At 65.0% G+C, this 115,343-nt stretch carries 95 protein-coding genes and 1 tRNA gene (1 of these 96 running past the window's edge); 42 read left to right on the top strand and 54 right to left on the bottom strand.

Going from position 1 to position 115,343, the window contains the following annotated elements; genetic code table 11:
• Together ABFD92_12750 and ABFD92_12745 are read right to left on the bottom strand one after the other, a co-directional pair.
• Positions 1-269, bottom strand: the 5' end (the start) of a protein-coding gene (locus tag ABFD92_12750; GenBank protein ID MEN6505406.1) for a DUF58 domain-containing protein. The gene continues 982 nt to the left of window position 1, outside the view; the window shows 269 of its 1,251 coding nt (coding positions 1-269); its start codon is at positions 267-269; its stop codon lies off the left edge, out of view.
• Positions 266-1,216 carry a MoxR family ATPase gene (locus ABFD92_12745; GenBank protein ID MEN6505405.1) on the bottom strand — a complete coding sequence of 317 codons (951 nt, stop codon included), beginning with the start codon at positions 1,214-1,216 and terminating at the stop codon, positions 266-268. The genes ABFD92_12750 and ABFD92_12745 overlap by 4 nt, the downstream gene beginning before the upstream one ends.
• A 250-nt stretch (positions 1,217-1,466) precedes the next feature.
• On the opposite strand from ABFD92_12745, the gene ABFD92_12740 reads away from it, so the two are divergent.
• Together ABFD92_12740 and ABFD92_12735 are read left to right on the top strand one after the other, a co-directional pair.
• Positions 1,467-2,273: a CDP-alcohol phosphatidyltransferase family protein gene (locus ABFD92_12740; protein ID MEN6505404.1), complete on the top strand. Its 807-nt coding sequence runs from the start codon at positions 1,467-1,469 to the stop codon at positions 2,271-2,273.
• A 245-nt stretch (positions 2,274-2,518) separates the two neighbouring features.
• Positions 2,519-3,658, top strand: a complete 1,140-nt coding sequence (locus ABFD92_12735; protein ID MEN6505403.1) for a PEP-CTERM sorting domain-containing protein — start codon at positions 2,519-2,521, stop codon at positions 3,656-3,658.
• A 26-nt stretch (positions 3,659-3,684) separates the two neighbouring features.
• Here ABFD92_12735 and ABFD92_12730 read toward each other — a convergent pair whose 3' ends face one another.
• The 4 genes from ABFD92_12730 to ABFD92_12715 form a co-directional block, all read right to left on the bottom strand.
• Positions 3,685-4,500: a hypothetical protein gene (locus ABFD92_12730; GenBank protein ID MEN6505402.1), complete on the bottom strand. Its 816-nt coding sequence runs from the start codon at positions 4,498-4,500 to the stop codon at positions 3,685-3,687.
• Between the two features lie 113 nt (positions 4,501-4,613).
• The gene (locus ABFD92_12725) at positions 4,614-5,486 is read right to left on the bottom strand and encodes a sialate O-acetylesterase (GenBank protein ID MEN6505401.1); all 873 of its coding nucleotides are present in this window, start codon (positions 5,484-5,486) and stop codon (positions 4,614-4,616) included.
• Positions 5,483-6,376, bottom strand: a complete 894-nt coding sequence (locus ABFD92_12720; protein ID MEN6505400.1) for a PfkB family carbohydrate kinase — start codon at positions 6,374-6,376, stop codon at positions 5,483-5,485. The genes ABFD92_12725 and ABFD92_12720 overlap by 4 nt, the downstream gene beginning before the upstream one ends.
• 156 nt (positions 6,377-6,532) lie before the next feature.
• Positions 6,533-9,097 carry a cation-translocating P-type ATPase gene (locus tag ABFD92_12715; protein ID MEN6505399.1) on the bottom strand — a complete coding sequence of 855 codons (2,565 nt, stop codon included), beginning with the start codon at positions 9,095-9,097 and terminating at the stop codon, positions 6,533-6,535.
• A 172-nt stretch (positions 9,098-9,269) separates the two neighbouring features.
• Between ABFD92_12715 and ABFD92_12710 the strand changes: the two genes are divergently transcribed.
• Both ABFD92_12710 and ABFD92_12705 read left to right on the top strand, forming a co-directional pair.
• The gene (locus tag ABFD92_12710; GenBank protein MEN6505398.1) at positions 9,270-11,513 is read left to right on the top strand and encodes a glycoside hydrolase N-terminal domain-containing protein; all 2,244 of its coding nucleotides are present in this window, start codon (positions 9,270-9,272) and stop codon (positions 11,511-11,513) included.
• 80 nt (positions 11,514-11,593) lie between these two features.
• Complete coding sequence (locus ABFD92_12705; GenBank protein ID MEN6505397.1) at positions 11,594-13,960, top strand: glycoside hydrolase N-terminal domain-containing protein; 2,367 nt, start codon at positions 11,594-11,596, stop codon at positions 13,958-13,960.
• A 61-nt stretch (positions 13,961-14,021) separates the two neighbouring features.
• Here the strand turns inward: ABFD92_12705 and ABFD92_12700 are convergent, their stop codons facing one another.
• Positions 14,022-14,795 (bottom strand): PEP-CTERM sorting domain-containing protein, encoded by a 774-nt coding sequence (locus tag ABFD92_12700; protein ID MEN6505396.1) that lies wholly within the window; start codon positions 14,793-14,795, stop codon positions 14,022-14,024.
• Between the two features lie 275 nt (positions 14,796-15,070).
• On the opposite strand from ABFD92_12700, the gene ABFD92_12695 reads away from it, so the two are divergent.
• Positions 15,071-16,183, top strand: a complete 1,113-nt coding sequence (locus tag ABFD92_12695; GenBank protein ID MEN6505395.1) for a Gfo/Idh/MocA family oxidoreductase — start codon at positions 15,071-15,073, stop codon at positions 16,181-16,183.
• A gap of 159 nt (positions 16,184-16,342) precedes the next feature.
• On the opposite strand, the gene ABFD92_12690 is transcribed toward ABFD92_12695, so the two are convergent.
• The 3 genes from ABFD92_12690 to ABFD92_12680 all read right to left on the bottom strand — a co-directional run bounded on the left by ABFD92_12690 (position 16,343) and on the right by ABFD92_12680 (position 19,678).
• A complete protein-coding gene (locus ABFD92_12690) occupies positions 16,343-16,501 on the bottom strand; it encodes a hypothetical protein (protein MEN6505394.1) in 159 nt (52 codons plus the stop codon).
• A gap of 22 nt (positions 16,502-16,523) precedes the next feature.
• Positions 16,524-18,068, bottom strand: a complete 1,545-nt coding sequence (locus ABFD92_12685; GenBank protein ID MEN6505393.1) for a hypothetical protein — start codon at positions 18,066-18,068, stop codon at positions 16,524-16,526.
• A 158-nt stretch (positions 18,069-18,226) separates the two neighbouring features.
• Positions 18,227-19,678, bottom strand: coding sequence for a GDSL-type esterase/lipase family protein (locus ABFD92_12680; GenBank protein ID MEN6505392.1), 1,452 nt, complete (start codon positions 19,676-19,678; stop codon positions 18,227-18,229).
• 144 nt (positions 19,679-19,822) lie between these two features.
• Between ABFD92_12680 and ABFD92_12675 the strand changes: the two genes are divergently transcribed.
• The 6 genes from ABFD92_12675 (at position 19,823) to phoU (ending at position 25,101) form a co-directional block, all read left to right on the top strand.
• A complete protein-coding gene (locus ABFD92_12675; protein MEN6505391.1) occupies positions 19,823-20,755 on the top strand; it encodes a phosphate ABC transporter substrate-binding protein in 933 nt (310 codons plus the stop codon).
• The gene (gene pstC / locus ABFD92_12670) at positions 20,752-21,612 is read left to right on the top strand and encodes a phosphate ABC transporter permease subunit PstC (protein ID MEN6505390.1); all 861 of its coding nucleotides are present in this window, start codon (positions 20,752-20,754) and stop codon (positions 21,610-21,612) included. Before ABFD92_12675 ends, pstC begins: the two co-directional genes overlap by 4 nt.
• Positions 21,609-22,445 (top strand): phosphate ABC transporter permease PstA, encoded by an 837-nt coding sequence (gene pstA, locus ABFD92_12665; GenBank protein ID MEN6505389.1) that lies wholly within the window; start codon positions 21,609-21,611, stop codon positions 22,443-22,445. Before pstC ends, pstA begins: the two co-directional genes overlap by 4 nt.
• 188 nt (positions 22,446-22,633) lie before the next feature.
• Entirely contained in the window at positions 22,634-23,377 is a 744-nt protein-coding gene (locus ABFD92_12660; GenBank protein MEN6505388.1) for a phosphate ABC transporter ATP-binding protein, read from the top strand.
• Between the two features lie 168 nt (positions 23,378-23,545).
• On the top strand, positions 23,546-24,301 hold the full coding sequence (gene pstB / locus ABFD92_12655) for a phosphate ABC transporter ATP-binding protein PstB (protein MEN6505387.1): 756 nt from the start codon (positions 23,546-23,548) through the stop codon (positions 24,299-24,301).
• Between the two features lie 128 nt (positions 24,302-24,429).
• On the top strand, positions 24,430-25,101 hold the full coding sequence (gene phoU, locus ABFD92_12650; protein ID MEN6505386.1) for a phosphate signaling complex protein PhoU: 672 nt from the start codon (positions 24,430-24,432) through the stop codon (positions 25,099-25,101).
• A gap of 165 nt (positions 25,102-25,266) precedes the next feature.
• Here phoU and ABFD92_12645 read toward each other — a convergent pair whose 3' ends face one another.
• From ABFD92_12645 to ABFD92_12625, 5 genes are all read right to left on the bottom strand, one after another.
• Positions 25,267-27,675 carry an MMPL family transporter gene (locus tag ABFD92_12645; GenBank protein MEN6505385.1) on the bottom strand — a complete coding sequence of 803 codons (2,409 nt, stop codon included), beginning with the start codon at positions 27,673-27,675 and terminating at the stop codon, positions 25,267-25,269.
• 374 nt (positions 27,676-28,049) lie between these two features.
• The gene (locus ABFD92_12640) at positions 28,050-28,415 is read right to left on the bottom strand and encodes a hypothetical protein (protein MEN6505384.1); all 366 of its coding nucleotides are present in this window, start codon (positions 28,413-28,415) and stop codon (positions 28,050-28,052) included.
• A 255-nt stretch (positions 28,416-28,670) separates the two neighbouring features.
• Complete coding sequence (locus ABFD92_12635) at positions 28,671-29,798, bottom strand: hypothetical protein (protein MEN6505383.1); 1,128 nt, start codon at positions 29,796-29,798, stop codon at positions 28,671-28,673.
• Between the two features lie 863 nt (positions 29,799-30,661).
• A complete protein-coding gene (locus ABFD92_12630; GenBank protein ID MEN6505382.1) occupies positions 30,662-30,928 on the bottom strand; it encodes a hypothetical protein in 267 nt (88 codons plus the stop codon).
• A 287-nt stretch (positions 30,929-31,215) separates the two neighbouring features.
• Positions 31,216-32,232: a hypothetical protein gene (locus ABFD92_12625; protein MEN6505381.1), complete on the bottom strand. Its 1,017-nt coding sequence runs from the start codon at positions 32,230-32,232 to the stop codon at positions 31,216-31,218.
• Between the two features lie 239 nt (positions 32,233-32,471).
• On the opposite strand from ABFD92_12625, the gene ABFD92_12620 reads away from it, so the two are divergent.
• Positions 32,472-33,722, top strand: coding sequence for a GAF domain-containing SpoIIE family protein phosphatase (locus ABFD92_12620; protein MEN6505380.1), 1,251 nt, complete (start codon positions 32,472-32,474; stop codon positions 33,720-33,722).
• A 178-nt stretch (positions 33,723-33,900) separates the two neighbouring features.
• Here ABFD92_12620 and ABFD92_12615 read toward each other — a convergent pair whose 3' ends face one another.
• The 4 genes from ABFD92_12615 to ABFD92_12600 form a co-directional block, all read right to left on the bottom strand.
• Entirely contained in the window at positions 33,901-35,187 is a 1,287-nt protein-coding gene (locus tag ABFD92_12615) for an amidohydrolase family protein (GenBank protein MEN6505379.1), read from the bottom strand.
• 118 nt (positions 35,188-35,305) lie between these two features.
• The gene (locus ABFD92_12610) at positions 35,306-37,453 is read right to left on the bottom strand and encodes a YidC/Oxa1 family insertase periplasmic-domain containing protein (protein ID MEN6505378.1); all 2,148 of its coding nucleotides are present in this window, start codon (positions 37,451-37,453) and stop codon (positions 35,306-35,308) included.
• A 35-nt stretch (positions 37,454-37,488) separates the two neighbouring features.
• On the bottom strand, positions 37,489-38,283 hold the full coding sequence (locus tag ABFD92_12605; GenBank protein ID MEN6505377.1) for a metallophosphoesterase family protein: 795 nt from the start codon (positions 38,281-38,283) through the stop codon (positions 37,489-37,491).
• 82 nt (positions 38,284-38,365) lie between these two features.
• Positions 38,366-39,520, bottom strand: a complete 1,155-nt coding sequence (locus ABFD92_12600) for a hypothetical protein (GenBank protein MEN6505376.1) — start codon at positions 39,518-39,520, stop codon at positions 38,366-38,368.
• 138 nt (positions 39,521-39,658) lie between these two features.
• Between ABFD92_12600 and ABFD92_12595 the strand changes: the two genes are divergently transcribed.
• The 3 genes from ABFD92_12595 (at position 39,659) to ABFD92_12585 (ending at position 42,657) form a co-directional block, all read left to right on the top strand.
• On the top strand, positions 39,659-40,573 hold the full coding sequence (locus ABFD92_12595; protein MEN6505375.1) for a hypothetical protein: 915 nt from the start codon (positions 39,659-39,661) through the stop codon (positions 40,571-40,573).
• A gap of 165 nt (positions 40,574-40,738) precedes the next feature.
• Complete coding sequence (locus tag ABFD92_12590; protein MEN6505374.1) at positions 40,739-42,082, top strand: tetratricopeptide repeat protein; 1,344 nt, start codon at positions 40,739-40,741, stop codon at positions 42,080-42,082.
• A gap of 182 nt (positions 42,083-42,264) precedes the next feature.
• Complete coding sequence (locus ABFD92_12585) at positions 42,265-42,657, top strand: VOC family protein (GenBank protein MEN6505373.1); 393 nt, start codon at positions 42,265-42,267, stop codon at positions 42,655-42,657.
• Here the strand turns inward: ABFD92_12585 and ABFD92_12580 are convergent.
• Positions 42,648-43,868, bottom strand: coding sequence for a sodium:proton antiporter (locus ABFD92_12580; protein ID MEN6505372.1), 1,221 nt, complete (start codon positions 43,866-43,868; stop codon positions 42,648-42,650). The two genes, ABFD92_12585 and ABFD92_12580, sit on opposite strands and share 10 nt — an antisense overlap.
• 73 nt (positions 43,869-43,941) lie before the next feature.
• On the opposite strand from ABFD92_12580, the gene ABFD92_12575 reads away from it, so the two are divergent.
• The 3 genes from ABFD92_12575 to ABFD92_12565 all read left to right on the top strand — a co-directional run bounded on the left by ABFD92_12575 (position 43,942) and on the right by ABFD92_12565 (position 47,351).
• Positions 43,942-44,664 (top strand): hypothetical protein, encoded by a 723-nt coding sequence (locus ABFD92_12575; protein MEN6505371.1) that lies wholly within the window; start codon positions 43,942-43,944, stop codon positions 44,662-44,664.
• A gap of 370 nt (positions 44,665-45,034) precedes the next feature.
• Positions 45,035-46,363, top strand: a complete 1,329-nt coding sequence (locus ABFD92_12570; protein MEN6505370.1) for a hemolysin family protein — start codon at positions 45,035-45,037, stop codon at positions 46,361-46,363.
• Positions 46,353-47,351, top strand: a complete 999-nt coding sequence (locus tag ABFD92_12565) for a CNNM domain-containing protein (protein ID MEN6505369.1) — start codon at positions 46,353-46,355, stop codon at positions 47,349-47,351. The genes ABFD92_12570 and ABFD92_12565 overlap by 11 nt, the downstream gene beginning before the upstream one ends.
• 23 nt (positions 47,352-47,374) lie before the next feature.
• On the opposite strand, the gene ABFD92_12560 is transcribed toward ABFD92_12565, so the two are convergent.
• Complete coding sequence (locus tag ABFD92_12560; GenBank protein ID MEN6505368.1) at positions 47,375-50,245, bottom strand: hypothetical protein; 2,871 nt, start codon at positions 50,243-50,245, stop codon at positions 47,375-47,377.
• A gap of 203 nt (positions 50,246-50,448) precedes the next feature.
• Between ABFD92_12560 and ABFD92_12555 the strand changes: the two genes are divergently transcribed.
• From ABFD92_12555 to ABFD92_12545, 3 genes are all read left to right on the top strand, one after another.
• A complete protein-coding gene (locus ABFD92_12555; GenBank protein MEN6505367.1) occupies positions 50,449-51,318 on the top strand; it encodes a sugar phosphate isomerase/epimerase family protein in 870 nt (289 codons plus the stop codon).
• Between the two features lie 47 nt (positions 51,319-51,365).
• Complete coding sequence (locus ABFD92_12550; protein ID MEN6505366.1) at positions 51,366-52,124, top strand: metallophosphoesterase; 759 nt, start codon at positions 51,366-51,368, stop codon at positions 52,122-52,124.
• A gap of 84 nt (positions 52,125-52,208) precedes the next feature.
• The gene (locus ABFD92_12545) at positions 52,209-53,597 is read left to right on the top strand and encodes a family 43 glycosylhydrolase (GenBank protein ID MEN6505365.1); all 1,389 of its coding nucleotides are present in this window, start codon (positions 52,209-52,211) and stop codon (positions 53,595-53,597) included.
• Between the two features lie 99 nt (positions 53,598-53,696).
• On the opposite strand, the gene ABFD92_12540 is transcribed toward ABFD92_12545, so the two are convergent.
• The gene (locus ABFD92_12540; GenBank protein MEN6505364.1) at positions 53,697-56,051 is read right to left on the bottom strand and encodes a HEAT repeat domain-containing protein; all 2,355 of its coding nucleotides are present in this window, start codon (positions 56,049-56,051) and stop codon (positions 53,697-53,699) included.
• Between the two features lie 539 nt (positions 56,052-56,590).
• Here ABFD92_12540 and deoC point away from each other — a divergent pair.
• The 3 genes from deoC (at position 56,591) to ABFD92_12525 (ending at position 61,325) form a co-directional block, all read left to right on the top strand.
• Positions 56,591-57,274: a deoxyribose-phosphate aldolase gene (deoC, locus tag ABFD92_12535; GenBank protein ID MEN6505363.1), complete on the top strand. Its 684-nt coding sequence runs from the start codon at positions 56,591-56,593 to the stop codon at positions 57,272-57,274.
• Positions 57,275-57,441: 167 nt separating this feature from the next.
• Positions 57,442-58,971: an FGGY family carbohydrate kinase gene (locus ABFD92_12530; GenBank protein ID MEN6505362.1), complete on the top strand. Its 1,530-nt coding sequence runs from the start codon at positions 57,442-57,444 to the stop codon at positions 58,969-58,971.
• A gap of 209 nt (positions 58,972-59,180) precedes the next feature.
• Positions 59,181-61,325, top strand: a complete 2,145-nt coding sequence (locus ABFD92_12525) for a pyruvate formate lyase family protein (GenBank protein MEN6505361.1) — start codon at positions 59,181-59,183, stop codon at positions 61,323-61,325.
• Between the two features lie 65 nt (positions 61,326-61,390).
• Here ABFD92_12525 and ABFD92_12520 read toward each other — a convergent pair whose 3' ends face one another.
• Together ABFD92_12520 and ABFD92_12515 are read right to left on the bottom strand one after the other, a co-directional pair.
• Complete coding sequence (locus ABFD92_12520) at positions 61,391-62,863, bottom strand: GDSL-type esterase/lipase family protein (GenBank protein MEN6505360.1); 1,473 nt, start codon at positions 62,861-62,863, stop codon at positions 61,391-61,393.
• Positions 62,864-63,011: 148 nt separating this feature from the next.
• A tRNA-Gln gene (locus ABFD92_12515) sits at positions 63,012-63,082 on the bottom strand.
• A gap of 242 nt (positions 63,083-63,324) precedes the next feature.
• On the opposite strand from ABFD92_12515, the gene ABFD92_12510 reads away from it, so the two are divergent.
• Together ABFD92_12510 and ABFD92_12505 are read left to right on the top strand one after the other, a co-directional pair.
• Positions 63,325-64,692 (top strand): H-X9-DG-CTERM domain-containing protein, encoded by a 1,368-nt coding sequence (locus ABFD92_12510; protein MEN6505359.1) that lies wholly within the window; start codon positions 63,325-63,327, stop codon positions 64,690-64,692.
• A gap of 10 nt (positions 64,693-64,702) precedes the next feature.
• Complete coding sequence (locus ABFD92_12505) at positions 64,703-65,404, top strand: HEAT repeat domain-containing protein (protein ID MEN6505358.1); 702 nt, start codon at positions 64,703-64,705, stop codon at positions 65,402-65,404.
• 12 nt (positions 65,405-65,416) lie between these two features.
• Here ABFD92_12505 and ABFD92_12500 read toward each other — a convergent pair whose 3' ends face one another.
• The 4 genes from ABFD92_12500 to ABFD92_12485 all read right to left on the bottom strand — a co-directional run bounded on the left by ABFD92_12500 (position 65,417) and on the right by ABFD92_12485 (position 70,825).
• A complete protein-coding gene (locus tag ABFD92_12500) occupies positions 65,417-67,432 on the bottom strand; it encodes a Sip1-related alpha-galactosidase (protein ID MEN6505357.1) in 2,016 nt (671 codons plus the stop codon).
• 18 nt (positions 67,433-67,450) lie between these two features.
• Positions 67,451-68,125 (bottom strand): HEAT repeat domain-containing protein, encoded by a 675-nt coding sequence (locus ABFD92_12495; GenBank protein MEN6505356.1) that lies wholly within the window; start codon positions 68,123-68,125, stop codon positions 67,451-67,453.
• Position 68,126: 1 nt separating this feature from the next.
• Positions 68,127-69,536: a prepilin-type N-terminal cleavage/methylation domain-containing protein gene (locus ABFD92_12490; protein ID MEN6505355.1), complete on the bottom strand. Its 1,410-nt coding sequence runs from the start codon at positions 69,534-69,536 to the stop codon at positions 68,127-68,129.
• Positions 69,537-69,787: 251 nt separating this feature from the next.
• Positions 69,788-70,825 carry a phosphotransferase gene (locus tag ABFD92_12485; GenBank protein MEN6505354.1) on the bottom strand — a complete coding sequence of 346 codons (1,038 nt, stop codon included), beginning with the start codon at positions 70,823-70,825 and terminating at the stop codon, positions 69,788-69,790.
• Between the two features lie 398 nt (positions 70,826-71,223).
• Here ABFD92_12485 and ABFD92_12480 point away from each other — a divergent pair, with 398 nt between their 5' ends.
• From ABFD92_12480 to ABFD92_12465, 4 genes are all read left to right on the top strand, one after another.
• Complete coding sequence (locus ABFD92_12480; GenBank protein ID MEN6505353.1) at positions 71,224-72,093, top strand: metallophosphoesterase; 870 nt, start codon at positions 71,224-71,226, stop codon at positions 72,091-72,093.
• Between the two features lie 204 nt (positions 72,094-72,297).
• Positions 72,298-73,602: a trypsin-like peptidase domain-containing protein gene (locus tag ABFD92_12475; GenBank protein MEN6505352.1), complete on the top strand. Its 1,305-nt coding sequence runs from the start codon at positions 72,298-72,300 to the stop codon at positions 73,600-73,602.
• Positions 73,599-74,813 carry a glycerate kinase gene (locus ABFD92_12470; GenBank protein MEN6505351.1) on the top strand — a complete coding sequence of 405 codons (1,215 nt, stop codon included), beginning with the start codon at positions 73,599-73,601 and terminating at the stop codon, positions 74,811-74,813. The genes ABFD92_12475 and ABFD92_12470 overlap by 4 nt, the downstream gene beginning before the upstream one ends.
• Before the next feature lie 137 nt (positions 74,814-74,950).
• Positions 74,951-76,264 carry a glycosyl hydrolase family 28 protein gene (locus tag ABFD92_12465; protein ID MEN6505350.1) on the top strand — a complete coding sequence of 438 codons (1,314 nt, stop codon included), beginning with the start codon at positions 74,951-74,953 and terminating at the stop codon, positions 76,262-76,264.
• Positions 76,265-76,365: 101 nt separating this feature from the next.
• Here ABFD92_12465 and ABFD92_12460 read toward each other — a convergent pair whose 3' ends face one another.
• The 10 genes from ABFD92_12460 to ABFD92_12415 form a co-directional block, all read right to left on the bottom strand.
• Positions 76,366-76,839 carry an NYN domain-containing protein gene (locus ABFD92_12460; GenBank protein ID MEN6505349.1) on the bottom strand — a complete coding sequence of 158 codons (474 nt, stop codon included), beginning with the start codon at positions 76,837-76,839 and terminating at the stop codon, positions 76,366-76,368.
• A 163-nt stretch (positions 76,840-77,002) separates the two neighbouring features.
• Positions 77,003-77,557, bottom strand: coding sequence for an RNA 2',3'-cyclic phosphodiesterase (gene thpR, locus ABFD92_12455; protein ID MEN6505348.1), 555 nt, complete (start codon positions 77,555-77,557; stop codon positions 77,003-77,005).
• A gap of 52 nt (positions 77,558-77,609) precedes the next feature.
• Entirely contained in the window at positions 77,610-77,975 is a 366-nt protein-coding gene (locus ABFD92_12450) for a hypothetical protein (protein ID MEN6505347.1), read from the bottom strand.
• A gap of 105 nt (positions 77,976-78,080) precedes the next feature.
• Positions 78,081-78,986, bottom strand: coding sequence for a PfkB family carbohydrate kinase (locus tag ABFD92_12445; GenBank protein MEN6505346.1), 906 nt, complete (start codon positions 78,984-78,986; stop codon positions 78,081-78,083).
• 103 nt (positions 78,987-79,089) lie between these two features.
• Positions 79,090-79,953 carry an MBL fold metallo-hydrolase gene (locus tag ABFD92_12440; protein MEN6505345.1) on the bottom strand — a complete coding sequence of 288 codons (864 nt, stop codon included), beginning with the start codon at positions 79,951-79,953 and terminating at the stop codon, positions 79,090-79,092.
• A gap of 126 nt (positions 79,954-80,079) precedes the next feature.
• Positions 80,080-80,484: a hypothetical protein gene (locus tag ABFD92_12435; protein ID MEN6505344.1), complete on the bottom strand. Its 405-nt coding sequence runs from the start codon at positions 80,482-80,484 to the stop codon at positions 80,080-80,082.
• A gap of 58 nt (positions 80,485-80,542) precedes the next feature.
• The gene (locus ABFD92_12430; GenBank protein MEN6505343.1) at positions 80,543-83,719 is read right to left on the bottom strand and encodes a prenyltransferase/squalene oxidase repeat-containing protein; all 3,177 of its coding nucleotides are present in this window, start codon (positions 83,717-83,719) and stop codon (positions 80,543-80,545) included.
• A gap of 153 nt (positions 83,720-83,872) precedes the next feature.
• Positions 83,873-84,520, bottom strand: coding sequence for a hypothetical protein (locus ABFD92_12425; GenBank protein MEN6505342.1), 648 nt, complete (start codon positions 84,518-84,520; stop codon positions 83,873-83,875).
• A 128-nt stretch (positions 84,521-84,648) separates the two neighbouring features.
• On the bottom strand, positions 84,649-85,686 hold the full coding sequence (locus tag ABFD92_12420; GenBank protein ID MEN6505341.1) for an alpha-L-fucosidase: 1,038 nt from the start codon (positions 85,684-85,686) through the stop codon (positions 84,649-84,651).
• A gap of 120 nt (positions 85,687-85,806) precedes the next feature.
• Entirely contained in the window at positions 85,807-86,211 is a 405-nt protein-coding gene (locus tag ABFD92_12415; GenBank protein MEN6505340.1) for a secondary thiamine-phosphate synthase enzyme YjbQ, read from the bottom strand.
• 176 nt (positions 86,212-86,387) lie between these two features.
• Between ABFD92_12415 and ABFD92_12410 the strand changes: the two genes are divergently transcribed.
• On the top strand, positions 86,388-88,070 hold the full coding sequence (locus ABFD92_12410; GenBank protein MEN6505339.1) for a ribulokinase: 1,683 nt from the start codon (positions 86,388-86,390) through the stop codon (positions 88,068-88,070).
• 152 nt (positions 88,071-88,222) lie between these two features.
• On the top strand, positions 88,223-88,915 hold the full coding sequence (araD, locus tag ABFD92_12405) for an L-ribulose-5-phosphate 4-epimerase AraD (GenBank protein ID MEN6505338.1): 693 nt from the start codon (positions 88,223-88,225) through the stop codon (positions 88,913-88,915).
• A 47-nt stretch (positions 88,916-88,962) separates the two neighbouring features.
• On the opposite strand, the gene ABFD92_12400 is transcribed toward araD, so the two are convergent.
• From ABFD92_12400 to ABFD92_12385, 4 genes are all read right to left on the bottom strand, one after another.
• Positions 88,963-89,259, bottom strand: a complete 297-nt coding sequence (locus tag ABFD92_12400) for a type II toxin-antitoxin system RelE/ParE family toxin (GenBank protein MEN6505337.1) — start codon at positions 89,257-89,259, stop codon at positions 88,963-88,965.
• Complete coding sequence (locus ABFD92_12395) at positions 89,247-89,429, bottom strand: hypothetical protein (GenBank protein ID MEN6505336.1); 183 nt, start codon at positions 89,427-89,429, stop codon at positions 89,247-89,249. The genes ABFD92_12400 and ABFD92_12395 overlap by 13 nt, the downstream gene beginning before the upstream one ends.
• 76 nt (positions 89,430-89,505) lie before the next feature.
• A complete protein-coding gene (locus ABFD92_12390) occupies positions 89,506-89,904 on the bottom strand; it encodes a hypothetical protein (protein MEN6505335.1) in 399 nt (132 codons plus the stop codon).
• A gap of 173 nt (positions 89,905-90,077) precedes the next feature.
• A complete protein-coding gene (locus tag ABFD92_12385) occupies positions 90,078-91,589 on the bottom strand; it encodes a metallophosphoesterase (GenBank protein ID MEN6505334.1) in 1,512 nt (503 codons plus the stop codon).
• A 215-nt stretch (positions 91,590-91,804) separates the two neighbouring features.
• On the opposite strand from ABFD92_12385, the gene ilvE reads away from it, so the two are divergent.
• Complete coding sequence (ilvE, locus tag ABFD92_12380; protein MEN6505333.1) at positions 91,805-92,659, top strand: branched-chain-amino-acid transaminase; 855 nt, start codon at positions 91,805-91,807, stop codon at positions 92,657-92,659.
• A gap of 122 nt (positions 92,660-92,781) precedes the next feature.
• Here ilvE and ABFD92_12375 read toward each other — a convergent pair whose 3' ends face one another.
• From ABFD92_12375 to ABFD92_12355, 5 genes are all read right to left on the bottom strand, one after another.
• Positions 92,782-95,010 carry a DUF4159 domain-containing protein gene (locus ABFD92_12375; protein ID MEN6505332.1) on the bottom strand — a complete coding sequence of 743 codons (2,229 nt, stop codon included), beginning with the start codon at positions 95,008-95,010 and terminating at the stop codon, positions 92,782-92,784.
• Positions 95,011-95,271: 261 nt separating this feature from the next.
• Positions 95,272-95,715 carry a hypothetical protein gene (locus tag ABFD92_12370; protein ID MEN6505331.1) on the bottom strand — a complete coding sequence of 148 codons (444 nt, stop codon included), beginning with the start codon at positions 95,713-95,715 and terminating at the stop codon, positions 95,272-95,274.
• On the bottom strand, positions 95,682-96,605 hold the full coding sequence (locus ABFD92_12365; GenBank protein ID MEN6505330.1) for a metallophosphoesterase: 924 nt from the start codon (positions 96,603-96,605) through the stop codon (positions 95,682-95,684). Before ABFD92_12365 ends, ABFD92_12370 begins: the two co-directional genes overlap by 34 nt.
• 44 nt (positions 96,606-96,649) lie before the next feature.
• Positions 96,650-97,237 carry a thioredoxin family protein gene (locus tag ABFD92_12360; GenBank protein MEN6505329.1) on the bottom strand — a complete coding sequence of 196 codons (588 nt, stop codon included), beginning with the start codon at positions 97,235-97,237 and terminating at the stop codon, positions 96,650-96,652.
• Positions 97,238-97,248: 11 nt separating this feature from the next.
• A complete protein-coding gene (locus tag ABFD92_12355; protein ID MEN6505328.1) occupies positions 97,249-98,112 on the bottom strand; it encodes a protein-disulfide reductase DsbD domain-containing protein in 864 nt (287 codons plus the stop codon).
• A 133-nt stretch (positions 98,113-98,245) separates the two neighbouring features.
• Here ABFD92_12355 and ABFD92_12350 point away from each other — a divergent pair, with 133 nt between their 5' ends.
• On the top strand, positions 98,246-98,965 hold the full coding sequence (locus tag ABFD92_12350; protein MEN6505327.1) for a phosphatidylserine decarboxylase: 720 nt from the start codon (positions 98,246-98,248) through the stop codon (positions 98,963-98,965).
• Positions 98,962-99,915, top strand: a complete 954-nt coding sequence (locus ABFD92_12345; GenBank protein ID MEN6505326.1) for a CDP-alcohol phosphatidyltransferase family protein — start codon at positions 98,962-98,964, stop codon at positions 99,913-99,915. The genes ABFD92_12350 and ABFD92_12345 overlap by 4 nt, the downstream gene beginning before the upstream one ends.
• Before the next feature lie 4 nt (positions 99,916-99,919).
• Here ABFD92_12345 and recJ read toward each other — a convergent pair whose 3' ends face one another.
• Together recJ and ABFD92_12335 are read right to left on the bottom strand one after the other, a co-directional pair.
• Positions 99,920-101,668 (bottom strand): single-stranded-DNA-specific exonuclease RecJ, encoded by a 1,749-nt coding sequence (gene recJ / locus ABFD92_12340; GenBank protein MEN6505325.1) that lies wholly within the window; start codon positions 101,666-101,668, stop codon positions 99,920-99,922.
• 104 nt (positions 101,669-101,772) lie between these two features.
• Positions 101,773-102,183, bottom strand: coding sequence for a hypothetical protein (locus tag ABFD92_12335; GenBank protein ID MEN6505324.1), 411 nt, complete (start codon positions 102,181-102,183; stop codon positions 101,773-101,775).
• Between the two features lie 142 nt (positions 102,184-102,325).
• Between ABFD92_12335 and ABFD92_12330 the strand changes: the two genes are divergently transcribed.
• The 5 genes from ABFD92_12330 (at position 102,326) to ABFD92_12310 (ending at position 107,630) form a co-directional block, all read left to right on the top strand.
• Entirely contained in the window at positions 102,326-102,715 is a 390-nt protein-coding gene (locus ABFD92_12330) for a CrcB family protein (protein MEN6505323.1), read from the top strand.
• A 75-nt stretch (positions 102,716-102,790) separates the two neighbouring features.
• On the top strand, positions 102,791-103,138 hold the full coding sequence (locus ABFD92_12325; protein MEN6505322.1) for a DUF190 domain-containing protein: 348 nt from the start codon (positions 102,791-102,793) through the stop codon (positions 103,136-103,138).
• 205 nt (positions 103,139-103,343) lie between these two features.
• Positions 103,344-105,215, top strand: a complete 1,872-nt coding sequence (locus tag ABFD92_12320) for a DNA topoisomerase VI subunit B (protein ID MEN6505321.1) — start codon at positions 103,344-103,346, stop codon at positions 105,213-105,215.
• Between the two features lie 277 nt (positions 105,216-105,492).
• A complete protein-coding gene (locus ABFD92_12315) occupies positions 105,493-106,098 on the top strand; it encodes a hypothetical protein (GenBank protein MEN6505320.1) in 606 nt (201 codons plus the stop codon).
• A gap of 11 nt (positions 106,099-106,109) precedes the next feature.
• Positions 106,110-107,630: an SPFH domain-containing protein gene (locus tag ABFD92_12310; protein MEN6505319.1), complete on the top strand. Its 1,521-nt coding sequence runs from the start codon at positions 106,110-106,112 to the stop codon at positions 107,628-107,630.
• A 117-nt stretch (positions 107,631-107,747) separates the two neighbouring features.
• On the opposite strand, the gene ABFD92_12305 is transcribed toward ABFD92_12310, so the two are convergent.
• Entirely contained in the window at positions 107,748-108,206 is a 459-nt protein-coding gene (locus ABFD92_12305) for a DUF2203 domain-containing protein (GenBank protein ID MEN6505318.1), read from the bottom strand.
• A 133-nt stretch (positions 108,207-108,339) separates the two neighbouring features.
• On the opposite strand from ABFD92_12305, the gene ABFD92_12300 reads away from it, so the two are divergent.
• Positions 108,340-109,299, top strand: a complete 960-nt coding sequence (locus ABFD92_12300) for a tRNA pseudouridine(55) synthase TruB (GenBank protein MEN6505317.1) — start codon at positions 108,340-108,342, stop codon at positions 109,297-109,299.
• A 180-nt stretch (positions 109,300-109,479) separates the two neighbouring features.
• Here the strand turns inward: ABFD92_12300 and ABFD92_12295 are convergent, their stop codons facing one another.
• Genes ABFD92_12295 through aroA form a run of 4 tightly spaced genes read right to left on the bottom strand, consistent with a single transcriptional unit; the run spans position 109,480 to position 113,991 of the window.
• Complete coding sequence (locus ABFD92_12295; GenBank protein MEN6505316.1) at positions 109,480-110,271, bottom strand: PHP domain-containing protein; 792 nt, start codon at positions 110,269-110,271, stop codon at positions 109,480-109,482.
• Between the two features lie 8 nt (positions 110,272-110,279).
• Positions 110,280-111,623 (bottom strand): sulfatase-like hydrolase/transferase, encoded by a 1,344-nt coding sequence (locus ABFD92_12290; protein ID MEN6505315.1) that lies wholly within the window; start codon positions 111,621-111,623, stop codon positions 110,280-110,282.
• Between the two features lie 14 nt (positions 111,624-111,637).
• Positions 111,638-112,675 carry an alpha/beta hydrolase family protein gene (locus tag ABFD92_12285; protein ID MEN6505314.1) on the bottom strand — a complete coding sequence of 346 codons (1,038 nt, stop codon included), beginning with the start codon at positions 112,673-112,675 and terminating at the stop codon, positions 111,638-111,640.
• A 35-nt stretch (positions 112,676-112,710) separates the two neighbouring features.
• Complete coding sequence (gene aroA, locus ABFD92_12280) at positions 112,711-113,991, bottom strand: 3-phosphoshikimate 1-carboxyvinyltransferase (protein MEN6505313.1); 1,281 nt, start codon at positions 113,989-113,991, stop codon at positions 112,711-112,713.
• Positions 113,992-114,186: 195 nt separating this feature from the next.
• Between aroA and ABFD92_12275 the strand changes: the two genes are divergently transcribed.
• The gene (locus ABFD92_12275) at positions 114,187-115,140 is read left to right on the top strand and encodes an alpha-L-fucosidase (protein MEN6505312.1); all 954 of its coding nucleotides are present in this window, start codon (positions 114,187-114,189) and stop codon (positions 115,138-115,140) included.
• The last annotated feature ends 203 nt before the right edge of the window (positions 115,141-115,343 follow it).

Here is a 115,343-nt window from a genome sequence, read left to right as displayed (position 1 = left end):
CGCGCCTGCAGGCGGTGCCCTGCGGCTGCATGGTCCGGCAGGGGGCCCTCGATGCGAAGCCGCGGGCGCAAAGCCAGCGAAACCGACCCCGCGGCCACATAGAGGATGAGCATGGCGATGAAGATGCAGTAGACCGGGACCATCACGGTGACCGAACCGGCCACGCCGGAGATAAGGATGGCGGCCACGAGCGTGCGCCCGCCGCTGGTGAGGTCGAACCGCCACGACCGCAGCAGGAGTCGCCGCAGGTTGGAGCGGGGGGCACTCACGTGGGAACCTTCACCTGGGTGAGGATGTCCTGGATGATCGATTCGCCGGTGGCGCCGTCGTAGCGGGCCTTGGGCGTCAGCAGCACCCGGTGCGCCAGGACCGGCGCCGCCAGGGCCTGCACGTCGTCGGGCAGCACGTATCCGCGCCCCGCCGCCAGGGCGCAAGCCTGGCAGGCGCGGAAGAGCATCAGCGATCCGCGCGGGCTGCTGCCCAGGCGCAGGCGGGTGTCGACCCGCGTGGCGCTGACGATCTCGATCATGTAGGCCGAAACGCTCGCGTCGACATGCACCTGGCAGACTGCCCGCTGCATCGCCACCACCTGCTCCTCGTTGAGCACCGGAAGCAACTTCTCGACAGGGTGGTCCTGCCCCTGCGAGTGCAGGATGTTGATCTCGACCTCGGGCGAGGGGTAGCCCAGGTCCAGGCGCACGATGAAGCGGTCGAGCTGGGCCTCGGGCAGCGGGTATGTGCCGTGAAACTCAATGGGGTTTTCTGTGGCGATGACCAGGAACGGCTGGGGCAGGGCGTGGCGCGTGCCTTCGATGGTGGCCTGGCCTTCGTTCATCGCCTCCAGCAGCGCTGATTGGGTGCGGGGCGAGGCGCGGTTGATCTCGTCGGCCAGCAGCACGTTGCAGAAGATCGGACCGCGGCGGAAATTGAACGTGCCGTTGCTGGGATTGTAGATGGACGAGCCCAGGATATCGGCAGGCAACAGGTCGGGCGTGAACTGGATGCGCGTGAACTGAACGTCGATCGAGCGGGCCAGCGCCTTGGCCAGGGTGGTCTTGCCCACGCCGGGCACGTCCTCGATGAGCACGCTGCCGCCGGCCAGCAGGGCGACAGTGAGCAGGTCGATCGACTCGCTCTTGCCCAGGATGACGCTGGCGAGATTCGCCTTCAGCGCCTGCAGATTCTCACCAAACGCCTGAGCATCGATGACAGTCATACGACCTTCCCGTTCTTGATTTCGGATTTCGGATAGCTGCCAGGCTCGGGGCCCGCCGCTTGCGGCTTGGCGTCGTCTGCCTTCGCCGCAACCAACCCTCTGAATAATATGGTGCTATTCTACGCCCGCACCCCCCTCCCCACAATGACCGTGCGAGCATCCTATCATTGTCCGACGCCTTGCCTGCCGCGGCGCAGTGGAGTATGAGTATCTATTACTGACAGCCCAAAGCCCAGAGTTGAGAGCTCCCATGGTCGGAAAAGGAATAGCTCGGTTCTTTATCGTCCAGCGCGACGCCATCGCACGGTTTCTCGTTCGCCTGGGCGTCACGCCCAACATGCTGACCTTCGCCGGCATGGTCGTGACAGCCGCCGCCGGGGCGTGCTACGCCCTGGGCGCCGGGCACGGTTACGCCTGGCGACTGGGCGCGGGCGGACCCAGCGCGTGGCTGCTGCTGGCCGGAGCGATGATGTACCTGGCGTCGGCGTGCGACATGCTCGATGGCGCGGTGGCCCGCACGGGCGGCAAGGCGACGCGGTTCGGCGCGTTCCTGGACAGCACGCTCGACCGCTACAGCGACTTCATGGTCTTCGCCGGGATCGCCGTGTACTACGCCCGCCAGGGCACGCCCAACGCCACCTTCGTGCTGCTGGCGATGATAGCGTTCTTCAACGCCTTCATGATCTCCTACTCGCGCGCTCGGGCCGAAGACATCATCGACAAATGCACCGTGGGCTACTGGCAGCGCGGCGAGCGGTCGGCGGCCATCCTGATCGGAACGCTGGCGTACAATATCCCCGCGATGGTGCTCCAGCAGGCCGCCTTGCCGCTGCTGACGGTGCTGCGACGCATCAGCTACACGCATGCCGTGCTTTCAGGGCGCACCCCGCAGACCGATGTGCGCCAGGGCTCGTGGTGGCAGAGGCTGCGCCTGTGGCGCTGGCCGCGCATGAGCGTGCCATACGATCTGGTGACCGGGCTCAATATCGCCTGGCTGATCTTCGCCCCCGTCCAACCCTTCGACCTCTTCAAAGGCGACTTCCAAATCTTCCGGTAAAACGGGGATTACCACAGAGGCACGGAGAAAAACGAGTTGGGGCCGGGGATCCTTTGCGATTGTGTTTTGTTTTCTTCCATGTTTGCCCGTCTTTCCTCTCACTCATCCTCCTCTGAGCCTCTGCGGTCAGTTTTTTCTCTGATTCTTTCGCCTGCCCCTCGTGTGAATTCTACGGTCGGTATGTAACGACTCTATCGCGGCGGGCATTGGTGCGTCGGCCGCGGATATATGAAACGGAAGGGACCATGAGAGGAACCTGCAAGACAACCCGGATCGCCCTGGCGGCAGGGCTTGTGCTGTTTTTGTCGCACGCTGGCGTGGCCGAAGTCATCACCGTCAATCGCAGCGCCCTGGCCGTCTACGCCGGCGGGGAACTCAACACGGGATCAGGCATCGTGATTTCAGGCTCGCTGGCGGCCGGCGGAGACATCTGGATCGACAACGACAGCACGATCTCCGCAAACGTCTACGGCGGCGGGGCAGTTGGCATGGACCAGAACATGTCCGTCAGCGGGCGGATCGTCTCGGCGGGCGATGTCTGGATCAACAAGAACAGCACCGTCGGGGCTATCGACGCCGGCGGGGAGGTGTCATTTGGGTCTGGCGTGACCACGGCCGGCATCCGTGCCGTGGGCGGCGTGACCGTCAGTTCCAGTTCACAGGTCAACGGTTCGGTGCAGAGCGCCTCGGACGTTTCGCTGGCGAGCAAGTCGCACGTCTACGGCGACGTCATCTATGGGGGCAAGTACAGCAAGAACAGCAAGGCCGTCGTCGATGGCCAGGCGCGACGCGGAGGCGCTGCCGCCCCGGATACCTGGACGACCGAGGCGCTGGCCACCTCCACACTGGGTTCCCAAGGGGCTTACCGGTGGTACAACAGCAACTCGGTCACCTCGCTAGCCAGCGGCGATTACGGACGTTTCGATTTTGGCAGCGGCTCCACCATCTACCTCACGCAAGCCGGGACCTATAACTTTCAGTCGCTGAACCTCGGCGGTAATGTCCGCATCGTCGCCCAGGCGGATTCTGGAGAGATCGTCATCAACATTCAAGAGGACTTCTGCGCCGTCAGCGGCCTGGACTTCTCCCGCGTCGGGTCCAACGCCGTGACGCTCAAGGCCGGCGGCGACGTCGAGATCGGCAGTAACGGCCAGGTTGCCGCCACGATCTTCAATTTCGGTCAGACGTTCAATGTCGGCAGCGGGACGGTGATCGAGGGCTCGATTTACGCCGCCGGGAATCTGTGGATCGCTTCGAACGTTCACGTACAGGCCAGCATCCCCGCCGAAGGCAGCACTCATCAGCAAGTGCCCGAGCCGGCGACGCTGGTCCTGCTGGCGATGGGCGGCGTCACGATTATGCTTCGCCGCCGCCAAGTGGCCTGACGTTCGATGACGAGGAGACCGGAGGTTTACAGGGCTCCCGACCAGGGCTTGGCGTTCTCCCACGCCCATTGCCCTCGCGAGATGTGTTCCGCCAGGCCGCTCCAGTCACCGCGAAAGAGTCCGATACGCCCTGCCAGGACGGCGGTCTCGCCCGGCGCAACCATCGGCGCGACGCACTGCTGCAGGTGCGTGCAGGCGTTGCCCCAGAAGGGGCTGTGGCGGCGGCACGGGGCATCCCAGGTCTGGAACAGGAACAGGTCCTGCCCAGGGGCCTTGACCGCGCAGGCGATGACGTCGCGGGCCTCGCCGATCAGGTGCGGGTAGGGCTGAACCTTGTCGCAGCGAGGGTCGTCCGCATCCGGATGCAGCGTCACCCAGCCGCCGGCTGAGAGGCCCTTGTAGTTCTGCGGGGCGAGTCTGGAGTACCAATAACGGCCGTGCTCGCTCCGATCCAGCGGCAGGCTCTCGGGGATGAAGTCGCCATTGGCCCAGTGGTGCCCGCCGCTGCCGGGCAGGTGGTTCATCGCTACGCAGACGTTGGACTGCAGGTCGCGCCACGTGTTCTTGCCGAGATTGCGGAATGCAATTGTGACCAGCGCCGCGTCGCCGCCGTCGCCAAGCGTCACGCCGATTTCGATCTCGTCTGTCGGCCGGAACGAACCTTCGATAACATCGCCGGCGACGCGCCACGCGCCGCCGACGGCATGGACCACCGCGGGAGCGTTCTCCAGTCCCTGGGCTGAAACATGCTCGGGCAGCAGCACCCGGCAGGCCGGTCTCAGGTCCGGCGAGAAGCTGATATCAAAGTCCGAGCGGCAGAGGGTCTGTTGAAGGCATCGCATAATCATTCCTTTGGGTCATATGGAGTGCGGCAGCCTTAGCTGCCGCTTTTGGAGTTGTTGATCGCCGAACAACTGCCAAAGCGGCAGCTATGGCTGCCGCACTCCGTATTTCGCTATGGGACGATCTTGTCCCAGCCGGATACGCCCATCAGCTTGAGCATGGCGCTGGCGAAGCGGCGGCCTAGCATCAATTGGCCGGCGGCGTCGTAGTGCAGGTTGTCGAACTGCGGTAGGTCGTCGGCGTCGATCCAGGCGGCGCGGCCGTCGTCGCGGGCGACTTTTTCCTGCGCCTCTCGCACCGCCTGGCGATACGGCTGCACCTGGAAGGCCGGGCCCAGATCGACGACGATCTTGCGGGGGCTGATGCGCGCAATGACCACGGGCATGTCGGCCACGGCCGTGTCCTTGCGGAGGCGGGCGACGAAGGCCTTGAGGTTGGCACGGTACGATTCGCCCATGACTTTGTCGCGCGCGTCGCGTTCGCCCTGCATCCAGCACATGCCGGCGATCCGGGCGTGTTTGCCCTGGGCTTCGATGGCCTGGGTCGCCGCGGCCACTTCGGCCATCAGCTTGGCGTAGAGCCCGCCGCGCCCGTTGGCGTCGGCCTTGCCGTCGGGGGCCCAGTCGCCATAGAGGTGCGTGCCGCCGGGCCCGAGCTTGACGAGCACCACCGGGCCGGCCACGCCGGCCTTGAGCAGGCCGTCGGCAAAGCCGACCTCGGGCCCGAAGCTCTTGTTCCATACCAACTCGCGGAACTGCCCTCCTTCCCAGAGGCGGATGCTGGGCGGGATCTTGCGCTGCTGCTCGAACAGTTCGGCGACGTTGCCCGCCCCGCCCATGTTCGATTGGCCGGCCAGGATGAAGACTTTGACGGTTTGTTGCCCGTCCGTGTTGTGAGCAGCTTCAGGTTTCATTTGTGATTGTTGCCCGCAGGCAGTCAGCAGCAGGAGAAATGCCGAACTCAGGACCGCAACAAATGCCTTCATTGTTTAGCTCCATGCGAGCGGGTCATCCGTTGCAGTACCGCATCCAGCGTGCCGGTGAAGGGGCCTTTTGTTTCCATCTTGATCGACACCAGCGCGGCGGCGAAGCGGATGCTTTCGGCCGGTGCGTGATTCAGCCGCCAGGCCATGTATGCGGCGAAGGTGGTATCGCCTCGGCCGGTGCGGCCGACGATGCTGGCGTTGCTGAATTTCTCGAAGCGCGTTTGCCCGCCGGCCCGCACGAGGACGCCATCCTGGCGGGTGATGAGCACCTCGGGGCAGCCCCAGCTCTCAACGATCAGGGCGGCTTTTTCCAGATCGTCGGTGCCGGTAAGGATCTTCGCCTCGACGACGTCGAGCTTGAGGCGGTCCATCAGGGCGGCGATGTCCTTCTTGGCCGCCACGTCGGCGAAGGCGATCTCGCGCGTGAGCGGGTCCACCTGTCGCACAAAGCTCTGCATGTCGGTCGAGAGGCTGTAGCCGCGCGCCTTCAGGGCGGCCATCAGTTCCATCGTGAACTCTTCGTTGCTGATGCCCGCCAGGTGTACGAACGACGAATCGAGCCCAGGCACTTCGTCAAGGGCGATGAATCCGGCGCTCTTGGCCAGGATCAGCCGCCGCACGTCCGGGTCGGGGCTTTCGTGAATCACGCGGCTGTATGTGGTCTCCTGGGCGGGGATGACGAACGCTGTGACGCCGCGGTCGGTCATGGGCGCCAGGATATGCGCGTCGGCCGGGGCCATTTTGGCGACGACGGCGACGGTCGCCCCCGCGCCGACGGCCGCCATCGCCCCGCACAGCACGGCGCTGCCCGGCGCGACGTGCGGCGTGCCCTGGTAGGCGGTGATCTCGTCGTAACACATGTGGCCGATAAAGGTGATGTCGTAATGCATGCCTGAACATTAACGTTCAAGAGGGCAGGGAACAAGGGCGTTAGTACCAAGGTCAGAGGCACTCGAGGCATGTTACGGTCGAGCTTGCTCGACGCGGTTATTTCTCCGATCGCTCGCCTTCGCCGGAGCAAAAACCACGTCGAGCAAGCTCGACCGCTAACCTTTGCGTCGGCGGAGGATCTTGAGCACTTCGAACCAAAGGATGCTCAGAGCGCCGGCGGCCAGGCAGATCAGCAGGTCGTTGGCGTGCAGCGGGGCGAAGTGAAACAGTTGCTGCAGCGGCGGCACGAAGAGCACCAGCGCCAGGCAGGTTGCGGCCCCGCCGAGGACAAACCAGACGGCGCGGTTGCGCACTTTGAACATTGCCCAGACCGTTTGCGTCCAGGAGCGATTGGTGAGGATCAGCGCCAGGTTGGCCACCACCAGCGAGGCGAAGGTCAGGCCGCGGGCATTGTCTTCGCTGTGCCCGTTGCGGCGGGCGATGATGAAGACGCCCAGCGTAATCGCCAGCACGACCAGGCCCTGCAGCAAGCTCAACGCCAGCACCGGCAGCGAATAGAGCGGCTCGGCGGGGTTTCGCGGGCGGCGGGACATCACGTCGGCCTCGGCGGGCTCGGCTTCGAAAATCATCGTGCAGGACGGGTCGATGATCAGCTCCAGAAAGAGGATGTGTACCGGCTGCAGGATCAGATCGTCCAGGCCGGTGAAGAACACCGGGACCAGCGACAGACCGGCGATGGGCACATGGATGGCGAAGATGTAGGCGACGGCCTTTTTGATGTTGTCGAAGATCCGCCGCCCGAGGCGCACGGCCTGAACGATGGAGGAAAAGTCGTCGTCGAGCAGGACCAGGCTCGCCGCCTCGCGGGCTACATCCGTGCCGCGCCCGCCCATGGCCAGGCCGATATGGGCGGCCTTGAGGGCGGGGGCGTCGTTAACGCCGTCGCCGGTCATGGCGACGACTTCGCCGCCGGCCTTGAGGGCGTTGACGATGCGCAGCTTCTGCTGGGGCACGACTCGGGCGACCACATTCGTGTCGGCGATACGCTGCTGCAGGTCAGCGTCGCTCATCGCGTCAAGGTCCGAGCCGGTGAGGATCCCGCCGGGGTCCATCCCGATCTGCCTCGCGATGTTGGCAGCCGTGCCGGGATAGTCGCCGGTGATCATGATCACGCGGATGCCGGCGCTGTGGCACTGTTCGATGGCGGCCTTGACCGCGGGGCGCACGGGGTCGGCCAGGCCCACCAGGCCCAGGAACTCGAAATCGAAGTCATGCTGGCGTCCGGGCAGGTCGTCGGGTCCGGCGGGCAGGCCGCGAGCCACGCCCAGGACGCGCAGCCCCTCGTCGGCCATGGCGGCAACTTTCTCGACGAGGCGGCGGCGCTGGGGGTCGTTCATGTGGCACAGGTCGGCGACGGCCTCGGGGGCGCCCTTGGCGGCGATCATCGCGCGTTTGCCGTCGGGCGAGACCCACACGTGCGACAGCGCCAGCAGTTCGCCCGAGAGCGGGTACTCATGCACGAGGGTCCAGCTCTCGTGGAGGTGCTCGGTGCTGGCGAGGTACTCGCGCCCCAGGGCCTTGAGGGCGCGGTCCATCGGGTCGAAGGGGTCTTTCTTGCTGGCCAAAACGCCGAACTCCAGCAGGCGGTGAAACCGCTCGGGCAGGCGATCGTGGGGCGTGGCCAGGTTGAAGATGTCGTCGCCGGTCCAGAGCTTGCTGATCGACATGCGGTTCTGCGTCAGCGTTCCGGTCTTGTCGACGCACAGGACGGTGGTGGCCCCGAGGGTCTCGACCGCGGCGGTGCGGCGCGTCAGCACGCCCCTGCGCGAGATGCGCCACGCGCCCATCGCCAGAAAGATCGTCAGCACGACGGGGAACTCTTCGGGCAGCGTGGCCATCGCCAGCGTCAGCCCGGCCAGCACGGCGTTCTTCCACTCCAGGGCGCCGCCACCGCGCATCAGGGCGTAGACCAACACCACCGCCGCGCAGAGCGTCAGCCCCACTGCCGCCAGCGTGCGCACCAGGCGGGCGGTCTGGCGCTGCAGGGGCGAGCGCTGCTGCTCGATGGTCTGCAGGGCCTTGCCGATCTGCCCCATCTGCGTGGCCATGCCCGTTGCCACAACCTGCGCCGCCCCTTGGCCGCCGGTGATCAAGCTGCCGCAGAAGACGCCGGCCAGCCCCTCGCCGCCGGGGCGGTCGAACTCGTCGCCGGCGGCGCGGGCGGTCTTGTGTACCGGAACCGACTCGCCCGTCAGCAGCGACTCGTCGGCCGTCAGCCCCATGCACTGCCGCACGATGGCGTCGGCGGGCACGCGGTCGCCTTCGGTGAGGATGATCATGTCGCCGCGGGCGACCTCGCGTCCGGGGATGCGCTGCTGCCTGCCGCTGCGGACGACCAGCGCGCGGGGGCTGGACAGATCGCGCAGCGCCTCCAGCGCCCGCTCGGTGCGACGCTCCTGCACGATGGTAATGCCCATGATGACCGCGACGAACCCCAGCAGCATCAGGGCTTCCTGGAAATCGCCCACGCCCATGTACACCGCCCCGCAGGCCACCAGCAGCAGGAACATCGGCTCCTTGATGACGCTCAGGGCAATCGACCCCAGCCCGCGCCGCCGCGTGGAAGGCAGTTCGTTGTACCCCTCGCGCGCGAGGCGGTCCTGCGCCTGCTCGTCGGTCAGGCCGGTGATCGCGTCGATATCAAAGAAAGTATCTGGCATGGGTCCTGGCATGGGCATGGATCTCGCCCACGCCACAGAGTTTTATCATCGCAATGTTCCCCATGGAGGTCATGGATTTATTCGCAGGAATCGCTGATGATTAATCCATGCGTAGAACAATGTTCATCATGCCGCAGTCGTACACGGCTGATCGGCTGGCACAGGAGCCGCAATGAGCAGGACGGATCCCACGGGCGAAACACGAATCGTTCTCGATCACCCCACGCCGAAGTGGGTGGAGGGGCTGCCGCTGGGCAATGGCGACATGGGCGTTGTCGTCCATGGCTCGCCGCAGCAGGTGACGCTGGGGTTCAACAAGTCCACGGTCTGGGATTATCGAATCAGTCCGGGGCAGGGCCTGCCGGAAGACAAGACGACGTTTAACGAGCTCGTCAAACGCGCAGGGGCTGGCGACTGGGCCTGGTGCGACACCATCTATAAGGACTGGCTCGAGCGCGAGAACTCGTCGGGGCCTTCGCTTCAGCCGTGCGGGCAGCTTGACCTGAACCTGCTGCCGGGCGAGCGGTCACTGGGCTTTCGCCAGGAGTTGGACCTGGAGACCGCGATGGCGCGGGTGCATTGCCCGTGCAGCGAGTATCGCGAGCACAAGCAGGCTTTCACCATCGAGACGTTCGTGCCCGCTCGCGACAAGGTCATTCCCGTCACGATCTACAACGTGCCTGACAAGAAACTCTTCGGCAAGGCGCGGCTGTGGAGGCAGCAGTCGCTGGACTGCCCCGGCGGCAGCGCGTGGGTCGATGGTGACATCGCCGGCATCGACGTGTCGATCCCGGAGAGCATCGACTACACATTGGCCGTGCGCGTCGTCGGCGGGCGGTGCTCGTGGGAGGCCTCGGCCAGCGAGGCGGTGCTGACGATCGCGCCGGAGCTGGGCAAGCTCGTGCTGCTGGTGACGATCGTCACGTCGCGTGACGATCACGACACCCGTTCGGCGGCCGTCGCGCGCTTGTGCGGTCTTACGCCCGATGCGCCGGCGGAACTGGAAGACCCACATCGCGCGTGGTGGCAGAAGTTCTGGTCGGCCTCGAGCGTGAACGTGCCGGACGCGGCGCTGCAGAAGGGCTGGCGGTGGGGGATGTACCTTTTCGGGTCGAGCAGCCAGCCGGGCTGCCAGGCCCCGGGGCTGCAGGGGATCTGGAATCTGTACAATCGCCCCGCCTGGCATACCGACTACCACGCCGATGGCAACGTCGAGATCCTGCACCAGTGCGCGTACACCAACAATCATCTGGAGCTGCTCGAACCGCTATACCGCCTTTACGCCGTCGAGATGCGCGACGAAACGCGGCGGGCGGCCAAGGAATATTTCAACCGCCGCGGGCTGTACATCCCGATGGCCGGAGGCCCGCACGGGCACGAGCTGGCGGCGCCGTGGGCCTGGCCGGGCGCGGGGGCGTGGGTCGCCCAGTACTTCTGGTGGCATTATCTGTACAGCCAGGACACCGAGTTCTTGCGATGGGCGTATCCATTCCTGAAGGAACTGAGCCTGTTCTACGAAGGCTTCCTGAGCAAGAACGACCGCGGCCTGTACGATCTGGGCCCGTCGTTTTCGCCGGAGATGATCGACTGGCGCGCGTGGCTGATGATGTGCTGGGGCAAGAACGTCACGATGGATTTGGCGATGCTGCGCGTGCTGCTGACGGCCTTGATCGAAAGCTCGCGCGTGCTCGGCGTGGACGAGGGCGACCGCACCCGCTGGAGCGAGATACTCGAACATCTGCCGCCGTATCCCGAAAAGCTGGGGTACTGGCTCGATGTCGAGAATGAGGAATACCTCGTGCTTGAGCCGTCGATCCCGCGGATCGGTCCGCTCTGGCCGGCGGCCGAGGTCGACGTCGCCAGCCCGCCATCGGTGCAACAGGTGGCGTGGAACACGTTCAAGCGCATCCGCGGGCACTACGACGGCGGAAACCACTGCTCGATCTGGCTGGCGTGTGCGGCCGCCCAACTGGGCAAGGGTGGCGATGCCGTCGCCTCGATCCACAAGTGCACCGACCACCGCCGCGATAACGGCATGAATGACATGATGCAGTTGGACCCCTGCTACGGCACGGCCGCGGCTGTGGCGCACCTGCTGCTGCAGAGCCTCAAGGGCGTCATCCGCGTGTTCCCGGCCGTGCCGGAGAGCTGGAAGGACGCATCGTTCCAGACGCTGCGCGCGGTGGGAGCGTTCCTGGTCTCGGCCCAGCGCGAGAGCGGCAAGACCACGCGGGTTCGCATCGACAGCGAGAAGGGCGGTCTGTGCGTCGTGGCCGATCCGTTCGGCGCTGGCCGGGCGGTGCTGTCTTCCTCCGGAAAGAATGTGGAGTTGACGACCGACGCAGACGGCTGTTTCCGATTCGAGACGCAATCCGGGCAATCGTATTCAGTCACCCCCTCCGGGGGCTCCAAATGATCAAATGAATCATACCCACGGCTCCGCGGTCCGCCTGCGTCGGACCGCTCCACCGTGGGCTACTTTCAGCAACAACAAAAATGAGCACTGAGCAGACAACAAAGATCGTCCTCGATCACGCGACGCCCCAGTGGGTCGAGGGGTTGCCCATGGGCAATGGCGACATTGGCATGATGCTCTACGGCGGCCCCGAGCAACTGACGCTGGCGTTCAACAAGTCCGACGTGTGGGATTATCGCGTCGCGCCCGGGCAGGGGCTGCCGGAGGGGCTGACGTTCGATGAGATGGTGGCCATCGCCCAGCGGGAGGACTTTGAAAGCTACAACCGCATCTTCAAGAATTGGCTGGCGGCCGAGAACTGCTCGCGCCCGAGCATGATCTCTTGCGGGCAACTGGACCTGTCGCTGCTGGCCGGCGAGCGCGTGGTGCAGTTTTCGCAGGAGCTGGATCTGGCGACGGCCACAGCCCGCGTCAGCAGCGACAGCACGGAATATCGCGAGGGCAGGCAGAGCCTGAGCGTCGAGACGTTCGTACCGGCGCGGCAGGGCGTGATCCCGGTGACTATTGCCCTCTCGCCCGACGAGCGGAAGCTCTGGGGCAAGCTGCGCCTCTGGCGGCCGCAGAGCCTGGACTACGATCAGCCGACCGCCTGGCAGGCCGGCGACATCGCCGGATTGAACATGACCATCGCCAACAGCGTGACGTTCACCTTGGCCGTTCGCGTGCTGGGGGCTCGCGGCGGGTGGTCGCTCGCCGGCGACGAGGCGATCTTCGCCATCGATGTCTGCACCGGACCGGTTGTGCTGCTGGCGACGGTGGTCAGTTCGTTCGACGTGCCGGGGCAGTCCACGCGCGAAGCCGCGAGTGATCGATTGGCGAGTCACGATATTCGCTCGCCGGAGCGACTGGCCAAGACTCACCGCTCTTGGTGGGGCGATTTCTGGTCCCGATCGAACATCGCCCTGCCCGATGCCCGACTCGAGCGTCACTGGCGCGTCGGGCTGTACGTGCTCGGTTGCAGCAGCCGCCCCGGGCGCAAAGCGCCGGGCCTGCAGGGCATCTGGAACAAGTATAACCGTCCGACGTGGCACACCGACTACCACACGGACATGAACACCCAGATGATCTTCTGGCCGCTCTACGCGGCCAATCATCTGGAGCTGACCGAGCCGTACTACCGGCTCTTCGCCGTCGAGATGCGCGACGAAGCCCGCCGCGCGGCCAAAGAGTTCTTCCGCCGCCGCGGGCTGTACTATCCCATCGCCGCCGGCCCGCACGGGCACGAGCTGGCCGCCCCGTGGGCTTGGCCGGGCGCCGGGGCGTGGATCGCCCAGGGCTTCCGCTGGCACTGGCTGTACTCGCGGGACGAAGAGTTCCTCGCCCAGGCATACCCGTTCCTGAAGGAACTGAGCCTGTTCTACGAGGACCTGCTGCAGAAGGACGAGGCCGGCACGTACAATCTTTTTCCCAGCTATGCCCCGGAGATGCCCGACACGCGCGGGTATTTGATGATGGCCTGGGGCCGCAACCCCACCGGCGACCTGGCCTTCGTCCGCATCCTCTTCGAGGGGCTGGTCGAGGCCGCCGAGGTGCTGGGCGTCGACGAGGCGGACCGCCGGCGATGGATCGCGATCCTCGACCATCTGGCGCCCTGTCCGACCGACGCGCAGGGGCGACTGCTCGATCTCGAAGGCGACCGCTGGGCCGCGTGCAGGCCCATGCCCGTCACGATGGCTCCGCTGTACCCGGGCGGCCAGGTCGGTCTGGGCAGCAGCGACGCCCAGCGAGCGACGGCTGAGGAAATCTATCGGGCGGTTGTGACGCGGTTCAAGGGCGCCGGCCACCTGATGACCTGGTGCGCCGCCGCGGCGGCGCATCTGGGCCTGGGCGACGAGGCAGCGGCGCTGCTCACTGATTATCTCGATAGCACGGTGCTGGAGAACGGTCTGCACCTGCTGCGATCGGTGCCGCATTACCGCAGCGGCGACGTGACCTCCGGCGTCATGCAGATCGAGGCTACCACCGCCCTGGCCAACGCGGTCAATGAGATGCTGCTGCAAAGTCTCGATGGTGTGATTCGCGTATTTCCAGCCGTGCCTGCGAACTGGGGCGATGTGTCATTCGCCGCCCTTCGCGCAACCGGAGCGTTCCTGGTGTCGGCCCGGCGGTGCCAGGGGGCTACGCAGCGAGTCTGCATTGTCAGCGAGAAGGGCGGGCCATGCACGCTGGCCGATCCGTTCGGCACGGGTCGGGCCGTGCTGGTTTCCTGCGCCGGGGAGCATGGGCGAGACGCCCATGCCACAGGGGAAGAGCATGGGCGAGACGCCCATGCTACTCACGGGCGGGACGCCCGTGCCATGGTGCAGCTTGCTGCCGACGCGCGCGGGTGCTTCGTCTTCCCCACCCGGCCGGGCGCCAGCTATGAACTGACGCCCGGCCGGGACTGATACCTCGGGTGGCACAGCCTGGAAAGGCTGTGCCACCCTCCGTCCGATCCGCATTTCTACTTTAGCGACCAGCGCCGGTTCGTCGTTTTCGCAGGAGCAGCATCGCAGCCCCGCCCAGCAGCAGGCTCATGGTGGCAGGCTCGGGAATGATTCGGAGCATTTCGCTGCCCATAGCATCGCGGATCTGCTGAACGTAGTACGAGGGCATGGAATCGCCGTTTATGTAGTGGTGGATGCCCACCACGCCAGGCTGACCGTTCCAGACGACAAAGCTGGTGGCCCCGGAATCGCCATTGGCAGTCTGGGCCTCGTCGTCGCCCAGGCCGGGCGTGTCGTACGTCCACCACAGATGCTGGCTGCTGACGACGTTGATGACGTTGCGCCCCATCCGGATGTTGGTCTGCGTGCTCGAGAGATTGCTCCTGCCGATAATCTCCATCGCCATTCCCGCCAGGTCCACCGGGTCGCCGGGGACAAAGAGCGGGTAGGTCGCGACGGCCGAACTGGCCGGCGCTGTCAGTTTGCCCACCCAGACGTCGGAGGTTCCGATCTGAACCCCCGACGCCACCACGTGATCCTCGTACGGCCCGGCCGGATCGTTGGTGGCATAGAAGCGGATCGTGGAACCGGCGCCGGGATGGTAATGCACGGCGCTGAGGAAGTAGCTGGGCGAGATCATCGTCGCCCACGTCTCGCTGCCGACCAGGCGCCCCACCCCCGACCAGTCGTACGGGTCTCCCACGAATGCCTTGTCGACGCCGACATAGAAGCGGTCGTTGCGAGCGGCATTGTATCCCTGCACGAGCAGGGCCGCTGAAGCATCGGACAGAAGCACCCGGCCTATCAGTAGCACGATGACAGAAGACAGAACAAATTTAGAGTGGTTTCCCATGACAACGTCCCCCCTTTCCTAACCCCGTATAGGCGTGTCCGCAGGAGTGCCGCGGATGTAAGACGAATTCTAGCGACGACCTCGCTCCCACTTCACGCCCGCGGCGCAAAACGGTAAAAGTCTTATCAAATCATCCTCTTGACGCGCGGGGAGCCCAGTCGTATCGTCCGGGGTCGAAAATGTGTAAACTAAAGGAACCTTTTTAGGAGGCCGCCCACATGGCTCTCAAAGTTGGTGTCGTAGGACTGCGCGGAATCGGCTCGTCGCATACCGATTGCTACTCGAAGAACCCCCTGGCCAAGCTCGTGGCCGTCTGCGACGTGCATAAGGACCGCGCGGACGACCTGGCTGCCAAGTACAACGTCAAAAAGTACTACAGCCTCAAGGACATGCTGGCCAACGAGGATCTGGACATCGTCGACGTCAGCACCGGCGGGTACGAGAACGGAAGCTGGCACTATGAGCCGGCCATGGAAGCGATGGATGCCGGCAAGCACGTGCTGGTCGAAAAGCCCATCTCCAACGACATCGTCTGCGCGCGGGAGATGGTCGCCAAGGCGTACGAGAAGAACGTGTACCTCGGCTGCAACCTGAACCACTACTTCACGCCGACGGCCGAGAAGGCCCGCCAGCACATGACCGACGGTCACGTGGGCGAGTTGGTGTACTGCCTGCACAAGATGGGCTTCAACGGCGGCGAGGAGACGTACAACCCCAACCAGGGCTCGCGGTTCGGCGGGTTCAAGTACGCTCACCTCAAGGCGTTCCTGACGCATCCCTTCAGCGTGATGCGTTACTTCTGCGGCGACATCACGCACCTGCAGGCGTTCGTCGACAAGACGGGCCTGCGCCGCCACGCCGGCGACGCGATGCTGTCGATCGCGAGCATCCACTGCCGCTTCGAGAACGGCGCGGTAGGTTACCTGCTCAGCCAGCGCGGCGACGTGGCGTACGGCCTGGGCGGCTGGTGGAGCGTGGAAGTGGCAGGCACGCGCGGGACGTTCTGCATCGAGAACTGCATCGAGAAGATGACGTTCTGGCCGGCCCCGACGCCCACCGGCGGCAGCATGATGGGCCAGACCGCATCGAGCGAGGTCTTCGAATCCGGCACGAGCGATTTCGGCGCGACGTTCCCTAATCGCATTCACGCTTTCCTGGAAGACATCACCAACGGCGTCCCCAAGGAAAAGCTCCGCGCCAGCGGGCGCGACGCCCTGGCCGTTCTCGAATACACCTGGGCGACAATGGAGTCGTTTGAGCAGGGCGGCATCCTGGTGCGCCCGCACCCGCTGCCCATCCTCCGCGGCGACCCGGTGGCGATGAAGGATTGATCCGATTTCGGATTTGTGGATTTCGGATTGCGGATTACTTGCCCGGGCGTTTCCGGGTGGCATGGCGACACGCGTTGTTGTTTCTCGCGGGTCGCCATGTCTTTTATTGCGATGATGATGTGGAACTACGGCTCTTGTCGTGAGCCAAATCCGAAGTCTTTAAGGGCGTCCGATACTCGCTGAGCATTGGCCGGGGATGTCGCCGGTGGCTCGCGGGGCGCCGTGGAACGCCATGGCGTAGCCGCCGACAATAACGTACTCAACGCCGTGTGCGTTGAACAACGCGAGCAACTCTTTGAAGTCTGCCTGTATTTCCATAGGGGCCTGCTAATCCCGCAATTCACTTTCTCGGTTCGAACGTCCGGCGGTCGAGCACTTCGCCGGTTTCGTACGCCACGGCTTGCACGCTGCACTTGCCGTCTTTGATCTGGAAGATCACGTAGTTGTACTTGTTCCAGCCCGGGGCCATCGGGGCGCCGACGCCGCCGGTGATCAGCGTGTCTACCGCGTTGGCGTTGGGCGCGGGGATGTACTCGTACTTGCCCGTGCAGCCCAGAGAGGCGGTGGCCTTGTACTTGGCCAGCAGCGGCTGGACGGTCTCCTTGTCGTAGTTATGGCCGGCGATCCCGCGCCCGAAGGCGTTGGTCGTATACGCTGGATACGACGTGATGTCGAAGACGTACGGTTCCTTGGCGTCCTTGAGCACGTCCTCGACCCACTTGGCGGTCGCGGCGGCGTTGGCGGCAGCAGACCAGCCGTCCAGGCCGATGAACCGCACGGGTCCTGCCGTCCAGGTCCACTGCGCCCAGTTTCCATCGGCGCTGGGATGGTAAAGAAAATTGAGGAAGGCACTGGAGTAGAGGTCCCGGTAGGCGGGCACGCCGACCATCGGCACGTGGGCCAGCAAGTCGCCCCACGGGGCGAAGAGGCAGTCATCCCAGGCGAAGTCCCAGTACGACATCAGCACCAGTGATCCGGTGTGGACGATAAAATCCGGATCGACCTTTTCCAGGGCGGCCTTGGCCTTGAGCAGTCCGGCCACGCCCGAGCCGGTGGCGGTCTGACCGAGCACGACGAATCGCAGGGTCTTCTCGTCAGGGACGCGCACAGTCCACGGCCCGGCTTTGGAGGCGCCTGCCTCGATGGCATACGTGAACTTCCTGGTACCCTTGGGCAGAGGGATTCGCAGCTTGTGCAGAATCTCCCGCGGGCCGGTGTGCGTCGCCGCTGCTCCGGCCGGTTCGGTCGGCGTGACGGTGACTTTCATTTCGCAGGGGATCCACGTTCGGGCCGCCAGCGTGAAATACTCATCGCCCAGCGGTCCCAGCGCCGGACCGGATCGCAGGGCTGGGGCGTCGGGCGCGGTGGACTGGAGCCGAAAGGCCAGCGGGACTTTCTCGCTTGAACCGCAGTTGACCAGGGCGTTCCATCCCTGGCCGCTGAAGGTGATGACGTTGGGGCCTTTGACAAGCAGCGCCGGGTCGATCGCCCAGCGAAGCACCAGCATGTCGGGCAGTTGAGGCGGGACGTCTTTGCCGTTGAGCTGCACCTTGGCGTTGAGCAGCACCGGCGAGTTGCAGACGTACTTGGGCCCGATCGCGCGGTCGTTGACCGGGCACAGCCCGCCGCTGTCGCGCACCGTCGTCAGCCAGAGCATGCCGATTTTCGCCGGGTCATCGACGGTGATCTCGGCGCGGCCGAAGACCGACACACGGCCGGCGGAGGGCAGATCCGGCAAGGCATCGAGGGCGTAGGTCTTGCCCTCGTCGGAGCTGTACTTGAAGGTCGCCTTGACGGCGTTGAGCTGCGGGCCTTTGGCGTCGTCGGCGGCGGAGGCGGCAGTGGCCAGCAGCAGGATGGATGCACAGAGCGAATATCGCATCATGGGTTCAATCCTTTCAACAGGGTCTAACGCCTGTGTACAGCAAACGCCCCGGCATTGCAATGCCGGGGCGTTTGGAGGCGGATACGCTTTCACGGGTCGGTGGCACAGCCTTTCCAGGCTGTGCAGTCACAGGCTGGAAAGCCTGTGCCACCAAAACGCTACTGGACGCGTTTGATCTTCAGCTCGACCTTGGTCATATCGGTGCCCCAGTTGTTGTTTGGATCGATGACCAGGCGGATCAACTCGCCTTTCTTGCACTGGACGCTCTTGGCTTCAAAGGGCGCGCTGTCGGGGCCTTTGCCGTCGCCGATGGGTCCGCCCTTGGCGGCGATCGTGTCGGGAGCAGGGCTCTCGTTGCCCTTCCACTCCTTGGCCACCTCGACGCGCCAGGTAATGCCCGTCAACTGCGGTATCTTGGCGACCATCAGGTCCGTCAGCGTGCCAGTGACGTCGTAGGCGCCGTCGGCTGGGACGCGGAAGCTCACCGCCACACAGCAGTGGCTGTTCTTCTCGACGAACGGGTGCGCCAGCACCTGCTTGGCCTTGAGGTCGCCCCACCAGCCTTCGTTGCGGCCGTCCCAGTCGGTCATGAAGATCCAGCCTTCGGTGTCCTTGGGGTTTGGCGTGCTGCCGCCAATGGGACCGGTGACTTTCTTCTGGTGGCCGGGGCGGCTCTTGGGATCGAAGATGCCGTTTAGCCGCTGGTCAGCGGGCATGGTCTTGGTGGCCAGGCTCAGGCGGTGGAAGCTCTTGATGGCGTGGGCCAGTTCGAACCAGAACTGCCAGGTGTCGTCTTCGGTGTTGCCCTTGCCGTCGGGTCCGTCGCCTTTTTCGTTCTGGACGTATTCGGGCGTCAGTTCGGCCACGTCGCCGACGTTCATGGTCTTGACGTGGGCGGCGGTGACGGCCTTGGCCGCATTCTCGGCGACGACTTCTTCTTTGGACTTGGGTTTAGGCGGAGCGGGCAGGTCGACGGTCTTACCCGTCAGGGCCATGTAGACGACCTTGCCAATGATCTCGTGCCCGACCAGCGTGGGGTAGAGGTGGTCGCCGCCGATGGTGTCGTCGCGCCCCTGCAGGGGCGTGTTGGTGTCGATGATGGTGCAGCCGGTTTCCTCAGCGATCTTCTTCAGAGTCGGGATGAGTTCCTCCTGGAGGATCTTCTTGTCGATGCCGTACGGCGCCTCGGACGTTGGCGGCGGTGGCAGGACGATGTAGATCTTGCGATTCTCGCCCTTGTACATGCCGATGAGGCGCTTGTACAGGCCGACCCATTCACGTTTGCGGGCCCAGTTGCCGGGCTTGGCATCGTTGGCGCCAAAGGCCAGGATCGTGATGTCGCCGCGATACTCGGCGGCCTTGGCATGCTCGTAACGCACCCAAATGGAGCGGTATGTGTTGGTCAGCACGCTCAGCCCATTGGCGCCGAAAGTCTGCACTTCATATTCGTCGCCCAGGAGCTTGCCCAGCACGGCCGGCCAGGGAACTTCAGAGTTGGTCGCCAGGCTATCGCCGGCGACGGCCACCTTGGTCTTGGCGTTGGCCACGGTCGATCCGGCCAGCAACGCCACAGCCGCCACCACAGTCCACAACATTACACGTGCGCTCATGGGTGTCTCCTGTGATCAGTTTTATTCCCCAGAACATAACCGCCGGCCGGACTCGGGGTTTCGCCGCTGCACAAAAACTTGCCTGGGACGGTCAGGTGGTTACAATGACGCCCGATTGGACAAGGCTCGACACAGGAAGTCATGATGGCTGTCAGGATGACGCAGGCGCCGCCGGCGCCACAACACTACCGTCCACGTCGCAAGGTGCCCGTGGCTGCTGCGCTGACGGCGATCTTGTTGCTGCTGCTGACGCTGGGTCTGATCTGGGGGGCCGGCGGCTTTCGCAAGACGCGGGGCAAGATGGTCACCCTGATCGGATCGACCTCGGTCGAGCCCTTCGCGGAACTGCTGGCCGAGAACTTCGACCAGCGCCACGGCGATATCAGCGTCGAGGTTCAAGGCGGCGGCTCGACAGCCGGCATCCAGGCCCTGGCCAGCGGTCTGGCCGATATCGGCATGTGCTCGCGAAGCCTCAGCCGCCAGGAGCAACAGACGATGATGCCCATCGTCATCGCCCGCGACGGCCTGGCGGTGATCGTCAACGAGTCCAACCCCATCGACTCGCTGACCCAAGAACAGATTCGGAGCCTCTTTGCCGGCGACGTGACCAACTGGAAGCAACTGGGCGGGCCCGACCGCCCCGTTAACCTCATCATGCGCGAGGAAGGCTCGGGAACGCGAGAGGCCTTCATGCACCTGGTGATGCACGGCCGGGAGACCGCCCTGCGGGCGCTGGTGCAGGAGTCCAACGGGGCCGTCAAGGAACTCGTCCGGACGGACCCGGCCGCCGTGGGATACATGTCCCTGGGCCTGGTCGGTACGGAGGTCAAGTCGCTCAAGATCAACGGCGTCGAGGCGTCGGTGGAGAATGTGCGCAACGGTTCGTACACGCTGGTGCGGCCGTTCCTGTTCGTGGTGCATCGCGCCGTCGGGGCGGCGACGGCCTCGACTCAGGCGAACTCGCCGCTGGCGGGGGCGGCGGGGCTTACGCCCCAGGCTGGAACCTTCATTCAGTACGTTCTGAGCCCGCCGGGCCAGGCGGTGCTGGAAAGTCAGGGATTGGTGTCGGCTCAATGAGGCAGGACAAGATCATCCAGTGGATTCTCATGAGCGTGGCGCTGACGGCCATCGGGGCCTTGGCGCTCATCGCCGTCTTTATCTTCAAGGAAGGGCTGCCGCTGATCTTCCGCGTGGGGTTCAGCGACTTCTTCCTGTCCAGCCAGTGGCGTCCGGGGCAGGGACAGTTCGGGATCTTCCCGATGATCATCGGTTCGCTGGTGGTGACAGCCGGGGCGATGGTGATCGGGCTGATCTTCGGTCTGGGCTGCGCCATCGTGCTGACGGAGTTCGCCCCGCGTCGCCTGGCGACGTTCGTCAAGCCGGCGATTGAATTGCTGGCGGGCATTCCGTCGGTCGTGTACGGGTTCATGGGCGTGGTGATCCTGGTGCCGATCATCCGCCAGTACCTCGGCGGTCCGGGCCTGTCGGCGTTGGCGGCTTCGATCATCCTGGGCATCATGGTGCTTCCGACGGTCACGAGCATCTCGGTCGACGCCCTGCGGGCGGTTCCGCGAAGCTATCGCGAGGGCGCCATCGCTCTGGGCGCCACCCGCTGGCAGGCGACGCGCATGGTCGTGCTCAAGGCCGCCCGCTCGGGCCTGGTCACCGCGTTCATCCTGGGCATGGGTCGGGCCGTCGGCGAGACGATGGCCGTCATCATGGTCGCCGGCAACAGCCTGGCGTTGCCGACCAGCGTTCTGGATTCGGTGCGCACCCTGACGAGCAACATTGCCCTGGAGATGGGCTACGCCACCGGCGAGCACCGCCAGGCGCTGTTCGCCACCGGCGTGACGCTGTTCGTCATCATCATGGTCCTTAACTCGATCGCCTTGACTGTTTCGCGGCAGCGGGCGCGGAGGGTGCCCAAGGTATGACGCTCTCTCCAGCCCTGCGACAGAAGGCGGTGGTGACAGGCCTGTGGGCCCTGGCGGCTTTGACGGTCGCGGTGCTGCTGTTTATCGTGGTGTATGTGCTGGTCAAAGGCCTGCCGCACGTGACCTGGACCTTCCTGAGCGATCATCCGCGCGAGATGGGCAAGGCCGGCGGCATCGGCCCCATGATCGTCGGAACACTGGCGGTGACGGCGCTGGCCGTTCTGATCGCCGCGCCGGTGGGAGTTGTCACGGCCATCTTCCTGACCGAATACACGCGTGAGGGCAAGCTGACGGCCGTGATCCGTTTCGGGGCCGACTGCCTGGCGGGCATCCCGTCGATCATCTTCGGTCTGTTCGGGTTCGTGTTTTTTGCCATCACGCTGAAGATGGGCCTGTCGATTTTGGCGGGCGGGTTGACGCTGGCGATCATGGTGTTGCCGACGATCATCCGCACCAGCGAAGAAGCCATTCGCGCCGTGCCGGCGGCCTTTCGCGAGGTGAGCCTGGGCCTGGGGGGCACGCGCTGGCAGACGGTCACCAACGTCGTACTGCGGTCAGCTCTGCCGGGCATCTCGACGGGCATCGTGCTGTCAATCGGGCGCAGCATCAGCGAGACGGCGGCGTTGATCCTGACGGCAGGTTCGGCCCTGCGCATGCCGCAGTCGCTGATGGAAAGCTCGCGCACGCTGTCGGTGCATTTTTACATCCTGTCGCGCGAGGGCATCAGCATGGACAATGCCTACGCGACGGCGGCTATCCTGATAATATCGATCCTCCTGATCAATATCGCGGCGTACTGGCTGATGAGCCGGTTTATCGCCAAGGCTGCGTGAAAAGCGGAAGAATGGAATGGTGGAATACTGGAAGGATGGAAGGGTAGCTGGGTGCCGTGGCGCGCAGGGCCGCAGGCCCGGAGAGCCACGATCTGCCCCAGCCGGGCGTGGCTGTCTTGCCGATTATGAATGAGCAGACTCAAAATGTGTCTCAGGCCCCGGCGACCGGGCAGGGGCCCAAGGCCAAGATCGTCATCGACGACTTCAGCGTCCTGTACGGCGACCAGGCCGCCCTGCGCGGGGTGAGCCTGGAGATACTCGCCAACGAGCGCCTGGCGATCATCGGCCCGGCCCGAAGCGGCAAGACCACGCTGCTGCGGAGCCTCAACCGTCTCAACGACCTGGACGAGCGGGCCAGCCACTCCGGGCACATCCTGCTCGACGGGCAGGACATCTACGATCCCAAGATGGACGTGACCGCCCTGCGCCGCCGCCTGGGGATGGTCTACGCCACGCCCACGCCCCTGCCGTGGTCGATCTACGACAACATCGTCTACGGCCTGCGACTGGCGGGCGTGCGCTCGCGCGAGAAACTCGATGCCGCCGTCGAGAGCAGCCTGGCCAGCGCGTACATCTGGGACGAACTCAAAGACCGCCTGCAGGAGCCGGCGACGAATCTTTCCGGCGGACAGCAGCAGCGCGTGTGCCTGGCGCGCGTGCTGGCGCTGGAGCCCGAGGTGCTGCTGCTGGACGAACCGTGCTCGGGCCTGGACCCGATCTCGACGGCCCGGATCGAAGAGGCCCTTTACGAACTCAAGAGCCGCTACACGATCGTGCTGGTGACCAACAACACCAAGCAGGCCGCCCGCGCCAGCGACCGCACGGCGTTCTTCCTGATGGGCGAGCTGATCGAAGTCGGCCCCACGGCGAAGGTCTTCACCGCCCCGGACCACTCGCGGACGAACGATTACTTGACGGGAAACTTTGGATGAAGAACAAATTCGAAATTCGAATGTCGAAATCCGAAGCAAACTACAACAAACAACAAGAAGCAATAATGGAACCGACCGCTATCCGTCGCGAGTCTTATTGTTGTTTGCTTTTTGTCCTTTGTTTCGGATTTCGGATTTGCTGTTTCGGATTTGTTTCTGAGAGTGCTGATGGATAAGAAACTCGAGACAGTAAACCTGAATCTCTTCTACGGCCATTTCCATGCGCTGAAGAATGTGACGATGTCGGTGCCGCCTCGGGCGATCACGGCCATCATCGGCCCTTCGGGCTGCGGCAAGAGCACGCTGCTGCGATGCTTCAACCGGATGAACGATCTGATCCCGACAGCGCGGGTTGAGGGCGAGATTCTCCTGGACGGCGTGAACATTCACTCCGGCGGGACCAACCTGCCCCAGCTCCGCAAGCGCGTGGGCATGGTGTTCCAGCGGCCCAATCCGTTTCCGCTGTCGGTCTACGAGAACGTGGTCTTCGGTCCGCGGGTGCATGGCGGCAACGGGTCGGCGGCCATGCGCGACCTGGTGCAGGCCAGCCTCGAGGCCACCGCCCTGTGGGAGGACCTCAAGGACCGCCTGGACGAACCGGCGCTGCAGCTTTCGCCCGAGCAGCAGCAGCGCTTGTGCATCTCGCGGACGCTGGCGGTCGAGCCGGAGGTCATCCTGATGGACGAGCCCTGCTCGGCGCTGGACCCCATCGCCACCGACCACATCGAGGACCTCATGCGCCGCCTGGCGGAGCGGTATACCATCGTCATCGTTACGCACAATATGCAGCAGGCTGCCCGCGTCTCGAGCATGACGGCATTCATGCTCCTGGGCGAAATGATCGAGATGGGAAAGACGCCGGAGATTTTCACTGCGCCCAGCGACAACCGAACGGCCGATTACATTACCGGAAGATATGGATAGGCTTCGTGCTCGTCGTCGTCCTCGTCCTCGTCGTCGGTTTCTTCCCTGACGTTGGAAGCCGAGGACGACGACGAGGACGAGGACGATTCAGCGCCGCCGTGCGACGCTGCTGATGAGGGTTTTGTTGAATGGACACGCACAAGCGACAACTGGACCGCGAACTGAGCGACCTCAAGGGCAGCCTCATCGGCATGGCCGAACTGGCCGAGCAGGTCGTCGACCGGGCGGTGGAAGAACTGGCCAGCCGTAACAGGTCGCTGGCCGATGGGATCCCCCAGCAGGAGGAGAAGATCAACCGCCTGCAGATCGCCATCGACGACAAAGCCTTGACGCTGCTGGCGACCCGCCAACCGGTGGCCAACGACCTGCGGGCCATCGTCGCGGCCATGAAGATCAACGCCGAACTCGAACGCATCGGCGACCTGGCGGTGAACATCTCCACCAAGGTCGACTTCCTGCTGACGGTCCCGCCGCTCAAGCCGCTCATCGACATCCCGCGAATGGCCGACCTGGCCCGCGGCATGGTGCGCGACAGCGTCAAGGCCTTCCAGAGCGGCGACATCCTGCTGGCCCAGACCGTGCGCATGACCGACGACAAGGTCGACGACCTGCGCGACCAGGTCCTGCGAGAGCTGTTCACCTACATGATCGCCGACCCGCAGTCCATCGAGCGGGCGATGGCCCTGATGCTTATCGCCCAGACCCTCGAACGCGTCGGTGACCACGCCACCAACATCGCCGAAGACGTCATCTACATGGTCAAAGGCCAGGACGTCCGACACCCCCAGATCCCGAGGTGAGAAAGAGTTGGTCAGTGGTCCGCGCCGGGGCGTCGAGGCCGCAACCGGCAAAACCTGCCCGCCTCATCCCACTATTGCACTTACTTGCACTTTGTTGTACTTTTCACAGCACTTTACAGGGAAGGGAAGCGGATTCGCCATTATCTTTGTTATATTTCAGATCTTTCAGGTCTTATGTAGGGCATGATTCTTCATGCGGTTGAACGCCAGGATAAACGCCGGCACCATCAGCGGGCGGACCAGAAACGTGTCGACCAGAATGCCCACGATGAACGCCATGCCCAGTTGCTGCAACAGCCGCAGGGGCGAACTCGACAGCGACCCCAGCGTCGCGGCCATCACCAGCCCGCAGAAGCTGATGGTCGATCCCGTTCGGGCGATGGCATGATGCACCGCCGTCCGGAGCGGATGGTTGCGGCGCTCTTCCATGATCCGCGTGAGCATGAACAGGTTGTAGTCCTGCCCGACGGCCACCAGGATCACGAACAGGAAGAAGTTGATCTTCCAGTCCAGTCCGTGCGAGTCGGCCAAAAACTGGAACGTCCAGGCCGTCAGCGCCAGGGCCGTTCCGTACGTCAGGACCGTCGCCAGCATGACGAACAGCGCCACCAGCAGGTCGTGGATCAGCAGCGTGACGATGACGATGATGACCACCACCGCCATGATGCCCACCAACAGAAAGTCCCGGTCGGTGACCGATCGCAGGTCCCGCATCAAAGCCGTGTCGCCGGCGATGAGCACCCGCGGGTTCGCGCCCGCAGCCGCGGGGTGGGTTCTGACAGCCTCTTCAACGGCCTGGGCCAGCGGGGGCAGGGCATCCATGGCCTGGTTGTCATAGGGTTGCCAGGGCAGGGCGACGTACCACAGGGCGGCATGGCGGTCTCGGGCGAGGTATCGCGGCAGGACCTCGCTGCGATAGCGATGGGCCGACTCTCGCAGATCGCGCGCCTGTTGCTCGATCGCCGTGGACAGTTGCGGCAGGATGCCCGCCGCCGGCGGGGGCGTGGCGGCCGGGGCGGTCGCCGGGGCAGCCTGCGCCATCAGCACCGACGCCAACTGCGGCGCGATCTCCAGCCGCCCAACCCCCAGCGGGTGGGCCACGCTGCGCACCTGCCGCACCTGGGGCATGGCCGCCATCTGCGCGTCGACCGTCATGGCCAGCGCCGCCCAGGCGGCTTCGTCCAGCGGTTTATCGAGTTCCACCACCACCTGGAGCGGCGCCATTTCCCCGGTGGGGAAATGCCGTTTGAATATCTCCCAACCCAGCACAGACTGGTCAGAGGCGGGCAGATCGGCCAGCGTGTTATAGATCACTTCCTGGCGCCATCCGCCGACCGACAGCGGCGCCAGCACCGCCAGCGTCGCCACCAGGATCACCACGTGCCGGCGCACCGTGAAGGAAGCGACGCGATCCCACAGCCCCGCGCCGGCCAGCGTCCGCACTGAGTCCAGGTCCACCCGCCGCGGCCAGAACAGCCCCCGCCCCAGAAGGTACGCCACCACCGGCGTGAGGGTCAGACTGGCCAGGCACGTCACGGCCACGCTGATAGCCACGGAGGGCCCGGAGGTATGAAACAGCGGAAACGTCGCCACGTACATCAGGCTCAGCGCCGCGGCGACGGTGGCGGCCGAGGCGAGGATCGCCGGTCCTGTTCCCGCCATCACTCGCGCGACCAGGGCCCGCCGCTCGGCGCGGCTGATCGAGGGGCTCAGGTGCGCCAGTTCCTCGTGGTAGCGCGACAGAAAGAACAGCGAGAAGTCCACGCCGCCGCCGAAGCCGACGATGATGGCGAACAATTCCACCATCGTCGACACCGACCATCCGTAGCGGGCCACGATCAGGATGATCGACACCGCCACCGCAACCGCCAGGGCGACGACAACCATCACGACGATCACCACCGGCAAGGCGCGGTACAGGATCAGCAGGATCAGAACCACCGCCGCCGCCGCCACCCACGTGGTCCGGTGAAGGCTCAGCTCGATGGCATTGGTATAGTCGCGCCCAAAGCCCGCCGAGCCGGTAATCGTCACCGTCAGGCCGCCCGGCGGCTGCGCCGAAGCCATGATCGACTCGATCTTCGCAACCGCCGCGCCGGCCTCACCGGAGAGAAAGTTGTGGGGCAGGCCTATCACGATCACGGCCGCGTTTTTTTTCGGACTGACGAGCAGCGTCTGCACCAGCGGCAGATTCGGATCGGCAGGCGAGGCCACATTCCACGACATCGCCGAAGCGCGCTCTTGCAGCGCCGCGGTCAGGCGCGACAGGAAGGCCCAGTCGCTGCGGGGCGGCGCCGGTTGGGCCTGCCCTGCTTCGCCCAGCCCGCTCAGACCGCCGGCGCGCTCGACGATGATGACCGCGGAGGAAACGTCCGAAGAACGCTCGAAATGCCTGGCGATGACCTCATCGGCCTGGCGGCTGGGCACCCATGCCGGAAGGTACGCGTTCTCCCCGCTGCCGGCGACCTCCTGCCGCGACGGGGCGGTCAAGATCGCTGCCGCCGCCCCCGCCGCCCAGAGCACCAGCACCAGCACCCAGTGCCGCGTCAAGAAGTTCGCCAGTCGTGTGAACAAGGACCCCTCCCGGTAGTTGAGACACTAATTGTATCGCGACCGACAAGGTTTATCTGGTTGGGCCTCAGTCGAACATGAACCCTCGGTTCACCCCAACCACAGCGCACGAGCAGAGCGCTCCGCCGCCTCCGTTAGCGGCGGGGCTTGCCGGCGCGTTCTCAGTGGGCACGTGAGCAGTCTCCCCCGTCGCCAGAAGGCGACCCTGGAGTGCGGCGGCCGCGACGCCGCCCTGGCTGTTGTTTCAGGGCAGTGAAGCGTCGAGTCTGCGGAAACCCCGGCCACGGCAACCACTCGTATGCGGTCAGGTCATCGGCGACGTCTATCCCTCCACTGCGCCTGTGCTCCTCCCCGCACGTGCGGCGGCACCATCGCCGCTACGCCAGCAGCGGGCACGTGTGGCAGGGGCGGTTCAAGAGCTTTCCGATCCAGCACCGCCGCCCCTCGGCCGACGAGCGAGCCGCCGGGATGATCGAGAAAGGCGATTCGATCTGGAAGGTGGTGCGATACGTCGAACGCAACCCGCTGCGGGCGGGCCTGGTGCGGCAGGCGGAGAACTGGCGATGGTCAAGCCTGCATCGTTGGGCCGCCGGCGGCGCCGGCGGATGGAACGAGCCAGCGTGGTTCCAGCGACCCCGAGACTGGCTGGACCAAGTGGCGGCCGTGCAGAGCGAAGCGGAACTGGCGGCCGTGCGCCACAGCATCGCCCGCGGCACGCCGCTGGGCGAGCCGTCATGGATCAAACGGACGGCCGCAGCCCTGGGCCTGGATCACACCCTCCACCCCCGAGGCCGCCCCAGAACAAAGGAACTACATCCAAAGACCAGCCCCGTAAAGGTCCTGCTGCAACCTGACTTCCAGTTCACTTTTCGGTATTTGCCTCAACGTCCTGGCAGCCTTATCGCGGTTCATCGATTGACTCCCTTGCCGATCCACTTTCGCAAACATATTGGAACTGTCCGCAAAGACCATCCCGCTGCTGTCCCCTTCAGCCGCCTTTACAAACCTGTGGCAATCGGTTCAGGCCGGCAGTCGCCGAGCATTTCGTCAGGAATGCCGGCAATATTCGGCAGAACGGCTTTCTTCCAAACGCGTTCGGCTAGGCGCACCAAGCCCACCCCGCCGTCAAAGCAGACGGATGCCGGCTGGCCGCGCCAATGTTCCCGGGCATGATTTTGCCATGCCAATGCCGCGCGAGCCAAGTCGGAGGCAAAGGCTGCCTCGTCCAATCGCGCAATGGCGGCCAGGCAGGCGATGATGGCCAGGTCCAAGGTGCTGCCCTTGGGCGGCTTCTTGCCCAAGGCTGCTCGGGCCGCGTCAACCTGTCCTTCACTCAAATACCTCAGCGCTGTGCCCAGGTAGATGGCGCCTTCCGTACTCATGGTCCGCTTATCACTGGCGTACTTCAGATCGAACACCTGGGCAAATCGTGCGGCCACTGAGGGGCTATTGGCCGCATGAGCCTGAAGCAGAAAAGTCCAATTGGCCATGCTCAGATATTCTGGATCGATGTTCTTACCTGAGGCGAACTGCTCGTATAGCACTGCCATAACGGAGCAACTGGCGGCGAAGTATCCCATGGCCTTGGACCACTGCCCCTGTGCGGCGGCAGTGAAGGCGACATCTTTGTACTGCAGGCTCAAGCGGCTCAGTCCATAGTCGCCCCAAGGACCGGGCTGGCCGCTACGGCAGTCGGCAAGGGCTTTTGGAAGACTCTCCCTAAGCACCTGCTGCCATCGCTCGACATCGGAGGCGGTGTAGATCGCATTGCTTGAAGAAGGCTGGGTGCTTGGATCCTGTTCTTTCTTCCACCCGCACTCGAAGCACCGCGATGCCGCCGGCGTACGCAATTCTTTGCCACAGGAGGGGCATGGGGGGCCATATATCGAAGCGCGATGGTGTATAACTGTGTCTGTATCTTTTGGGCGCTTTCCGATTATCCGCCTATGGATGTCTTCAAGCTTGTCCTCCATCTCACGAAGCATTCGATTGTACTCCTTCTGATCATCTCGGACCGAAGGAAAAAGGGCTTGGTACTTCTTCAGGGTCGATTCAACCTCCGCATATTCATGCTCGTCCAACATGGGGACCATCTTGCGACACCGCCAGCACCAGATATTCTTCATCTCGTTTCCCTTTCACTACCCGCTATGGCCATGTGAACTGGAATGTCTGGAAGCCACTATTTGTTACACGGATGGAACAACGGGGTCAGGAACCTTTTCGTGTCTTTCGCGGACGGCGCCGGGGCGGAGGGAACGGGGACTACTGGGGACAGTCCCAAACCGCGGGACAGTCCCCATTTTCGACACAGGTTCGTTGCAGGCTTCTGCCATGTGCGGCCGCCTCTTCATAGGCACGGGTCTTCAACGCCCCAGCCCCAGTCTCGGCGGAGTTATTGTATCGCGTCGTACCCGGCGGCCACAAGAGGCGAACCGGCGTGGTTCCAGCGCCCGCGGCACGCCGCTGAGCGACCCGTCATGGATCAAGCGGACGGCGGCCGCCCTGGGCCTTGGCCCACACCCTCCGCCCCCGAGGCCGCCCCAGAACAAAGGAACTGCATCCAAAGACCAGCCCCGTAAAGTAGCCCGTCCCCTTTTGACCCCTGTCATCATGCTACGCCCAACAACATCGAGGGCGGTGTCGGTGCCACCGCACTCCAGGGTCGCCTTGCGGCGACGGGGGATGACCAGGCCACTGCGCTGAAGGATCAGGCAATGTTCCACGACCGCAGAATGGCTGACTGTCCCAGCTCATCGTCCCACCTTATCGGCGGGGTGGCATGGCGACACGCGTTGTTCAGCGGGTCGCCATGGCTGGCAGCGGCAGGCAGGCCCACGAAAAACCCAAACATGTCATGGTCTCCCAGCCGGCGATATGGTTTCTTCCACATCGGGGGGGACCTCCGACAGAGTCGGCTCGGGACGGCGTTGTTGTTTCATGCCGTCGCGTGTTGTTGCCCCGACGCCGGTCGTTCTATTACGCGCCGTCAGTGCGAGAAGGCGATGCGCTTGACCTCGACGCCGGCGATGGCGGCGAGCTTGGCGGCCAGCGCGCGGCCGGCGGCTGCCGGCCCGATCAACTCCAGCAGGATCACCCCTGAGGGCGAACCGGCGCCTTCGCCGGTGTCGTGCAGACCCAGGCGCGTGCGGACGATCCCGCCGTTCTTGCCCAGCAGGGCCTGAACGGCAGAGGCTTTCTTCACCCGATCGGTCACGTGGACCGCCAGAATCACGTGCGGTTGCTGTTGAGTCATCATCATTTCCTTTCTTAGCCCACCGCCGCCAGGCTCGCCGACGGCCGGGGAAGTATTAGATAGAGTCTCATATGCCCGCGCCAAGGCAAATTACGAAGCTGTCTTTGGTTGCGGGTCTCTGCGATCTCTGCTCAGAGAATGAGCCTCGAAGAGGCTCCAGGATTTAGCCCGAGGCGTAAGCCTCCGGAGAACGTCCTGGCGTCTCTGCGGGACGCGGAATTGACCCTGCCACGCGAGGTTTCCGGGTACAGCGGAGGTTCATGTTCGACTGCGGTGAAATATCCGGGCTAACCGTCGTCGTCATGGACGGGTATGGCAATGCGCCGGAGCGGGCGCTTTTCGGGCGCTGCGCTGCTGAAGGACATCAGCGAGACCAGCATGGCCCCGGCAGGCAGGTCGCCGTGATGGGCCTCGAGAGCCTGTTGCAGCAGGTAGCGCACCCAGGCGGTGGGTTCCATCGCCACCGCATCGTGGGCATACTGGACCAGGCCCACCTCGTTGAAGGGCTGGCGATGCGGATCGCCCACGTCGACCAGAGGCCGCGTGAACAGCAGCCACCGCTCGGCGCCGGAGAGTTGATGAACTCCGAACGTCATCGCCTGGCGGATGGCGCCATCGGCGTCGATGGGCGTCTGCGTCCGGTGAGGCCAGCCGTGGTTGATGATCGAGGGCGTTTCGAACCCCACGCTGAAATACGCCAGCTTGCGCGTCGACGCCTCCCAGCACCCTACCAGCACCTCCGCGCCGGCGTACGCCTCTTGCCAGAGCCGCAGGATCTCGACGGCGGTCGCCTGTAGTTCAGGCTCTCCCTCGTGCGCCGCCCGCAGCATCCCATGTACCGCCGTCGCGTCGGCTGAATGCGGCGACAGCACAAACGCGCAGCGGTCGTCGCCGGATTGGTGCCGAAGCATCATCGCCGTGTCGGCCTGGCCGGAGGCGGCCGCCAGCACGATGCGCAGACCCGGCAGATCCATCTGGCGGACCATCGTCGAACTCGCTGTGCCATAGGTCAGTTCGCCGTCGTCGCCGCGCAACGGCTGCACCGCGTCGGCAGCGGCAGAGGCCTTGGCCTGCCGCAAGAGGCGCGGCGCCAGCCATCGCATGAACGTCACACCGGCCACCAGTGCGATGACGCCAAACACCGCCACGGGCCCGAGGTGCCCGCGCGCCCATTCCAGCAGCGCCGCGATGATGAACAGCACCCCGATCATCAGCGCCACCGGGCTGGACCCCGTGTTGCGCCATCCATTGCAGGTGCAACGAGACCCCCGCCCCCGATCATGATCGCCCGATCGTGCCGCCACGGCTGCCCTCCTCACACAAAACGTCCGGCCGCGACTTGGGAATTATACGCTGCCAAATTTGATTGAGACATTTGCCACAGAGGCACAGAGAGCACTGAGGTAGAAACAAAGACACGACAGGAAGGGTCTTCTTGTTTCTTCCTCTGAGCCCTCTGAGCCACTGTGATAATCTGTTTCCCGGTCGTTCCGCGACGCTTTTTTTTTGACCCGTCACCGGTGGCGGCGTACTCTGGCTGGCGATGATTCCCTTCGAAGCCAAGCGATGCGCCGATCTGCAGAAGGTGCTGGATATCACGCGGGCCATGGTCGACACGTCCGACCTGGACTCGCTGCTGCGCCTGATCATCGACCGCGCCATGGACCTGCTCGACGCCGAGCGGGCGACGCTGTTTCTCTATGACGCCGCGACCGACGAGCTCGTCAGCCGCATCGCCGCGGGACTGGACGAGATTCGCATTCCCGCCCGCGCGGGGATCGCCGGCTCAACGGTGACCAGCGGGCAGACCGTCAACGTGCCCGACGCCTATGCCGACGACCGCTTCAACCGCGACGTCGACAAGCAGACGGGCTTTCGCACGCGGAGCATCCTCTCGCTGCCGCTGAAGGACTACCAAAGCCAGCTCGTCGGCGTGCTCCAGGTGCTCAACAAACGCGCCCGCCCCTTCGATGACGACGATGTGACGCTCGCGCAGGCGCTGGCCGCCCAGGCCGGCGTCATGCTCCAGCGCGCCCAGTTGATCGAGCACTACCTCGCCAAGCAGCGCATGGAACGCGACATGAACATCGCCCGCGACATCCAGCGCCGGCTGCTGCCCACCCAGCCGCCGGACCTGGCGGGCTTCGACGTCGCGGGATTCTCCCAGCCCGCCGACGCCACCGGCGGCGATATCTACGACTTCATGCCCCTGCCCGACGGGCGCTGGCTGCTGCTGCTGGCCGACGCCAGCGGGCACGGGATCGGACCGGCGTTGGTGATCGCCCAGACCCGCGCGACGCTGCGGGCGCTGAGCCTGTGCGAGGATCGCCCGCCGGAAATGCTCGCCGCGGCCAACCGCCTGCTCTGCGCCGACCTCGACGGCGGGCGGTTCGTCACGTGTTTCCTGGGCATGCTCGACCGCACCGCCGCGGGGCTCACCTACGCCGCCGCCGGACACGGACCGATGCTCTTCTACCGCCGCGGCGAGGACGCCTTCCAGCAGGTGGCCGCCACCGGCCTGCCGCTGGGCATCCTGGACGACTCGCAGTTTGACAGCGAGGCCTTCGCCTTTACGGCAGGCGACCTGGCGGTCATCACCACCGACGGGTTCTTTGAGGCCTCGGCCCCTGACGGCGAGTTGTTCGGCATCGAGCGCGTGATGGAGTGTGTGCGCCAACATCGCGACAGCCCCGCCGCCGAGATCATCGCCCACCTCCACCAGGCGGTGCTGGCCTTCACCCACAACGCCCCCCAGGACGACGACCTGACCGCCATCGTCGTGCGACGGGTGTAATCCAGGGTTCAGGAATCGTGGCTCTACGGGGCTTCGCCCCTCCGCGCCACGGCACCAGGATTCGTTGAGTGCGCCGCCGCGCTTGGGTGCCGTGGCGGGAGGGCCAAGCCCGACAGCCACGACTCCTTCCAGCGCGTTAAGACTTGCCTGTGAAGAAACCACGGGCGAGACGCCCGTGCTACTGGGGCAGGGGCAGCTTATAGATCTTGCACGGGGCTTCGTAGAGCCAGATTCTCGCTACGGCCAGCGCGGCAGAACGGCTGATGAAGTTGCGATCCACCAGTCGCGACAGGGCGCCGGCGATGGCGTCTTTGGCCAGGCCCAGCGTCGCCAGGATATAACCCATTCCGCCTCCGTCGCTGCCGTAGCCCAAAATGCGGTCGGCCGGCAGAGCCTGCAGCGCCCGCAGCAGGAACTCCTCCATGCCCGCCCCGTCAAGGTGCTGCGCCCAGACGCAGTTGGCCGTCACGTTGGGAAACCGCTGCATCAGCGCCAGCATCTCCTCGCTCCAGGGCATGTTGAGATGATACAGATCGAACTGCACATCCGCGTGGCGCTCCAACAGGCCCGCCAGCAGCGCCGCGTTATTCTGCGGCTGGGCGCAGCGCCCGTAGCGGCCGGCGCAGAGACCCGTGTGCATGGCCACGGGCAGCTTGTGGTCGCCGGCGCAGGAGACAATCGCATCGAGAACGTAATCGGACAGGTGGCTCTGGTGCGGGGCCAGCGATCCGTTGGCCCGCACGATGGTAAACTCGGCGGCCGCCGCCGAGCGCACGGGCGCCTTGAACAGCAGCCCGCGAGAATAGGCACGATGGTCCTTGATGCCGACAACGCCTTTGGCCACGCAGGCGTCTACGATCTTGCCCACCGCGCCGGTCAAGTCGTCCAGGCTGGCGATGCTCACCCCGGCAGCGCGCTCGACGGCCTCGAGTTCGCCCATCGAACTGAAATCGTGCAGGGGCCCGGCGTTGAGCAGCGGGAAGAAGTTCTTGCCGTGCGGCAGCTCGCCGGCCAGGAATTTCGCGATGCCGTCGCCCCATCCAAAGCACGGATGGCCGACGACATTGCTTACCCATCCGCCGATGCCGACGGCGTCGAACGCCGCGGCCGCCTCGGCGGGCGTGTACGGCACGAGGCGTTGAGCGATCTGGTCATACGAGGTCTCGGTCAGATTGTCGTCCACGCCCAGGGCCCGCAGGCGCGCGGCAACCACGCGGCCGTAACCGCTGCACCGCACCAGCGGCCAGACCGCCAGCAGGGCCTTCCATTTGTCGCGATGGGGCGCCGAGCCGTTGAGCACGTCGAGCACGCTCTGGTCGGCGAAAGACTCCGGCAGCGCCGTTCGCAGCAGGGCTATTGGATCGGGCGACTGCCCCGGCCATTCGGCCGCCACATCGGCCTGGTGGATGTGGGCGTTGATGCTGGGGAGGGATTCGATTTCGTGGCGCAGATCTTGGTACGTCATGATAGACCCTTATGGAGTGCGGCAGCCTTAGCTGCCGCTTTGAAAGTTTCTGGGCAAGAGAAGAGCTTCCGCTTATCTGAACTCCTAAAGCGGCGGCTCTGGCCGCCGCACTCCATAATTATCCGCGTTTGGTCCAGAAGGGCCCTTTGGGCTTCTTGGGCCTGGCCCCACGCATGCCTTTGCCCGGCACCGACACGGTGGTTTCCATGGCGGCCTCGAGTTCTTCCTTGGCCTGGACGTGTCGTTTGATGACGTACTGTTCGGCCACGCCGGCGAAGGTGGAGGTCATGATGTAGAGGTTGAGGCCCGAGGGCATATTGTAGAAGATGAAGAGCATCATGCCGGGCATGAGGTACTTCATCATTTTCTGCTGCTGGGCCTGCTGGGCCGTGGCGGCAGGACCGGCGCCGGCAGCCTGGGGATTGAGCATCGTCTGGAGGAACATGGCGATGGCCACCAGGATCGGCAGCAGGTGGAAGCTCGTCAGGCCCACGAAGGGCAGCGGCGTGCTCCAGGAGAAGATGATATCCGGCGCGGCCAGGTCGGTGATCCACACCGGCAGGAACGCCGCGTGGCGCAGTTCGATCGAGGCCTGGAGGCTGGTCCACAGGGCGATCCAGATGGGCATCTGCAGGAACATGGGCAGGCAGCCGACGACGGGACCGGCGCCTTGTTCCTTGTAGAACTTCATCATCTCCTTCTGGAGGGTGTCCTTATCGTCGGCGTACTTCTCCTTGAGCTGCTGCATCTTGGGGCCGAGCTTCTGCATCTTCATCATCGAGAGCTGGCTGCGGCGCGTCAGCGGGTGCAGCACGAGGCGCACCAGGGCCACCAGGATGATGATCGCCACGCCATAGTTGCCCAGGGCAACCCAGGAGAGTTTCTGCAGCAGCCACATCATCGCCAGCGCCAGCCAGCTCGATGAGCAGAAGCACGAGCCCAGGTCGATCGTCGAGATGTAGTTCAGGTCGCGATAGCGCTGACGAAAATACGGGCTGGTCTCGTTGGTGAAGACGTCTCGCTTCTTGGGCCCGGCGAAGACGTCAAAGTTGAAGACGCGCCCTTCGCCGGCCTTGGACGGGCGAACCGTCACGCCCGTCAGTTGCACGCCGGTGAGGAAGTTGCGGCTGGCAGGGCCTTCGTCGACGGCGGCGACATAGAACTGCTCTTCCCACGGCGCGCCGGGGGGCATCTCCGGCAGCATGATCGACGTGAAATAAGCATTGGTCACGCCGATCCACTGCGTGGGCGTCTTTTCGAGCGTGGTGCCGACGACGGCCGGGGCGCCGACGCTGGCAAACCGCGCATCCTTGCCCGCGGCCAGGTCCGCGTGCGGAATGCGGTACGGGATCAGCTTCTTGTTGTCCTCGCCGAGTTTGATGTATGCGATCGTGCGATCGTCTTCTTTGTACGACTCGCGAGGCACGCCCGTCGGGCCGGCCTGGTCGAGGCTGATCTGCAGGTCGCCGGCGGTAAGATTCTCCACCTCAAGGGTGACGTGAATCGAATAATCGTTGCGCTTGACCTGAATGGTCTTGGTCAGCCGCAGGACCAGGCTGTCTTTCGCCTGCGCCCAGTCGTCGGCCTCGCTCCAGGCCAGTTCGTAAACCATGCGGACGCTGTCGGCGGTGACGCTGAGAGGTTTCCAGACCTTCTGGTCGAGATTGTCCAGCGACAGCACGCGCGGCTGGCCGTCGAGGGTCGCCTGCACGCGCAGGCTCCGCGTTGCCAGGGGCAGCACCGTCTTGCCGGCGACCGAGACGGGGTTTAGCAGGCTGTAGTGCCCGCGATATTTTTCAGGATCGTTCTGGCGGGCGATCTGGTATTGGGCGGGATCTTTCTCGTGCAGCCGTTTGTCCTCGACGCTGACGAAATAGTCCGCCAGCTTGACGGTGTCGACGGCGGCGCCGAGGGTGCTGACCTGAACGGCCATCAGGAACTTCTCGGGCTCCTGCCCCTGCAGCGACCCGATGGTGTGGATCGAAGCCGGCTGCGTCTGCGGCATGCCCCGCCAGGCCGCACCGGCAGATGGCCGGGTAGTCGGCGCAGGCACGGGCGCCGTCGCCGCCGGAGCCGTGGCCGCGGCGGGGGCGGCAGCGGCAACCGCCGGCGCCGCGGCGGGCGCCGCGGCGGGGGCGGGAGCCTGGACCGCCGGCTTTGTCGCCGGCGCGGGCGAGGCAGGTTCTTTCAGGTGCGCCCAAACGGCGTAGAGCGCCACTGCGGCACCGGCGGCCACCAACGCGGCGATAAATCGTTTTACATTCACAAGCGGCTCCTCTGGAAACAGGCAATCCCCAAGGACTAGCGGCCTTCCCTCAGGCGGCTGCCCAGGTAGTCGTCGAGTTCGGGCGTGGCGCGGACCTTGGCCATGGTGGCATCGACGTTATACGGCACCCGGACGAACCGCACCAAGGCCGTGGCGCCGTTGGGTTCCAATGTGGCGTAGCTGGCGCGGTTGTCGCGGTCGCGCGGCTGACCGACCGACCCGACGTTGACCATTGCCTTTCGGAACGAGACTTCGAAGACGCCGTCGTCGAGCTCGTCCGGGCTGTAAAAATCCGGCGTTTCGAGGAATACCCCCGGCACGTGGGTATGACCGACGAAGCACAGGTGGTTGAACCGCTCGAAGAGCCCGCGGAACTTGCCCGGACAGTTATATACGTCGTCGGGGAAGATGTATTCGTTGATCGGGCGGCGCGGGCTGCCGTGCGTGAACGCCACGTCGGTCACCCCGGGCAGGCCCAGTGCCTCGCCGCTGATGACGTGCTTGACCGGAAGGGCGCCCAGGTAGTCCCAGCGGGCGCCGCGCTTCTCCAGGTCCGGCTCCTTCTCCAACTTGCGACGCGTCCAGAAGCACGCCGCCTCGGCGCCCATGTTGAAATTGTTGGGTTCGTACAACGCCGCGAAATCGTGATTGCCCATCAGCGTCACTTCGCAGTGCCGCATGATCAGGTCCAGCGCCTCGCAAGGATTGGGACCGTACCCGACGACGTCGCCCAGGCAGACAATGCGTTTCACGCCACGGGATTCTATGTCCCGCAGCACCGCCGTCAGCGCCTCGATGTTCGAGTGAATGTCGCTGATAATCGCAAGCATGCGCATCGCTTTCCAGGCCACCGCGGCCGTGAACAACGTATGCTACTTCCACCCCGCGGGTAAGTCAAATCTAACGGATTCTCTAGACCCGACCGCTCTTGAGAAACTCGTGCGCCACCGCGGCGGAGACCTTCTTGCCGCTGGCGGCGGTGAAGGTGACTTGGCCGGGGGCGAAGGCCACGCCGGCGACGCGGTCGAATCCGCGCGGCGTCCGCAGGGCGCCCTGGATGTAGCGGATGGCCGTCGCTCGACGGGGCGAGAGCTTGATCGCCGTCGGCACGCCGGCGCGGGTGAGCGCGTTAGGACGGGCGGACTCGGCCAGCCCCTCGGCGAAGTATCCGCAGCCGTCCTCGAGACCCAGGCAGTGATCGTGCCCGTCCCACGGCGCGGCGTGGCGGCCGCCGTTGGACATCCACATCGTCATCGCCGGAAGCACGGCAGGGTCTTTGAGCGAGAACCACAGGTAAGCGGCCTCGGTGTTGACAGCCGTTGTCCACGCCGGTTCGGGCGTGGGCTTATGAAAGACGGCTGCCAGGTCGGTGAAGCCCAGGCGGTCGGGCAAGGCGGTCAGGTCTGCGTAGGCCGGGTCCTTCCACAGCGTCGGCACGCGCGAGAGGCTGGCGAAGCGGGCGTTGACGGCCAGGGCCTGGTAGCCGCCCTCGGCGGGGATGCTGAAGGGGACCGGGCAGGTCATGCCGAAGCGGTACGCGCTGGTGGAAATCTGCAGAGCCCGCGGCGCGGCGGGCAGGGCCAGCGTGGCGTGATGGCCCAGCGGCATGGCGCAGGGTCCGAACTCCTCCAGCAGGTCGCACTGATAGATCGCGTTGGAGCCCTCGACGAGCGTGAGGGTCTTGGTGACCTTGCCCGGACAGACGCGCGGGCGCAGGGTCAGCGTGAGCGTGGTGGCCGCGCCCGCCTTCTCCAGGCCCGCCAGGCTCCAGCGGGCCGACGCCGTCTCGCCGTGGACGGTGTGCTTTTGCCCTTTGAACGCCGTGCCGTTGCCGCCGAAGGGCAGGCAGAAGAAATCGCCCCGCAGCGGCACCAGGACCGGCACGTCGATCTTGCGCTTGTCGTTCTGCCAGGGGCTGATCCAATACGGCTGAACCGGCCCGGAGGTGTCGCGGCAGAACGTCACCGGCGCCAGTTGCCCACCCAGTTGCGTCACGGCCAGTTCCACCTGCGGCGTGCGAATGATCCACGACGGCTGCGAGTCGATCGTCTTGACGATAGGTTTCATCGAAAGGCCCTTTCAGTGTCAACACTCTATGACCGCCATGCAGGCGACGCAAGTCCGCCCTGGGCAACCGACCGGGCGGGGTTCTTGCGTCGGCAGCCCCACGCGCGTAGACTAAACGATCATGATGGGAGGTTGTCCATGTGGCGAATGAGCGTGATAGCGGTCTTGGCCGCCGGCCCGCTGGCGGCGTGGGGGCAGGCGACCAGCCGCCCGGTGGATGCAAAACGTCAGGCGGCCCTGAACGCCGAGCTCTCAACCCTGACGCGCAAGCTGATCGATAATCCTACTGACGTCAAGGTCCGGACCGAATTGATCCGCTTCTGCCTGGTGCGCATGAACGCGCCCGAAAAGGCCAACACGCTCCTCCATGTCAGCGTCGACGCGACGCTGCGGCGCCTGGTGCCGCTGGCGTGCAAGAACCTTGAAGAACTCGATGCGGCGTCCTGTTTCGACCTGGGTAAATGGTATCTGTGCGACCTGGCGCCGGCGGCCGAGGCCGGCATAGAGCGCGGCGAGATGCTCACCCGCGCCCGCGCGTTCCTGGAACGATTCCTGAACGTTCGCGCTCGCAAAGACGCCGCTCGCATCGAGGCGATGGTGCTGCTGGACGACGTCAAAAAAGCGCTGGCCGGAGGGCCCCTGCCGCCGCCGGAGTCCAAGGACCCGCCCAAACCCGAGCCCGAGCCGGCAGCCCCGGCCGACGCCCCCGCAGGCCCCAGCGTCATTGAAGTCCACGCCCAGACCATGTGGAACGCGGCAGGCAAGTTCAAGAAGGGCCAGTCGCTGGAGTTCCGCGCCGGCGGGATCTGGAGCATGCAGTCCCAGCGTGGCAGTTGCACGCCGGACGGGCGCGATTTCGGCAGCGGCGGCGGAAAGATTCAGGGCTACCTCCGCGGGCGCATCGCCGGCGGCGAGCCGTTCAAGATCGGCTCGCAGTTCATCATGGCCATGCCCGCCGATGGCTTACTGGAACTGGGAATGGAGGAAAGCTCCGACCCGCAGAGCTATCTGGACAATTCCGGATCGATCAAGGTCACCATTACCGTTCGCTGACGTCCAAGGCGTGAAATCGGGCGCGATGGGCGGTTTACCTTCTTGTCAAAATGCGCCTTTGCAGTACAATAGAAGTCGTGGTGGGGATTGCTCGGGCCGGTAGTCATGGATGCGGATCGGCCGACACAGTGCAAAACATCTGGTCGCCTACGTTCGGAGCATGACTTGAGCAACGAGTGGACAGACGCCGAAGGACGAGTGGACCGCGCTCACGTACTGTACGAGCAAGGCCGCTGGGCTGAGGCGGCGGCCGAACTTCAAGCGGCCATCGACATCAACCCTCTCAACCCGCTGTGGCATTTCAATCTCGGGCTGACGCTCGAGGCCCTGGAAGATTACGAACGGGCCGGCGCCGTCTTCGCCCGGGCGCTGGAGATGCAGCCCAACGACATCGAGACGCTCAACTGCCTGGGCGTCAACATGACCCGCCAGGGCAAGTACGCCGAAGCGCTGAACTTCTTCGCCAGCATCGAGAAACTCGACCCCAACTACGAACCGTCCTACTGCAACCGCATCATCACCTACACCGAGATGGGCCAGCACGACCAGGCCGAACTGATGTTCTACCTGGCCCGCCAGGTCAAGGACGACTGCAGCCTGTGCTACTACAACATCGCCGCCAGCCTCTATAACCGCGGCCAATACGACGCGGCCATCAACTGCCTCCAGCAGGTGCTGCGGCTGGACCCCAAGCATCCCCAGACCAACGTGCATATCGCCGAGGCCTACTGGGCCAAGGGCGAACTCGACCAGGCCGCCAAGCACTACCGCATGGAACTCGACGTCGCCGGCGAAGACGTCGAGACGATGCTCGACCTGGGCGAGCTGATGATGGAGATGGACCGCCCCGACCACGCCGCCGCGCTCTTCCGCCGGGCCCTGGCCCTGGGCGATAACGCCGACGCGTTCTTCTGCCTGGGCGAACTGGCCCTGCAGCAGAAAAACTACGACGAGGCGGCCGCCTTCTTCCAGAACGTGCTGGCCGCCGACCAGAACTACGCCGCCGCGCACGCGCGGCTGGCACAGGTCTGCCTGGCCCGCGGGCAATCCATGGAAGCGGCCAAGCACCTGACCATCGAACTCAAGCGCTGCGGCGACGACGCGGTGATGCTGGCCGAACTGGGCCAATTGCTGCTCGAAGCGCACATGGCGCGCCAGGCCAATGCCGTCTTCCAGCGCCTGGTGACGCTCCGCCCGGAAGACCCCGACGCCCGCCACAGCCTAGCCGTGAGCTACTTCGAACTCAAAATGATGGACGAAGGCATCCGCCAGTGCCGCCGGGCGCTGAAGCTTCAGCCGCAGAACCCCCAGGCGCTGTACAACCTCGCCCTGGCGCACGTGCAGACCGGGTCGATCCGCCGCGCGCGGCGCTATCTCTGGCGGGCGATGTCCCTGGCGCCGCAAGACCAGACCATCCGCCAACTGGGCAAGAAGCTCAACATGACCGGCCTGCTAGGCCGCCTCGGCCGACGGTTCGAAGGCTTCGCCTGGCGCTGGATGCCGCTGTAACAACAGATCCTAGGTCCTCGGTCCTGGATCCTAGGGGCAGAAGCGCAAATCTCTCCGTTTTACGCAAAGTCCTTGCCGAGCGCCGATGCTCTTCCTAGGATCTAGGACCTAGGATCGAGGATCTGTTTCATGCTATAATCCGCAATCCGAAATCCACAATCCGAAATCCACAGGAGCGATCCATGGCAGCCATGCAGCACATTGGTTTCAACTGCAGCGACATGAAGGCCAGCGAGGCCTTTTACACCAAACACTTCGGATTCCGCCGCGCGCGGGTGTTTAACGCCGGACAAAGCGGCGAGTTCATCATGCTGCGCACGGGCAGCATGTGTCTGGAGCTGTTCCAGTCCGGCGACACCGCCGCCCGCGGCGGCGATCAGACCGTCGGGTTCAAGCACCTGGCCTTTGAAGTGCCGGATCTGGAAAAGGCCCTCGCCGCCCTCCACGCCGACGGCGTGACCACCGGACCCATCCACGACTGCGCCTGGGTCACCCCCGGAATGCGGGTGTGCTTCTTCCAGGACCGCGACGGCAACACGCTGGAGCTGATGGAAGGCTGGAAGGATCAGTTCTGAGACTGATCGTTCTCCGTGTGGCCTTCGATGAGCCGCTTGACCAGCAGGATGAACAGCCCCGTCAGCACCAGGTTCAGCGCCAGGCTCAGCACGGCGATGGTCATGGCCGGGCCTGCGATGCCGTAGCCCAGGCTGACCACCAGCACGCCGGCGCCGACCTCGCCGCGCGGCCACATGCCTACCGCCACGCCGGTGCGCAGGCGCCAGTGGGCCTCCTTCCGGTAGCAGAAGGCGGGGAACATCTTGCCCAGGTTGCACAGGGCGGTGACGATCACCACGTGCAGTGCCAGGATATGCCAGGGCGGCATGGTCAGTTGTGAGAGGATGGACTGCTCCTGGGCGGCATTTTCGGCGGCGGCCTGTTGCCACGACATCAGCATGGGCGGCATGTTCAGCCCGACCAGGAGCATGAACACGCCGGAGATCAAGATCGAGACGCGCTCCTCGCGATGATGTTGCTCAGGGTCGCGATCCTGCGCCCGCGGCGGACGAAGCGCCACGCCCAGCAGGAACGCCGGCAGCAGCACCTCGATGTCGATGGGCACCTGGCGGTCGATCAACTTGCTGGCATAGCTGACGCCCTGGCTGGCCACGGCGATCAACGCCGAATACGTCAGCACCCACGGCCAACTCATCGGCAGGCGGATGCTTCGCATCCATCGCCAGGCGGCCGCCAGCATGGCCGCAAAGACAAACAGCATCACCACCAGTTGCCACGCCACCCCCACCATCATCATCTTCAGCGGGATCATCAGCAGCACGGTGTCCAGGTCGTCGAAAATCGCCAGCACGCGGGCCTTGCGGAAGACCCAGGTGTGGCGCATCCCGGCGGCGGCCAGCATCGAAAACAGCACCCCCGCCGACGTCGGGGCGGCGAATCGCGACACCAGCAGCGATTCCTGCCATACATGTCCGTTGCTCCACTGGTTCGAGGGAACCAGGATGAAGATGAAGTACAGCGCCACCAGCAGCCACGGACCCGCCGCAGCCGTCATCGCCACGATATAGTCCCACCCGTACTCGCCCAGGCGGGTCTTGTCGATGTGAAACTCCATCCCCACGTGAACCATGATGTACGCCAAAGCCGTCATCGTCAGCAGGTGGATCACCAGGTGCCCGGCGTCGGCGGCAGGGCCCAGCCATGCCGGCAGCCACTGGGCAAGCACCAGCCCCGCCACCAGAAGAATGGAAAATACCAGAACGGTCTTCATCGCGTCCCCCCGTTTGCAGCACAAACGAAACTGGCAGATACAATTGTTCTGACGCCGGAGTATTTTAGTCACCGTGTCTCTGGCCGGCGACGACCGCGTGTGGTTCAATACGCCCATGAGCCTCGAATACAGCGTCATCAGCATCGGCACGTTGAGTCATAACCGCCTCTGGGGCGAGCAGGCGCCCGTGCGCACAGCGCACGCGACGACCACCGCCGTCTTTGTCGACAACCGCATCATCCTCGTCGACCCCTCGCTGCCCGGACCCGTGCTGGCCGCGCGATTCAACGAACGAACCGGCAAAATGCTCTCCGACGTCACCGACGTCTTCTGCACCACCCTGCGACAGGCGCATCGCCGCGGACTGGCCGACATGCCCAAGGCCAACTGGTGGGCCAGCATCGATGAACTGCAGTGGTACCGCGACTACCTGACCGACCTGATCGACAGTCACGGCCGCGCCGGAAGCGAAGACGCCCTCGAGGCCGAGGCCGACCTCAAACTCCTCCAGCGCGTCCGCCCCGCCCCGCGCGACTTCGGACCGGCCGCGCAGGTGTATCCGCTGGCCGGACCGACGCCCGGAACGACCGGCCTGCTGCTGACGCCGGCGACCAGCACGATCCTGATCGCCTCCGACGCGGCGATCACCTCCGCGCACGTGCTGCGCGGGCAGGTCTGGGAAGGCTGCAACGACATGCATGCGGCACTGGACACCCTCAGCGATCTGCTGGAAGTCGCCGACATGATCATCCCCGGTCACGACAACCTCATGACCGTCTCGCGCCAGTGGCTCTAGAATTGAGTGCCATGGCGGCCGGCGTTGGGTGCCATGGCGGCCGTTTCCCAGCCGCCATGTCTCTGACTGTCGCCGCCGTGAGATTTACCACAGAGGCACAGAGGAGCACTGAGGCAGAAAAAACCGGAAGAAGGAAGAAGAATGAAGAGTTTTGCTGTTTCTTCCTCTGATCCTCTGTGCCTCTGTGGTAATCTGTTCCCTGGCCGCGTTCCTTCAGCATGGAGCAGTTGAGAAACGACCGCCATGGCACCCGAGGCGGGGATTAATCCGAACCTCCATTTTTCTGATATAATTTCTGTATGCGTACGGTGACCCTCTCTGACCGCCGGATCCTCGATATCTCGCTCTCTGCCGCGCGGGAGGGCTGAGCGTGGACGGCAGCTTTCTCCTCCAGCACGCCGGATTCCTGATCACGTTGGTTCTGCTGCTGTGCGCCTCGGGCTTTTTCAGCGGGTCCGAGACGGCGCTGTTCAGTCTCTCGCCGGCGCAGGTCCAGCAGCTTCGCGCCAGCGGGCGATCGGGGCGACTGGCGGCAGCGCTGCTGCGACGCCCGCCGATCCTCCTGCAGGCGCTGCTGCTGGGCAACATGCTGGTCAACGTGGCGTTTGCGGCCGTGGCGGCGGCATTGACGCTGAACATTCTCAAGAGCGACGTGGGCGCCTGGGCCGCGTTGCTGGTGACGGTAGGTCCGCTACTGGCGCTGATCCTGTTGGCCGAGGTGCTGCCCAAGCTGCTGGCGGTCTCTCACCCGCAGCGCGTGGCACGGCTGGTCGCGTGGCCGGCGGCAATGCTCCTGCGGGCGGTCGATCCGGTGCTCTGGATTCTCCAGCGGGGGCTGATCAACCCGCTGACGCGGTTGCTGGCCGGCGGCGGACCGCCCGAGCGGCGCGAGATCACCTCCGACGAGCTGGCGGCGGTGCTGGACCTTTCGGCCAAGCGCGGCGCCATCGACACCGACGCGCACTCGCTGCTGCAGGAGATCATGGAGTTGACGGACCTGCGCGCCCGCGACGTCATGGTCCCCCGGGTGGACATGGTCGCCTTCGAGATCAACGCCCCGCGGGCCGCCCTTGCCGACCTGCTGGCCGGAACCCATCTGCGAAAGGTGCCGGTCTATGACGACAATCTCGACAACATCCTGGGCGTGATCCACGCCAAGACGCTGCTGCTGCGCCCACAGGCGCCTCTGCGGGAACTCGTCACGCCCGTGCCGTTTGTGCCCGAGGCCGCACGCCTCGAACGGGTGCTGCTGCAGTTTCGCGTCACCAAGATGCAGATGGCCATCGTCGTCGACGAATACGGCGGCACCGCCGGGCTGATCACGCTGCAGGACGTGCTGGAGGAAATCGTCGGCGATCTGCCCGACCCCTTCTCGGCGCACGAGGCCGCCGTGGAGCCTCAGCGCGACGGGGCGTACGTGCTGGACGGCAATCTGCCGGTGCATGAGTTGGCCGACGCGCTGAAGATGAATCTCTCCGGCAGGCACATCAGCACCATCGGCGGATTCGTGACGTCGCTGATGGGGCGGATTCCCCACGAGGGCGAGACCGTCACCTTCCGCAACCTGCAGTTCACCGTCGTCTCCATGCGCAAACGCCGCATCGGGCAGTTGCGGCTGGAGCTGGTGCAGGACCGGACGCGGGCGCCGGGGCTCGACAGCGCGGGCGCTGGCCGGCGAGGGGGCGACCATGCTGGATAACCTGAGCATCAACATGCAGTGGGCGATCTACTGGATCGTCGCGATCGCCGGCGTCGGCCTCAGCGCCTTGTACTCGGGCATGGAAATGGGCTTCTACGTGCTCAACAAGGTGCGCCTGGAGCTGTCCGTCGAGCAGCGGCGCCGCGGGGCACGGACCATTCACCACCAGCTCGCCCACCCGCGGCGACTGCTGGCCACGCTGCTGATCGGCAACAACGTCGCCAACTATGCCTTCACCTACGCCGTCAGCGCCATGTTCATCCTGGGCGGCGCCGGCCGCCGCGCCGAGTTCTACGCCATCGTCGTCGGCACGGGCATTCTGTTCGTCCTGGGCGAAACGCTGCCCAAGAACGTCTTCCAGCGCCTGGCGGAAACGCTCATGTACCGCCTGGCGTGGCTGGTGCGCCTGTCGGGGTGGCTGTTCACGGTCACGCTGGCGCGTCCGCTGGTGCTCGGGTTCGCCTGGCTGCTGACGCGATTCTGGCGCACCGGCGGCGACGAGCAGGCCCTGGGGCACGTCGGGGTTGCGGCGATTGTGGCCGAAGGGCAGGCCAGCGGCGCCCTGACCGACTTCCAGACCCGCATGGCCCAGCGCGTCATGGGCATCTCGCAGGTCATGCTCAAGAAGGCGATGATCCCCATGCAGCACGTGGTGGCCGCCCCCGTCGACATCACGCGCGAGGGCATCTTCGAGATCATGAAAGCCCATGAATATCGCCGCCTGCCCCTGCGAGACTCCGACGGACGCATCGCCGGCGTGCTGGATATCTACCACGCCCTGAGCAGCCCGCCCCAGACCGATCTGCAGTCGCTGGCCCCGCCGCCGCTGGTGCTCGACGAGTCGCTCAACATCACGCAGGCCCTCTACCGGATGCAGCGCCAGCGGATCGCCCTGGCCGTGGTCGCCGACGCCCAAGCCCGCCATGTTGGGATCGTCGCCATCAAGGATCTCGTCGAAGAAATCGTCGGCGAGATCGAGAACTGGTGACGCCGGTAATCCCATTGCCGCCGTCAGTCCTTCCGCTTGTTCTTGCCCTGGCCTTTGCCCTTGTCAGCATCCTTGCCTGACTCAGGCGGCGTAGGGGCCGCTTCTGGCTTGCGAGCTTCCTGGGCCTTTGCAGCCTCCTGCGCCTGACGAGCCTGTTCCTGGGCCTGTCGGGCTGCTTGCTGCTTGGCAGCTTCCTGCTTGGCCGCGTCCTGAGCCTTGCGCTGATTCTCCTGCGCCTGGCGAGCCTGTTCCTGCGCCTGCCGGGCGGCTTGCTGCTTGGCGGCTTCCTGCCTGGCCGCGTCCTGAGCCTTGCGCTGGTTCTCCTGAGCCTGGCGGGCCTGTTCCTGCGCCTGTCGGGCGGCTTGCTGCTTGGCGGCTTCCTGTTTGGCCGCGTCCTGAGCTTTACGCTGATTCTCCTGCGCCTGGCGAGCCTGCTGCTCCTGGGCCTGCCGGGCCGCTTGCTGTCTGGCAGCTTCCTGTTTGGCCGCGTCCTGGGCCTTGCGCTGGTTATCCTGCGCCTGGCGAGCCTGCTGTTCCTGGGCCTGCCGGGCCGCTTGCTGCTTGGCAGCTTCCTGCCTGGCCGCATCCTGGGCCTTGCGCTGGTTATCCTGCGCCTGGCGAGCCTGCTGCTCCTGGGTCCGCCGGGCGTCTGGCTGCTTGGCGGCGTCCTGACTCCTGAGGCGGCTTTCGCGATCGGCGGCTTCCTTGCGGGCCTGTTCCTGCTGTCGGGCTTGCTGGTCCTGTTGGCGTGCCTCTTCGGCTTGGCGCTGTTGCCGGCGCGCCTCTTCTACCGTGCGCTGGTTTTCCTGTTCCAGCGCCTGGGCCTGCTGGGCCTTCTCCTTCGCCTGGCGTGCGCTGCGGGCGGCTTCCTGCGACTGGCGAAGCGTTTCGCCCGGGCGGTCTTCGCGTGCAGCCCTTTGAGCCTGATCTCTAGCCCGGCGCGCCGCGTCGGCGGCCTCGGTCGCCTGGCGGCGCGATTGTTCGTCGCTGGCCTGTCGGGCGGCCTGTTCGGCCTGACGACGGGCCTCTTCAGCGGCCGAGGCGGCTCGCTGAGCCTCGTTCTTGACCGGTCCAGCCGCTTCGGCGCGGCGCTGAGCCTGGGCAGCGGCGTCGGCAGCCTCTTTCGCCTGGCGCTGGGCGTCGCTCTGTCGGGCGGCGTCCTGGCGCTGGCGTTCGAGCTGGCGGCGCGTTTCCTCCGTGCGCTGCTGCTCAAGCCGTTGCTGCTGTTCCTGCGCCTGGCGCTGTTGCCTCTGGGCTTCCTGAGCGGCCTGGGCGGCGTCCCGGGCCCGTTGTTCAGCTAGGCGTCGCTGTTCCTGGGTGCGTGCGGACTGAGCGTCTCGCTCTGCCGCTTCCTGCGCTTGGCGGGCTATTCGAGCACGTTCCCTCGCCTCTTGCTGTGCCTGCTCTTGGCGCTGAGCCTCGATTTCCCGGGCCTGCAGTTCCTGCCGGCGGCGGGTGTCTTCGGCTGGAGGTTGCCCTGCCGTCGGGGCCGCGACACTCTCAGGCGCCGCTTGCTTCTGGCGGCGAGCCTGCTCGTTTCGCAGCCGGCGATTCTCCACCCGCTCGACGTCCTGTTCCGCCTGACGGCGGGCTTGTTCGGCTTGGCGAACCTGTTCGGCGGCCTGCGTTTGGGTCGGGCTGGTCACCGCCGGGGCGGTACGGGCGGCTTGCCACCGCGTCTGGTCGCGGCGCTGGAGCCGTTCCTCCTGGACACGGCGGCTCGACTGCGTCCACAACTGGCGGTCGGAGCGTTCGAACCGGAACGGTCGCTCGGGGCTCTGGGCAAACTGCTGGAACGTCACACCCAGCGACAGGCCTGCCCGGTCGCCTTCGGCGAGTCTGGCCACCTGGTCAAGCAGGGCACGGTAGGTCGGGGCGGGGCGGTAGCGCGGTTCGCGCTGACGGTCACTGTACTGGCGCGCCAACGACTCCCGCCATCGCGGCTCGTGGCGATGACTCCAGTGGCGGTGCGAGTACACCGGGTCGTACCACACACGCGGCTGCACATCGTACCAGGGGTAGATCCCCGCGTCGGCATAGCCGGCGTCGTAGTAGTCGCCGAAGTAGTAGTGGTCGTATCGCGGAGCAGAAAAGAGGCTCTCGAACACCACCGACAGGTCCAGCACCAGCGAGGGCGTGAACGAGCGGCCGTAGTATTGGCGAGGGTAGTACACCGGAAGGAAGGCCACCCCGCGCCGCTCCAGCGGATAATCCCAGTATCCGTCGACGAACACATAGCCGTACGGGTCGCGGACATAGTGGGCCGGCGTCCACACCCAGTCGGGCACGGCGGTCAGCCAGAAGCCCGGCCGCCACGCGAACCGGTCCTGCTGCCAGGTCCACACCCCCGGGACCCAGACCACATCGTCGGTCGGGGGCTGGGCGGGCGGCCCGCTCTCGAGGCTATCCGGCGGGGCCGGCAGATAGGCAATCTGCTCAAGGGCGGCGTCCATCCAGAAGCCCGGCACCCATCGGTATCCTTCCGTAACGCGCACCCAGTAACCGCTCACCCACGCACGGGCGGGCGGCGCCTCGCGCCAGCACCCGCTGACCCACACGAAGTTGTTCATGCTCGGTTCCCAGAACCAGTAGCCGGGAATCCACACGATGTTGTCGCCAATGGGCTGCTGGTCGGGCGGCAGTTCATCGATCGGCGCCGGCGGGGGCGTGGAGATCACCAGACCCGCGGCCTCGCCATTGAACACGACCGGCTCGGCGATGGCCTCGTGCAGGGGCCCGCGCGTCAGCGGCTCGATCACGGAATACCGTTCGACATGGCTCTGGTCCTGCTCGCTGGGGTTAACGCGGATCTGGATTTGGGCCCACAGCGGAGATGCGACGTACATGACCACTGCGGCACCAATCACGGCGATTGCGATTCTCAGGCGGCTCATGATCTTGTCCTCCCACCCGTTTAATTCATTCTAGGTTCAGGCCGCAGACCCCGATGAAAAGCCACGCCCGCGGCACAGGGTCCGCTGCGGCTATAGGAATGGTGTCGCCCCCGATGGGATGGGTTACACGCCGCTCGATCAAAGGGGACCCCGGTGCAACAATTTGGTAGACATCCCCCCGTCGCTGCCGGTATTACGCAATCATGAGCATCGACAACGATTTTGGAATCTCGACCCACTGCCTGGCCGGAATCGACCCGGCTGGCCACTTGCCGCTCTTTGAGCGATTCGGTTTTACCAGCGTCGAACTTAATCTGGGCTACTGGCCATGGCTGGCCGACGGGGCGGCCCTGGCGCAGCTCAAGAAAATGCTCGACGGATGCGGGCTGTCCGTCTGGGCCTACCACATGCCCTACGCTGCGACGGTGCCCGAGGCGGGGCTGATCGATCCGGCCCATCCCGACGCGGCTGTCCGCGAGGGAACCGTCGCGGCGGTGGCGTGGTGCCTCGAGCGGGTGGCAGACCTGGGCGGGCGGCGGCTGATCATTCACCCCAACGCCAGCCATCTGCAGGCGGATCGGCGCAGCGAGGCGATGGGCCTGTGCCGCCGCACCCTGCGGGCGTGCGTGGAACAGCTCGAAGCCCTCTGCCGCCGCCGACATGACGCGCGGGGGATCGTGCTGGCCGTCGAGCCCATGCCGCCCTGGGGACTGCTCAACCGCCCCGACGAAGTCGAGGCGATGGCGGACCTTTTCGACGGCCGCAGAGCGGGCTTGTGCCTGGACGTCAACCACATCAACCTGGCCGGCCAGGACCCGATAGAATACGTCAGGCGCATCGGCAGGTTCGTCTGCACGACGCACCTGTCCGACAACGACGGTCTCGATGAGCGTCACTGGGCGCCCGGTCGCGGCGTGTTGCCTTGGGAACAGTTGCTGGCGGAGTTGGAGCGCAGCGGGTACAAAGGCCCGCTGATGTTCGAGACCGGCCAGTTCGGCGCCGACGCGAAAGATACCGTCGCCCAACTGGCGGGTTTGAGAGAGAAGCTGCGGACGGGGACCCTGGAGCGCTGACCGGGCGCGAGCCCCCCCGGAGGTGCGGCGTGAACGAGGCGAAGAACTTGAAAGCAGATATAACCTTCCTGGTCTGGTCGGATACCCATTTCGGATACGAGCCGCGCCAGGGCCCTGCCGATATCCGCCACCAGGCCCTGGACCAGATGGAGCATCTCGACGGCGAACCCTGGCCCGCGGCGCTGGGCGGGTGCGTCGAGCGGCCGGCGTTCATGCTGCACTGCGGCGATTTCGTCGACGGACCCAACAACGGCGAAGAACTGGCCCTCTATCAGGCGGCCATGCAAACAGCCACCCTGCCCGCCTACGAGACGCTGGGCAATCACGACCTGGCCAACGGCAACGCGGTCACGTGGTTCATCTGCCGCCACGGCGGGCGGTACTACGCCTTCGACGCCGGCGGCGTCAGGTTCGTCTCGATGTATATCCCCTTCGGCGTCTACGACACGGTCCCGCCCATGCACGAGGTGCAACTGCGGTGGCTGGCCGGACAGGTCGAGGGCGCCGCGGGGCGGCCGATGGTCTTCTTCTCCCACGGAACGCCCGAAACGCTCCCCAACGAAAGCGAGTTCGAAACCGCCATCGCCCCGGCCAACGTCGCGCTGATGGCGGCAGGGCACACGCATCTGCAGACCAAGTTCGGTCCGTCGCGGTATCAGTGGAAGGGCCGTCCTTACCTGATCGCCGGGCATTGTCGCAATCACGCCATCGACCCCGATTTCGGGCGCGTGTTCAACGTCGTGCGCGTCAAAGGCCCCCGCGTCGATATCGCCGACTGGCGATGGGACCTGGCCAAATGGGCCTAAGAGCAAAAACGGAAGAATGGAATAATGGAAGATTGGAAGCCATCATTCCATCATTCCAATCTTCCAGCTATTAAGAGGTAACCGATGGGAGAGATGTTCTACCAGCCACAGATGCCCGCGACGGGCAAGATGTGGGATACCTGGCTGTACTGGCACGAGGGCACGTACTACCTGTACTACCTCGCCAACTCGGGGGCGATGTGGGACAACGTCTCCCTGGCCACCAGCCCCGATGGCGTACACTGGAAAGAACACGGGCCGGTGCTGACCAAGGAACCCGACGTCGCCTGGATGGGCACCGGGTCGACCTGGGCCAGCCCGGACTTCGATCGCGACGGCAAGTTCTTCATGAACTTCTCGTACTCCCAGGGCGGGCAGCGCATCTGCATGGCCGAGTCGACGGACCTGGTGAACTGGAGGCCGATGGGGGCGCAGTACTGCACCCGCCCCGACACGCGCTGGTATAAAACTGCCGACAACGACACCGCGCGCTGGGATTGCATCTTCACCTGCCCACGAGAGGAAGGCGGCCTGTGGGGCTACTGGACCGCCAGCCCCGCCGCGCATCACGGCGTCGGGCACGGCTGCTCCGCCGACGGCGCGACGTGGGAGGCTTTGCCGCCGCCGGCGATCGAGCCGCCGCTGGAAAGCCCGTGCGAACACGGCGGGGTGGCCCGCGTGGGCGAGACGTACTATCACATGCTGGGCGTCAACGGCAGCATGATCGCTTATACCGCCGAGGCGCCGGGCGGTCCGCTCGTCCGCCAGCAGCGCAACAGCGGCTTGCTGACCAACAACGGCTGGGGCAAACTCCACACGTATTTCTCTCGGTTCTTTCATAGCCCCGACGGGCTGCTGGTGAACCACCACGCCATTGGGCGCCAGGCGCCGGTCAGCGGTCCGCTGGACCGCATGGTGTATTTTGGCCTGCTCAAGCGGGCGGTCTTCGACGCCGACGGCACGATGCGCCTGGCGTGGTGGGCGGGCAACGACGCCCTCAAGGCCCAGGCGCTGAACATCGCCCCGCCGCGCGGGGCGGCCCCGGGCGGCGCCGCGGCGCCGCGCGTGCCGGGGATCGCCATGGATTCCTTCAAGATCCTCGCCGAGACGCTGCCGACCAGCGAGGGCATTATTCTCGAAGGCGTGATCGCATTGCCCCCAACGCCCTCGGCCAGGGAGTGCGGCCTGTTCATCCGAACCGGCGCGGGGGAGGGCACGGCCGTCCTGCTCAATTCGGCAGGGGCGGCGCGGCTGGGCCAGCTCAAGCTCTATCCCGGCTCGTTCGAGTGCGAGATCTCCATTGACCGCCAGTACGATTTCGGCCCTGCGCCTACGTTCCGCCTCGTGCTCAAGCGCGACTTGATGGAGTTCTACCTCGCGGACCAGTTGATCCATTGCTTCAGCCTGCCCAGCGCCGCCGAAGGCACGATCGGCTTCATCGGCGAGGTGACCGACCTGCACGCCTGGCGATGACACGCTCGTGATCCGCGCGCCGGGCGGCCGGGTGGCAGCCCTGGAAATGAAAAAGGCCGCCGGGATTCGGCGGCCTTTTCGTTGGGTTGTGGAATCAGGTCAGTCCATCTTTTCCGTCGAGAGGATCAGCGGTTTGATCTTCTCGCTGGGCAGGTCGAGGGCCCCCATCAACTGGCTGGCGGCCATGCGGATGGGGCCGGCGTTCTTGGGCTCGACGACGCAATGGACGATGTCGCCGGCCTGGCTTTCGGTCAACTGGTTGCCGAACCGCCGCACGCTGACGGTGGCCGACGCGTAGACGGGCACGCGCACGGCGGCGGCGGTCTTGGCGCTGCAGGCCAGTGCGGCGATGGCCCGCTGCGAGGGGGCATCGCTGTAGTGGGCCAGGGTTTCAGCGACGGCGACCTGCACCTTGCCCGGACCCACCAGCGCCGTCACCAGCGCCGGCTGGCACTGGACGTACTCGAGGACCTTGTTGTTGGTCAGGGCCAATTGCCGGATGGCGTTGGCGGAGCGGACCGCCCACATTTCGGCGCGGGCCTTGTCCATGGGTTTGCCGGCGCCCAGTTCGACGGCCTTGGCCATCGCTTCGGCGACGTTTGTCTTGGCTGCGTCGTGCCCGATCAGGAGCACTCGCTTGTCTCGCTCGGCCAGGACGCGGCGGTTCTCGGTGGCCTCTGCCGCCACGACCAGCGGCGTGGTGGCGAATCGCCCCTCGCGCCGCAGCAGGCCCAGAACCGCCATCGGGTCCGGCGCCGAGGCGGTAACGAACACGTCGACGCCGCCGGCGGCATGGGCGGCAGTGACGGCCTTGTCCGCGTCTGCTTCTTCAAAGACTTCATAGCCGGCCGCCCGGACCGAATCTTTCAAAGCGTTGCGGGCATCCTGGTCGCTGACGACGATCATCGCCCGGGGCTGAGCCACCTGGCGCAGGGCCTCGCACAGCACCGGCAGAACGCCCTGCGAACCGGTGAACCGCTCGGTCGGCTGGGCCAAGGCCAGGCTCTCGGCCGCCAGGAAGCGCACTTCTCGCGCCGGGTAGGTCAGGGCGTCGACCAGCGGCTGCGTGCCTTGCCCGGTGCGGATCATGTTCTGGGCGCCGTTGGTGTTGATCAGGGCGTTGATCGCCGCCAGCACCGTCGGCGTGTGGTAGTCGTTGAGCCCGCGCTGCAGGACGGCCTGCTGATAGCGGGCGCTGGCCGACTGCAGGTAGAACGTGGCGGGCATTTCGCCTTCGGCCAGCAGCGGATCCTTCCCGCCGGCGGGCAGGTCGAACTCGCGTTTGAGGTATGACGCCAGCCACAGCGAGACGGCGGGGTACAGGTTGGGATCGTGATCCAGGCTCAGGCGGCACATGCGCATGGCGTAGACGTTGCAGAAGATCTGTCGCGGGACGGGCCGGTAGATCAGGCCCAGGTCGCTGGTCCAGAACCAGACGTTGGCGGTGGAAACCCGCTCGTCGGGGCGCAACGATTCGGCCTGGTAGTAGAACTTCTGGCCCATGTCGTAGAACATTTCCGCCAGGGGCCGCTTGAGTCCGTCGGGGCCTGCGCAGGCCAGCAGCGCCGACTCGGCGGTCTTCTTGACCTTGGGCAGCAGGTCCTTGCGTTCATAGAGTTCTCGCAGGCGCGGGGCGGCGGCGGGGTACCCGATGCGCCCCAGCGTGTCGGCGAAGATCTCCTGCAGGTTGGGGTTGTCGCTCTGCAGCGCTTCGGCCAGGGGCAGGACCGCTTCCTTGCCCAGGCGCGGAAGAACGGTGATCAACCGCTCGCGAAGCAGCGGCGGCAGCTTGGGGTCCATCAGGCGCTGGATGATCTGCGGCAGGGCGTACTGGCCGCTGACAGCCAGGCGGCGGGCGCCCAGCTCATACGCCTGAACGCTGCGCTCGAGGGAGTTGATCGCCTTGGCGATCTCGGCGGGGTCCTGCCTGAGCTTGAAGTATCCCTCTTCGATCGCCGTTCGCAGGCGGGCAACGACGTCCTTCATCTCGGGCAGCTTTTCCGCCCGGTCGAGCAGTTGGCGCGTGTCGCTGCTTTCCAGCGAGAGCAGGTAGATGGTGCGCGAGTCGGTGCCCGAGTCCAGCAGGGCCATGGCGTAGCTCTGGGCAGCCTTGACCTGCCCGATGCGAGCGAAGTGCATGAAGTCGTTCCAGGTCGAGGCGGCCTTGTCGCGAGCGGCCTGCGCCCCGACACCGTCGGGGGCAGCGTCCTGGCCCGCCGGCTGAGTGGCGGCGCCCATGGCCTTGCGGGCGGCCTCCTCGACATCGTCGGCCATCTTGTCCCCTTCGACCTTGCCGCTGGGGATCATGGGCTCGCCTGCGGCGGCCGGCGCCGCGGCAGGCTCTGTCGAGGCTGGCGCCTCCTGGGCAGTCAGTGGCTGCCACGACGCCAGGACGAACAGGAAAGTCAGGACAGACATAGCGGCCGCGGATACGGTCAATCTTCGCGTACTCATGGGCTCTCCACCTGGTTGTCGGCCTCTTGTGCCACAGGGCTGGTGCGCACGCGGCCTTGGGGCACTATATCGTCATATTGGCGGGAAACCGTGCAGCGGATGGCGGTGGATTATTTCCAGGCCAGCCGCTCGCGCGTGCGCTGCCTATGACGAAGATTATAGTTAGTGGCGTGAGCGGACACAAGCAATGAAATCATTGATGGGGCTGGCGCCTCTGCCGGGGCCTTGCCCCCTCGCGAGGGCTTGTGTCGCGGAAAACGCCGCCATGCCATGCCGGATAGTCGCAGGAGGACTGGGAGAAATCCTCAGGAAACACTTTGACAGATTCGCCCTTCGCGCCTATCATAATTCAGGTTTGGTTACCATTTGGCTGCACTCAATGAACCATGACCAGGCCACCATCCCTGGTTGGCGTTAACGCCAGCCAGGGAAATTTTTTTGGGATACGCTTCCGCCCCCCCGTGATTTTTCTTTTCAAACCGCAGCCGCCCCGTTTAAACGATAGTCAGCCGCATGCATCCCCTAGAGGAGTACGCCCCATGATGGCCGCCGAAATATCCCGGATGATCGACGTGAGCTGCGTCCAGGCTCAGAGCACGCTCGACGAAATCGCCCAGTCCATCGCCATGGCGAAACGATTTCCCGTCGCCGCCGTCTTCGTGCTTCCCTCGCACGTGCCCTACGCTCTGGAACTGGCTGGCGGCGCCGACATCGTCATCGGCGCCACGGCAGGGTTTCCCAGCGGCTCGGCGTCTACCGCGACCAAAACGCAGGAGGTCGCCCAGCAGCGCAAACTCGGATGCCGCGAGTTCGACATGGTCAACAACATCACCTGGCTCAAGGCCGGCAAAGACGATCTGTACCGCCAGGACATCGCCGCCGTCGTCGCCGAGGCGCAGGGCATGCCCGTCAAGGTGATCCTCGAATGCCATTACCTCAGCGACGCCGAGATCGTCCGCGCGTGCAACCTGGCCGTCGAGGCCGGAGCCGCCTTCGTCAAAACCGCCACCGGCTGGGCGCCCACCGGAGCGACGCTGGAGAACATCAAGCTGATCAAGCAGACCGTCGGCGACCGCTGCTCCGTCAAGGCCGCCGGCGGCGTGCGCGGCCTCGAAACCATCCTGGCCATGCACCGCCTGGGCGCCACGCGATTCGGCATCAGCGTCAAAGCCGCGCGATCCATCCTCGAAGGGCTGTCGACTTCCACGGGCAGCGACTACTGACGGGAGATTGGAAGAATGGAAGATTGGAAGGTTGGAATGTTGAAAGAAACCCAGCACAGTTTGCATGACGCTTTCGGATTGGTCATTCATCCATTATTCCATCATTCCATCTCCTGTTCCGCGTTACCCGATCTTCGATCATTCCATCCTTCCGTTCTTCCACCACTATGAGCATCGTTCTGTCATACGACTTCGGCACCGGCGGGATCAAGGCCTCGCTCTATGACGGCGGCGGCGCGTGCCTGGCGTCGCACTACGCCTCATACGAAACACACTATCCGCGCCCGCTCTGGCACGAGCAGGATCCGCAAACGTGGTGGGCCGCCACGGTCGCGGCCACCGGCGAATTGATGTCGCAGTGGAACGGTTCGCCCGATGCGATTGCGGCTATCGGAATCTCCGGTCACTCGCTGGGCGTGGTGCCCCTCGACAAAGCGGGCAACCTGCTGCGCCCGTACGCGATGATCTGGTCGGACAGCCGCCCCGACGTGCAGCCGGGGCAATTTTTCCGCCACGTCGACGAACGAACCTGGTACCTGACCACCGGAAACGGTTTTCCGCCGCCGTTGTACAGCGTCTTCAAGATCATGTGGCTGCGCGACAACGAGCCGGAGGTCTTCGCCGGCATCCACCGCGTGCTGGGCTCCAAAGACTACATCAACTTCCGCATGACCGGCGTGATGGCCACCGATTACTCCTACGCCAGCGGCAGCGGGGTGTGGGACCTGGCGGCGTGGCGATACAGCGACGCCCTCATCGGCGCCAGCGGCCTGCCGGCGTCGATCTTTCCCGAGGCGGTGCCTTCCAGCGAAGTCATCGGCCATCTGACCGCGGCGGCCGCGGCTGAGCTTCGACTGCCCGCCAACATCAAGGTCGTCGCCGGCGGGGTGGACAACAGTTGCATGGCCCTGGGCGCCCGCGCCTGGCGCGAGGGCGACGCCTACAACTCGATGGGCTCGAGCAGTTGGATCGCCGTGGCCGGCTCGCGGCCACTGCTGGACTACGCGACGCGTCCTTATGTGTTCGCCCACGTCGTGCCGGGCATGTTCGCCTCGGCGATGGGCGTGTTCTCGACCGGCTCCTCGCTGCGGTGGCTGCGCGAGACGCTATGTACGAATCTCGACGCCGAAGCGCAGCGGCGCGGCTGCAGCACCTTCGAGCTGATGCTCGAGCTGGCCGCCTCCTCGCCGCCGGGCGCGCGGGGCGTGATGTTCCTGCCGACGCTGGCCGGCGGGTCGTCGCTGGATCCCAGCCCCAACGTGCGGGGCGCCTTCGTGCATATTAACCTTGGCACCACGCAGGCCGACCTGTGCCGCGCCGCCGTCGAGGGAATCGCCATGGCCCAGACGCTGGCGCTGCAAAGCCTCGAAGCCCTGGCGCCGCTGTCGGACGAGATCCTCGCCGTCGGCGGCGGGGCCGCCAGCGACTTCTGGATGCAGATTTACGCCGATCTCTACAACAAGAAGATGGTCCGTACGCAGATCGGCCAGCAGGCCGCCGCCCTCGGCGCCGCCGCCGTCGCCTGCGTCGGCGCCGGGCTCTGGACCGACTTGAGCCCCATCAACGACATCCACAAGGTGATCGACATCAAAACACCCGTCCCCGCCCAAACCGCCGCCTGCGCCAAACGCCTCGAGATCTTCCGAAAACTCAACGCCTGCTGCAGCGCCATCGGTGACGATATCGCCCGCCTATAGCCGCGAAGCGGAATTGGGACGTTAGCGGCGGGGCTTGCCCCGCGCGTTAATCAGAGGGTGAAAGACGCGCGGGGCAAGCCCCGCCGCTAACATCTTCGCCCAAGCTTCTTCCCCATCCTCTTAACCTTCTCAATCCCATAATCCCGCACTGCCGGTCTTTTCCTCGACGCTATGTCTAAACAGGAATACCCTCGCTACAATGCTCCGCCATGATTAACGCTGACACGGATCGAATCGCGCGGTTGCGACAGGCAATGCTCCAAGGGCGTCACGGGCGGCATCGCATCTTCATGCCCGCCGACTGGGACGTGCGCGACCGGGACTGCCCGCTCGTCGAGCGCAAGGCCCATGCCATCGCGATGCTCGTCGATCGCATGCCGGCGTTCATCGAGCCAGACGAGCTGATCGTCGGCGGGCGCACAATCATGGGGCGGCGCGGGGGCGGCCTCGAGGCCTTGGAACGCCCCAACCATCCCAGCAAGGAATCACTCGAATACTGCTGCCCGCGGTATGCACGCGACGAGGAGCTCGAGCGCCTCGGCCGCGGCGAAGGCGGCTCGCAGGGGCACTACGTGCCCAACTATCCCAAGGTGATGCGCCTGGGCTTCGGCGGGATTATCGCCCAGGCCACCCAGCGCCTTGCCGGCGAGACTATCGCCAGCCGGCGCGACTTCCTCCGTGCGGTCATCATCATGTTCCAAAGCGCCGCCGCCCTGGCCAACCGCTACGCCGCCCTGGCCGACGAGCAGGCCCTGGACGCCTCGCCCGAGCGCGCCGCCGAGCTGCACGAGATCGCCGCCGTCTGCCGACACGTCGCCACCGACCCGCCGGCGACCTTCCACCAGGCCTGCCAGCTCGCGTTCTTCCTGCACCTGATCACGGTCATCGAAAACTACAGCCTGCTCTCGCAGGGGCGCATGGACCAGTACCTGCTGCCCTTCTACGCCGCCTGCGACGCCGACCGAGCCGCCCTGCTGCTGCGCTGCCTGCTGATCAAGCTCAACGATATGGGCGACCTCAAGCTCGGCGACGTCTCCTATGACGGCATGGACAACGTCATCGTCGGCGGCTTGCTCCCGGACGGCCGCGACGGCGTCAACGACCTGACCTACGCCATCCTCGACGCCGCCGGCGAGCTCAAGCTGCCCAATCCGCAGATCGGCGCCCGCGTGCATCGCGGCAGCCCGCCACGGTACATCCACCGCCTGGCCGAGCTGTCGACCTCGCACATGGGGCAACTGGCCTTTTATAATGATGACGCCTTCGTGCCCGCTCTCGAGGGCGTCGGCTACTCGCCCGCCGACGCGCGAGATTACGTCCTCGACGCCTGCCAGGACGTGCTCATCGACGGCAAGAGCAGCTTTTTCGTCCTGGCCGCGGTCACCCTGACAGGACTGTTTCAGCAGGTTCTCGCCGAGGCCGACGACTCCTGGACCTTCGAGCAGTTGCTCGAATACTTCAAGCGACGCGTCGCCGACAACATCACCGATTGCGTGCGCCACTACAACGCCCGGGAGAACGTGGACGGCCGCGAAACCATCAGCCCCCTGCCCTTCCTGTCGGGCACGATGGACGACTGCATCGACAAGGCCCTCGACATCACCCAGGGCGGGCTTCGGTTCAACGACAAGGGCATGATGGTCAGCGCGCCGGTCACGGCGATCAACAGCCTGGCGGCCGTGCGGGCGATCGTCTTCGACCGCAAGGAGGCGACGCTGAGCCAACTCCAGGCCGCCTTGGCCGCCGACTGGCAGGGGCACGAGTCGCTGCGGCAGAAATGCCTGGCGGCGCCCAAGTGGGGCAACGACGACGACTACGTCGACCTGCTGGGCAAGGAGGTCATCGAGTTCGCCTGCCGCGAGATCCTGACGCACCGCACGGCCTCGGGCGCGCGGGTGCTGTCGGGCGTGCATCAACCGCACCCCTGGGGAGCGGGCACGTGCTACACCGCCACGCCCGACGGGCGACGCAGCGGCGAGGGCATCCCCGTCACGCTCAGCCCCGCCAACGGCACCGACCGCAGCGGGCCCACCGCCGTGATGAAATCCGTCGCCAAGATCGACCCGATGCTCTCGCAGTGGAACAACGCCCTGCTGATGAGCTTTCATCCCTCCGCCGTCCGCGGCCGCGAGGGCCTGGCCAAGTTCACGCACCTGCTCCAGGCGTTCTTCGCGATGGGCGGGATGCAACTGCAGCTCAACGTCGTCAGCGCCCAGACGCTGCGCGACGCCCAGCGCGAACCGGAAAAGTACCCCGACCTGGTGGTGCGAGTCTGGGGCATGAGCGCCCGTTTCGTCGAACTGTGCAAAGGCTACCAGGACGACGTCATCGCGCGGACGGAACACCAGTTGTGAGTGGTGAGTGGTGAGATGCCTTACTCGCGCTTGGAGTCTTTCTCACCACTCACAACACTGCTGTACTACTGTCTCTCGATCCTGAAGTAGTCGATGCGCGTCAGATCGGTCCCCCACCAGTAATTGGGATGGATCACCAGGCGGATGTTCTTGCCGCCGCCGATCTTGACCTTCTCGATTTTGAACTCCGTCGAGTCAGGGCGTCCGTGGCCGTCGCCGGCTGTGCCCTTGCCCAGCAGCACGCCTTTTTCGCCGCCTTCGGCGATTTCGATCTTCCACGTGATCCCGTCGCACTTGACGTAGTTGTTGACGACCTGCAAGTCCGTCACCTTGCCCGAGATGGTGTACACGCCCGTTGCCGGCACGCTGTACGTGACGGCGACGGGATGATGGCCGTTCTTCTCGACATACGGGTGCATCAACACGCAGTCGACGCGTTTGTTGCCCCAGATGCCTTCATAACGCCCGTCCCAGTCGCTGTGGAAGATCCATCCTTCCGAGTCCACCAGGTCCGGCAGCGACGAGGCGATCGGGCCGGCGACTTTGGCCTGGTGCCCCACGGGCGAGTTGGGGTCGCGGATCCCGTTCTTTCGCTGGTCGTCGGACATCGTCCACGTCGGCAGGTCCAGGCGATTGTAGCGGTGCGTGGGGTCGGCCAGCATGAACCAGAAGCCCCAGGTATCGTCGTCGGTGTTGGCTTTGCCGTCGGGTCCGTCGCCTTTGGGATCGAGCACGATTGAAGCTTTCAATTCAACCGCCGCCGCGACCGGCTTGTCCTTCCACCCTGCCACCGGCTCCTCGGCCGGCGTGACGGCTTTGACGACCGGAACCGGGGCGAGGATCTCCGGTTGCGGCGGGGCGTCCTTGCCGGTCAGGGCCTTGTAGACCGTCACGGCGATGGTCGCATAACCGCGCTCGGTGGGAAAAACGCCGTCCATGCCGATCATATCGGCCTTGCCCTTCATGGGACTGTGCGTGTCGATCAGCGGCACGCCCGTCTCCTGCGCCACTTTGCGAACCGCCGGGACGACCTGGTTGTTCAATGTGGCCGCCACGATGCCGAAGTAGCACTCTTCCATCGCCGGCACGGGCAGGCAGATGTAGAGCTTGGGCTTGGAGGCGACCTTGGTTTGCAGGCGGGTGATGAGTTCCTTGTAGCCGTCCAGGAACCCCGCCTCGTTCCATTCGCCCTTGCGGCTGGCGGCGTGGTCGTACATGAGGATCATGACGTTGGGCTGGAACTCGACGGCGTGGGCCAGTTCGTAGCGGCGCCAAATCGAGCGGGAGTTGGAGCGGATAATGCCCGTGCCGTTGGCGGCGAAGGCCTTGACCTCGTACCCCTCGCCGAGAAGCTTCTGCAGGCGGTCGGGCCAGTGCGGCTGCGTCGAGATCGAGTCGCCCAGGATGGCGATTTTGATTTTCTGCCCCGCCTCAGGCTTGGCCGGGGGCTCATCCGCCCAGGCGCCGGCGCTGCAAGTCGCCATCGCCGCGATTGTCGCCACCAAAGACAAGCACCCGATCCGTCGTGGAAAGTTCATGGGGTGATCCTTGTGAAAGTCGCCTTTGCCTTTTGCATGTTAAACCCCGCGCTGCCGGTTTTGCGTCGGCAAACCGCAAAGCCGAGAGCGGCCCGGCCTCCCAATGCAAAAGGCCATCGGGAAATTCCGATGGCCTTTTGTACACGACCTGGGGATCAAGGATTCGAACCTTGACTAACTGATCCAGAGTCAGTCGTGCTACCGTTACACCAATCCCCAGTGTGGGGACCCGGGAAAAGCTCCCGATCCTCGCCGTTGGGGTCATCACCCCAACCCAGCTACAACACGACCATGATCTTATAGCCTCTGCCGGGTGGAATTTCCAGCACAATCACGATCTCCTCCACACGCGGGAATGATATGCAGCATCAGGGGCAAGTGTTGACCGTCTGACAGGCGGCGGCTAGTATTATCTTGCTCGGGAACTGGCGGCAACACTCTCGCGCGAGAAGGGCCGTGACATGACTCCACCGAGATCCCATGCGGCATGGCGGGCGTTCACCTTGTCGGAACTGCTGGTAGTGGTGGCCGTTCTGGCTGTTCTGGTCGCGCTGTTGCTGCCGGCCGGCGCCAACCTCCTGCGACGCGTCAACGACATCACCTGCCGCAACAATCTAAAACGCATCGGCGAGGCCGCGGCCATGGTCGTCGGCGCCGGCGGCAAAAAGAATGACCTCACGGCCGCCAACTGGTACGTCACGCTCTCTCCGAAGGTAGACAAGGCCGGGCGGATATTCTACTGCCCCGAGGGGCCCCAACCGACGGCGCTGTCGGGCGACGACGGCGGGAGCGTAATCCCCGGCGGGGGCAATGTCGAAAGCAACTACGTGCTGGTGCGCACGCATTATGCGCAGGCGAATTTCGCCTGGGGGTATGACACGTATGTCGGGGCCGGGTACCCCCTCAGCGACGACAGCCCGTGGATGCTGCATTTTTCGCAGCACCAGAAGAGCACCGTCACGGACGGCTCCGGCCGCTATTTCGGCGACACCGGCGCCTATTGGGGAACGGGCAAGGCCCTGCCCCTGCAGGACATTGCCTACGTGCCCGATGGCACGGGCAGTTCGTACTGGGGCGTCACCTTCGGCACCTGGTGGGGAGCGGCTTGCACGAACGTGTTCATGAAGGTCGAGCCCGACGGCAAGGGTGTAAGGCTCTGGACGCAATGGGACGGGATCGCCGGAAGCTGGTGGAGCACGTATGCGTGCCTCTGGGCCACCGCTAACGAGAACTGCCCCACCAGCAAAGGTCCGATGGGTCTGGCAAGAGACTGCGCCTTCGCCACGGCGGTGCTTCACGGGGTGAACCACTGGGGCCCGCTGTGCTACGCCCCCAACACGCCCAACGGGTACGCCTGGGTCGTCAACAACGGCGTGACGACGTACGAAACGCAGTTGTGGCAGGGTCCCGGTCCGGGCCTGCTGCAGACCGAAGGCTGCTCCGGGGGCCAACCCGGATGCAGCGGCGGATGCACCGGGCGCAATGACTGGATCATCCTGGGCGATCCGACAGGCTCGCCCGAGCCGCCCTCCGGCGGCGGCGGGCAGATCGTCTACAGCGCCACCAACTACGGGATGAACGAGCAGGCCGTCGCCATGTCGCGCGGCGGACAAATCCTGGCGCTGGACTATCCTGACACCGTCGCCAAGCCCACCGAAGACAACTGGAACGGACCCACCTGGGACGCCGACGGCGACGGGACCTTGGACTTCGCCAGGCATGGCGGCAGGGTGAACGTTCTCTTTGTCGACGGCACCGTGCGGCAGATGACTCCCGATGAGATCGACCCGCAGGACCAGGCCATGCGGGCGACCTATTGGATGCCTTAGAGATACGCCGATGCAGGTCACCAAAACGATGAAGATCACCCTGGTCGCCGCGGCCGTTCTGGCCGCAGGGGTGGTCTATCTCTGGCGCGGCCTGGCGCCTCGCCCGCCGGAAGGACCGGACATGACCGCCGCCCGTGAGGCGCTGAACCGCAAAGACTACGATGCCATCGTCGGCCAGGTTCAGACCAAGCCCGTTTCCGAGGCCGGGGCCTATGTCCGCGCGTTGGGCAAACTCGGCCTGCCCGCCCAGCCCGCCCTCAACCGGCTGCTCGACCGCCGCAACGAACCACGTCTCGAAGTGCGAGCCAAAGCCGCCACCGCCCTCAATGCCACCCTGCCCGCCGACCAGCCCAAGGACGCCTTTGGGGAATCCGTCAAGGCGCTGGTCGAGTCGCTCAGGCGAGACCCTGCCCACGAGGTGCGAGTCTCGGCCGCGACCACGCTGGGCCTGTCCCGCTCATATGAAACGATGGACGATTTGATCGACGCGATGAACGATGAGCAGATCGAGGTCCGCCGCGCGGCCCTGGCGGCCGTCAACAAAATCCTCTGCCTGAAACTGGACTACAACGTCGAAGACGAGAAACCCCAGCGCGACGCCTTTCTCAAGATCCTCAAGAACCAATGGCACGATGAGAAGTATCAATCCAAAGTCGTGGGCTACTACCGCACGGGGCGGTTCAAGACGGTCTACCGCAAGTATGCCCGCTAAGGTCGAGGGGTACTACATGGCAACGGATATCGAAACTCTCGTCTGACCGGGACCGGCATTCGTCTGCCAGAAATCCTCACCCACCTGCTCAAACGCCAGGCCTTCAGCCCGAGGGCAACCGACACAATAAACCACCAGCGGACCGCCTTCCTCCAGCGCCAGATCCAGATGCGCCGGCGAGATGGATATGACACTTGCGGCCGCGGGGCAGAGGTACTTGTTCACCAGCCCGATGACAGCCCATCCGTGGCGGATCGGCGCCAGAAGCAGCAGGCGGTCGCACAGCGGGGCAAGGTCGAACTCGTACGGCGCGTCGAGCACGCGGCCGCACCGCTGGTGCCAGTCCCAGATCACCAGCCCCTCGGGCGGGAGGTCCCACAGGGCGGCACAGGTCTGCATCATGCAGCCGGCGGATCGGTAGTCGTCCGGGACGACCCGGGCGTGGAGGTCCTGCTCGTCTTTGCATAGGTTGTACGCGACGATGGCCGCGGCGCCCCCTGCCAGCGGGGCCACCACCCGATACGGCGCCGGTTGCTCCACCGGGTCGATCCACAGGCTCTCGGGCAGAGGCACGCCCGGGGCCAGCGGGCGCAGCAGGCGGCCGTCGGCGTAGCACAGGGGCATGATGTATTCGGCGACGAAATCTCGCGGGTTGTCGGACAGGTACACCGGTCCGCCGGAGACGGCTTTGGAGATCGCCATCTGCCGCCCGGCCATCGGGTCGCAGGAGTGGAACATGTCATGGTCGCCCCAGGCGACCTGCCCCAGCCAGGGCATGATGGTGAAGGAATGGTACAGATGCGCCCGCGCCCGCTCGCGATTGCCCTTGGTGTAGTCGTCGCTGCAGCGGGCGGCGTTGGAGTGCGACAGGTTGAAGAGGTTCGTCGCTCCGTTGCCGTTGCAGTTGAGCAGTTCGATGTCGAACTTCTCGACCGCCGCCTCAAGTGCCCGCGACAGGCGCGCCGAGACCCGGGCGGGGTTCTCGAAGGCCGCCGAATTGTCCCCGGGACGCCGGAGCATCTCCGTGGCCCCGAGGTACCACATGATCATCGACGAAATGAAGTCGATTTTGACCAGGTCGAAGCCGTAGTCCCTGAACGCGCCGATCATCGTCTCCATGAACCGCGTAGCCGATGCGTCGTCGTCCTTGACGAGCAGACAGCCGTTGGCGGCCTTGACCAGAGCGTCGTTGAGGTCGCCCAGGGCGTTGTCGAGGGCGACCCCGGCCAGACCGCCCAGCAGCGTCGACCACGCGCCCAGCCAGCGCAGGGCGCCGGGCGACTTCTGCGCCACCAGCGGGCCATAGCCGCGCGCGAAGCGCTGCGGATGGGGCTTGAAGCTCACCAGCGCGCGGTCAAAGTACGTTTCCTCGCGCGAGTAGTCCTGGTGCCCGTCGTCGATGATGGCATATCGCACGGGGATGGGCCCCTCGGCCAGGGCGCGCAGGGCGGCGGGCATATTCTCGTCGGTGATCCCGCGGGAGAACTCTTCCCACGAGCACCACCCCAGATAACGGAAAACTTCCGCATACGGTTTGTCTTCGCGCAGGCGGACCGTGACGCCGGGCCACTTCATCGCCTCGCGCCAGACCTGCCGGCAGGCGTCGTACGGGTCGCTCGCGACCGCCCAGGCGAACAGGGGCAGGTCGCCGGCGACCTCCCCGCGGCCGTGCGTTCCGACGCGCAACGCGAGCCGGCCCGCGGTCACGGCCAGCCACGCGTACGACTGCTCGCCGGCCATCGGCAGCACCGCGAGGTACCGTTGCGGCGCCATTCGCACCAGCAGAAACTGCCCACCCTCAGGAAACTCGCCGGCGAAGTCGGCTGTGAGATACGGATGTCGCAGGTTGCCCGCCCCCGGCCACCACCAGGGGTTGGCGAAGTATGCGGCGATCTCGAACGTCGGCAGAGACAGCGGCTCCTCCAGCAGGACACCGGAAGAATCCGGCTGCCCCGCAATGTCGGGACGCACCTCCAGGCCGCCGGCGGCGCCCGAGGCATTGAGAGGTTGATGTGCAAGGTTCAGCATCGGGTGATCGCAGATCAATCAGGGCTTGTGTTCCTGAGGTGGTGGCTGTTGTTCGTTGAGCGCCTGCCAGTCCTGGATGGCACGGCCGTAGTTGAAGTGGAAGGTACGGTAATACCTGGCCATCTTCTGTCGTCGCGCGGGGGAGTCTCGTTCGCTGAAGCCGGGAATCACGCCCATGATGTTCTTCAGGGCAACGCGTGAGCGGTCGTACACGATGTCTTGGTCGCTCAGGGCGTCGGCCAGCACGGGCACGGCTTCCACGGCCTTCATCTGCCCCAGGGCTTCGGCCGCTGCCGCCCGGACGGCGGGGGACGGGTCGCTGCGCAGCACGTCCATCACAATCTTGGCGTGCTGCCTGGGGACCGGGGTCTTGGCTATCGACAGCACGACGCGTTCGCGCACCGGGGGGCGCGAGTCCTTCAGCAGCGACAGCAGGATGCCTCCCGTGCGGGGGTCTTTCGCCAGCGTGCCCAGGGCACTGGCGGCGCGCATCGCACGAGCGTCATCGCTGCCGCGGGCAATCTTGCCCAGCGCCTCGACGTTTCCCTCGGCAGCGAGCTTGGCGACCGCGCCGTCGGCGCCGGCGGGGCGCGTGTAGAACCAGAGCCCTGTCAATGCCAGCGCCACCGCACCGGCCGTAATCGACCGTCTGGGCGTCAGCAAACCGGACGTACCCCATCGCACTTCCAACATATCAGGGATTCCAGTACATCTGTTGGTTCGTGGGGATCCGCGGATCGATTTCGTCGGGCAACATCAGTTTGACGTTCCCGCGGCTAAACAGGACGTTAAGCTTGCCCTGGTGACGGGCAAATTCAGCGGCGTCCCATTCGGCGGCTTCGGCGGGATCCGTCAAGGCGCGCACCGCCAGGTGCGAGTAGTCGATCGCCAGCACGCGATCGGGAGAGAGACCGCTTGCGCCGACCAGTTGGGTGTTGATCCCGTAGCTGACGACATAGTCGCCGGTCTCGTCTGCCGGCGGCGGATCGGCCGGCGGCGGTGTGCCCGAGACGGTGGGGATAATCACGGTCGGGTACAGTTCCGGATTGGTCTGGAACCATCGCGGGTCGGGATTGGCCTCGGTGTCCCAACCGTCTACATACGTCGTCGGCGCCGCCGGACCCAGCAGCGTGGTGGTCGGCCGCCCGTCCGGTCCGTTCGCGCTCTGATAGCTGGTGTCCTCGGTGTAGACGCCGCTGGCGGCTTTCTTGACCAGTCCCGGACGGAACGTGCCGCTGTAGCGGATGTTGTTGGCGCGGATCTTGACCTCGGTGGAGCCGTCTTCCAGGAACTGGATGCGAAAGGCCGAGTCGCGGCACCAGGCGTCGCCCAGACCGCTGCCGCCGGCCTGCCAACTGTACCAGTGCGGGTCAACCGCGTCGGTGGGCGCCCGCGAGGGGATGTTGCCGGGCACAAAATTGCCCGGAAGCACCATCACTTCGTTGTACATCCAGAACCGGTAGGGGTTGGCGTCCTCGACGTAGGTCTTCTGACAGCAGAAGTCGGCCTGCTTGCTCGGCCAGCGGTCCCAGAAGACATAGCCGTAGTTGTTGTGATTGGGGTTGGTCATGTCCTGCGGCGGCAGCGTCACGCGCTGGTTTTCGCTCAGGCGGCGGACGAAGTAGCTGTTGTTGACCGGAAAGTACTGGCAGGGCAAGCAGCCTGACCAGGCGGCCGAGAGGTAGGTGGGGATGATGTCGATGCGATAGTAGTAGTCGCTGAAAAATGCCGATCGCGCGGCGCTGCGGAGGTCGCTTGAGCCGCCGCCTGAACCGCCGCCGCCCGAAGAACTGGAAACGGATATTCCGTATCCTTCCGGACAGCGCAGGATGCTTCCGCCGCCGGTCTCGGTCTTCACCAGCAGCGGCCAACTCTCGGGCGAAGTGAACTTGGCGGCGATGCTCCTGTCGAACTCCCGCTGCTGGATGGTTTGCGTCTGGGCTATTCGCAGCAGATTGTTCTGGCAGAGGGTGACGTTCACCCGCTGTATGAGGTTCGACCCCGCCGGGAGCATCAGCGTCACCAGAACTGCGATCACGGCGACAACAACCAGCAATTCCGTCAGCGTCATCGCGCATCGTCGAGCGCAGCTTGCAGTAGCCATAGCGGCTCCTTGGGCGGCCGGGGTATTCTGCCGCCAGTCTTGCCGAAACTACTCGAACTCTGCACCGCGCTGGAAGGGTCCGGCCAATCCCAGGCCGGCTCGTGCCCTCATTGCCGTAAGGGGATTTCCTGATTCTGTCTATGCCTGGATAATTCTAACGCCCTGCGGGTCTCTGTCCACGAAATTCATAAACCTGCGGGTATGCTTCGCTGTCCGATTAGCGATTGTCGCCGTTGACGCGGGCGCGGCGGTTATTGCGCCGCCACTTGGTAGAGATGATCGGCGTGGGCGAGCATCCACCGAACCTTTCGCTCGACCATCTGCAGGAAGGGGAAGCCTTCAAGATGGCCGATCAGACCGGTGGTGCCGATGGGCAACGCCGCCTCGGCGATGATCGACTCGCACATCAGGTGAGGCACGGCCTTGAGCTCGGCGACGGAGATCACGTTGACCGAGTCGTAGCCGCGCATGAACCGTTTGAAGCGGTTCTCGTCAAGATGGTCGGGCCACTCGTCGAGGTTGTCGCCCTTGCGGATGATCGAAAACTGCAGGGCGCCGTTGGCAAAGTCGATCACGCGCTGTTGCAGGCGGGCGGAGTCGTAGTCGATGACGGCCACCACGTTGTGGTCGCGGAAGAGCATGTTGCCGCGGTGCCAGTCGCCGTGGACGATCTGCTTGCCCCAGTCGTTGAGGCCCAGTTCGTTGACCTTCTCGGCAGAGGTGTTGTAAACATTTTCGAGCGTGTCGACGGTGGCGGTCAGCACCTCGACGCTGGGGCGCTTGTCGATGGGCAGCGCTCGCACGGTGTTGCGGATGGCCTGGCGGATGGCCGGGGCGTTGTGATAGCTGCCCTGGGGCGGGGTGTAGTCGCTCTGGAAGTCGGCCAGCAGCTTGTGGTACAGCGCCAGCACGCGCCCGGCGTGGAAGGTGGCATCGAGTGAACCGTCGTAGGGGACGCCCTCGATGTACTCGAACATCTCGTAGATGGTGCCGTTGCGGACGAACATCGAGTTGTTGTCGCCGCGCGTGCCGATCAGGTGCGGCAGCGGAAAACTCTGCGCCGCCAGCCACAACTGGATCTGGTGCGTGAAGGCGACCTTGGCCAGGTCGTCCTTGCCGCGGGCGCGGCGCTTGAAGAGGAACTTGCCCTTCTGGGCCTCGATGACGATCTTGGGACTGCGGCGCGATCCGCGCGGAAAGTCCTCGACCTTGGAAATCAGCCCCAAATCAAAATGACTCAGGCAGATCGCCAACTCGTCAACGGCGAAGGTTTCACGTTCTCGTACCATAAGATCACGGCTTATCCTACGTATAGGATGCATCAAATCCAATGCAAGTGCAGCAAAATAATATGATGATCGCCGCCCACAGTCCAGCGCCTCTTGAGCAATCCCGCTCTTCCAGGTGTGCCCAAACTCTCTGGCAGCACATAGCAGCAACAACTTTGCCACAGAGAACACTGAGATCACAGAGTGAATTAAGCCACGGCGGGAAGACACCTTGTGTGCTCTGTGGCAAGGTTTGTTTACGCCGCCTGCATCCTGCTGACGATCTGCCAGAAAGATTGCTCCCGCTTTCCCTGTTCTGCTTCTTCCCAATCCTCTTAATCTTCTCAATCGCGTAATCCCGCTCTCCCCGTCCCGTCCACTGGCTAGCGGCTACCGATTGCCCCTATAATGAGCGGCGGATGAGGATTCTGATCACAGCCGATCTGCACTACGACATTGCCCGCTCACGCGCCGGGGCCGAGGACCTGGCGCGCCGTGCCTTGGAGGCCGGCGGCGACGCGCTGGTCCTCGTCGGCGACACCGCCGGCAGCGAACCAGCCCCGTGGCAGAAGTGCCTGGCGCTGTTTCAGGGCTTCCCCGGAATGAAGTTGATCGTGCCGGGCAACCACTGCCTCTGGTGCCGGCATAATGAAACCTCCATCCAGCGCTATTACGAGTTGCTGCCGGCGCTGGCCGCCGAGGCGGGCTTTGTCGTCCTCGATCACCATCCCCAGATCATCGGCGACGTCGGGCTCGTCGGCTCGGTCGGCTGGTACGACTACTCGATGGCCGACCCGGCGCTGGGGATTCCGGAAGCGTTTTATGAGGCCAAGCTTTCGCCCGGGGCCGCGGCGCACATCGGGCAAGACGATCTGGTCGAGGCCCACCGCGACGCCCTGACGCAGCGACAGATGGAGATTCTCGCCCGCTGGATGGACGGCCATCATGTGCGACTGGGCATGAGCGACAAGGAGTTCGTGCAGCAGCTTTCCCACACCCTCGAAACCCAGCTCAAGACCGTGGCGCCGCGGGTCAAACGCATCGTCGCCTTCATGCACCACTTGCCCTTCGCCCAGCAGGTGCCCCCGGACCGTCCGGACCGCTTCGCCTTCGCCGCCGCCTACATGGGAGCCGCCAGGTTCGGCCAGGTGCTGCTGGCCTGCCGAAAAGTCACGCACGTGTACTGCGGGCACTCGCACTGGCCCGACCGTAGAAAAATCGGACGATTGACCGTCGTCAACATCGGCAGCACGTATGTAGAGAAGAAGCTTGAAACACTGGAGTTGTGAGGTTGGCTCATGAACGTGAAGAAAGAAACAGATCCTCGATCCTCGGTCCCAGATCCTCGGGCAAACATCTCGGAGTCTTTACCTAGGATCGAGGACCTAGGATCTAGGATCGTTTTTCGTTCCATCGCCTGTCTCCTCGCCATCTGCGCTGTCAGCGTCGCACCCGCATGGGGCGCCGTCCCGCAAAGCCAGCGCGAGACGCCGGTGGTCAAGGCGTACCGCGCGGCGGGTCCTGCGGTGGTCAACATCTCCACCACGCAGCTCGTCCGCACGCGCCTGGGGATGTTCGGCGGCGATATCTTCGACGACATCTTCCCCAGCCCGCTGACGCGCCAGGTGCCGGTGCAGAGCCTGGGCAGCGGCGTGCTGATCCACCCCGACGGGTACGTCGTCACCAACGCCCACGTGGTGCAGCGGGCGCAGGAAGTCACCGTCACGCTGGCCGACGACCGCAAGTTCGCCGCCACCGTCCTGAGCACCGAGCCCCGCCACGACCTGGCCGTGCTCAAGATCGACCCCAAGGGCCAGCCCCTGCCCTTCCTGCCCCTGGGGCGCAGCGACGACCTGATGGTCGGCGAGACCGTCATCGCCGTGGGAAACCCCATGGGCCTGGCCAGCACCGTCACCACCGGCGTCGTCAGCGCCACCAATCGCACCCTGACGTTCAAGGAAGGCGTCGAGTACGCCGGGCTCATCCAGACCGACGCGCCGATCAACCCCGGCAACAGCGGCGGACCGCTGCTTAACATCGCCGGCGAACTGATCGGCATCAACACCGCCATCCGCGCCGACGCGCAAAACATCGGCTTCGCCATCGCCATCGACTCCCTGCACGCCGAATTGCCGCAACTGCTCGACTTCGAACGCATCAACCGAGTCGTCCTCGGCGCCACCGTCGTGCCGCGACGCATCGACGGACGAGACACGCTCGTCATCGCCGATGTTCGCGCCGGAACGCCCGCCGAAGGCAAGCTCAAGGCCGGCGACTGGATCACGGCCGTCAACGGACGCAGCGCCACCCAGATGCCCCAGTACGCCTGCGCGATGCTGCAGGCGGGCAAAGACTCGGCCGTGACCTTCGCGATCGTCCGCGCGGGCAATGACATCAGCGCCGTCGTGACGCTTCAGCCCAAGCCCCGCCCCGACGGCGCCGCCCTGGCGGCCAAGCTCCTGGGCGTGACGCTGACGGGCGTCGACGAAGACCTGGCCCGCCGCCTGCGTCTGGCCGTCAACAGCGGCCTGGTGGTGACGCACGTCGAGCCGGGAAGCCCCGCCGCCGAACTGGGCCTGCGCGCCGGCGACGTCCTCTTCCAGGCCGGACAACTTTACGTCAAAGACCTCGACACGCTGGGCATGATCCTGGAAGATGTGACCGCCGGAACGGCGCTGCGGATCGGCATCGTGCGGGGCAACATGCGGGCCTGGACAACCATTCGCGCCCGCGGCGGAGCGACCGCACCCCCCAAGCCACGCGCCGCCCCCTCCGGGTCGGGCGACACCGAAATATGAAAATCATCATCGCGCCGGACAAGTTCAAAGAATGCCTTTCTGCCGCCGCGGCCGCCGCCGCCATGGCCGAAGGCGTCCTCGAAGTTCGCCCTGACGCCGTCATCGACATCTGCCCCGTCGCCGACGGCGGCGAGGGCACCATCGACGCCGTGCTCGCCGCGGCCGGCGGGCAACTGCTCACCGCCGACGTCTTTGGCCCGCTGGGCTCGCCCCTGCGCGCCCGCTTTGCCCTGATCGGCACCGACACCGACGCCGCCCTGCCCGGCCGCCTCGGTCTCACCGCCGCCCTCGCCCGCGCGCATGGACAGAGCGAGGCGCCCGCCGGCGGCAGTGTGGCCGTGATCGAAATGTCCGCCGCTTCCGGCTTGGCGCTGGTCCCACCCGACCGGCGCGACCCGATGCGCACCAGCACCTTCGGCACCGGCCAGCTCATCGCCGCCGCCCTCGACGCCGGCGCGCGGCGCATCATCGTCGGCCTGGGCGGCTCGGCCACCGTCGACGGCGGATGCGGCGCCGCCCAGGCCCTGGGCGTCACGTTCATCCTCCGCGGCGGGCGAAAGGCCGTCTATCCGCTCGCCGGCGGCGACCTGCTGGAGATTGAAGACTTCGACCTGTCCACACGCAACCCGCGGCTTGCGGAAACCGTCCTCTGCGCCGCCTGCGACGTGACTTGTCCTCTGCTGGGTCCCCGCGGGGCCTCGGCCGTCTTCGCGCCGCAAAAGGGCGCCACCGCCGAGATGGTCGCTGGCCTGGAGCACGGCCTGGCCCACCTGGCCGGTTTGATCGCCCGCAAGCTCGGCGTCGATATCGCCGACCGCCCGGGAGCCGGCGCCGCCGGAGGACTCGGTGCGGGCCTGGCCGCCTTCGCCGGCGCCAGCCTGCAGGATGGGTTGGCGATCATCGCCGATGCCATCGGTCTGCCCCGGCGTCTGGCCGGCGCCGACCTGTGCCTCACCGGCGAGGGCTGCCTTGACAACCAAAGCCTCGAAGGCAAAGCCACCATCGGCGTCGCGCGACTTGCGATGCAAGCCGACGTGCCGGCCGTCTGCATCCCCGGCCAAACCGACCCCGAAAGCCCCGCCCGCGAGCACTTCGCCGCCGTCTATCCCCTCGCCGCCGAAGGCATCACGCCCACCGCCGCCAAGACCAACGCCCGCGACCTCCTTCGCCAAAGAGCAGCACAGGCAGTGAAAGCGACTCTCCAGAACTGAGTTGCCTGGTGCCATGGCGGCCGTTGTTCAGCCGCCATGTCCTGTTGCCGGCACCGTCGCACGGGGAGCCAAGTGCAATTTAGACGCTCATGCAAATTTAAACCTGGCCATTTAGTTTGCACGGTATAGTGCCGCCCATGAACGACATGATCGACATCAGGACATTCGGGGCGATCGGCGATGACGATACCGTCAACACGCGTGCGGTGCAGGCGGCGATTGATGAGTGCAGCCGCGTCAAGGGAGCCGGCGTGCTGGTGGCGGGCGGGCGGTTTGTCATCGGGACGATCTTTCTTAAAGATGATGTCACGCTACACGTGGCGGCTGGGGCGGCGCTGGTGGGCAGCACGGACATCGCCGACTACGCTACCGACGTGTACAAGAACATGTACCGCGACGAGCCGCACATGGACCGGTGCCTGATCTTCGCGCGCGGGGCGCGACGAATCGCCATCGAGGGGGCTGGCACCATCGACGGGAGCGGCGGGCACGAGACCTTCAGACACACTGGGCAAAAGCCGTTCTATCGGCCGATGATGATCCGCTTTCTCGATTGCTCGGGCATTCGCATGCGCGACATCACGCTGCGCGACCCGGCGGCGTGGACTTCGGCGTGGCTGTACTGCGACGACATCGCCGTCGACGGCGTCACCATCTCCAGCCGCGCCAACGGCAACGGCGACGGGCTGGACTTCGACGGCTGCACCGCCGTCCGCGTGAGCAACTGCTCCTTCGACACCAGCGACGATTCGATCTGCCTGCAGGCGTCGCGGCCGGACCGCCCCTGCCGCGACGTGACGGTCAGCAACTGCGTCTTCTGCAGCCACTGGGCGGGGATGCGGATCGGGCTGCTGTCGCGCGGCGACATCCGCAACGTGGCCGTCACCAACTGCGTCTTTCGCGACATCAAAGACAGCGGCCTCAAGATCCAGCTCTACGAGGGCGGCGTGATGGAGAACATGGCGTTCTCGAACCTGGTGATGGAGAACGTCCCGCGGCCGATCTTCATGACCTTCGGCCAGCAGCGGGCCTGCGTCGACGCGCCACCGGGCGTGGCGCCGATGCAGCGGATGGGTCACATGACCTTCAGCAACATCGTGGCCGATTCGTCCATGTGCGGCAAAGATTCGGCCATCATGCTGCTGGGTCTGGCCGGCCACTGCATCGAGAATATCACGCTGGCCGACATATCGCTGACCACCGGCGGAGGCGCTGCCGCGGGCGAGATCGACCCCTCGCCCCTGCCGGACCTGACGCCCGAGCAGATCGGGCGCTGGTGGCCGGAGTATTTCTGCTTCAAGCGCACGGTTCCCGCCAGCGGCCTCTATGCCGCGCACCTCCGCGGCCTGACGCTGCGAAACGTTCGGCTTCACCCTGTTAAGCCCGACGCGCGGCCGACGATCTTCTGCCATGACGTCCAGGAGGCGGACCTGGGCGGGGCGAAACAGTAGCATGGGCATCTTGCCCATGAGTCGCACGGGCGTCCCGCCCGTGCAGGATGATCTTCGCCACAGGCAAGATGCCCGTGGGACTCACGGGCGAGACGCCCGTGCTAATCGTCATCGTCGAACCCGAACTCCTTGAGCCACGCCCGAGTCTGGGATTCGGTTAAGCCTTTGGTCTTCTCTTGCGGCTCGTCCTCTTGCCCCGCCGCGGGCGTGCGCGAATGCGCCAGCGTGGCGGCAAACGCTTCGCTGGTGACGCTGATGCACCGACGGTGATGGGCGGCGGCGCGAATCTCGTGGTCGCTGCTGACGACCGTAAGGCGGCGCGGGGCGCTGTCGGCCGCGATGGCCTTGATGATCATCGCGTCGGCCGGTCCGGCCGGGCAGAAGGTCGACTGCACGCCGCAAGCGTCGATCTGCTGGGCCACGTGCAGCGGCGGCCGCGCGCCGTCAAACACCACATGCACGCGGTCCTTCAGCACCAGCGGCGCCAGAAGCTTCGCCAGCCCCTCGCGCCCGACCAGCACTCCGGCCGAAGCCAGGGCGTGCATCAGATTGTTCGCGTCGATCAGGAACGGCATGGGATTTCACCGCAGAGATCGCGGAGAACGCAGAGGAAGACAGAAGTATAAAAGAAGCAGATCAGGTTGTTTCGACAGTTTAGTCATCCACCCATCCAGTCATCCATTCATCCTCCCGACCTTTAATCCTTCTTTGCGACCTCCGCGATCTCCGCGGTGAATCCTATCCCAGCGGCAAGCGCGCTATAGCGGTATACTTGGAGCCTTCGCGGGCCAGCTCGCTGGTGTAGACGCTCACGCAGTCGGCGTGGCAGGCGCCGAAGATGGTCTCGGCAAAGGGCAACACGTGGGCCGCCAGCTCGCGCGGGTGGCGCACAAACTTGATCCGCGCAAGCGTCAAGTGCGGGCGGAACGTGCGCGTCTCGGCGCGGAACCCCACGCCCGCCAGCGCGGCTGTCAGGTCGCGCTGGAGGGCGGCCATGGCCGCGGCGCCCTCGCCGACGCCGACCCAGAACATGTGCGGCTTGTGGCGCGGCTCGAGCGTGATCCCGCGCACGGTAAAGTCGAAGGGCTCGTGGTCTGCCGCCACGTCAGACACCAGGTCGCAGACCTCGTGCAGGGCCGTGTCGTCGATCTCGCCCAGAAAGTTCAGCGTCACGTGCAGGTTCTCACTCTCGACCCAGCGCAGGGTGGCCGGCGGCGGATCAAGCTGCCGCACCGCCAGTTCGATGCCCCGCCGGGCGGCCTCGTCAATGTCCAGAGCAAGGAACGTTCGCATTTCAAACACCTGCCACAGAGGCACAGAGGACTCTGAGGAGAAAAGCAGAAGCCTAAGGAAGCGTTCGATCTCCATGGTGATCGTCGATGATTTTGACGTCGATGATCCGGTCCTGGCGCGGCGAGGCCTTGCTCAGGCGGCGGCGGAGAATCCACACCCGCGCCGCCAGATAGCCCAGCACCGGCACGGCCACGATCAGCGCCAGGATCGCAAAAGACGCCACCACGATCGCCGCCAGCGACGCCGCCGCGATCAACCCTACAACCGCCAGCAGTCCCGTCCCCGTGCGCACGGTCAATCCGCATCGATCGCAGACCAGCCTGCCAAACCACGGCAGCGACAGCGGACCGATGCGCAGCGGTTGACGAGCCAGCGCCTCACCGCATCGGGGACAGTGATAGGTATGCATCCTCATCATGTATGAACCGTCTCACCTCATATAAATGATAACCCCATGTGACTACCCCGTCTCATTCTTTTCCTATCTCTGCGTCCTCTGCGAGCTCTGCGGTGAATCTCTCCGTCAGAAAGCGCAGACCTGCTGGAAGTGTTCCAGGCGCTGGTCGATGTCTTTGCGGGCGATCTCGGCCAGGCGGTTGACGGAGAAGTCTTCCAGCTCGAGGCTGGCGGTCACCGTGCCGTACGCCAGGGCGCGGCAGAGCGTGGCTTCGTCGGCGTTGTCCTGAGCGGCTAGGTACCCCATCATCGCCCCGGCGAAGCTGTCGCCGGCGCCGGTGGGGTCTACCACGTTGAGCACGGGGTAGCTGGGCAGGGCGAAGACCTTGCGGCCGACGAACAGCAGGCTGCCGTGCTGGCCCTTCTTGACGACGACGAACTGCCGCACCATCTCTGAGATCGTCAGCCCGGCGCCGATGATGTTGCTTTCGCCCGTCAGCAGCAGGGCCTCGGAGTCGTTGACGACCAGGCCGTCGATGAGGCCCAGCAGTTCCATCAGCGCGGCGCGCTCGCCGCTGATCCACAGGTCCATCGTGTCGGCGACGACCAGCGAGGGGCTGTCGAGCTGGCCAAGCAGCTCGACCTGCAGCGCCGGGTGCGTGTTGGCCAGGAAGACATAGCGGCTGTCGCGGAACTGCGGAGGGATGCTCGGCCCGCGCTCGGCCAGCACGTTGAGGTCCACCGAGACGGTGTCGCGCTCGTTGACGTCGTCGCGATACTTGCCATGCCAGCGGAAGGTCTTGCTGCCCGGTCGCACCTCGAGGCCAGCCAGGTCGATCCGCGTGTTCTTCTCCAGCGGGGCCAGGAAGCCTTCGGGGCAGTCCTCCCCCACCACGCCCACCAGGCGCACGGGCGAGAAGAAGCTCGCGGCCATCGCGAAATAGATGCTCGAGCCGCCCAGGATGTCGGCGGCCTTGCCCGAGGGGCTTTCAACCGTATCGATGCCGATGCTGCCAGTGACCAGTAGAGACATTTCAATTTCCGATTGCGAATTTCCGATTTTCAATTGAACAACAACGGGAGGATTCTAGCGGAAAATGCACGTCGCTTCCACGAAGAAGATCGCAGCGTAGGCCTTACTCTTCCTCGATGTACTTGCGGGACATGAGGAAGCTGATGCGCTCCAGCGTGGCGGCGGGCAGGGTCTTGCGCAGGAGCTTGCGGGCCTCGGTCATGTTCGTGCGGCGGGTCACGTGGATCAGCACGATGTGCTCGTTGTTCATGCCCTCCAGCACGCGGGGCAGGTCCTGAACGTGGGTGTGGCGGCCGGCACGGGCGCGGCTGAGGTGCTCTTCGTCAAAGAACGTACACTCGGCCAGCAGCACCTTGGCGTTGGCCACGTGGGGCAGGTTTCTGTACGGCGCCGGGCCGGTGTCGCCCAGGAACGCCACCAAGGGCACCTCGATGCGGTTGTCGATCTGCACGCCGCGCTTCTTGAGCTCGACGAGCTCGGGCCCCGTCAGGCCATCGAACTCGCTCTTGAGCTTCTTGCGGACGTCGATGACGGAAAAGCCCAGCGAGCCGCGAATATGGTTGCTGTCAAAGGCCCGCACGATGAGGCCGCGGCGAATCTCGAAATCGTCACCGGCGACCATCCCCACGAACCGGTGCGGCGGCACGTGCCCCTCGACGCGCCCCCAGGCGCTCATGAGGTCTTCCAGCGGCCCGACGAGATTGGCCGGCACCAGCGCCGTGCCGCCTTCGATGCCCTGGAAGTCGCGCTGGGCAAAATAGTACGTCAGTCCCGCGACGTGATCCGCGTGGCCGTGCGAAAGCAGCACGTGATTGACCGCCAGGGCCTCGCGCGGGCACTTGCCGATGTCGAAGCAGCAGTCCAGCTCCGGCGCGATGATGATGGTCTCCTCGCCGGCCACGCTGTACCCTGCCAGCGAGAAATCGCCGAACTGCATCTGCGAAAGACTGTACGGTCGTAATTTCATGGTGGCATGGTAGTGGGCGGCGCTGCGGCAATCAACCCGCCACAGGTACGAACGGCAGTTGCGGAACAACCAAAGTCGCCGCCTGAACTCTCAATCGATTTCGCCGACCGCCGTCGCCGTAGGACCTCAGGCCCCAAGCCCCCCCGTGTGCCTCCGTTTGGTCTCAGTCTGTGTCGCATCCGGTGAAGATTCGCTCCGCCGCCGGCGAATTGCCAGGATGATAGCCACAGCCAATGCAGGTACGCAAGCTGCGACGAAGTTGGCAGCCAGCGTGCCGTCCGTTGCAGGGCTGTCGACATACAGAACCGGCATCGGCCACCCGAAATGCCGGCGTTCATACGCGACAACCTTGTTGGTCGGTCCGGGGTTGCTCAAGAGCACGTACTGTAACGGCTTGTCGTATGCGTCGCGTCGGGCTGTCCACCGATTTTCCCAGAAGGCATCCACTTTACCCTCGTGGCGAACCACGGCGAATGACGCCACCAGAAGCACGACGGCGATGAGCAGAGCACGCAGTATGAACTTTCCCATAAAGCACCTCAGTCCCGTGTCACTCTGAAGATGCCACCATCATGAGGCATCCGCGACTTCATGGCACGTATATGATCCATTCGTCCTTCCTGACGCTGACGACCTTGTCGTCCTTCAGGCCCAGGGTCAGCAGGATGACATGCTGATTGGGAAAAATCACGTAGTACACCAGCACGTCGCCCGCAGGGTCCTTGACCGGGCCGAGAAGGTCGACCACCTCTTTGCGGGGCATTCCCGCTTTCACCTTGTCGACCAACTTGGCGTACTCGGCCGGTTTGGCGACACGCAATCTATCTTTAACTTCCGGCTGCGGAGCCACGGAGGTGGGCGCCCGGGGCGTCGGCGGCAGCGCCTCGTATGTGACGGTGTTGGATACCAGGTCGAAGGTCCGGCCGGTCGATCGCCGCACGAGGCGGACGGTGTACTTGCCCGGCAGGACTCTGCCGAACCAGTCCTCCACCGAGTAATGCTCATACGTCGCGTGCTTGGGGCGCAGCGTCGGCGCTCCGCCGTGCGAGGTGCCCGACAGCCAACGGCTCTTGTGATACGCCATGGCCTTGCCGGAGGCGTCGAACAACTCCAGCCGCGCGATGTTGCCATCGGTATCCCTTGCCAGCGGCGAAGGCGTATCGCCGGTATTGGCGATGGTGGCTGTGACGGTGCCGTCCCTCACACTGATGCCGCACCGCAGCGGCCCGGTGGGCTTGCCCCACCCCTCGGCCAGGTCGTGGTCCTCCGGAATCGGCCCGGCCATGTAGAGCAAGCGGCCGCCGCTCTGGGTGTCGAAGTGCAGTTCCGTCAACGGCCATTGTTTGCTGAAGTCGGCCGGGTAGTCCGCCGGATAGCGGAGTTCGTGCGTCCGCACGCCGTCGGCAGTCCGCCAGACCTGGAGCCGTTTCTTTCCGTTGGGCCAGTACTCGAATTGAACGAACCAAATCAGCGTGCGGTTCCGGTATTCGGCCGTGGTGACGAGCCGGCCGGCAGCGTCATACGCGAACGTCGTCGTCCCCCACTCAGCCAGCGCGAGCTCATCCGACCCTCGTTGCACCGGCCCCGACGTGTAGAGGATCGTGCGGACGGGGCGGCCCTGGGCATCCTTGACCACGCGCCGATGCGTGACGCCGGAGGAAAGCATAGAGTCCAGTTTCTCCGCCTTGCTCCCGTCGTCGGGCGGGTCGCCGACCTGCTTGGCCGGAAGCTCCCCAGCCGGCAAAATGGGCGACACGGCCGCCGATGCCGCCGACTGTGGTTGAGACGCGGCCGGACCAGAAGGAGCGGCCAAGGTGGGAGCCGGCGCGCCCATGCCGGGCTGCCCTTTGGCCGGCAGAGCCGATGGCGGGGCCGGAGACTTCGTGTCATCCATTGCCGCCTGAACATCGGTCTGCCACTTCTGCCAATCTCTTGCATGGCCGAGGGCGAAGACGCGATGTCCCCGCCACGGTCCCAGATCACCGGCGTTGCCGGCCGCGGCCGCATCGGGTGGCACGGAGATGGGAGCAAATTCCCCGACCATCACCATGATCGTCACTGCCCCGCCGATGCCGCGCTTTGCGTCGCGCGGCTTGAAGCCGATTCGCTCCAAGTGGATCACCACAGCAGCCCCGCGGGGCCAGTTGCCGCCGCCGGCAGGGGACCTGGGCTCGGCTACTGGAACATGCCAGTTTGCAGGCATTCTCTTGCGAATGGCCTCAACAAGCGCGGTCGTCTCCTTCGCCGCCAGTGCCAGCGGATCCGAGTGGGCCGGCTGCGTGCTTGGTTGGGGCGTGGCCGCGGGGACGGCGGGGGTCAGGGCGGCGGCTTCGGCGCGGAGGCGGCGTTCGTTCTTGCGCCACCATTGCAGGACGGCCTGGGCGTGCTGCTCGCTGCCGCCCTCGACCACTTCGGTCACGAAGAAGGTCATCAGGCCGTAGGTCGCGGCCGCGGTTTGCGGGCCCGGCTCGTCGGTGTTTATCAACACTTCGCCAAGCAAGACTCCGGCTCGTGGGTCGCGGCTGGCAGCCAGCACCCATAGGATGTGGGCCTTGCGCTGGGGGTCCTTCGCGGTGCGGTACAGGGCGATCATCTTCTCGACCGTCCAGGGGCGCGGGATGTCGGCCAGCGCCTTGGCGGCGGCGTCGACTTCGAATGCGCCGTATTTGGGACTGACCGGCGCGCCGTTGTCATCGACGCGGATGGTGTTGCTGGGCAGCCTCGCGGCGTAATCGAGAATGTCGCCGGGTTGTGTCGCCGGCTGCGAGGCGGCCGAGGCATTGCGCTTTGCCGCACCCAGGATCAGGATCGCCATGGGCGTTTCATGGCCGATGCCGCCGGGCCACGACCCGGCCGCGCTGCCCGACGCCGCCTGCTTCTTCATCACGGCAATGGCCGCGGCGCGATACCACGCCGCGTACGCCGGCCGCGCCGCAAGGGGCATCACGTACGAGGCGAAATACTGGCCATACAGATAATTCTCGTCGGCGGGGTTGACCTTGCCGATCTGCCGCGTCAGGTACTCCAAACCGCTCTTGAAGGCCTTGCTGTCGGCTCGGCCGCACGCCAACAGCGCCGCCGCGGCCGCAGCGGTGCGGTGATAGCCCGCCAGCGCGGCGCCGGGCGTGTAGGCAAACCCGCCCGAGTCCGCCGCCTGACAGGACTCGATGTAGCCCGCCGCTTTGGTCAGCACGCCATCGGGCACGGCGATGCCCGCCAGGCGCGCCGCCGCCAAGCCGTTGACGGCCGCGATCGTGTTGCACAGGTCGTCGCGACCTGGGGCGGATTGATATGTCCATCCGCCGCTTGCGTTCTGGGCGCGGGTAATAACCGCCACTCCCTGTTCCAAAGCCCGCGCGACTTCCTGCCCGCGCTTGCCCTGCACATGCTGGGCCAAGCCCATCATCGCCAGTCCGTGCTCGTGCATGCTCTCGCCCATGAACCCGCGTCGGCTCTCGCTGAGACGAAGGAGGTACTGCAGCGCCTTGTCAATCTGCACCGTGTAGGCGCCCTGCGGGCTGGGGGCCTGCAGGGCCATCATCGCCAAGGCCGTCGGCCCGGTCTTCTTGTCTGCGCCCCAGTGCCCATCGGCTGCCTGGTTCTCCGCCAGCCACTTGGCCCCCTTCTCAATCGCCGGTTCCACGGGTTTTAGGTCGTCTGCCAAATCGCCTTGCGCAGCCTTCGCGGCCGGTACGGCTGCGATGATGGCAACGATCACGGCGTTCACCGCCAGCGTCCATAGATACCGTTCGCCAAGTGTCTTCATAGTCTTGCCCCAACTGCACCTGCTGATTTTCCAAAATGTACACCTTTATTGGACGGACTTGCAGAGCAAATGTTCCATAGAAGTCAGTTTTGACCAATGGCGCCACGAATCTTTTGAAAAGTTTCGCGAAGCCGCAAGCGCAATGGGAGCAAGTTACCCACTTGCGTTGTGTCCGCCCATTCGGCGGACGTAGGGGGAATGGGGACTGTGGCCGGCGTGCAGAGGCCAATTGTTGTATGGCGTCACAAACGCCCACTTCTGACGCGCCCATCCGAGTTTGGGGGGGTTGTTCTCGATGTACCAGATCGTCCGCCAAACATCGTCAGGAGAATCCTGGAACACGCTCCACCCTGGTCCGCCCCAGGTGGGATGACCGATCTTCCTGTGCCCTAGAGCCCCAAGTCGATCCCGCGTCGCCAGTTGAAATGCTCGGATCATTTCCTCCGCAGGGTCTCGATGCTTGCGAAGGAGCATATGCACATGGTCGTCCATGATGGCGCAAGCCCAGCATGTGTAGCGCCTGTCACGAATCGTTTCCGCAACGCTCTCAGCAACAACCGCTCTCGCCGCCGCGTCGAGCACGAGCAACTCGTGGCGCAGAAGCTGCACAGCTTGCGCATAGAACGCCTTGATGTCTCGCGACGCAGGTTGCACCGCCCGCCGCCCATGATGCAACTCGCCCAGTTCGCGCAACACGTCGCATCGAATCGTGCGCGACATGCTTCCGCGGGGGTCATTGGGCAACCAGTACCCGTAGACGGTCCAGATCAGATGATGGGCGATGACGATGGGGTATCCCATGAATTCGACGCTACCTCGCAACGGAAGAAACCGCAACTACGATTCCCGCCGCTTGCGGCGTCGCGCGTTTCTTCTGAGTTCTGAAGAGCGCGACGCCGCAAAGCGGGAGAGATTCACGCATGCGATTTTCAGGTCTTAGGCGCCGCTTGCGGCGCCGCCGCGGGGGCGCGGTTGTCCAGCATGCGGTACTCGCGTACGTATTTGCCGATGGCTCGCAGCGCCTGCTGCTCCTCGGGGTGGATGTCGCCCCAGGGACGCGGACCGACGTTGAGATAGAAGACGGAGTTTGTCGAGCGAGCTTTCGCCATCGCCTGAAGGATCGTCTCGGGGCTCTTGACGTTGTGGATGCCGGGGTTATACGCCCAGCCGCTGTTGAGGTTCCACCAGACGGCCTTGGGCATGGCGCCGATTTCGGTGGTGTTGAAGCCGGTGGTGTTCTCGCCGGGGAAGTCCAGCTCCCAGACCTGGTAGTCCTCACCCGGCTGAGGCGGGACGTGGCTGTTATTGCAGACCATGGCCTGCGGCTGCAGCGAGTGGATCAGGTCGTACGTGCCAGCCAGGTCCCACTTGCCGCGTGCGGCGAAGGCCTCGGCCCACTCGCCCTCGAACTTGGCGCGTGGCCAATAGCCGTCGAAGATCACGCCGTCGATCTTGCCGTAGTGGGTCAGCAGCTCGCGGAGATGTCCCTGGTAGTACGCCACGTACGCCGGCCAATCATTGCGATAGCTCGGCGCCGTCCAGTCCAGCAGCGAGTAGTAGAAGTGCAGTTTTAGGCCGCGGTCGTGCAGCGCCTGGGCCAGCTCGCCGATGATGTCGCGTTTGAAGACGCTGCGGGTGATGTTCCAGTCGGTAAGCTGCGTGTCCCACATGCAGAACCCGTCGTGGTGCTTGGTGGTGATCAACAGGCCGCGCAGGCCGCTCTCAACGAGCAGGTCCGCCCACTCCTCGGCGTTGAACCGCACAGGGTTGAACTGGCTCAGCCGCCGGCGGTAGACGTCCAGGGGGATTCGCTCGTTCCAGTACACCCATTCGCCACGGCCCTGGAGGGCGTACAGGCCCCAGTGTACCGAAAGGATGTACGGATTGGCCAGATAGGCGGCTGCGCCTTCGGGCGTAACCTGCAGCTTGGCTTTGGATGAGTTCTCAATCGTGTAATCAGCGGCCATGATGGTCTCCTGTAAGTGGCGACATGATAGCGTGCGCACGCTCGCGCGGCCAGAGCGGGGAAGAAACTTACCACAGAGACACAGAGGTCACTGAGGTGAAAAACAAGACGTGGTGAGTTTCTATTCGCCGGCGACGGTGACGATGACCCGGCGCGTGCGCGGGCCGTCGAACTCGCAGAAATAGATCGCCTGCCAGGTGCCCAGGATCATGCGACCGTCCGCGATCGGGATCGTGGCCGAGCAGCCCACCAGCGAACTCTTGACGTGGGCGGCGGAATTGCCTTCGCCGTGCTGATAGAAGTCCTGGCGCCAGGGGATGGCCTTGTCGAGGGCGGCCAGCATGTCATGCACGACGTCCGGGTCGGCGTTTTCGTTGATCGTCACGCCGGCGGTCGTGTGCGGTACGAAGACCAGCACCGAACCGCTTTTGACGCCTGAGTCCGCCACAACGCGCGCGACGCGGTCTGTGATGTCCAGCATGTGGTTGCGATCTGCCGTCTTAACATCGAACTGGGCTGTCTTCATGGGTTACCCTCGTGAAGGCTCCAGACCTGGGGCCTCGGGCGCCAGACTGCGCCGCGCCCAAGGTCTGAAGTCTGAGGTCCGAAGCCTATCCGTCCCTTGCAATCGCCGCTCGTTATGGTCATATTACCAGTCGAACTATAGCGCCCGCTTACGGGCCTGCAGGAAGGTACCGCACCATGGCTAAATACGCAATCGGACTGGATTACGGCACGAACTCGGTACGCGCTTTGGTGGTCAACGTGGCCAACGGCCGCGAGATGGCCAGCAGCGTCTGGGCCTATAAACACGGCAGCGCCGGAATCCTGCTCAGCGACGATCCAAATCTTGCCCGCCAGCATCCGGCCGACTACATCAAGGGCACCGAAACGGTCCTGGTGCGGGCGCTGGAGTCGGCGAAGAAGGCCCTCAAGGGCTTTGACCCCCACGACGTGATCGGCATCGGCGTCGACACCACCGGCAGCACTCCCCTGCCCGTCGACGGCGACGGCAAGCCGCTGGCGCTGAACTCGGCGTTTTCCAAAGATCTGGCGGCCATGGCCTGGCTGTGGAAGGACCACACCTCCGTCACCGAGGCCGAGGAGATCACCGCCTACGCCAAGCGCAACCGCCCGCGGTTCCTGGACAAGTGCGGCGGCACGTACAGCAGCGAGTGGTTCTTCAGCAAGGTGCTCAACTGTGCCCGCACGGCGCCGAAGGTGTACGAGGCCGCCTACGCCTGGGTCGAGTGCTGCGACTGGATTCCGGCGATGCTCACCGGCACCGAGCACCCCGACAAGCTCACCGTCGGCATCTGCGCCGCCGGGCACAAGGCGATGTACAACGACGAATGGGGCGGCTATCCCGACGTGCGGTTCCTGGCCGGACTGGACAAGCGCCTCGAGGGCCTGGCCTCGCGGCTGAAGGAAAAGGCTTACAGCATCGACCGCAGCGTCGGCGGCCTTACCCCCGAGTGGGCCAAGAAGACCGGTCTCAAAGCCGGCACGCCGGTGGCGGTGGGCGCCTTCGACGCGCACCTGGGCGCCGTCGGAGCGGGCATCAAGCCCGGAACGCTGGTCAAGATTATCGGCACCAGCACGTGCGACATCATGGTGCATCCGTCCAACAAGCCGCTGCGCGACATCCCGGGCCTGTGCGGGATCGTGCCCGGAAGCGTTTTGCCGGACTGCATCGGCCTCGAGGCCGGACAGTCTGCCGTGGGCGACATCTTCAACTGGTTCGTCGAGGTCATCGCCCCCAAGGGCGGAACGCACGAGGCGCTGACGAAAGAGACCGCCCGCCTGGCGCCAGGCCAGAGCGGCCTGCTGGCGCTGGACTGGAACAACGGAAACCGCACCGTGCTGTGCGACCAGCGCCTGACGGGCCTGATCCTGGGTCAGACGCTGCACACGCGCCCGGCGGAGATTTACCGCGCGTTGATCGAGTCGACGGCGTTCGGCGCCCTGACGATCATCGCGCGGCTGGAAGACAACGGCGTCAAGGTCGACGAAGTGATCGCCTGCGGCGGTATTGCCGAGAAGAACGAGACGGTCATGCAGATATACGCTGACGTGACGGGCCGGCCGATGAAGATCAGCCGCTCCTCGCAGACGTGCGCCCTGGGCGCGGCCATCGCCGGGGCGGTGGCGGCCGGCGCCGCCGGCGGCGGGCATGCCACCTTCACCGAAGCGCAGGCGGCCATGACGGGCATCAAGGCCAAGGTCTTCATGCCCGACGCACAGGCCAACGGCGTCTATCGCAAGTTGTACCGCATGTACAAGACGCTGCACGACGCGATGGGCACCACAAGCTGGAACGGCAACCTGCACAACATCATGAAGGACCTGCTGGCCATCCGCAGCGAAACCCGTGGACAGGTTTGAAGAAAATCCTAAATCCGAATATCGAAATCCGAAACAATAAACAAAAGACAAACAACAATAGGGACTGCGGCTGATTAGTTATTTCTTCCTTTGCGTCTTTGTTTATCGTTGTTTACTTCGAATTTCGGATTTCGAGTTTTCTGGAGCCCATGATGCATGACAAACTTCGCCAGGATGTGTGCCGTGCCAACCTCAAGCTGATGGACAGCGGGCTGGTGATCGAGACCTGGGGCAATGTCAGCGGGATCGACCGCGCGGCCGGCGTGGTGGCCATCAAGCCCTCGGGCGTGGCGTACGATCAGCTTTCGGCCGAGACGATGGTGCTGGTCTCGCTCGAAACCGGCAAAGTGGTCGCCGGCGATCTCAAACCCAGCAGCGACACGCCTACGCACCTGGAGCTCTACCGCGCCATGCCCTCGATCGGCGGCGTCGTGCATACGCACAGCATCTATGCCACGGCGTGGGCCCAGGCCCGACGCGAGATCCCGGCCTTGGGCACCACGCATGCGGATTACTTCTACGGACCGGTCCCCTGCACGCGCGTGATGAAGAACGAGGAGATCACCTCGGCCTATGAGCTCAACACCGGCAAGGTGATCGCCGAGCGGATGGCCGGGCTGGACCCGGCGCAACTGCCGGCGTGCCTGGTCGCCGGACACGGCCCCTTCGCCTGGGGCCCCGACGCCGACAAGGCCGTCCACAACGCGGTGATCCTAGAGCACCTGGCTCGCCTGGCCAGCGAGACGTTCCGCATCGCCGAGTTCCCCCTGCCCATCAGCCAGACCCTGCTGGACAAACATTTTTTGCGCAAGCATGGCCCGGGCGCATATTACGGGCAGAAGTGATTGTTGGCAGCCTCGAAGGGACGACAGCCACGACAGGGAGTTGAAGCCTATTTCAGTCTTGAAGGGTCCAGAAGCCTAGAACCATGATATATCGTCAATATGGTTATTGCATCGGCCTCGAGTCGGTACACGAGCCGAAAGTTTCCCAAGATGACTTCGCGTATCGCCGGGTCACCAGACTCAGGAACAATTCTTCCGCTCTGTGGAAATAACGCCAAACGGTCAATGGCCGCGAAGACGTCGTCGACGAATATTTCGGCGTAATGAGCCGAATCTGCTGCGATAAATGCTGCGGCTGAATCAAAATCCTCGGCGGCCTGAAGAGTCCACCTTATCTCTGCCATTTCTTCATCCGCTCTTTGACTTGCGAGTGAGCCAGCGTCCTGCCGTCCCGGGCTTGCTGAAGCCCTCTCTCGATCTTCGACAGGAACAGCAACCGCTCCATCGCATCTTCAATAGACGCATCGTCAGGGAGATCCCGGACGGCCTGCAGCATTTTCTCTTTTGCGGTCATACCTAAAGGCTATCACCCGCACGCAAGATGTTCAACTGTTTCGGCGATGATACGTCCATAACGCGGGAACCGGGAGCTAGGGAACCGGGAACCGGGAGGGCATGTCTGCGGCGACACCGGCTGCAGGCTGGACCGTCGGCACATTTAACCGTTTGAGCGTGGCCATGCGCACAATGAAGCCGACCGCAAAAGCGGCATGACTGAGAGCCGATAGGATCCAAGTTATTTTGGAAATGATAACATATATCCGGAGGCCCTCAGGGCCGTGGCGTGCAATCAGGTACTGACAAACCACCGCGCCGCCCACGGACGTCACCAGAAGCAACGCCATGCCGCAGAGCATCAGGATGAAAGACCAATGGTGTTGGCGTTTCATCCCAACGATGACGCCGACGATGATGGCCGCGTAAACCAGCCAGTGGAGCATCAGCGGAATGAAGTTTATCAGCATCGACAGCGAATCGGACATGGGCATGGCTCACCTTTCCTTTCCCCATTAGTCCCGGAAGCGTTGGGGTTGACCGGCATTATGCTTAAGCCACCCGCCCGTCTCAACACTCTTTTCTCCTCCACCTAACTTCTGCCTTTTCTCCATCCGCTCCCCGTCTTCTTTCATCCTCAGCGTCCTCAGCGACCTCAGCGGCTCAATTAATCCCCGCGTGACTGGCTGAATATCAGCGGCACCAGGTCGGCGGTCGAACCCGCGGCGGCGCGGAGGCAGTCCAGGTGGCTGCGGAAGGCGCCGGATTCGGCCAGGAGATGGCCGTCGCTGGCTAACGCGATCTTTACGTCTCGGGCGATGCACTCGGCGAAGAAGGCCGGGTCGGGGTCATTGGTGTGGTAGTTGATCTCGGCGGCTGTGCCCGTGGCGGCCAGGATGTCGGCCAATTCGCCGTAGCGATCCCTGGGCGTGGGGCTCTTGGAACGGCGGAAGTATCGCCACGGATGGGCCAGCACGTCGATGCCCGCTTCACAGAGGCGGCGGCAGTCGTTCATGAAGGTGCTGACAATCTCCGCAGCCGTGCGCCCCTGCTCGGGCACGGTCAGCCAGTGTACCGCGCCGACGAGCACCTGCGCCCAGTCGCGATCCTCGTCGAAAATCGTCAGATCGCCACTGCTGTCGAGTTCGACTTCAAAGCCCGCGCGCACGTAATCGCTGCGTCGCTGGTCCATCATGCGGCGGTAGTCGCCCATGCGGTTCTGCAAAGGCGACCGCCACAGGGCCGGTTCGTAGATGTGCCGCCCCTGCCAGAAGTCGTCTCTGAGCATGTAAAGCTGCGGCGCGTGCTCGGCGAAGGTCACGCCTGAAAGGCCGAACTGGCGGCTGCGGACAATCACCTCATCCGCCGAGATATTCTTGCCGCAGTAGGCAAACTCGGTGTGGGCGTGCATGTCGACCACCGGCGGGTCGCCGCTCGACAGTTGCATCGGAATGGTTTCGATCGTCACCTCGCGACCGCGGATGGTCGCGACGGCAAAGGCGTGAGGCGGCTGATACATTCCCGTGGCGGTGAGGCACAACACGCCCCCCTGCCGGCGCGGCGGCAGGCCCACGTGCGCATGGCCGCTGACAGCCAGCAGCACGCCGGCGCGATCGTACGCGGCCATCACCTCGTCGCGATTGAGCAGCGTGTACATCTCGCCCGAGTCCGGGTGCAGGGGATAGTGCTGGAGCGTGATGAGCGGCCGTGCGTCCGACGCCAGGCGCTCCAGCAGCGCAAGGTCTTCGCCGCGGCGAACTCGCTGCGGCGACTGATCATCACAGAATGCGGCGATGCGGCAGTGACCGATCTCGACGACGCCGGGCCAGCGGCCGAACACCGCCTCGGCGTCGGCGATGGGCCCGTCATGATTGCCTGGGACGGCGATAACGCTCACGCCCGGAGCCGCCGCATCGAGGGCGTCACGCACGTCCTGCAGGGCCTGCCGCGCGACGGGGCTGGACTCGCTCTGGAAGGTCATCGCGCCGGGCATGTCGGCCATATCGCCGGTCAGGAGGATGGCGTCGATAGCGCCGCGGGCACGCGCGCACGCGACGGCGCGGGCGATCATCTCGCACCCCTGGTACCGCACGGCCTGGTCGGCCGGGCGCGTAAACGGGTCGTCCCCGCGGGCATAGTGCAGGTCGCCCAGGATCAGCAGTCGCAGCGTGTCACTCATAGAATCGCCGATTCTACGCGCTGATGGAACAGAAGCAAGGCAAGCGTTCGGAGTGTTAGCGGCGCAGCTTGCTCCGCGCGTTCTCGCGAACCGGAAAACCGCGTCGAGCAAGTCGAAGATCCCCCGTGGCGGGCTGGACCGCTAAGATCCAAGAAACGCGTGAATTCGGGGTGCAAATCGGTATGATGTCGGCGGTAATATTCTGGAGAGAGGCGATGAAGGTCTGGCTCAACGGAACGTTGGTGGACGAGGCGCAGGCGACGGTCAGCGTCCTCGATCATGGTTTGCTCTACGGCGACGGCGTGTTCGAGGGCATCCGCGTCTATGGCGGCAGGATTTTCCAGTGCGACGCGCACATCGACCGCCTGTTCGCCTCGGCCAAATTCATTCGCCTGCCGATCCCATTCACGCGCCAGGAACTCGTCGACGGCATGTATGCGGCGCTCAATGCCAACGGGCGCACCGACGCTTACATCCGCCTGGTGGTGACGCGCGGGCCGGGCAACCTGGGCCTGAGCCCCTTCAAGTGCAGCCAGCCCAACACGATCATCATCGCCGACACCATCGCCCTGTATCCGCAGGAAATGTACCGCGACGGGATGGAAGTCATCATCGCCAAAACCGTCCGCACCAGCCCGCGCATGGTGCCCCCACGCGCCAAGACGCTCAACTACCTCAACAACATCCTGGCCAAGATCGAGGCCATCGACGCCGGCACGGCCGAGGCCATCATGCTCAACGAGCACGGCGAAGTGGCCGAATGCACCGGCGACAACATCTTCATCATCGAAAAGGGCCGCCTCGTCACCCCGCCCGACGAGGCGGGCATCCTCTGCGGCATCACGCGCGGAGTCGTCCTCGACATAGCCCAGGGCATGGGCATCCCCGTCGCCAAGGAATCTATCCTGCCGGCGAGGCTCTATGCGGCCGACGAATGCTTCCTGACCGGTTCGGCCGCCGAGATCATCCCGGTGACCAAGATCGACGCGCACCTGATCGGCGCCGGCAAAGTCGGCGCCATGACGATGAAGCTGCATGAAGCCTTCCATGCGATGATCAAATCGCATTAGAAGCGTTTTGCCACAGAGATCACAAAGAACACAAAAAGAAACAAAGAATATGATTCTGTTTCATTCTCTGTGATCTTTGTGACCTTTGTGGCAAGTCTTCTTCCCCGGGGCTTTGAACTGCTTCAATAGCTGATGGCGTACAGGAAGATGTTCATCGCCAGCTTCTTGCCGCTCTCGTCGTCGTAGCCGCGGCAACTGTAGGGCTTGTCGCCTTCGAGGGCGCAGGACCAGTCGTACTTGCTGTAGATGATGACGGGGCGGCCCTCGACTCGCACCAGTTCCAGCGGCGGCAGCATCGTGCCGCGGGTTTTGAGTTCGTCGGCCAACAGCTTGCGGTACTTCAGCTCGCCCAGCTTGACGCCGATGCGCCCGTCAACGATAGGATGGTCCGCCGCGATGGGCTCAAGCCTGGACTGCGGAAAGAGCTTGCCCGCCAGCTTGCGGAAGCTCTCATCAAAGGCGGGCTGGCCGCAACAGGCGTCGGCGATCAGCACGCCCCCGCGCGTCAGGTACAGTCGCAGGTTCTCGATCTGGGCCTCGGGCAGTTCGAATGAGAAATGCCCGGTCATGAAAATCACGGGGTATTCGAACAGCTTGGGGTCGTCGGCCTTGAAAACGCGCCCCTCGGTGACGACGTCGACCTTGGCCTGGTCTCGCAGGGCGGTTGTCAGATGCACGAGGGAGTTAGCGTCGGCATTGTGCTCACCATTGTGGAACAGCCGGGCGATCCGCACCGCCCCGCGGGGAATCTCGAAGGGCTTGTCCTTCTTGGCCGCGGCGGCGACATCGACCTCGTCGAGCTTATCGGCCAGCGTCTCGCGCCCGGTGGCGTACGCGGCGATATTCGTGCCCAGGTGGAACGCCCGCGGGCTGTACTCCTCAATGCTCTGCATCTCCCACAGGCAGCTCAGGGCGTTGGGCGAATAGAACACGCCGGTGCGACAGCCGACGTCGACGCCCTCCAAGCCGTACATGTCCTTGTCTTTGATCGCGAAGTAGCTGCGAAACACCGGGTGCCCTGCCGGCAGGGGCTTGAGCGGGTACTCCCTGAAGACCTCGGCGCGAAACTCGCGGAAGCCCTTGTCGAACGCCTTGGAACCGCAGCAGGCCTCGAACAGCAGCGTTCCGCCGTTTTCGACATATTGGCGCAGCAGCTTCTTCTGCGCATCAGTGAACTTGGGAAACTCATGGCCGGTGATCACCGTGATCGGGCTGACCAGCAGTTCCTTCAGCGACATGTCTAACGACGCCGTCTGCCACGTGACAGCCTTGCCCAGCCTGTCGCCGATGAAGCCCGTCAAATTCTCCAGGTCGTGAATGTTGCGATTCCACTGGCCGTCCCACTTGAGCTTCTGAAACAACACCGGACGGTTGCCCTTGGCCAGGAACAGCACGGCGAAGGCCGTATCATACGTCTGGCCCCAGCTTCCCTTCTTCTGATGCGCAACCAGCCAGGCGGCGCCCTCGCGATACCAGTCATGCGTGCCGATGTTGCGCAGGCCCGAGATCATGCCCACGCGCTCCATGCCGTACATGTAGTACAGGTGCCATCCGTCGCCACGCTTGGGATTGGCCGACACCGAGAAATTCTGCTGCATCCACCGCAGCCCCGCGGCAATGGCCTGGTTCTGCTGGTAGCGCCCGCAGTCCGGGTACGCGCCGTTGACGAACGCCTTGGGCCCGCCGACGTTGAGCCGCTGTCCGCAGATGAACATGCTGGCCAGCCCGGCGGCCGTCATCGACCCGTACCCTCCCTCACGAGCCTGGTAGCCCCATCCGCCGTCGTTGGACTGGGCGGCTGTCCAGTGGCGGGTGGCCTTCTGCCAGACCTGTTGCGGCACGACGATGCCCGCCTTGGCGGCCTCGTGAAGACCCAGCAGGGCGAACTGCGTGTTGGAATTATCGCCGCGCCCCTGATGGGTGTACGACCACATGCCCGTGTTCACCTGGGCGGCGATGAGCCACTGCGCCGCCGCCCGCAGGGGCGGCTTGTACTTCTCCAGCCCGGAGGCGGCAAAGCACTGCGCCTTGAGCGAAACCACATACGTGCGATCGTTGCCGCTGGCCGCCAGATCGTCCAGCGCGTCGGCCACCACCGGATCGTTGGCTGGCACGCCGGCGTTGAGCAGGGCCAGCACGCACAGCGCCGTGATGCCGCCATCCACCGCCCCGCCGCGCCGCCCTCGCGCGCCTCTGGGGCGCCCCGCCGCCAGCGTCTGCTTGAGCTCGGCCACCCCCGCCGCCACCGCCTGACGAACGTCATCGCTGGAGACGCCGGCCCGCACCGATGCTGTCGGCCACGCCAGCAGCGCCGCCAGCAGAACCGCCGCGATACAGTCCATCCGGTTCATGAGCATCGTTCCATGTCTCCCCAAGGGAGCATCCGCATTCAATCATAACGCAAGGGGGTGCTTCTGCATTGCGAAAAGCTGCGTCATGATCGCGGACAGGATCGCATCAGACTTGTTCTGGCTGCTCACATTTCTTCCTCTCACAAAGAGTACCACGTTCGCCTGCGGCTCCATGAGTGCAGCAGCCTTAGCTGCCGCTTTTAGAGTTTTTGGCAGACGAACAGCTTCCAAAGCGGCAGCTAAGGCTGCCGCACTCCATATTCATCTCTTCCGCTGATAGGCCAGCAGGCGCCGGCGCACCCAGTCGCCCAGGGCCATGGTGGCGATGGTCGCCGCGCCGGTGGTCATGAGCGCCACTCCGATCGCCAGGCCCACTGCATCGAGCTGCGCCGCCAGCGCCACGCCAAGCACCATCGAGTAGAGCGAGGCGATGCTGCCCGAGGCCATCCGCAGCGGCGAGGCCCGGTACAGGGGGCGGTAGACGCACGCCAGTTGCACCAGCAGCGCCGCAATGCATGACAGCGACCACGGCAGCGGGATCACGTCGCCGAAGACGATCGCCACCGGCGCCGCGACGGACAATGTCAGAAAGCTGCCGAAGAACGCCACCACCGCCGACTGCCGCGCCAAAAACAGGCACGCGCTCATCAGCGGCGTCGGCGGGTACGGCGCTAAGGTCTGCTGATGTTCTTGCTGTACGCCCATGCCCAACCCTGCCTCGACCAGTCCCACGACGCCACGGTCATGGTCGTATCCGTCACGCGTACGGCCGCAAAGCTGTGGGTTCGGTGCCTCGGCGAGCCGACATTGTACACGTCGAGCCCGCGCCAGACGTAATGCTCGCTGCCGTGATAGTGCCCGTGAAAGACGCCAATGACGTTATAGCCTGCAACCGCCGCGGCGAAGCAATCCTTGTCCGATTGCTTCCACCATTCCTCGCCGGAGTACGGTCCGGACAGGCCGTAGTGAAAATAGATAATGACGGGCCGCGCCGCGCCGACGGCCGCCAGCTCGGCGGCCAGCCAGCGGCAACTCTCGGCAGTGGGGTTGCGGTCGAGGCAGATCATTCGCACGCCGCTGCAGTCCCAGGCATAGATCAGGCTGCCATGCCGCTGGGCAATGCCCTGCAGCACCGGCCAGTAGAACACCGTATAGCGGTCGTGGTTGCCGCTGCAGAGATAGACGGGATATTTCAGCAGGCCCTCGGCGCCGGTGCGGCCGTAGTCGCGCACGAAGGCGTTCCACTGCCACGGCGCGCCGTTGTCGGTCATGTCGCCGAGCATCAGGACCGCCCGCGGCGGAGCGACCTTGCCTGCCCCGCCCGGCCAGGCGCGCCCGCTCAGGGTGTTCATCGCGTCGATCTGCCGCTGATTGAGCTGGTCGATGCTGAGCGACCCGTTGGGCATCGAGGCCCCATAATGCGCATCGGCCGCGACAAAGAGCGTCACGTCGCGCGGTCCGGCGGGCGGCGGCGACGGGGGCGACCCCGATGCCGGCAGCATGCGCGCGGCACAGCCGGGGACGCCGTAAATCGCCACGGCGACGACGGCAGCGATTAAACCAACGCTGATCCAGATGCCTGGACGAATCCTCATGACCGCATTATGTCAGAGGGCTTCGTCCCGCCGCAAGCCGCCAGTCACGAGGCGTACTTGACCGAGCAGCCATAGGGCTTGGTTTGCGGTTGGCTGACGGCTTTGCCCGCCAGCAGTTCGTCCAGCGCCTGCTGCACGTAGTTGACGGTGGGTTTGCCTTCAGTGGTCTTCTTGCCGCTGGGGTCGTCGTCGATGGCGCCGTTGTAGACGAGCTTGCCTTCTTTATCGAGGATGAACAGGTGCGGGGTGGCCTTGGCGCCGAACATCTTGCCGACCTTGCCGGCAGAGTCGTCCAAGACCGGATAGGGCAGCTCGTGCTGGTCATGGAAGGCCTTGTTCTTTTCCGGCGTGAACGTGTGGGTCGTGTTGACGGCCAGCCAGACCACGTCCTTGTCCTTGTACTTTTCGGCGAGTTTTTTCATCGTGGCGGCTTTGTAATGCCTCACGACGGTCGGGCACTCGGGATTCACCCATTCGAGCACGACAATCTTGCCGGCGAAGTCCTTCAGGCTCACGTCAGCGCCGGTTTGATCCTTGAGCGTGAAAGCGTACTTGGGGGCCGATTCGTTCTCCGCCAGTGCCCAATGGCCCGCCAGCGCCACCAGTGCCAGACCCGTTACGATGCGTCTCATGTTGCTCTCCTTTATGTCTTATTCATAGCCGCCATCAGCGGCACGTCCAGTCTAATGCCATGCTGCCGCCCGTCATCGCCGGGATAGACCACCACGACTTCCATCTTGGCCGGCGGGGCGGCTTTGCCGGGGGTCTTCGCGTTGAATGTGATCCGGGCTCCGTCGCTGGGGTCAGGCTTGATGACCGCCTTTTCGATCACGACGTTTCCCGGAGCGTCAATAACCACCGCGGCGCCGGCGGGAAGCTTCAGGCCCGACAAGCGGATGGTGACAGATCCGCTGCCGGCCGGCGGCACGATTCCCCCTTCGACCCGCACCGTCAGCCCCGCCTGGGCAGCCGTCACGGGCAGCGTCTTGTCCCAATGTCCAAATATCGTCTGCGCGTCCCGGTCCGGGACCTGCCGGTCGGCGGTCTTCAGCGACGACCGCAGCGACGCCTGCCCCAAAACACACTGCTCGCTGTTGCAGGCCGACCACGATACTTCCGCCTGCGCGGCGACAGGCCCGGCCGCCAACGCGGTCGGGGCCTGGACCTCCACGCTCAGCAGCACCTGGCGCTCGTAACCAAAGTTAACGATGTTGCCGGGCAGTTCCATCCGCAACGGCGCCGGCCACCGCAGCGGCGAGACGGTGAAGCCCTCGGGCAGGGTGAATTTGATTTCCGTAGCAGCGCCCGAGTCGCCGGGGTTCTTCCAGTAGACGTGCCACGCCGGTTTTATCGTCAGCAGGACGCCCAACCGGAACGTGCTGCCGGCGGCGATGGCGGTCGAGTCGCACAACAGTTCAGCCTGTACCGTCTCCCCGGCCGCTCCGGCGCCTGGCCAAGCCGGCGCGGCGGGCGGCTCAGCCGCCGCTGCCGCCAGAGCGGATAGCATTGAGAATGTCCACGCCGGCATTGATTTCATGCATTGGGCCTTTGAAGGTCAAACCATTCTATACATTGGGAGGCGGTTTGACTTCGCCGGGTCTCTGCGGTACCGTATAAATACAGGAGCGAGGGGATTTGCCATGAGCGTCTTGGGACTAACCCGTTACGGTCTGCGCACCGTGATCATCTTGATGATGATCACGGCCGGCGTCGTGCTGTTGATTGCCGCCGCCGCGGCGGCCTGGGGAACGCCCCTGTGGCTGCTGGCGGTCATACCTGGGGCGTTCTTCGTCTGGGTGCTGGTGTTCTTTCGCGACCCCGAGCGCCAGCCGCCCGAGGGCGAGGGTCTGTTCGTCTCGCCGGCGGACGGACGGGTGGCGGACATCACGCTGATCGGCCCAGACAGCCCGCTGGGCTGCCGCGGCGTGAAGATCGGCATCTTCATGAATGTGGTGAACGTACACGTCAATCGCGCCCCGCTGAGCGGCCGCGTCGAACGCGTCGAGCATCACGCCGGATCGTTCATGGACGTGCGTCGCCCCGCCGCCTTCGAACGCAACGAATCCACCAGCATTTTCATCACGCACCTGTGCCAGGATGAAGAGTACCCGGTGGTGGTTCGCCAGGTGGCCGGGCTGCTGGCGCGGCGAATCGTGACCGACCTGGAGGTCGGGCAGATGCTCCTGCGCGGACAGCGCATCGGCATGATCAAGTTCGGCTCGCGACTGGAGCTGATGGTGCCCGACACTCTGGTAGGTGAAATGTGCGTCAAGGTCGGCGCGCGCGTCTTTGCCGGACGGACGGCGCTGCTCAAAGCCGCCTGGGCCATGCGCGCAGCGCCCCCGGGAGAACCGCGATGACAGACCTGCCTCCGCCCGATGCCGCCGACTCGACGCAACCACCGCGCCGCCGCCTGCTCGAACGATTCCACCGCCGACGCAACCCGCGGCGGAGGCTCCTGCGACGCACCGCCGTGCTTCCGGCGATGTTCACCCTGGGCAACGGCCTCTTCGGACTGGCGTCGATTCATTTCGCCACCAAGGACGCCCTGGGCTCGGCCACGCTGGAGAACCTGGCGCTGGCGGCCTGGATGATTGCCTTTGCGATGATCTGCGACATGCTCGACGGGCGCGTGGCGCGCATGACGCGCCAGACCAGCGACTTCGGCGGCCAGCTCGACAGCCTCTCGGACGTGCTGAGCTTCGGCGCGGCCCCGGCGATACTGATGCTGCGCACCAGCGTGATGGCGCTGCGGCAGTCCGACGTGTCCTGGGCGGGTCCGGGTATCGAGCGCGTGATCTGGGCCATCGCCGCGATCTATCTCTCATGCACCGCTTTGAGACTGGCGCGGTTCAATGTCGAGAACCAGCCCGACGAGTCGGCCCACATGAAGTTCCGAGGCCTGCCCTCTCCCGGGGCCGCGGCTCCCATTGTCGCCATGACGCTGCTGCTGCACCAGTTGGCCAGCGACCCCGCCCTGCCCATGGCGACCGCTGCGGCGCCGGCGACAGCGCCGGCCGCCGATCCGTTCTTTCTGGGCATCGCCGCGGCCTTCATGCCCGTCATGACGCTGGTCCTGGGACTGCTGATGGTCTCGCGGTTCCAGTACAGCCACGTGATCAACCAGACCTTCCGCGGCCGCCGCCCCGTGACCTATCTGGTCAAGCTGCTGGTCGTGCTGCTGCTGGCGCTGTGGCAACCCTTCGTCGCCATGGCCCTGCTGTCACTGGCGTTCTCACTCTCAGGCCCAATCGGCGGCGCCTGGCGGAGACTTCGAGCCAAGAAGGACGCTGAGCCGCCGGCGGCCTAGCGACTCACCACGTCACGTCTTCGAGTTGCAGTTCGATGCTGGTGTTGCCGTTGAAGGTGTTCAGGGACGGGCGGGCGGCGACGTCGATCGTATTCACTGCCGCCATCTCGTCGCACAGGTCGCCCATGTTGAAGCCCACCGCGCGCATCCGAACGTCGCCCTGGGCGAGCATCAGGCCCACCGTCTGGCCGCTCTTGCCCATGCGCTTGGGCGGCACGAGGACCCGGCAGCCGCGAACGGCCACCAGCGGCGCGGGATTGCCCTGGCCGAACGGCGCCAGACGCGCCAGGTGATCGACGGCCATGTAGTTCAACGACGAGAGCGAAACCTCCGCGTCGATCTGCAACGCGGAGGTCATCTGGCGGTCGCTGACGGCCGTGGCGGCGTAGGTGGACATCGCCTCGACAAAGGCGGGCACGTTGGCCTCTTCGATGCGCAGGCCTCCGGCCATCGCGTGGCCGCCGAAGCTGATCAGGTGAGCGCCGCATGCCGACAGCGCGTCGGCCATGTGGAACCCGGGGATGCTCCTCGCGGAGCCCTGGCCGCCGCTGCCGTTGAGCGAGATCAGCACCGCCGGACGGTGGAACTGGTCGACCAGGCGGCTGGCGACGATCCCGATCACCCCGCCGTGCCAGGCGGGGCTGGCCAGCACGATCACGCGGTTGGCGTCTCCATCGAGTCCGCGGGCGCGGACCATCTCGACGGCCTCGGCGGCGATCTGGCGCTCGACGGTCTGGCGCTCGGTGTTCTTCTGCGAAAGATCTTTGGCGATGGCGCGGCATCGCGTCTCGTCCTCGCCGGTGAGCATTTCCACCGCGTCGCGGGCGTGCCCCATGCGCCCGCACGCGTTGAGCCGCGGGGCCAGCTTGAATCCCACGTCGTACGCCCCGAGGCTCTGCCCGGTCAGGCTGGCCGACTCGATCAGCGCCCGCAGGCCCGCCTGCTTGCTCGCCGGAAGCCCCCGCAGGCCAAACGTCGCCAAAGCCCGGTTCTCCCCCACCAGTGGCACCACGTCGGCAATCGTGCCCAGCGCGGCCAGGCACGTGGCGTTGAGCAGGAACTCTTTGAGTGTCTCGTTGACCTTGACGGCCCCGCAGTGCGCCCGTGCAACCTGCCAGGCCACCTTGAACGCCACGCCCGCGCCGGACAAATCCGGGTTGGGATACGCCGGCGTGCCCAGCGCCGGATGCACGATCGCGCAGGCGTGCGGCAACTGCGGACCGGGAATGTGATGGTCCGTCACGATCACGTCCACGCCGGCGGCCGCCGCTTCCGTCAGCGGCTCGAGGGCGCTGATCCCGCAGTCGACCGTGATAACAAGCTTGGCCCCGCCGGCGACGATCTTGCGCATGGCCTCGACGTTGACGCCGTAGCCTTCCTCAAGCCGGTGCGGCACGTAGTAATCCGCCCGGCCGCCGATCATCACGATGCACGCGTGCAGAATCGCCGTGGCCGTCATGCCGTCGACGTCATAGTCGCCGTAGATAACGATGGGCTCTTTGTTGCGGACCGCCGCGACGATGCGCTCCGCCGCCGCCTCTGCCCCTGCCAGCATCGCCGGGTCGTGCAGGTCGGTGAGCTTGGGATTGAGAAAGGCCCTGCCCGCCGCCTCGTTGACCACCCCGCGATTATGAAGGATCTGGGCCACCAGCGGCGCCGTCCCTAACTGCCGCGCCATATCGGCCGCGCCGTCAAACGGCGCAGCGACATCCCACCGCCACTGCCCGCGCCTCCATGATCGAAATCCGGCCATCAGTCCCTTTCTTGCCACCCGCTCCGACTACGACGAGATTATACCGCCGCCAGTCAGCGATTCGCCATGCGGGAGCGGTTTCTACCTGAGGCCGCAGCCAAGGATCAGTCGCAACGGGAAGTCGCTTTCGCCGCCAACCACTCCCTGGTTTCACGGGACATCAGCGAGATGAAGCCAAGAACGATTAACAAGATCGTGACAATATCGCCCGGCACCAGCAGGAGCAGCATCGCGATGATGCCAAATGCCCGCACACTGTGGCCGGCGCGGAGTTGCACTGACGAGAAAATCGCCAGCACAATACCAGGAATATAAAGCCCCAGCCACACTGCCATCATCACCTTTCCCACATCGTCGATCTGGTCATCTCGAGCCGATATGACGCCCAGGACGATTAAAATAACTGCCGTCTTGAAGATCGCCAGCGCCAGCAGCAGATTGGCTGCGGTCTTGGCCTTCTTTGGCATCACAGGGCTGTCGGATTGGGTGCTTGCAGTAAGTGGGACCTGAGTCATAGGAATCCCTTTCTGATAGTTGCCCCCCCGAGCGCATGCAACCATAGATGCGGCGACTGCGCAAGTCAATAGATCCTCATCTTGAACCCCGTTGCATTCCAGCCGCACTTGCCATGTAATAAGTTACGACGTGACTGCAGCGATTCAAAAACTGATGTGGCTGGCGCTGGCGGGGGCGGCGGGGACGCTGGCGCGCTATGGGCTGGGCGGCCTGGTGCAGCGGTGGGCGCCCTCTGAAGCCGGTTCGGCAATCTTTCCCTGGGGCACGCTGGCGGTCAATGTGCTGGGGTGCTTCTTGTTCGGGCTCGTCTGGTCGCTGGGGACCGAGCGGATGGCTATCAGCGCCGAACTGAGAACGATCATCCTGATCGGCTTCATGGGCGCCTTCACCACGTTTTCCAGCTTCGCCGGCGAAACGTCGCGCCTGATGGCCGAGGGCCAATGGCTCTACGCGGGCGGGAATATCCTTCTGCAGAACATCACCGGCATCGCGGCGATGTTCGTGGGCTACGCGGCTGGGCGGGCAATCTGAAGTAGACGTGTCGCGGGCGAGACGCCCGCGGTGCTCGCGGACAAGATGTCCGCGGCACGAAAGAAAGGGCCTCTCATGCATCTTCCATCGGAAGCCGAACTGCTGCGGATCTTCATCGGCGAGAGCGACAAGCATCACGGCCAGCCGCTATACGAGGCCATCGTGCAACTGGCTCGCAGCAAGGGGCTGGCCGGGGCGACGGTCCTGCGCGGCGTGATGGGCTTTGGAGCGCACAGCCGCATCCACACAGCCAAGATCCTGCGCCTCAGCGAGGACCTGCCCATCGTGATCGAGATCGTCGACAAACCCGATCGCATCGCCGAGGTGCTGCCCGAGATCGACGCGATGATCGGCGAAGGCCTGGTGACGCTGGAAAAGGTTCGCGTGCTGGCCTATCGCCACGCAGAGCCCAGCAAGACGTAGATGAACATGTTAGCGGTCGAGCCCGCCACGGCGGATCTTCGACTTGCTCGACGGGGTTGTTTCCCTGATTCGGGGTCAAAGAAGAAACCGCGTCGAGCGGGCTCGACCGCTAACGTTCGTAAGCTTTTGCATTTGCTCAATACATTGAGTAAATTTGCCCAGGACGTTGAGTATTTTGCGAATGGCGATGTTCAGGAGGCCAAGGATGGCCGCAAAGAAGACTGCAAAATCTGCGAAGAAACTTCCTGCGGGCAAGAAGCTGCCCAAGGGCAAATCAGCTCAAGGCGAGTTGTTCGCTCCGGCAGCGCCGGCGGCGGCTACCGCTGCTACGCAACATGTTCCGCACGTGCCGGATTCGCCGGCGGCCACGCCCGATGTCGACGCGACGAAACGGGCGGTCGAGGAGGCGCTGCTGGCCGAGCCCGGAGCGCCGCCGAAGAAACGCACGTACGCCACGGCCGAGAGCATGGCCAAGGCGCAGCGCGAGATCTCCGTCAGCGAGTTCTTCGCCAAGAACCGCCACCTGCTGGGCTTCGACAACCCGCGCAAGGCCCTGCTGACGACGGTCAAGGAAGCCGTCGACAATTCCCTCGACGCCTGCGAAGAAGCGGGCATCATGCCGGTCGTCCGCATCACCATCGAGCAGGTCAGCGAGACGCACTTCCGCGTGATCATCCAGGACAACGGCCCGGGCATCGTCAAGGCCCAGATCCCCAGCATCTTCGGCCGCCTGCTCTACGGCAGCAAGTTCCACCGCCTGCAGATGAGCCGCGGCCAGCAGGGCATCGGCATTTCGGCCGCCGGCATGTACGGGCTACTCACCACGGGCAAGCCCGTCAAGATCACCAGCCGCACCGGCGCCAAGAGCGGCGCGCACTACTACGAGCTGCAGATCGACACGCGCAAGAACCGCCCCGACATCATGCGCGAGGAGAGCGTCGAGTGGGACGCCCCGCACGGCACCAAAGTCGAGATCGAGCTCGAGGCCAAGTACCTCCGCGGCCGCCAGAGCGTGGACGACTACCTCGAACAGACCGCCATCGCCAACCCGCACGTGACGGTGATCTACAAGGCCCCCGACGGCACGGTGAGCGAGTACAAGTCGTCGGTGGCCCATCTGCCCGCCCAGCCCAAGAGCATCCGCCCGCATCCGCATGGGATCGAGCTGGGCGTGCTGATCAAGATGGCCGGCGACAGCAAGGCCGCCACCGTGCAGCAGTTCCTCACCAGCGAGTTCTCGCGCGTCTCGCCGCGCGTGGCGCAGGATATTCTGGCCAAGACCGGCCTGAGCCCGCGCACGCGGCCCAACAAGCTCACCGGCGAAGACGTCAAGAGCATCTACCAGGCGATCCAGGCCACCAAGATCATGGCCCCGGCGACCGACTGCGTCGTGCCCATCGGCGAAGAGGCGCTGGTGGCGGGGCTCAAGCAGGTGGTCGCGGCTGAGTTCTACTCGGCCACCTCTCGCAGCCCGGCGGTGTACCGCGGAAACCCGTTCATCATTGAGGCAGCCCTGGCGTTTGGCAAACCCGAAGGCGCCAACGGCGGCGCCGCCCGCGGCCAAAGCGTCGACGAAGAGACCGGCGAGGTGACCGAAGCCAAGGCCGATGAGGAAGAAGAGTCGCAGCTTGCCCGTCTGCTGCGCTTCGCCAACCGTGTGCCGCTGCTGTATCAGCAGTCGGCCTGCGCGATCTACAAAGCCGTCGCGGGACTGAACTGGCGCTCGTACGGTCTGCAGCAGTCGCGCGGCGCCCTGCCGACGGGCCCGCTGACGGTCGTGCTGCACATGGCCTCGGTGTGGGTGCCCTTCACCAGCGAGAGCAAGGAAGCCATCGCCCTGTATCCGGAGATCCTCAAGGAGATCCGCCTGGCGTTGCAAGACTGCGGCCGCAAGCTCGGCATGCACATCCGCAGGAACGTGCGCCTGCGTCAGGAGCTCAAGAAGCGGGGGTACATCGAGAAGTACATCCCCGCCATCGGCGAGGCGCTTCGCGACATCCTGGAGCTTAAGGACCCGCAGGTAACAAAAGTCTGCGACAACCTCCGCGACGTGCTGGAGCGCAGCCGCAAGATGTAGCCTTTTCACGCGGCGCGCCAGGGACGGGGAGAGCGGGATTACGCGGATTGGGAAGAGATTAAGAGGATTGGGATCGGGAAAGAAGCAAGAGCTTGGGTGGCATGGCGACACGCGTTGTTGTTTTACAGGGGTCGCCATGAAACCGCTAATGCTTGAGAATTGCTGCATGTCCGGGTATCGTGCTGGCGCCTCTCCGCGCGATGTGGCGCTGACAATTTGAAAAAAGCGCGAAGAAATGGGCAGTCATCTGCGTCTGACAGGGTGAAAGGAGCTGGCCATGGACTGGTGGAACGATTTGGGCACCGCGGCGAAGGTCTTCTACTGCATGGCGGCATTTTTCAGCGTCTTCCTGATCTGGCAGATCATCGCCGCACTGCTGGGCATGGGCGGAGACGACGACGGCCAGGCCGATCACGACGGCGACATGGACCATGGCGACGATCATCACGACGCCGCGGCCTCGACGGCGGCTTTCAAGCTGCTCAGCGTACGGTCGGTGGTGACGTTCTTTACGCTGTTTGCCTGGGCCGGCGCGCTGTACCTGACGGGCTCGGACGCCGTGCCGCTGTGGCAGGCGATGACGTGGGGGCTGGTCTGGGGCCTGATCGGCATGGTGGTCGTCGCGACGATCTTCTACCTGATGCGCCGCCTGACCGAGAGCGGCAACGTGGCGATCAGCCAATGCGTCGGGACCAACGCCACGGTGTACCTGGACATTCCCTCCGGCGGCTGCGGACAGGTGCGGGTGCTGCTGGGCGGGCGGGTCAGCTTCATCAAGGCCCGCGCCCGCGGAACGGATGACATGAAAGCCGGCACGGCTGTCACCGTGCTCAAAACGATCGATGCGACGACCGTAGAAGTCGGTCCAACCCAATCAGCTTAGGAAGAACCTCCATGGAACTATTGATGCTTGCGGCGGGCCTGGTGGCCCAAGAGGAAGGGTCTCCGCGCAGCTTGATCCTGATGATCATCCTTGGGATTGTTGCGCTTGTGCTGTTCATGACGCTGGTTCAGCGGTACAAGCGCTGCCCGGCCAACCGGATCCTGGTGATCTACGGCAAGACCGGCAGCGGGGCTGCCAAGTGCGTCCACGGCGGGGCGGCGATGGTCTGGCCGCTGATCCAGGCGTACGAGTACCTCGACCTCGAGCCCTTCGTCGTGCCCATCGACCTGAGCAACGCCCTCTCGCGCGAGAACATCCGCGTCACCGTCCCCACCACCGTCACCGCCGCTATCAGCAACGAGCCGGGCATCATGCAGAACGCCGCCGTGCGACTGCTGGGCCTGACCCGCACGCAGATCCAGGACCAGGCGCAGGACATCATCCTCGGCCAGATGCGCGCGGTGCTGGCGACCATGCGCATCGAAGACATCAACCGCGACCGCCAGGCATTCCTGGCGGCCGTCAACGACTCCGTCAGCGGCGAGCTCGAAAAGATCGGCCTGGCGCTGATCAACGTCAACATCCGCGACATCGACGACGAGTCGGGATACATCGTGGCCCTGGGCCGCCGCGCCGCCGCCGAAGCCATCAACCAGGCCAACATCGACGTGGCCGAGCAGGAAAAGACCGGACAGACCGGCGTGGCCGAACGCAACCGCGACCAGCGCGTCGCTGTGGCGGCCGCCACCGCCGAGGCCCAGATCGGCGAGGCCACCGCCGAACGCAACCGCCGCCAGAAGACCGCGGCGCTGGAGGCCGAAGCGGTCAACGCCGAAACGGCCGCCGAGGCTCAAAAAGCCGCCTATCGCGCCACGCAATCCGTTGCCGAGCAGGAAGCCCGCAACAAATCCGAAACCGCCTCGCGGCAGGCAGACGGCGCCATCCGCGTGGCCGAGCAGATCGCCCAGAAGCAGGCCGAAGAGGCCAAGGCCCTGCGCGAGCAGGCCCGCCTCAACGCCGAAGTAATCGTGCCCATCAACATCCAGCGCGAGAAAGTCGTTATCGCCGCCGACGCGCGAAGGCAGGAAGCCATCCGCATCGCCGAAGGCGAGGCCGAGGCCACCATCAAACGCATGACCGCCGAAGGCCAGGGCGTCCAGGCCGTCCTCAACGCCAAGGCCGAGGGCTACAAGCGCCTGGTCGAGGCCTGCGCCAGCGCCCAGCAGGCGGCGGGGTTGCTGCTGATCGAAAAGATGCAGGAGATCGCCGCGATCCAGGCCCAGGCCATCAAGGACCTGCCCATCGAAAAGATCGTCGTCTGGGACGGCGGCGGCAACGGCAACGGCGGCGGGATCGAAGGCCTCGGCCGACGGCTCATGGGCGTCTTGCCTCCGATCCACGAGCTGGCCAAACTCGCCGGACTGGAACTGCCCGAGTACCTGGGCAAGGCCTCCGGCGAACCAAAGGCGGACGCCCCCGCCCCGGCGGTGGTACCCGCGATTGTCGAAAAGCCCGCGCCGCCGAGGGCATAAGCGTTTTGTCGAAGCGAGCCCGCTTGCGGCGTAGCGGCTTCCTGGAGAAGAAAAAAAGCGGCCCCTGTCGGACGTTCAGGGGCCGCTCATCTGCGCCGATGGTGCAGATGCGGAGCTTCAGAGCTCCGCGGGGGCAGCGTCGGCAATGGGAACAGTGTCTATGGCGCGGCGGGCGGCGGGGTCTTCGTTGACCTCGTGCCAGAAGCGCACGCGGTCTTCGCCCAGGGCCCAGCAGAGCCGGATCTCGCGCCCAGCCGCCAGGGAGGGAAAATCCACCGACCCGCGCGACCAGTCGGTAATCTCCACGCCCAGGTCGTCTAGCTCTTCCAGGCACATTCGGATTCGGGTGACCGATCGCGTCAGCAGCCCTTCAGTGCGGCGGCGGACGTCGTCGTCGGACCCGCCGGCCTCGAGCGTCTCCTGGTATTCACCCAGGCGCTGGTATTCGACGACGATGTCGGCTACCACGCGGTTGAGCAGCACCAGGCAGCGGTTGGCGTGGTCGATGCTGAAGTGCTTTCGCCGCGTTCGGGCGGGCCTGGCATGTTGCGTCGTGTTGTTGAGTCTATTGGACACGCGAAGTAACTATCGGCAAAACACGCCCCCCGACATGAGCCCGCGGCACAAAACACTGAAATCTCCGCAAGTTCTTCTATTTCATTAATTTGCGTTCCATCAACGCCGCCGGCGCCGTAAAATTCGCGCACGAATGTTCGGATTCCTCAACATCCATAAGCCCTCCGGGCCGACCAGCCACGATATCGTGGCCGCCGCGCGCCGCCGCCTGGGGCGCGGCGTCAAGATCGGCCACGCCGGTACGCTCGACCCCTTCGCCAACGGCGTGCTGGTGCTCTGCGTCGGACACGCCACGCGACTGGCCGACTACGTGCAGGCGGCCGTCAAGTGCTACCGCGCGCAAGTCACCCTCGGGGCCGTCAGCGCCACCGACGACCCCGAAGGGCCCATCACCCGTAGCACGGGCATCTTGCCTGTGAGTCCCACGGGCGTCTCGCCCGTGGAATCAGATCTAAGGCAGGGGCAAGATGCCCCTGCGACTCATGGGCGAGACGCCCATGCTACGCCGGATGAATCCGCCGTGCGCGCGGCGCTGCGGCAATTCACCGGGACGATCTCCCAGGTGCCGCCGGCGCATTCTGCCGTCCACGTGGATGGCCAGCGGGCGTACAAGCTCGCTCGCGCGGGTAAGAGTTTCGACCTCAAGGCCCGCAGCGTACACGTGTACGAGATGACGATGCTGAGCTACGACTGGCCGCACCTGGAGATCGACGTGCGCTGCCAGGCGGGCACGTACATCCGCTCGCTGGCGCGCGACATCGGCGCCGCCCTGGGTGTGGGAGGTTACTGCTCCGCGCTGACCCGAACCGCCGTGGGCGAGTTCCGCCTGGAAAACGCCAAGAGCGTCGACGCAGTGGAACTGCCTGGCGACTTGATCTCCCCGCTGGCGGCCGTCGAGCACTTGCCGAAGCTGACGCTCGATGATGAGCAAGTGAAGCGCATCAATATGGGCCAGCCGCTGCGCCTTGCGGACAATCAATTCACGACAGCGAAAGAGGTGGTCCTGCTCGCACCGGACGGCGGCCTTCTCGCGCTGTCCGAGCCAACGCCGGACCGCCTGCTCAAACCGCGCAAGGTGTTTGTAAGCACGTGACGTTCTTCTGAGCCTCGAAGAGGCTCTGGGAGCATAGCCGGGGGCCCCGACGGGGCGACGAGGTTATCGTGTGCCCGGAACTCCTCCCGCCCCTTCGGGGCGGAACCGGTATATTCCACCGTTCCGGGGGCTGCGCCCCCGGCTATATCCCCGGCGTCCCTATGGGACGCAGAACAACGTTCATTTATTCAACGGTTTGCACTTGGGGCGGAACATGCGGGTCTCGTCGAGGCCGAGCTTTTCGGCGGCGTTCCAGGACCACTCGATCTGCTTTAGGCCGTCGTAGCCGTGCGAGTCCGAGCCGGTCGAGAACGTCGCGCCCTGCTCGGCGAGAATCGCCAGGTAGTCCATGTAGGCCGCTCGCCAGTCGTCGCCGCCCATCGCCAGGAAGCAGGCGCTGGCGTTGATCTCGATGGCCGTGCCCGTCGCGGCGGCCGCTTGGCCGAGCTCGCGGGCGTATGAGGCGGGCACCGTCTTGAAGTCGTTCACGTCGAACATCGCCCAGCCCTTGGGCGTGAACGACCCGTGCCCGAACCAGTACGGATGCACCAGCACGTCGATGAGTGGATTCTCGCAGATGATCAGGTGCATGCGGTGTACAGCGTCGATGATCTTGGGGATATCGCGCTCTTCAAGATAATGATGATGCGGGCCGCCGATGGCGAACTGCACGCCGTACTCGGCCTTGAGCTCGGCCGTGAACGGCAGCGGCTGGGCGGGGTCGAGAAAGTTCACCTCGACGCCGAAGAAGATCTCCAGGTCGCTGCCGGCGGCGCGGATGTCGGCGGGAACCGGGCGGTGCTTTTCGAGCATTGCGACGTTGTTGACGTGGTCGGTGATGGCCAGCGCCGTCGTGCCGGCCGCAGCGGCGTGGCGGGCGATTTCTGCAACCTCCATGCTGCATCCGCCGCAGGCGCAGTACTTGGCGTGAATGTGGAAATCGTAACGCGGAATCTTGCTGCCGGTACCCATGTGCGTCCTTATGTTGCCGCGGCGGCGGAAATCGCCGGGCGCGGTTCGCCGGCGTCGATCATCAACTGCGCCAGCCGCGCGGCCAGTTCGGCGCGAATGCTTGCGAAGCCGGGCTCGGCGACGAGGTTGGTCTTCTGGTGCGGATCGGCCTGGTTGTCGTACAGGTAGGCCTCGACGTAATCGAAGCCGTGGATGCGATACCAGTCGGCGCGCTTGGCCTGGATCTCGTACGTCCAGCGGTGCGTGCGCAGCGCCCGGCCGGTGTGGTCTTCGCTGATCTGGATGAAGACTTCCCTCGGCCAGTCGCGCGGAGTTTTTTTGACCACCTGCTGAAGGGGGCGGCCTCGCATGAACGCGGGCACCGCGACGCCGGCGGCGGCCAGGATCGTCTCGGGGATGTCGATCAGGCTCGCCAGCGGCTCGATGACCTTGCCGCCGGTGAAGCCCGGCCCGGCGATCACCATCGGGATGTGGATGCACCCGTCGTGGCAGGCTCGCTTGTATTCGCTGTTGCGGGTGCAGAAGTGGCTGCCGTGGTCGCTGGTATAGATGATCAGCGTGTTGTCGGCGATGCCGAGTTTTTCGAGCCGCGCGCGGATGCGGCCGAGGTTCAGGTCCAGGCTGTTGCACTGGCCGAGATAGTCGGGATAGTTCTTGCGCCAATCGCCGCCGGTGCCGACGAGGTCGCCGGGGACGAGATAATCCGCCCAGCGATCCTTGCTGCCGTGCGGGCCTTCGTAGCGGGCATGGTCGTTCTGGTGGTGCGGCTCGATGTAGCTGGTCATCAGGAAGAACGGGCGGTCCTGGCGCCGCGAGTCGAGATATTCCAGCACCCAGTCGGTCTGGGCGTCGACGCGGTAGCGGCCCTTGGGGAAGTCGCGCTGGTTGCCGGCGCCGTCCCACATGTGCCCGTCGTGGCCGTGGCTGGTGAACTCGAGCACGTCGCTGGCCAGCCAGTAATCGTCATATCCGCCTCGCAGCGCCGCGGGAACGGGGCGGTCATAGTAGCTCGTGCCGGCCCCGTCGTAGCTGGCCAGGTGCCACTTGCCGATGTACCCGCACTCATAGCCGGCGCCGCGCAGCAGCCGCGCGACCGTCGGGTGCTCGACGGGCAGGCGGCAGCCATTTGTGGGGCAGCTCAGCTCGGTAGCCCAGCGCCCCGTCTGAATGCACGCCCGCGCGGGCCCGCAGACCGGCTGGCAGGTGAAGGCGTTGGCGAACCGCACGCCGTCGCGCGCCATGGCGTCGAGGTTGGGCGTCACGCCCAGCGGCTGACCGTAACAACCGCACGTGTCCCAGCGCTGCTGGTCGGAAAAGAAGAACAGGATGTTGGGGCGGGCGCTTTTTGCCATGTCGATCTGCCTGACTAGAGGTGCTTGACGAACCATTCCTGCGCGAAGGCGTGCTTGTACGCGTGCGGGCCCTCATGCACCGCCAGCTTGCAGCGGTCGGACGCCTTGAGAAGGTCGTATGCTTTCTGCACGGTGGCGAACTGCTCGCGCACCGCCGCGATGGGGAAGATCGTGTCTTTCTCGCCGGCGATGAACATGGCCGCCCGCGGGGCAATCATGGCGGCGATGTCGCCCATCTCGCACAGCGCGGCGATGCCGGGTACGTAATTGCACTCGCAGTGCGTGATGTCCATGATCGAGGCCTTGAACGAGCACAGGTAGCAGCTCGTGACCGGGCAGGCGATCCGCTCGTCGAGGGCGGCCGTCCAGAGCGTCGTCGTGCCGCCGCCGGAGTTGCCCGTCATGCCCAGCGTGCCCTTGACCAGGTCGTCGCGCGTCAGCAGGTAGTCGATCGCGCACATCGCGTCGTGGCACCGCTCGCCGATCAGCGTGCGCCCCATCATCTGCAGGAAGAACGCCATGTGCCGGTCGGTGCATGTCCAGCCGCCCGGTTCGACGTCGCGGCTGAGCCGCTCGCCAAAGCCCCGCTGCTCCAGCGCGCAGACGAAGTAGCCCGCCTCGGCCGGGGCCTGGGCGTAGTTGTCGTCGATGGCCAGATCGGCCGCTCGGGTCTTCTGGTCGGAAGAATGGCCCAGCATGGTCTGGGCGCTGGCGTTGTGGCCGTGGACGACGAGGATCGGCTTCCACGGCGGGGGCGTCTTGGGCACCAGCAGATACATCGGGGCCGCTGCGCCTTCGCCGACATCGAGCGACCACTTCTGCTCGACGTACTTGCCGCAGTCGATTTCGCGGAGCATCTGCGCCGCCGGCCGCGGACGCTTGCGCCCCGCGATTCCCAGCAGCTTGAGCACGGCCGCCCGAAGCTCGGCCTTCCAGACATTGAAGGCGGCGATGGTGGTCGCTTTCATCGCCAGCGGCCGGGCAGCCTGGCGGTACAGCTTCTCCAGATGATCGTCGAGGCGAAACTGTCTGCTGTAACTCAACGCTTCCACAATGTCCTCCGGTTGCAGGTCCGGATAGCTTTTGCTCAATCCACCTGCAGTTCGGCGCCGATGCACTGCATCTGGTGGACGAACTCGGGGAAGGTCTTTTTGACGCAGTCGATGTTCTTGATGAGGGTTTTGCCTTCGGCGACCATGCCCGCCACGGCCAGGGTCATGACCATGCGGTGGTCGTTGCGGCTGTCGTGTTCGGCGCCGCGCAGGCGGCTGCGGCGGATCATCAGCCCGTCGGGGCGTTCCTGCACCTCGGCGCCCATGATCTTGAGGGCCTTGGCCATTTCGCTGATGCGGTCGCATTCCTTGTGGCGGCAGATCTCGGCGTTGGTCAGAACCGTCTCGCCCTCGGCGCAGGCGCCGACGACGGCCAGCAGCATGAACTGGTCGATGAAGTCGTTGCAGTCGATGGTGCGGCCCTTGAGCTGCGACGATCGTGCAGTCACGCCCTCAGGCGTGACGTCGATCCTGGCGCCCATCTCCTGCAGGATGGTGATGACGCCCTTGTCGCCCTGGCTGTCGGCGAAGTCCAGGCCTGGAAGCGTCACTTCGCTATCGCGCGAGAGCACCGCCGCGGCGATGGGATACAGCGCCGCCGACCAGTCCAGCGGGACGCGGAAGTCGAAGCCCTTCCAGACGCTGCGCCCGCGGATACGGTAGTGGGTGTAGTTGTCGTTGCTGAACTCGACGCCGCAGCGGGTCAGCCAGTCCAGCGTCATCGCGACCCAGGGCTTCTCGCCGGGGTTGGAGACGATAATGTCGCTGGGCGCGTCGGCCAGGCTTGTGGCGATCAGCAGCGCCGAGATCGGCTGGCTGTCGGCCCCGTCGATCTCGCAGCGCCCGCCCTTGAGGTGCCCGCGCACCACGACGGGGGCATGGCCGTCGCCCTTGGTCGAAACCGCCCACCCGCCCAGGTGGTTGATCGCCTCCAGCAGCGGCTGGCACGGGCGGATGAATCGCAGCGAGTGGTCGCCGGTGAGGACGGTGTAGCCGCCGCAGCAGGAGGCCAGGGCCGTGAAGAACCGCAGGATGATCCCGCTGTTGCCGCAGTCGAGGATGTCCTCGGGCGTCTTGAGCTTGCCGGCGACCCCGGTCACTTCCCAGACCTGTTCGGCCTTGGGAGAGACCGTCGAGCCGAGCATTTCCAGGGCCTCGATCCCGCGCATCCAGTCGTTGGAGACGGCCGGGGCGATGATCTTGCTGACGCCTTCGGCCAGCGACGCCATGATCAGAGCGCGGAAGGAATGGCTCTTGTTGGGCGGGAGTTTCGCTGTGCCCTTCAGCGACGCACTTTTCCAGACGGTCAGGTCCATTCATGATCCTCTTTGAAAAGCACCGTATGGTATGGCAGAACGAGTTTTCTTGCAAGATTAACAGCGCGACGCCGGGTTAAAACTATCACCCCCGGGCGCCGTGGCGGGAGGCAGCAGACCGACAGCCACGGTCCCTTGGCGACACGTTAGGCCACACAGACACAGAGAACACAGAGAGAACGGCAGGGAAAGATCATGCTCGCACGAACGGTGATTTTAATGCTCGCCCTGGCGGGTTTCGCCCTGGCGACGGCGCTGGCGGTTGCGCAGCCGCAGACGCAACCGGCGACGGCGTCGCGGCCTGGCAAGACCGACTGGATGCACAAGGCCAAGTGGGGCGTGATGATTCACGCCGGCAGCACCCTGCCCAAGGGAACCTGGGCTCAGGCGATGGACGGGTTCGACGTGGCTGCCCTGGCGCGGCAGGCGCATGAGGTCGGGGCGGGGTATCTCATGATCACGTCGATCCACGCCGAGCACCCCATCGCTCCCAGCGCCGTCTACGAGAAGCGGTTCCCGGGCAAGTGCCCCAAGCGCGACCTGATCGTGGAACTGGCCGACGAACTGGCCAAGTACGATCTGCCGCTGATGCTCTATTTCAACACCAACATCAAGTGGAAGCCCAACGATGCCGACGTGCAATTCCACGCCGACATGCTGAAAGAATTCTCCCTCCGCTACGGCACCAAGGTCAAGGGCTGGTGGTTCGACAACAGCTTCGCCAGGCACGACCCGGCAATGAAGATCGATGCGGCCAGGAACACCGCGTTTCAAAAGCTGATCGCCGAGGCCGCCCGCGCCGGCAACCCCAACGCGAATCTGGGTTTCAGCCCGCCCCACGGCACGCAACGCAATACCCCCTTCGACGACTACACCGCGGGCAACCTGCACAAGCTCAACAACGTCGTCTGTCCCGGGCGCTTCGTCGACGGCTGTCAGTGGCACACGCTGTGCTACCTGGGCACCACCTGGGGCAGCGCCCGCCCGCGCTACCAGGGCGATGAGGCCACCGTCATCACCAAGCGCCTCACCGACGCCGGCGGCGCCGTGACCTGGGACTGCCCGCACGACACCAAAGGCCGCCTGACAGACGCGATCGTCGCGCAACTCAAGGCCGTCGGCAAAGCAACGGGCACATTGCGGCAATAGGTTTCACCGCAGAGATCGCGGAGTTCGCAGAGGTTTTTTGGGAAAACCGAGGGTTCTGACGAACCTCCCGCCGAAAGTTAGCCCAACTTCCGCAGTTGGCGACGTAAGTGCTTTATTATCAAGGGCAGCGCCCTGAAAGTCTTCACTACATCGCTACGAAGCAGTCAGCGGCGGGGGCATGATCTTCATCCTCGACGGCAGGT

It is taken from the genome of Planctomycetaceae bacterium (assembly GCA_039680605.1).
Classification (GTDB): domain Bacteria; phylum Planctomycetota; class Phycisphaerae; order SM23-33; family SM23-33; genus JAJFUU01.
Note: the sequence above shows the minus strand (reverse complement) of the source record. Positions and strands in the feature narration are given on the sequence as shown.

Excerpts from the sequence above, each read along its gene's own strand:
- ABFD92_12530 (MEN6505362.1), top strand. The coding sequence starts at position 57,442 with ATGAGCATCGTTCTGTCATACGACTTCGGCACCGGCGGGATCAAGGCC.
- ABFD92_12375 (MEN6505332.1), bottom strand. The coding sequence starts at position 95,010 with ATGAACCGGATGGACTGTATCGCGGCGGTTCTGCTGGCGGCGCTGCTG.
- ABFD92_12470 (MEN6505351.1), top strand. The coding sequence starts at position 73,599 with ATGAAAATCATCATCGCGCCGGACAAGTTCAAAGAATGCCTTTCTGCC.
- ABFD92_12335 (MEN6505324.1), bottom strand. The coding sequence starts at position 102,183 with ATGACTCAGGTCCCACTTACTGCAAGCACCCAATCCGACAGCCCTGTG.
- ABFD92_12355 (MEN6505328.1), bottom strand. The coding sequence starts at position 98,112 with ATGCTATCCGCTCTGGCGGCAGCGGCGGCTGAGCCGCCCGCCGCGCCG.
- ABFD92_12695 (MEN6505395.1), top strand. The coding sequence starts at position 15,071 with ATGGCTCTCAAAGTTGGTGTCGTAGGACTGCGCGGAATCGGCTCGTCG.
- ABFD92_12585 (MEN6505373.1), top strand. The coding sequence starts at position 42,265 with ATGGCAGCCATGCAGCACATTGGTTTCAACTGCAGCGACATGAAGGCC.
- ilvE (MEN6505333.1), top strand. The coding sequence starts at position 91,805 with ATGAAGGTCTGGCTCAACGGAACGTTGGTGGACGAGGCGCAGGCGACG.
- ABFD92_12540 (MEN6505364.1), bottom strand. The coding sequence starts at position 56,051 with ATGAGTACGCGAAGATTGACCGTATCCGCGGCCGCTATGTCTGTCCTG.
- ABFD92_12410 (MEN6505339.1), top strand. The coding sequence starts at position 86,388 with ATGGCTAAATACGCAATCGGACTGGATTACGGCACGAACTCGGTACGC.
- ABFD92_12710 (MEN6505398.1), top strand. The coding sequence starts at position 9,270 with ATGAGCAGGACGGATCCCACGGGCGAAACACGAATCGTTCTCGATCAC.
- ABFD92_12685 (MEN6505393.1), bottom strand. The coding sequence starts at position 18,068 with ATGATGCGATATTCGCTCTGTGCATCCATCCTGCTGCTGGCCACTGCC.
- ABFD92_12480 (MEN6505353.1), top strand. The coding sequence starts at position 71,224 with ATGAGGATTCTGATCACAGCCGATCTGCACTACGACATTGCCCGCTCA.
- ABFD92_12320 (MEN6505321.1), top strand. The coding sequence starts at position 103,344 with ATGGCCGCAAAGAAGACTGCAAAATCTGCGAAGAAACTTCCTGCGGGC.
- ABFD92_12565 (MEN6505369.1), top strand. The coding sequence starts at position 46,353 with ATGCTGGATAACCTGAGCATCAACATGCAGTGGGCGATCTACTGGATC.
- ABFD92_12605 (MEN6505377.1), bottom strand. The coding sequence starts at position 38,283 with ATGCTTGCGATTATCAGCGACATTCACTCGAACATCGAGGCGCTGACG.
- ABFD92_12325 (MEN6505322.1), top strand. The coding sequence starts at position 102,791 with ATGCATCTTCCATCGGAAGCCGAACTGCTGCGGATCTTCATCGGCGAG.
- ABFD92_12350 (MEN6505327.1), top strand. The coding sequence starts at position 98,246 with ATGAGCGTCTTGGGACTAACCCGTTACGGTCTGCGCACCGTGATCATC.
- pstC (MEN6505390.1), top strand. The coding sequence starts at position 20,752 with ATGAGGCAGGACAAGATCATCCAGTGGATTCTCATGAGCGTGGCGCTG.
- thpR (MEN6505348.1), bottom strand. The coding sequence starts at position 77,557 with ATGCGAACGTTCCTTGCTCTGGACATTGACGAGGCCGCCCGGCGGGGC.
- ABFD92_12615 (MEN6505379.1), bottom strand. The coding sequence starts at position 35,187 with ATGACGTACCAAGATCTGCGCCACGAAATCGAATCCCTCCCCAGCATC.
- ABFD92_12545 (MEN6505365.1), top strand. The coding sequence starts at position 52,209 with ATGGGAGAGATGTTCTACCAGCCACAGATGCCCGCGACGGGCAAGATG.
- ABFD92_12705 (MEN6505397.1), top strand. The coding sequence starts at position 11,594 with ATGAGCACTGAGCAGACAACAAAGATCGTCCTCGATCACGCGACGCCC.
- ABFD92_12745 (MEN6505405.1), bottom strand. The coding sequence starts at position 1,216 with ATGACTGTCATCGATGCTCAGGCGTTTGGTGAGAATCTGCAGGCGCTG.
- aroA (MEN6505313.1), bottom strand. The coding sequence starts at position 113,991 with ATGGACCTGACCGTCTGGAAAAGTGCGTCGCTGAAGGGCACAGCGAAA.
- ABFD92_12520 (MEN6505360.1), bottom strand. The coding sequence starts at position 62,863 with ATGAACTTTCCACGACGGATCGGGTGCTTGTCTTTGGTGGCGACAATC.
- ABFD92_12300 (MEN6505317.1), top strand. The coding sequence starts at position 108,340 with ATGTTCGGATTCCTCAACATCCATAAGCCCTCCGGGCCGACCAGCCAC.
- ABFD92_12420 (MEN6505341.1), bottom strand. The coding sequence starts at position 85,686 with ATGGCCGCTGATTACACGATTGAGAACTCATCCAAAGCCAAGCTGCAG.
- ABFD92_12385 (MEN6505334.1), bottom strand. The coding sequence starts at position 91,589 with ATGAGTGACACGCTGCGACTGCTGATCCTGGGCGACCTGCACTATGCC.
- ABFD92_12555 (MEN6505367.1), top strand. The coding sequence starts at position 50,449 with ATGAGCATCGACAACGATTTTGGAATCTCGACCCACTGCCTGGCCGGA.
- ABFD92_12290 (MEN6505315.1), bottom strand. The coding sequence starts at position 111,623 with ATGGCAAAAAGCGCCCGCCCCAACATCCTGTTCTTCTTTTCCGACCAG.
- ABFD92_12720 (MEN6505400.1), bottom strand. The coding sequence starts at position 6,376 with ATGCATTACGACATCACCTTTATCGGCCACATGTGTTACGACGAGATC.
- ABFD92_12395 (MEN6505336.1), bottom strand. The coding sequence starts at position 89,429 with ATGACCGCAAAAGAGAAAATGCTGCAGGCCGTCCGGGATCTCCCTGAC.
- ABFD92_12490 (MEN6505355.1), bottom strand. The coding sequence starts at position 69,536 with ATGGCTACTGCAAGCTGCGCTCGACGATGCGCGATGACGCTGACGGAA.
- ABFD92_12495 (MEN6505356.1), bottom strand. The coding sequence starts at position 68,125 with ATGTTGGAAGTGCGATGGGGTACGTCCGGTTTGCTGACGCCCAGACGG.
- ABFD92_12310 (MEN6505319.1), top strand. The coding sequence starts at position 106,110 with ATGGAACTATTGATGCTTGCGGCGGGCCTGGTGGCCCAAGAGGAAGGG.
- ABFD92_12740 (MEN6505404.1), top strand. The coding sequence starts at position 1,467 with ATGGTCGGAAAAGGAATAGCTCGGTTCTTTATCGTCCAGCGCGACGCC.
- phoU (MEN6505386.1), top strand. The coding sequence starts at position 24,430 with ATGGACACGCACAAGCGACAACTGGACCGCGAACTGAGCGACCTCAAG.
- ABFD92_12580 (MEN6505372.1), bottom strand. The coding sequence starts at position 43,868 with ATGAAGACCGTTCTGGTATTTTCCATTCTTCTGGTGGCGGGGCTGGTG.
- ABFD92_12560 (MEN6505368.1), bottom strand. The coding sequence starts at position 50,245 with ATGAGCCGCCTGAGAATCGCAATCGCCGTGATTGGTGCCGCAGTGGTC.
- ABFD92_12735 (MEN6505403.1), top strand. The coding sequence starts at position 2,519 with ATGAGAGGAACCTGCAAGACAACCCGGATCGCCCTGGCGGCAGGGCTT.
- ABFD92_12370 (MEN6505331.1), bottom strand. The coding sequence starts at position 95,715 with ATGGGCGTACAGCAAGAACATCAGCAGACCTTAGCGCCGTACCCGCCG.
- ABFD92_12600 (MEN6505376.1), bottom strand. The coding sequence starts at position 39,520 with ATGAAACCTATCGTCAAGACGATCGACTCGCAGCCGTCGTGGATCATT.
- ABFD92_12430 (MEN6505343.1), bottom strand. The coding sequence starts at position 83,719 with ATGAAGACACTTGGCGAACGGTATCTATGGACGCTGGCGGTGAACGCC.
- ABFD92_12425 (MEN6505342.1), bottom strand. The coding sequence starts at position 84,520 with ATGGGATACCCCATCGTCATCGCCCATCATCTGATCTGGACCGTCTAC.
- ABFD92_12345 (MEN6505326.1), top strand. The coding sequence starts at position 98,962 with ATGACAGACCTGCCTCCGCCCGATGCCGCCGACTCGACGCAACCACCG.
- ABFD92_12465 (MEN6505350.1), top strand. The coding sequence starts at position 74,951 with ATGAACGACATGATCGACATCAGGACATTCGGGGCGATCGGCGATGAC.
- ABFD92_12440 (MEN6505345.1), bottom strand. The coding sequence starts at position 79,953 with ATGAAATTACGACCGTACAGTCTTTCGCAGATGCAGTTCGGCGATTTC.
- ABFD92_12725 (MEN6505401.1), bottom strand. The coding sequence starts at position 5,486 with ATGAAGGCATTTGTTGCGGTCCTGAGTTCGGCATTTCTCCTGCTGCTG.
- ABFD92_12275 (MEN6505312.1), top strand. The coding sequence starts at position 114,187 with ATGCTCGCACGAACGGTGATTTTAATGCTCGCCCTGGCGGGTTTCGCC.
- ABFD92_12635 (MEN6505383.1), bottom strand. The coding sequence starts at position 29,798 with ATGAAGAATATCTGGTGCTGGCGGTGTCGCAAGATGGTCCCCATGTTG.
- pstB (MEN6505387.1), top strand. The coding sequence starts at position 23,546 with ATGGATAAGAAACTCGAGACAGTAAACCTGAATCTCTTCTACGGCCAT.
- araD (MEN6505338.1), top strand. The coding sequence starts at position 88,223 with ATGCATGACAAACTTCGCCAGGATGTGTGCCGTGCCAACCTCAAGCTG.
- ABFD92_12360 (MEN6505329.1), bottom strand. The coding sequence starts at position 97,237 with ATGAGACGCATCGTAACGGGTCTGGCACTGGTGGCGCTGGCGGGCCAT.
- ABFD92_12450 (MEN6505347.1), bottom strand. The coding sequence starts at position 77,975 with ATGATGAGGATGCATACCTATCACTGTCCCCGATGCGGTGAGGCGCTG.
- ABFD92_12295 (MEN6505316.1), bottom strand. The coding sequence starts at position 110,271 with ATGGGTACCGGCAGCAAGATTCCGCGTTACGATTTCCACATTCACGCC.
- ABFD92_12435 (MEN6505344.1), bottom strand. The coding sequence starts at position 80,484 with ATGGGAAAGTTCATACTGCGTGCTCTGCTCATCGCCGTCGTGCTTCTG.
- pstA (MEN6505389.1), top strand. The coding sequence starts at position 21,609 with ATGACGCTCTCTCCAGCCCTGCGACAGAAGGCGGTGGTGACAGGCCTG.
- ABFD92_12510 (MEN6505359.1), top strand. The coding sequence starts at position 63,325 with ATGACTCCACCGAGATCCCATGCGGCATGGCGGGCGTTCACCTTGTCG.
- recJ (MEN6505325.1), bottom strand. The coding sequence starts at position 101,668 with ATGGCCGGATTTCGATCATGGAGGCGCGGGCAGTGGCGGTGGGATGTC.
- ABFD92_12525 (MEN6505361.1), top strand. The coding sequence starts at position 59,181 with ATGATTAACGCTGACACGGATCGAATCGCGCGGTTGCGACAGGCAATG.
- ABFD92_12445 (MEN6505346.1), bottom strand. The coding sequence starts at position 78,986 with ATGTCTCTACTGGTCACTGGCAGCATCGGCATCGATACGGTTGAAAGC.
- ABFD92_12680 (MEN6505392.1), bottom strand. The coding sequence starts at position 19,678 with ATGAGCGCACGTGTAATGTTGTGGACTGTGGTGGCGGCTGTGGCGTTG.
- ABFD92_12620 (MEN6505380.1), top strand. The coding sequence starts at position 32,472 with ATGATTCCCTTCGAAGCCAAGCGATGCGCCGATCTGCAGAAGGTGCTG.
- ABFD92_12715 (MEN6505399.1), bottom strand. The coding sequence starts at position 9,097 with ATGCCAGATACTTTCTTTGATATCGACGCGATCACCGGCCTGACCGAC.
- deoC (MEN6505363.1), top strand. The coding sequence starts at position 56,591 with ATGATGGCCGCCGAAATATCCCGGATGATCGACGTGAGCTGCGTCCAG.
- ABFD92_12400 (MEN6505337.1), bottom strand. The coding sequence starts at position 89,259 with ATGGCAGAGATAAGGTGGACTCTTCAGGCCGCCGAGGATTTTGATTCA.
- ABFD92_12505 (MEN6505358.1), top strand. The coding sequence starts at position 64,703 with ATGCAGGTCACCAAAACGATGAAGATCACCCTGGTCGCCGCGGCCGTT.
- ABFD92_12500 (MEN6505357.1), bottom strand. The coding sequence starts at position 67,432 with ATGCTGAACCTTGCACATCAACCTCTCAATGCCTCGGGCGCCGCCGGC.
- ABFD92_12730 (MEN6505402.1), bottom strand. The coding sequence starts at position 4,500 with ATGCGATGCCTTCAACAGACCCTCTGCCGCTCGGACTTTGATATCAGC.
- ABFD92_12460 (MEN6505349.1), bottom strand. The coding sequence starts at position 76,839 with ATGCCGTTCCTGATCGACGCGAACAATCTGATGCACGCCCTGGCTTCG.
- ABFD92_12595 (MEN6505375.1), top strand. The coding sequence starts at position 39,659 with ATGTGGCGAATGAGCGTGATAGCGGTCTTGGCCGCCGGCCCGCTGGCG.
- ABFD92_12675 (MEN6505391.1), top strand. The coding sequence starts at position 19,823 with ATGGCTGTCAGGATGACGCAGGCGCCGCCGGCGCCACAACACTACCGT.
- ABFD92_12415 (MEN6505340.1), bottom strand. The coding sequence starts at position 86,211 with ATGAAGACAGCCCAGTTCGATGTTAAGACGGCAGATCGCAACCACATG.
- ABFD92_12365 (MEN6505330.1), bottom strand. The coding sequence starts at position 96,605 with ATGAGGATTCGTCCAGGCATCTGGATCAGCGTTGGTTTAATCGCTGCC.
- ABFD92_12390 (MEN6505335.1), bottom strand. The coding sequence starts at position 89,904 with ATGCCCATGTCCGATTCGCTGTCGATGCTGATAAACTTCATTCCGCTG.
- ABFD92_12485 (MEN6505354.1), bottom strand. The coding sequence starts at position 70,825 with ATGGTACGAGAACGTGAAACCTTCGCCGTTGACGAGTTGGCGATCTGC.
- ABFD92_12315 (MEN6505320.1), top strand. The coding sequence starts at position 105,493 with ATGGACTGGTGGAACGATTTGGGCACCGCGGCGAAGGTCTTCTACTGC.
- ABFD92_12630 (MEN6505382.1), bottom strand. The coding sequence starts at position 30,928 with ATGACTCAACAGCAACCGCACGTGATTCTGGCGGTCCACGTGACCGAT.
- ABFD92_12690 (MEN6505394.1), bottom strand. The coding sequence starts at position 16,501 with ATGGAAATACAGGCAGACTTCAAAGAGTTGCTCGCGTTGTTCAACGCA.